This window comes from Oceaniovalibus sp. ACAM 378 (genome assembly GCF_008085915.1).
Lineage (GTDB): Bacteria > Pseudomonadota > Alphaproteobacteria > Rhodobacterales > Rhodobacteraceae > Oceaniglobus.
The window spans coordinates 114575-227084 of the sequence record NZ_VSJK01000007.1 but is presented as its reverse complement, the minus strand read 5'-3'; the positions used below and the strand labels follow the sequence as shown (position 1 = coordinate 227084).

At 61.5% G+C, this 112510-nt stretch carries 118 protein-coding genes, 1 pseudogene and 1 riboswitch (2 of these 120 cut by a window edge); of the genes and pseudogenes, 80 read left to right on the top strand and 39 right to left on the bottom strand.

Annotated elements, in window-relative coordinates:
- The 3 genes in view from FQ320_RS11470 to FQ320_RS11460 are tightly spaced (at most 9 nt apart) and all read right to left on the bottom strand, a layout consistent with a single transcriptional unit that may run on beyond the window.
- On the bottom strand, positions 1 to 698 hold the 5' portion of the coding sequence (locus FQ320_RS11470) for an ABC transporter permease (RefSeq protein WP_148472317.1). 229 nt of this gene lie to the left of the window's left edge; the window shows 698 of its 927 coding nt (coding positions 1-698); its start codon is at positions 696 to 698; its stop codon lies beyond the left edge, outside the window.
- Positions 695 to 2161: a sugar ABC transporter ATP-binding protein gene (locus tag FQ320_RS11465; protein ID WP_255509470.1), complete on the bottom strand. Its 1467-nt coding sequence runs from the start codon at positions 2159 to 2161 to the stop codon at positions 695 to 697. Before FQ320_RS11465 ends, FQ320_RS11470 begins: the two co-directional genes overlap by 4 nt.
- 9 nt (positions 2162 to 2170) lie before the next feature.
- Entirely contained in the window at positions 2171 to 3184 is a 1014-nt protein-coding gene (locus FQ320_RS11460) for an ABC transporter substrate-binding protein (protein ID WP_148472315.1), read from the bottom strand.
- A 201-nt stretch (positions 3185 to 3385) separates the two neighbouring features.
- Here FQ320_RS11460 and FQ320_RS11455 point away from each other — a divergent pair, with 201 nt between their 5' ends.
- Both FQ320_RS11455 and FQ320_RS11450 read left to right on the top strand, forming a co-directional pair.
- The gene (locus FQ320_RS11455; protein ID WP_148472313.1) at positions 3386 to 4588 is read left to right on the top strand and encodes a sensor histidine kinase; all 1203 of its coding nucleotides are present in this window, start codon (positions 3386 to 3388) and stop codon (positions 4586 to 4588) included.
- The gene (locus FQ320_RS11450; protein ID WP_148472311.1) at positions 4569 to 5306 is read left to right on the top strand and encodes a response regulator transcription factor; all 738 of its coding nucleotides are present in this window, start codon (positions 4569 to 4571) and stop codon (positions 5304 to 5306) included. The genes FQ320_RS11455 and FQ320_RS11450 overlap by 20 nt, the downstream gene beginning before the upstream one ends.
- Positions 5307 to 5347: 41 nt before the next feature.
- Here the strand turns inward: FQ320_RS11450 and FQ320_RS11445 are convergent, their stop codons facing one another.
- On the bottom strand, positions 5348 to 5692 hold the full coding sequence (locus tag FQ320_RS11445) for a RidA family protein (RefSeq protein ID WP_148472309.1): 345 nt from the start codon (positions 5690 to 5692) through the stop codon (positions 5348 to 5350).
- A gap of 257 nt (positions 5693 to 5949) precedes the next feature.
- Here FQ320_RS11445 and FQ320_RS11440 point away from each other — a divergent pair, with 257 nt between their 5' ends.
- Both FQ320_RS11440 and FQ320_RS11435 read left to right on the top strand, forming a co-directional pair.
- The gene (locus tag FQ320_RS11440) at positions 5950 to 6618 is read left to right on the top strand and encodes a hypothetical protein (RefSeq protein WP_148472307.1); all 669 of its coding nucleotides are present in this window, start codon (positions 5950 to 5952) and stop codon (positions 6616 to 6618) included.
- 98 nt (positions 6619 to 6716) lie between these two features.
- Positions 6717 to 8498, top strand: a complete 1782-nt coding sequence (locus FQ320_RS11435; RefSeq protein ID WP_148472305.1) for a gamma-glutamyltransferase family protein — start codon at positions 6717 to 6719, stop codon at positions 8496 to 8498.
- Between the two features lie 23 nt (positions 8499 to 8521).
- Here FQ320_RS11435 and FQ320_RS11430 read toward each other — a convergent pair whose 3' ends face one another.
- Together FQ320_RS11430 and FQ320_RS11425 are read right to left on the bottom strand one after the other, a co-directional pair.
- Complete coding sequence (locus tag FQ320_RS11430; protein WP_148472303.1) at positions 8522 to 9451, bottom strand: aminotransferase class IV; 930 nt, start codon at positions 9449 to 9451, stop codon at positions 8522 to 8524.
- A gap of 101 nt (positions 9452 to 9552) precedes the next feature.
- Positions 9553 to 10485, bottom strand: a complete 933-nt coding sequence (locus FQ320_RS11425; protein WP_148472302.1) for a formylglycine-generating enzyme family protein — start codon at positions 10483 to 10485, stop codon at positions 9553 to 9555.
- 214 nt (positions 10486 to 10699) lie between these two features.
- On the opposite strand from FQ320_RS11425, the gene FQ320_RS11420 reads away from it, so the two are divergent.
- From FQ320_RS11420 to lpxK, 3 genes are read left to right on the top strand one after another with little or no spacing between them, the layout of a single operon-like run.
- Positions 10700 to 10945 (top strand): DUF4170 domain-containing protein, encoded by a 246-nt coding sequence (locus tag FQ320_RS11420; protein ID WP_148472300.1) that lies wholly within the window; start codon positions 10700 to 10702, stop codon positions 10943 to 10945.
- Between the two features lie 8 nt (positions 10946 to 10953).
- On the top strand, positions 10954 to 12201 hold the full coding sequence (locus FQ320_RS11415) for a 3-deoxy-D-manno-octulosonic acid transferase (protein ID WP_187393869.1): 1248 nt from the start codon (positions 10954 to 10956) through the stop codon (positions 12199 to 12201).
- Positions 12198 to 13196, top strand: coding sequence for a tetraacyldisaccharide 4'-kinase (gene lpxK, locus FQ320_RS11410; RefSeq protein WP_148472296.1), 999 nt, complete (start codon positions 12198 to 12200; stop codon positions 13194 to 13196). Before FQ320_RS11415 ends, lpxK begins: the two co-directional genes overlap by 4 nt.
- 4 nt (positions 13197 to 13200) lie before the next feature.
- Here lpxK and FQ320_RS11405 read toward each other — a convergent pair whose 3' ends face one another.
- Positions 13201 to 13956: a class II aldolase and adducin N-terminal domain-containing protein gene (locus FQ320_RS11405; protein ID WP_148472294.1), complete on the bottom strand. Its 756-nt coding sequence runs from the start codon at positions 13954 to 13956 to the stop codon at positions 13201 to 13203.
- A gap of 405 nt (positions 13957 to 14361) precedes the next feature.
- Here FQ320_RS11405 and FQ320_RS11400 point away from each other — a divergent pair, with 405 nt between their 5' ends.
- Positions 14362 to 15843 (top strand): AMP nucleosidase, encoded by a 1482-nt coding sequence (locus tag FQ320_RS11400; protein ID WP_148472292.1) that lies wholly within the window; start codon positions 14362 to 14364, stop codon positions 15841 to 15843.
- Between the two features lie 149 nt (positions 15844 to 15992).
- Positions 15993 to 16280 carry an HU family DNA-binding protein gene (locus FQ320_RS11395; protein ID WP_148472290.1) on the top strand — a complete coding sequence of 96 codons (288 nt, stop codon included), beginning with the start codon at positions 15993 to 15995 and terminating at the stop codon, positions 16278 to 16280.
- Between the two features lie 151 nt (positions 16281 to 16431).
- Here FQ320_RS11395 and FQ320_RS11390 read toward each other — a convergent pair whose 3' ends face one another.
- The 8 genes from FQ320_RS11390 to FQ320_RS11355 form a co-directional block, all read right to left on the bottom strand.
- Positions 16432 to 17634: an amidohydrolase family protein gene (locus tag FQ320_RS11390; RefSeq protein WP_148472288.1), complete on the bottom strand. Its 1203-nt coding sequence runs from the start codon at positions 17632 to 17634 to the stop codon at positions 16432 to 16434.
- A 3-nt stretch (positions 17635 to 17637) separates the two neighbouring features.
- Positions 17638 to 18333, bottom strand: coding sequence for an ABC transporter ATP-binding protein (locus FQ320_RS11385; protein ID WP_148472286.1), 696 nt, complete (start codon positions 18331 to 18333; stop codon positions 17638 to 17640).
- Positions 18326 to 19033 (bottom strand): ABC transporter ATP-binding protein, encoded by a 708-nt coding sequence (locus tag FQ320_RS11380; protein WP_148472284.1) that lies wholly within the window; start codon positions 19031 to 19033, stop codon positions 18326 to 18328. Before FQ320_RS11380 ends, FQ320_RS11385 begins: the two co-directional genes overlap by 8 nt.
- Entirely contained in the window at positions 19021 to 19956 is a 936-nt protein-coding gene (locus FQ320_RS11375) for a branched-chain amino acid ABC transporter permease (RefSeq protein WP_148472282.1), read from the bottom strand. The genes FQ320_RS11380 and FQ320_RS11375 overlap by 13 nt, the downstream gene beginning before the upstream one ends.
- Complete coding sequence (locus FQ320_RS11370; protein WP_148472280.1) at positions 19956 to 20882, bottom strand: branched-chain amino acid ABC transporter permease; 927 nt, start codon at positions 20880 to 20882, stop codon at positions 19956 to 19958. Before FQ320_RS11370 ends, FQ320_RS11375 begins: the two co-directional genes overlap by 1 nt.
- Positions 20883 to 20885: 3 nt before the next feature.
- A complete protein-coding gene (locus FQ320_RS11365; protein WP_187393868.1) occupies positions 20886 to 21290 on the bottom strand; it encodes a VOC family protein in 405 nt (134 codons plus the stop codon).
- Between the two features lie 28 nt (positions 21291 to 21318).
- Positions 21319 to 22614 carry an ABC transporter substrate-binding protein gene (locus FQ320_RS11360; protein WP_148472277.1) on the bottom strand — a complete coding sequence of 432 codons (1296 nt, stop codon included), beginning with the start codon at positions 22612 to 22614 and terminating at the stop codon, positions 21319 to 21321.
- 95 nt (positions 22615 to 22709) lie between these two features.
- Positions 22710 to 24116 (bottom strand): hypothetical protein, encoded by a 1407-nt coding sequence (locus FQ320_RS11355; protein ID WP_148472275.1) that lies wholly within the window; start codon positions 24114 to 24116, stop codon positions 22710 to 22712.
- A gap of 34 nt (positions 24117 to 24150) precedes the next feature.
- On the opposite strand from FQ320_RS11355, the gene FQ320_RS11350 reads away from it, so the two are divergent.
- From FQ320_RS11350 to FQ320_RS11305, 10 genes are all read left to right on the top strand, one after another.
- Complete coding sequence (locus FQ320_RS11350; RefSeq protein WP_187393867.1) at positions 24151 to 24933, top strand: copper chaperone PCu(A)C; 783 nt, start codon at positions 24151 to 24153, stop codon at positions 24931 to 24933.
- A gap of 53 nt (positions 24934 to 24986) precedes the next feature.
- Positions 24987 to 25862, top strand: coding sequence for a xanthine dehydrogenase family protein subunit M (locus tag FQ320_RS11345; protein WP_255509468.1), 876 nt, complete (start codon positions 24987 to 24989; stop codon positions 25860 to 25862).
- Positions 25855 to 28581, top strand: a complete 2727-nt coding sequence (locus FQ320_RS11340; protein WP_148472272.1) for a molybdopterin cofactor-binding domain-containing protein — start codon at positions 25855 to 25857, stop codon at positions 28579 to 28581. The genes FQ320_RS11345 and FQ320_RS11340 overlap by 8 nt, the downstream gene beginning before the upstream one ends.
- Entirely contained in the window at positions 28578 to 30020 is a 1443-nt protein-coding gene (locus tag FQ320_RS11335) for a 6-hydroxynicotinate reductase (RefSeq protein WP_148472270.1), read from the top strand. The genes FQ320_RS11340 and FQ320_RS11335 overlap by 4 nt, the downstream gene beginning before the upstream one ends.
- Positions 30017 to 30850 (top strand): UPF0280 family protein, encoded by an 834-nt coding sequence (locus FQ320_RS11330; protein ID WP_148472268.1) that lies wholly within the window; start codon positions 30017 to 30019, stop codon positions 30848 to 30850. Before FQ320_RS11335 ends, FQ320_RS11330 begins: the two co-directional genes overlap by 4 nt.
- Positions 30843 to 31427: an amino acid synthesis family protein gene (locus FQ320_RS11325; RefSeq protein ID WP_148472266.1), complete on the top strand. Its 585-nt coding sequence runs from the start codon at positions 30843 to 30845 to the stop codon at positions 31425 to 31427. The genes FQ320_RS11330 and FQ320_RS11325 overlap by 8 nt, the downstream gene beginning before the upstream one ends.
- Entirely contained in the window at positions 31424 to 32008 is a 585-nt protein-coding gene (locus FQ320_RS11320; protein WP_148472265.1) for an amino acid synthesis family protein, read from the top strand. Before FQ320_RS11325 ends, FQ320_RS11320 begins: the two co-directional genes overlap by 4 nt.
- Positions 32005 to 32415 (top strand): MarR family winged helix-turn-helix transcriptional regulator, encoded by a 411-nt coding sequence (locus tag FQ320_RS11315; RefSeq protein ID WP_148472263.1) that lies wholly within the window; start codon positions 32005 to 32007, stop codon positions 32413 to 32415. Before FQ320_RS11320 ends, FQ320_RS11315 begins: the two co-directional genes overlap by 4 nt.
- A gap of 131 nt (positions 32416 to 32546) precedes the next feature.
- Positions 32547 to 33440, top strand: a complete 894-nt coding sequence (locus FQ320_RS11310; protein ID WP_148472260.1) for a DMT family transporter — start codon at positions 32547 to 32549, stop codon at positions 33438 to 33440.
- 77 nt (positions 33441 to 33517) lie between these two features.
- On the top strand, positions 33518 to 33886 hold the full coding sequence (locus FQ320_RS11305) for a PRC-barrel domain-containing protein (RefSeq protein ID WP_148472258.1): 369 nt from the start codon (positions 33518 to 33520) through the stop codon (positions 33884 to 33886).
- A 46-nt stretch (positions 33887 to 33932) separates the two neighbouring features.
- On the opposite strand, the gene aroC is transcribed toward FQ320_RS11305, so the two are convergent.
- Positions 33933 to 35036: a chorismate synthase gene (aroC, locus tag FQ320_RS11300; RefSeq protein WP_148472256.1), complete on the bottom strand. Its 1104-nt coding sequence runs from the start codon at positions 35034 to 35036 to the stop codon at positions 33933 to 33935.
- Positions 35037 to 35112: 76 nt separating this feature from the next.
- Positions 35113 to 35985 carry a DMT family transporter gene (locus FQ320_RS11295; protein WP_255509467.1) on the bottom strand — a complete coding sequence of 291 codons (873 nt, stop codon included), beginning with the start codon at positions 35983 to 35985 and terminating at the stop codon, positions 35113 to 35115.
- 137 nt (positions 35986 to 36122) lie between these two features.
- Positions 36123 to 36221: riboswitch (TPP riboswitch) on the top strand.
- Positions 36222 to 36278: 57 nt separating this feature from the next.
- Between FQ320_RS11295 and thiB the strand changes: the two genes are divergently transcribed.
- From thiB to FQ320_RS11280, 3 genes are read left to right on the top strand one after another with little or no spacing between them, the layout of a single operon-like run.
- On the top strand, positions 36279 to 37274 hold the full coding sequence (gene thiB / locus FQ320_RS11290; RefSeq protein ID WP_148472254.1) for a thiamine ABC transporter substrate binding subunit: 996 nt from the start codon (positions 36279 to 36281) through the stop codon (positions 37272 to 37274).
- The gene (locus FQ320_RS11285) at positions 37250 to 38884 is read left to right on the top strand and encodes a thiamine/thiamine pyrophosphate ABC transporter permease ThiP (RefSeq protein WP_148472252.1); all 1635 of its coding nucleotides are present in this window, start codon (positions 37250 to 37252) and stop codon (positions 38882 to 38884) included. The genes thiB and FQ320_RS11285 overlap by 25 nt, the downstream gene beginning before the upstream one ends.
- Positions 38871 to 39563, top strand: a complete 693-nt coding sequence (locus tag FQ320_RS11280) for an ATP-binding cassette domain-containing protein (protein WP_148472250.1) — start codon at positions 38871 to 38873, stop codon at positions 39561 to 39563. The genes FQ320_RS11285 and FQ320_RS11280 overlap by 14 nt, the downstream gene beginning before the upstream one ends.
- A gap of 88 nt (positions 39564 to 39651) precedes the next feature.
- Here FQ320_RS11280 and zapE read toward each other — a convergent pair whose 3' ends face one another.
- From zapE to FQ320_RS11265, 3 genes are all read right to left on the bottom strand, one after another.
- Positions 39652 to 40716: a cell division protein ZapE gene (gene zapE / locus FQ320_RS11275; RefSeq protein ID WP_148472249.1), complete on the bottom strand. Its 1065-nt coding sequence runs from the start codon at positions 40714 to 40716 to the stop codon at positions 39652 to 39654.
- 146 nt (positions 40717 to 40862) lie between these two features.
- Positions 40863 to 42044, bottom strand: a complete 1182-nt coding sequence (locus tag FQ320_RS11270) for a TIGR03862 family flavoprotein (protein WP_148472247.1) — start codon at positions 42042 to 42044, stop codon at positions 40863 to 40865.
- A gap of 724 nt (positions 42045 to 42768) precedes the next feature.
- Entirely contained in the window at positions 42769 to 43569 is an 801-nt protein-coding gene (locus FQ320_RS11265) for a Crp/Fnr family transcriptional regulator (RefSeq protein ID WP_148472245.1), read from the bottom strand.
- A 203-nt stretch (positions 43570 to 43772) separates the two neighbouring features.
- Between FQ320_RS11265 and FQ320_RS11260 the strand changes: the two genes are divergently transcribed.
- Positions 43773 to 44009: a hypothetical protein gene (locus tag FQ320_RS11260; protein ID WP_148472243.1), complete on the top strand. Its 237-nt coding sequence runs from the start codon at positions 43773 to 43775 to the stop codon at positions 44007 to 44009.
- 133 nt (positions 44010 to 44142) lie between these two features.
- On the opposite strand, the gene FQ320_RS11255 is transcribed toward FQ320_RS11260, so the two are convergent.
- The 6 genes from FQ320_RS11255 to FQ320_RS11235 form a co-directional block, all read right to left on the bottom strand.
- On the bottom strand, positions 44143 to 44973 hold the full coding sequence (locus FQ320_RS11255; RefSeq protein ID WP_222861603.1) for a methyltransferase, TIGR04325 family: 831 nt from the start codon (positions 44971 to 44973) through the stop codon (positions 44143 to 44145).
- A 5-nt stretch (positions 44974 to 44978) separates the two neighbouring features.
- Positions 44979 to 45521 carry a hypothetical protein gene (locus tag FQ320_RS25655; RefSeq protein WP_187393865.1) on the bottom strand — a complete coding sequence of 181 codons (543 nt, stop codon included), beginning with the start codon at positions 45519 to 45521 and terminating at the stop codon, positions 44979 to 44981.
- A gap of 62 nt (positions 45522 to 45583) precedes the next feature.
- The gene (locus FQ320_RS11250; RefSeq protein ID WP_148472239.1) at positions 45584 to 46219 is read right to left on the bottom strand and encodes a sugar transferase; all 636 of its coding nucleotides are present in this window, start codon (positions 46217 to 46219) and stop codon (positions 45584 to 45586) included.
- 135 nt (positions 46220 to 46354) lie between these two features.
- On the bottom strand, positions 46355 to 47416 hold the full coding sequence (locus FQ320_RS11245; protein WP_148472237.1) for a hypothetical protein: 1062 nt from the start codon (positions 47414 to 47416) through the stop codon (positions 46355 to 46357).
- An 893-nt stretch (positions 47417 to 48309) separates the two neighbouring features.
- On the bottom strand, positions 48310 to 48984 hold the full coding sequence (locus tag FQ320_RS11240) for a DUF1028 domain-containing protein (RefSeq protein ID WP_148472235.1): 675 nt from the start codon (positions 48982 to 48984) through the stop codon (positions 48310 to 48312).
- On the bottom strand, positions 48981 to 49397 hold the full coding sequence (locus tag FQ320_RS11235) for a RidA family protein (RefSeq protein WP_148472233.1): 417 nt from the start codon (positions 49395 to 49397) through the stop codon (positions 48981 to 48983). The genes FQ320_RS11240 and FQ320_RS11235 overlap by 4 nt, the downstream gene beginning before the upstream one ends.
- Positions 49398 to 49534: 137 nt before the next feature.
- Here FQ320_RS11235 and FQ320_RS11230 point away from each other — a divergent pair, with 137 nt between their 5' ends.
- The 8 genes and pseudogenes from FQ320_RS11230 to FQ320_RS11195 all read left to right on the top strand — a co-directional run bounded on the left by FQ320_RS11230 (position 49535) and on the right by FQ320_RS11195 (position 60986).
- On the top strand, positions 49535 to 50803 hold the full coding sequence (locus FQ320_RS11230) for an NAD(P)/FAD-dependent oxidoreductase (protein WP_148472231.1): 1269 nt from the start codon (positions 49535 to 49537) through the stop codon (positions 50801 to 50803).
- 141 nt (positions 50804 to 50944) lie between these two features.
- Positions 50945 to 51988, top strand: a complete 1044-nt coding sequence (locus FQ320_RS11225; protein ID WP_148472230.1) for a nitronate monooxygenase family protein — start codon at positions 50945 to 50947, stop codon at positions 51986 to 51988.
- Positions 51985 to 52572 (top strand): 5-formyltetrahydrofolate cyclo-ligase, encoded by a 588-nt coding sequence (locus FQ320_RS11220; RefSeq protein ID WP_148472228.1) that lies wholly within the window; start codon positions 51985 to 51987, stop codon positions 52570 to 52572. The genes FQ320_RS11225 and FQ320_RS11220 overlap by 4 nt, the downstream gene beginning before the upstream one ends.
- 263 nt (positions 52573 to 52835) lie before the next feature.
- Positions 52836 to 54593: an NAD(P)H-dependent oxidoreductase subunit E gene (locus FQ320_RS11215; RefSeq protein WP_148472226.1), complete on the top strand. Its 1758-nt coding sequence runs from the start codon at positions 52836 to 52838 to the stop codon at positions 54591 to 54593.
- On the top strand, positions 54590 to 57370 hold the full coding sequence (gene fdhF / locus FQ320_RS11210) for a formate dehydrogenase subunit alpha (RefSeq protein WP_148472224.1): 2781 nt from the start codon (positions 54590 to 54592) through the stop codon (positions 57368 to 57370). Before FQ320_RS11215 ends, fdhF begins: the two co-directional genes overlap by 4 nt.
- Positions 57371 to 57415: 45 nt before the next feature.
- On the top strand, positions 57416 to 59092 hold the full coding sequence (locus tag FQ320_RS11205) for a formate--tetrahydrofolate ligase (protein WP_148472223.1): 1677 nt from the start codon (positions 57416 to 57418) through the stop codon (positions 59090 to 59092).
- 106 nt (positions 59093 to 59198) lie between these two features.
- Positions 59199 to 60101, top strand: a complete 903-nt coding sequence (gene folD, locus FQ320_RS11200; protein ID WP_148472221.1) for a bifunctional methylenetetrahydrofolate dehydrogenase/methenyltetrahydrofolate cyclohydrolase FolD — start codon at positions 59199 to 59201, stop codon at positions 60099 to 60101.
- A gap of 44 nt (positions 60102 to 60145) precedes the next feature.
- A pseudogene (locus FQ320_RS11195) lies at positions 60146 to 60986 on the top strand (bifunctional 5,10-methylenetetrahydrofolate dehydrogenase/5,10-methenyltetrahydrofolate cyclohydrolase).
- A 482-nt stretch (positions 60987 to 61468) separates the two neighbouring features.
- Here FQ320_RS11195 and murJ read toward each other — a convergent pair.
- The 3 genes from murJ to FQ320_RS11180 all read right to left on the bottom strand — a co-directional run bounded on the left by murJ (position 61469) and on the right by FQ320_RS11180 (position 67086).
- Positions 61469 to 63016, bottom strand: a complete 1548-nt coding sequence (gene murJ, locus FQ320_RS11190; protein WP_148472219.1) for a murein biosynthesis integral membrane protein MurJ — start codon at positions 63014 to 63016, stop codon at positions 61469 to 61471.
- A gap of 61 nt (positions 63017 to 63077) precedes the next feature.
- Entirely contained in the window at positions 63078 to 65903 is a 2826-nt protein-coding gene (locus tag FQ320_RS11185) for a [protein-PII] uridylyltransferase (protein ID WP_148472217.1), read from the bottom strand.
- Positions 65863 to 67086, bottom strand: coding sequence for a penicillin-binding protein activator (locus FQ320_RS11180; protein WP_148472215.1), 1224 nt, complete (start codon positions 67084 to 67086; stop codon positions 65863 to 65865). Before FQ320_RS11180 ends, FQ320_RS11185 begins: the two co-directional genes overlap by 41 nt.
- A 92-nt stretch (positions 67087 to 67178) precedes the next feature.
- Here FQ320_RS11180 and rsmI point away from each other — a divergent pair, with 92 nt between their 5' ends.
- From rsmI to FQ320_RS11160, 4 genes are all read left to right on the top strand, one after another.
- On the top strand, positions 67179 to 68036 hold the full coding sequence (gene rsmI, locus FQ320_RS11175) for a 16S rRNA (cytidine(1402)-2'-O)-methyltransferase (RefSeq protein WP_148472484.1): 858 nt from the start codon (positions 67179 to 67181) through the stop codon (positions 68034 to 68036).
- A gap of 59 nt (positions 68037 to 68095) precedes the next feature.
- Positions 68096 to 68446: a YraN family protein gene (locus tag FQ320_RS11170; RefSeq protein WP_148472213.1), complete on the top strand. Its 351-nt coding sequence runs from the start codon at positions 68096 to 68098 to the stop codon at positions 68444 to 68446.
- A 76-nt stretch (positions 68447 to 68522) separates the two neighbouring features.
- Positions 68523 to 69500 carry a glutathione synthase gene (gene gshB / locus FQ320_RS11165; RefSeq protein WP_148472212.1) on the top strand — a complete coding sequence of 326 codons (978 nt, stop codon included), beginning with the start codon at positions 68523 to 68525 and terminating at the stop codon, positions 69498 to 69500.
- Positions 69500 to 70468: a ketopantoate reductase family protein gene (locus FQ320_RS11160; RefSeq protein WP_148472210.1), complete on the top strand. Its 969-nt coding sequence runs from the start codon at positions 69500 to 69502 to the stop codon at positions 70466 to 70468. The genes gshB and FQ320_RS11160 overlap by 1 nt, the downstream gene beginning before the upstream one ends.
- A gap of 4 nt (positions 70469 to 70472) precedes the next feature.
- On the opposite strand, the gene FQ320_RS11155 is transcribed toward FQ320_RS11160, so the two are convergent.
- From FQ320_RS11155 to cobU, 3 genes are all read right to left on the bottom strand, one after another.
- Positions 70473 to 71984: a YifB family Mg chelatase-like AAA ATPase gene (locus FQ320_RS11155; RefSeq protein ID WP_148472208.1), complete on the bottom strand. Its 1512-nt coding sequence runs from the start codon at positions 71982 to 71984 to the stop codon at positions 70473 to 70475.
- 85 nt (positions 71985 to 72069) lie between these two features.
- Positions 72070 to 72645: a histidine phosphatase family protein gene (locus tag FQ320_RS11150; RefSeq protein ID WP_148472206.1), complete on the bottom strand. Its 576-nt coding sequence runs from the start codon at positions 72643 to 72645 to the stop codon at positions 72070 to 72072.
- Positions 72642 to 73184, bottom strand: coding sequence for a bifunctional adenosylcobinamide kinase/adenosylcobinamide-phosphate guanylyltransferase (gene cobU / locus FQ320_RS11145; RefSeq protein WP_255509466.1), 543 nt, complete (start codon positions 73182 to 73184; stop codon positions 72642 to 72644). Before cobU ends, FQ320_RS11150 begins: the two co-directional genes overlap by 4 nt.
- A 120-nt stretch (positions 73185 to 73304) precedes the next feature.
- On the opposite strand from cobU, the gene FQ320_RS11140 reads away from it, so the two are divergent.
- Positions 73305 to 74183 (top strand): RNA polymerase factor sigma-32, encoded by an 879-nt coding sequence (locus FQ320_RS11140; protein ID WP_148472202.1) that lies wholly within the window; start codon positions 73305 to 73307, stop codon positions 74181 to 74183.
- A gap of 127 nt (positions 74184 to 74310) precedes the next feature.
- The gene (gene coaBC, locus FQ320_RS11135; RefSeq protein WP_148472200.1) at positions 74311 to 75507 is read left to right on the top strand and encodes a bifunctional phosphopantothenoylcysteine decarboxylase/phosphopantothenate--cysteine ligase CoaBC; all 1197 of its coding nucleotides are present in this window, start codon (positions 74311 to 74313) and stop codon (positions 75505 to 75507) included.
- Between the two features lie 204 nt (positions 75508 to 75711).
- Here the strand turns inward: coaBC and FQ320_RS11130 are convergent, their stop codons facing one another.
- Positions 75712 to 76212 carry an isoprenylcysteine carboxyl methyltransferase family protein gene (locus tag FQ320_RS11130; RefSeq protein ID WP_148472198.1) on the bottom strand — a complete coding sequence of 167 codons (501 nt, stop codon included), beginning with the start codon at positions 76210 to 76212 and terminating at the stop codon, positions 75712 to 75714.
- A complete protein-coding gene (locus tag FQ320_RS11125; protein WP_222861602.1) occupies positions 76209 to 77267 on the bottom strand; it encodes a type III polyketide synthase in 1059 nt (352 codons plus the stop codon). The genes FQ320_RS11130 and FQ320_RS11125 overlap by 4 nt, the downstream gene beginning before the upstream one ends.
- A 227-nt stretch (positions 77268 to 77494) precedes the next feature.
- Here FQ320_RS11125 and FQ320_RS11120 point away from each other — a divergent pair, with 227 nt between their 5' ends.
- Positions 77495 to 78397, top strand: coding sequence for a DMT family transporter (locus FQ320_RS11120; protein WP_148472196.1), 903 nt, complete (start codon positions 77495 to 77497; stop codon positions 78395 to 78397).
- On the opposite strand, the gene FQ320_RS11115 is transcribed toward FQ320_RS11120, so the two are convergent.
- Positions 78377 to 79570 carry a Hint domain-containing protein gene (locus tag FQ320_RS11115; RefSeq protein WP_148472194.1) on the bottom strand — a complete coding sequence of 398 codons (1194 nt, stop codon included), beginning with the start codon at positions 79568 to 79570 and terminating at the stop codon, positions 78377 to 78379. The genes FQ320_RS11120 and FQ320_RS11115 overlap by 21 nt on opposite strands.
- A gap of 480 nt (positions 79571 to 80050) precedes the next feature.
- On the opposite strand from FQ320_RS11115, the gene rpsL reads away from it, so the two are divergent.
- The 14 genes from rpsL (at position 80051) to FQ320_RS11045 (ending at position 90190) form a co-directional block, all read left to right on the top strand.
- A complete protein-coding gene (gene rpsL / locus FQ320_RS11110) occupies positions 80051 to 80422 on the top strand; it encodes a 30S ribosomal protein S12 (protein ID WP_099826128.1) in 372 nt (123 codons plus the stop codon).
- A 12-nt stretch (positions 80423 to 80434) separates the two neighbouring features.
- On the top strand, positions 80435 to 80905 hold the full coding sequence (rpsG, locus tag FQ320_RS11105) for a 30S ribosomal protein S7 (protein ID WP_148472192.1): 471 nt from the start codon (positions 80435 to 80437) through the stop codon (positions 80903 to 80905).
- A gap of 79 nt (positions 80906 to 80984) precedes the next feature.
- Positions 80985 to 83111: an elongation factor G gene (gene fusA / locus FQ320_RS11100; RefSeq protein ID WP_148472190.1), complete on the top strand. Its 2127-nt coding sequence runs from the start codon at positions 80985 to 80987 to the stop codon at positions 83109 to 83111.
- Between the two features lie 86 nt (positions 83112 to 83197).
- Positions 83198 to 84373, top strand: coding sequence for an elongation factor Tu (gene tuf / locus FQ320_RS11095; protein WP_148472020.1), 1176 nt, complete (start codon positions 83198 to 83200; stop codon positions 84371 to 84373).
- A 126-nt stretch (positions 84374 to 84499) separates the two neighbouring features.
- Positions 84500 to 84811, top strand: coding sequence for a 30S ribosomal protein S10 (rpsJ, locus tag FQ320_RS11090; protein WP_148472188.1), 312 nt, complete (start codon positions 84500 to 84502; stop codon positions 84809 to 84811).
- Between the two features lie 13 nt (positions 84812 to 84824).
- Positions 84825 to 85706 (top strand): 50S ribosomal protein L3, encoded by an 882-nt coding sequence (rplC, locus tag FQ320_RS11085; RefSeq protein ID WP_148472186.1) that lies wholly within the window; start codon positions 84825 to 84827, stop codon positions 85704 to 85706.
- Positions 85703 to 86323 carry a 50S ribosomal protein L4 gene (rplD, locus tag FQ320_RS11080; RefSeq protein WP_148472184.1) on the top strand — a complete coding sequence of 207 codons (621 nt, stop codon included), beginning with the start codon at positions 85703 to 85705 and terminating at the stop codon, positions 86321 to 86323. Before rplC ends, rplD begins: the two co-directional genes overlap by 4 nt.
- Positions 86320 to 86616 carry a 50S ribosomal protein L23 gene (locus FQ320_RS11075; RefSeq protein WP_148472182.1) on the top strand — a complete coding sequence of 99 codons (297 nt, stop codon included), beginning with the start codon at positions 86320 to 86322 and terminating at the stop codon, positions 86614 to 86616. Before rplD ends, FQ320_RS11075 begins: the two co-directional genes overlap by 4 nt.
- 156 nt (positions 86617 to 86772) lie before the next feature.
- Positions 86773 to 87615 (top strand): 50S ribosomal protein L2, encoded by an 843-nt coding sequence (rplB, locus tag FQ320_RS11070; RefSeq protein WP_148472480.1) that lies wholly within the window; start codon positions 86773 to 86775, stop codon positions 87613 to 87615.
- A 1-nt stretch (position 87616) separates the two neighbouring features.
- Positions 87617 to 87895 carry a 30S ribosomal protein S19 gene (gene rpsS, locus FQ320_RS11065; RefSeq protein ID WP_148472181.1) on the top strand — a complete coding sequence of 93 codons (279 nt, stop codon included), beginning with the start codon at positions 87617 to 87619 and terminating at the stop codon, positions 87893 to 87895.
- Complete coding sequence (gene rplV / locus FQ320_RS11060; RefSeq protein WP_148472179.1) at positions 87892 to 88284, top strand: 50S ribosomal protein L22; 393 nt, start codon at positions 87892 to 87894, stop codon at positions 88282 to 88284. The genes rpsS and rplV overlap by 4 nt, the downstream gene beginning before the upstream one ends.
- Positions 88284 to 89000: a 30S ribosomal protein S3 gene (gene rpsC / locus FQ320_RS11055; protein ID WP_148472177.1), complete on the top strand. Its 717-nt coding sequence runs from the start codon at positions 88284 to 88286 to the stop codon at positions 88998 to 89000. Before rplV ends, rpsC begins: the two co-directional genes overlap by 1 nt.
- Positions 89001 to 89012: 12 nt before the next feature.
- Positions 89013 to 89426, top strand: coding sequence for a 50S ribosomal protein L16 (gene rplP, locus FQ320_RS11050; protein WP_148472175.1), 414 nt, complete (start codon positions 89013 to 89015; stop codon positions 89424 to 89426).
- 143 nt (positions 89427 to 89569) lie between these two features.
- Positions 89570 to 90190 (top strand): TIGR02466 family protein, encoded by a 621-nt coding sequence (locus FQ320_RS11045; RefSeq protein ID WP_148472173.1) that lies wholly within the window; start codon positions 89570 to 89572, stop codon positions 90188 to 90190.
- A gap of 3 nt (positions 90191 to 90193) precedes the next feature.
- Here the strand turns inward: FQ320_RS11045 and FQ320_RS11040 are convergent, their stop codons facing one another.
- Positions 90194 to 90922: a glycoside hydrolase family 104 protein gene (locus FQ320_RS11040; protein ID WP_148472171.1), complete on the bottom strand. Its 729-nt coding sequence runs from the start codon at positions 90920 to 90922 to the stop codon at positions 90194 to 90196.
- 249 nt (positions 90923 to 91171) lie between these two features.
- On the opposite strand from FQ320_RS11040, the gene rpmC reads away from it, so the two are divergent.
- The 28 genes from rpmC (at position 91172) to FQ320_RS10900 (ending at position 110856) form a co-directional block, all read left to right on the top strand.
- Entirely contained in the window at positions 91172 to 91408 is a 237-nt protein-coding gene (rpmC, locus tag FQ320_RS11035) for a 50S ribosomal protein L29 (protein WP_148472169.1), read from the top strand.
- Positions 91409 to 91410: 2 nt separating this feature from the next.
- Positions 91411 to 91641: a 30S ribosomal protein S17 gene (gene rpsQ, locus FQ320_RS11030; RefSeq protein WP_148472167.1), complete on the top strand. Its 231-nt coding sequence runs from the start codon at positions 91411 to 91413 to the stop codon at positions 91639 to 91641.
- Positions 91642 to 91810: 169 nt separating this feature from the next.
- Positions 91811 to 92179: a 50S ribosomal protein L14 gene (gene rplN / locus FQ320_RS11025; RefSeq protein WP_148472165.1), complete on the top strand. Its 369-nt coding sequence runs from the start codon at positions 91811 to 91813 to the stop codon at positions 92177 to 92179.
- 2 nt (positions 92180 to 92181) lie between these two features.
- Positions 92182 to 92487, top strand: a complete 306-nt coding sequence (rplX, locus tag FQ320_RS11020) for a 50S ribosomal protein L24 (RefSeq protein ID WP_148472163.1) — start codon at positions 92182 to 92184, stop codon at positions 92485 to 92487.
- On the top strand, positions 92487 to 93050 hold the full coding sequence (rplE, locus tag FQ320_RS11015) for a 50S ribosomal protein L5 (protein WP_148472161.1): 564 nt from the start codon (positions 92487 to 92489) through the stop codon (positions 93048 to 93050). Before rplX ends, rplE begins: the two co-directional genes overlap by 1 nt.
- A gap of 18 nt (positions 93051 to 93068) precedes the next feature.
- On the top strand, positions 93069 to 93374 hold the full coding sequence (rpsN, locus tag FQ320_RS11010) for a 30S ribosomal protein S14 (RefSeq protein ID WP_148472159.1): 306 nt from the start codon (positions 93069 to 93071) through the stop codon (positions 93372 to 93374).
- A gap of 12 nt (positions 93375 to 93386) precedes the next feature.
- Positions 93387 to 93779, top strand: a complete 393-nt coding sequence (gene rpsH / locus FQ320_RS11005; RefSeq protein WP_148472157.1) for a 30S ribosomal protein S8 — start codon at positions 93387 to 93389, stop codon at positions 93777 to 93779.
- 10 nt (positions 93780 to 93789) lie between these two features.
- Positions 93790 to 94323, top strand: a complete 534-nt coding sequence (rplF, locus tag FQ320_RS11000; protein WP_148472155.1) for a 50S ribosomal protein L6 — start codon at positions 93790 to 93792, stop codon at positions 94321 to 94323.
- A gap of 10 nt (positions 94324 to 94333) precedes the next feature.
- A complete protein-coding gene (gene rplR / locus FQ320_RS10995; protein ID WP_148472153.1) occupies positions 94334 to 94693 on the top strand; it encodes a 50S ribosomal protein L18 in 360 nt (119 codons plus the stop codon).
- A 142-nt stretch (positions 94694 to 94835) separates the two neighbouring features.
- Positions 94836 to 95420, top strand: coding sequence for a 30S ribosomal protein S5 (rpsE, locus tag FQ320_RS10990; protein WP_148472151.1), 585 nt, complete (start codon positions 94836 to 94838; stop codon positions 95418 to 95420).
- A 2-nt stretch (positions 95421 to 95422) separates the two neighbouring features.
- Positions 95423 to 95611, top strand: a complete 189-nt coding sequence (rpmD, locus tag FQ320_RS10985; RefSeq protein ID WP_148472149.1) for a 50S ribosomal protein L30 — start codon at positions 95423 to 95425, stop codon at positions 95609 to 95611.
- 276 nt (positions 95612 to 95887) lie between these two features.
- The gene (gene rplO, locus FQ320_RS10980) at positions 95888 to 96367 is read left to right on the top strand and encodes a 50S ribosomal protein L15 (protein ID WP_148472147.1); all 480 of its coding nucleotides are present in this window, start codon (positions 95888 to 95890) and stop codon (positions 96365 to 96367) included.
- Between the two features lie 137 nt (positions 96368 to 96504).
- Complete coding sequence (secY, locus tag FQ320_RS10975) at positions 96505 to 97860, top strand: preprotein translocase subunit SecY (protein ID WP_148472145.1); 1356 nt, start codon at positions 96505 to 96507, stop codon at positions 97858 to 97860.
- A complete protein-coding gene (locus FQ320_RS10970; protein ID WP_148472143.1) occupies positions 97857 to 98498 on the top strand; it encodes an adenylate kinase in 642 nt (213 codons plus the stop codon). The genes secY and FQ320_RS10970 overlap by 4 nt, the downstream gene beginning before the upstream one ends.
- Positions 98499 to 98703: 205 nt before the next feature.
- Positions 98704 to 99072, top strand: a complete 369-nt coding sequence (gene rpsM / locus FQ320_RS10965) for a 30S ribosomal protein S13 (RefSeq protein ID WP_148472142.1) — start codon at positions 98704 to 98706, stop codon at positions 99070 to 99072.
- Between the two features lie 15 nt (positions 99073 to 99087).
- Complete coding sequence (gene rpsK / locus FQ320_RS10960) at positions 99088 to 99474, top strand: 30S ribosomal protein S11 (RefSeq protein ID WP_148472140.1); 387 nt, start codon at positions 99088 to 99090, stop codon at positions 99472 to 99474.
- Positions 99475 to 99590: 116 nt separating this feature from the next.
- Positions 99591 to 100607: a DNA-directed RNA polymerase subunit alpha gene (locus tag FQ320_RS10955; protein ID WP_148472138.1), complete on the top strand. Its 1017-nt coding sequence runs from the start codon at positions 99591 to 99593 to the stop codon at positions 100605 to 100607.
- Positions 100608 to 100725: 118 nt separating this feature from the next.
- Positions 100726 to 101145 (top strand): 50S ribosomal protein L17, encoded by a 420-nt coding sequence (gene rplQ, locus FQ320_RS10950; protein ID WP_148472136.1) that lies wholly within the window; start codon positions 100726 to 100728, stop codon positions 101143 to 101145.
- A 129-nt stretch (positions 101146 to 101274) separates the two neighbouring features.
- Entirely contained in the window at positions 101275 to 101886 is a 612-nt protein-coding gene (locus FQ320_RS10945; RefSeq protein WP_148472134.1) for an autoinducer binding domain-containing protein, read from the top strand.
- Between the two features lie 77 nt (positions 101887 to 101963).
- Positions 101964 to 102554, top strand: a complete 591-nt coding sequence (locus FQ320_RS10940) for an acyl-homoserine-lactone synthase (RefSeq protein ID WP_148472132.1) — start codon at positions 101964 to 101966, stop codon at positions 102552 to 102554.
- Positions 102555 to 102705: 151 nt separating this feature from the next.
- Entirely contained in the window at positions 102706 to 104019 is a 1314-nt protein-coding gene (locus tag FQ320_RS10935; RefSeq protein WP_148472130.1) for a replication-associated recombination protein A, read from the top strand.
- A 31-nt stretch (positions 104020 to 104050) separates the two neighbouring features.
- Positions 104051 to 104428, top strand: a complete 378-nt coding sequence (crcB, locus tag FQ320_RS10930) for a fluoride efflux transporter CrcB (RefSeq protein WP_148472128.1) — start codon at positions 104051 to 104053, stop codon at positions 104426 to 104428.
- The gene (locus tag FQ320_RS10925) at positions 104425 to 105465 is read left to right on the top strand and encodes an RluA family pseudouridine synthase (protein ID WP_148472126.1); all 1041 of its coding nucleotides are present in this window, start codon (positions 104425 to 104427) and stop codon (positions 105463 to 105465) included. Before crcB ends, FQ320_RS10925 begins: the two co-directional genes overlap by 4 nt.
- Entirely contained in the window at positions 105465 to 106199 is a 735-nt protein-coding gene (locus FQ320_RS10920) for an ATP12 family chaperone protein (protein WP_148472124.1), read from the top strand. Before FQ320_RS10925 ends, FQ320_RS10920 begins: the two co-directional genes overlap by 1 nt.
- 188 nt (positions 106200 to 106387) lie before the next feature.
- Positions 106388 to 107407, top strand: coding sequence for an amino acid ABC transporter substrate-binding protein (locus tag FQ320_RS10915; RefSeq protein ID WP_148472122.1), 1020 nt, complete (start codon positions 106388 to 106390; stop codon positions 107405 to 107407).
- 127 nt (positions 107408 to 107534) lie between these two features.
- Complete coding sequence (locus FQ320_RS10910) at positions 107535 to 108749, top strand: amino acid ABC transporter permease (RefSeq protein WP_148472120.1); 1215 nt, start codon at positions 107535 to 107537, stop codon at positions 108747 to 108749.
- A gap of 1 nt (position 108750) precedes the next feature.
- A complete protein-coding gene (locus tag FQ320_RS10905; protein WP_148472118.1) occupies positions 108751 to 110049 on the top strand; it encodes an amino acid ABC transporter permease in 1299 nt (432 codons plus the stop codon).
- 15 nt (positions 110050 to 110064) lie between these two features.
- Complete coding sequence (locus FQ320_RS10900) at positions 110065 to 110856, top strand: amino acid ABC transporter ATP-binding protein (protein ID WP_148472116.1); 792 nt, start codon at positions 110065 to 110067, stop codon at positions 110854 to 110856.
- 84 nt (positions 110857 to 110940) lie between these two features.
- Here FQ320_RS10900 and FQ320_RS10895 read toward each other — a convergent pair whose 3' ends face one another.
- The 3 genes in view from FQ320_RS10895 to argB are tightly spaced (each overlapping or abutting the next) and all read right to left on the bottom strand, a layout consistent with a single transcriptional unit that may run on beyond the window.
- The gene (locus FQ320_RS10895; protein WP_148472114.1) at positions 110941 to 111441 is read right to left on the bottom strand and encodes a histidine phosphatase family protein; all 501 of its coding nucleotides are present in this window, start codon (positions 111439 to 111441) and stop codon (positions 110941 to 110943) included.
- A complete protein-coding gene (locus FQ320_RS10890; RefSeq protein WP_148472112.1) occupies positions 111438 to 112088 on the bottom strand; it encodes a ferredoxin in 651 nt (216 codons plus the stop codon). Before FQ320_RS10890 ends, FQ320_RS10895 begins: the two co-directional genes overlap by 4 nt.
- Positions 112085 to 112510, bottom strand: the final stretch of a protein-coding gene (argB, locus tag FQ320_RS10885; RefSeq protein ID WP_148472110.1) for an acetylglutamate kinase. It continues 453 nt past the right edge of the window; the window shows 426 of its 879 coding nt (coding positions 454-879); the start codon falls outside the window, past its right edge — the gene reads right to left on this strand; the stop codon is at positions 112085 to 112087. Before argB ends, FQ320_RS10890 begins: the two co-directional genes overlap by 4 nt.

Genomic DNA, 112510 nt, shown 5'->3' with positions numbered 1-112510 from the left:
CGCAGCGCGATATTCGCATCCGCCGATGTGGTCAGCCCGACCAGCGCCATTCCTGCCAGCACACCGAACAGCCCGGCCAGCCCATAGGCGGCGGCCTTCAGCCAGACGATGGACCAGCCTGACCGCTCCAGCGCGCGTTCATTGCCGCCCACGCCTCGCAACAGCACACCAAAGGACGAGCGTTTGATGAACAGATGCGTAACCGCCGCAATCACGCAGGCGGCGATGATCGCGAAAGGGACAAGCGGCGGTTTCATTGTCATCAGCGTTCGCAGCCAAGGCGGGGGCGACCCGCCTGGTGATGGCAAAAGCAACACCGCCAGCCCGGCCCAGACGAAAGACATCCCCAGCGTCACGACGATGGCCGGCAGCCCGCGAATGTGGATCACGGCACCGATGGCGGCATATCCGACAATCGCCAGAGCCAGCACGGTATACCCCAGCAGCGGCGTGTCCTGCACCAGTGTGGCGGTGACACAGGCGCAAAAGCTGACGAATGTGCCGATGGACAGGTCGATGTCGTTGACCATGATGATCATCATCTGCGCGATGGTCGCCAAAGCCACCGGAATCGCCAGATTGAACAGCAGGTTCAGGCCGAAATAGCTCATCGCCCGGGGTTGCAGGTAAAACACCCCGACCAGCAGGATCGACAGCGACAGGATGGGCAGCATGAACCGCAGATGTTCGCGGGTCATTCCGCCGCCTCCTGCATCTCAAAGGAGGCGCGCAACATGTTTTCCTCGGTTATGGCATCGCCGGTCAGTTCGGCGGACACGGCACCGTTGCGGAACACGAACACCCGGTCACACTCCAGAATTTCGTCGGTTTCGGTCGAGTACCACAGAAATGTGCGGCCCTGTTCGGCCTCGGCGCGGATCATGCGATAGACTTCCTTTTTGGTGCCGACATCGACGCCGCGCATTGGGTCGTCCATCACGACGATGGGGGCCGAGGATGCCAGCGCCCGGGCAAACAGCACCTTTTGCTGGTTACCGCCCGACAGGGACAGGATCGGATTGGTCATGTCGTCGGTGCGAATCTTGATCCGCTCGCGCCATGTGTCGCCAATCGCGCGTTCCTGTGCGTGGTCGACCATGCCCCGACTGCTGTGTTCGCGCAGCGTCATCAGCCCAAGATTGCGCAGGATCGACCACAGGGGCAGTACCCCATCGCGGCTGCGGTCACCGGCGACAAAGGCCACATGCGGTTTGCGGCGCGCGTGCCATGTGGAACTGCGCGAAAAGAAGAAATCGGCCAGCACCTCGGCCTGTCCGTGTCCCGCCAGCCCGGCAAGACCCACGACCTCGCCCCGGCGCGCGGCCAGACCGTTGGGCAGGCGCAGAACCTCGGCGCCGAAATCGCGGCTGGTGGTTCTTGTGGCGGCCGAGGCGACGTGACCCATGGCATCGACCAGCGTTGCGCGGGTGAATCCCTTGGTCGGGCGATCCTCGGTGATCCGGCCATCCTTCATCACGACGATCCGGCTGGCGACTCCGAACACTTCGCCCAGCATGTGCGAGATGAAGATCACCGCGCCGCCTGAGTCACAGAACCGGCGGATGTGGGTCAAAAGCTGCAGAGCGATGGCGGCATCCAGCGACGATGTGGGTTCATCAAGGATGACCAGTCGTGCATCACTGTCGCGGCGGGAAAAGGCGATGGCGATTTCCACCATCTGCCGCTCGGCCAGAGGCAGATCGCCGACAAGGGTGCGGGCTGTGATGCCATGGTCGGGAAACACTTCGTCAAGCGCCGCGCGAACCGTCTTGCGGGCCAGCGCACGCCAGCCCCAGCGCGGCATGGTGCGATAGGGAATGCGCAGGTTTTCGGCCACGGTCAGGTTGGGGCAGAGCGACAGCTCCTGAAACACGCTGCGCACACCGGCGCGGGCGGCCCGTTGGGCGCCCTTCGGCGGTTGGCCGGGCGTTTCACCGGCAAAGGCAAGGTCGCCTGATGTGGGCTCAAGCCGACCGTTGATCACATTGACCAGCGTCGATTTTCCGGCGCCATTGTGACCGACCAGCCCAATACATTCGCCCGCATGGACGGTCAGAGTCGCCCCGGAAAGCGCATGCACCGGGCCAAAGGATTTATGTACGTCGCCCAAGGCAACGACCGGCACCCCAAGGGTGCCGGACATCGTGTCATTATTCGGCATTGCGACGGTTCAGCCGGCGGGATCGATCACGGCAAGCGCGTCGTCCAGATTGTATTCAACGTTTGAAACCGAACCCATCGGCGTTGTTTCAAGCGCGGCTTCCAGCCCGTCCTGTTCGATGGTCAGGAATGGCACGGTCAGATCATGTGGCACCTCCTTGCCATCCAGAATCTGCTGCGCGACCCAGAAGGCCAGCGTGCTGACTCCGGGTGCAATCGACAGTGACGTGGTTTCGTAACCGTTTGCCGCCTTTTGTTCGGCCCACCATGCCAATTCATCCTGACGGTTGCCCATCACGATGGTCGGCATTGGCCGGTCGGTCGCTGCAATCGCCTGCGCCGTGCCGTATCCGTCGCCGCCCTGCGTCACGACACCGGTGATTTCCGGCAAGCTGGGCAAAATGCCCGCGACGGCTTTTTGCGCCACGTCCTGTGCCCAGTCGCCATGGACCGACCCGACGATCTTGAAGTTCGAGCGTGAAACTTCGTCGTGAATGCCTGCGCTGATTTCGTCATCCACGAACACGCCGGCCAGCCCGCGAATTTCCAGCAGATTGCCGCCCTCGGGATATTTCGCGGCGAGGAATTTCACCTGCTCGCGGCCCATCAGTTTGAAATCCACGGCGATTCGCCAGGCACAGGGTTCGGTGACGATCCCGTCAAAGGAAACGACCGTGATTCCGGCATCGCAGGCTTCTTTCACCGCGCCATTGACCGCCGTGGGCGAGGCGGCGTTGATCACGATCGCATCGTACCCCTGAAGGATCATGTTCTGGATCTGCGCGGCCTGTTCTGTGGCCTGATTTTCCGAGGTGGTGAAAGCATCGGCGGCGGCAACAACGCCATCGCTTACGGCGGCCCCCGCCACCTTGTCCCAGCTTTCCAGCATCGCCTGCCGCCAGCTGTTCCCGGCATAATTGTTGGACAGGGCAATGCGCTTGCCCGAAGTGTCGGCGAACCCCGGCGCAGCGGCGCACAGGGCAAAGGTGGCAACGGCCCCCATAAGCATCGTGTGTCTTGACATATCGTCCTCCCCACGGCGGCGTGGCCGCGCGTCTTGTTTTTCCGGCGCCTCCTCGCGCCTTGGCGGAAAAGACTATCGATTGCGTCCGGATTGTAGAGTAACCCGCGCACCTTGATTGCGGGAACCCGCAAGCGTGCTGAGCGTGGCCGCAAGACAGAGCGGCGCAGCGCGGCTAGACTGTGGGAAAAATGGAGCGTCGCCTTGTCGGATCTGGCCTATTACCTGCGTATCTCGAATCATTTGGCGGGCGAGCTGGATATTCGCTCGGCCCTGCGCGCGGTAAAGGGTGAAATCGACAGGATGATCGATGTCGATCATCTTGATGTCTGTCTGATGGACGAGGAAATGGTGAACAACCATTCCTATGAGGTCGGCCTGCACACCAGTTGGAGCGCGTCACGTTCGCTGGTCTCCGAGTCGCCGGTACGCGATATTCTGACCGGGGCATGTGACACGATGATGACCGGCAATGCGCCTGACGATCTGCGTTATATGTTCCCCGGCGCCCACAGCGGGCCGATTTTGCAACATGCGCTGCGCAGCCGGATCAACGTCGCGATGAAGGTGCTGGGTCATACGATTGGCGCGCTGAACTGTTCGTCGCGCCGGACCGATTACTACAATGTTGACAATCTTGCGCAGGTGCAGGCGCTGGCCGATATCCTGTCGCCGTATTTCTTTGCGCTGCGGGCGAATGAAACCGCCAAACGTTCGGCCATTGAACGCACCCGGATCGAAGCACAGCAAGAGGGGTTGCGCATCGGCGCGCTGCACCTGACCGAAGCGTTGGAGAACGAGCGCCAGAGGGTCGGCATGGACCTGCACGACCAGACGCTGGCCGATCTGACCCGTCTTGCCCGCGATCTGCGCCCCGGTCTGGGCCGCAAGGAAACCGAGCGTTTGCAGCAGCGGATCAACATCTGCATTCAGGGGCTGCGCGGCATCATCGACACCTCTATCCCGTCGATCCTTGAATTGTTCGGCTTCGAAGAGGCCGTGCGCTCGCATTTCGAAACCGCGTCGGACCCGGCGCGCCCAGTCAGTTTCGTCTTTCGCGACGACACCGGCGGGATGATCGACAGGCTGCCCGATGCAACGCGGATCGCGCTGTTCCGCATCTGTCAGGAGGCAGTGAACAACTCACTGAAACACGCCGGGGCAGGGCGGTTCTGTGTGACGATCACAACCGAGTCCGACCGGGGATTGAACCTGACGATGCAGGACGACGGCAGCTTTCGGCGGACAGAACCCGGACGCTCGGGCGGGTTGGCGCATATGCGCACCCGCGCCCGGCTGATCGGCGGGCGGTTCACCCTGACGCGCATTGATGGCACTGCGATCACGGTGATTCTGCCACAAACCCATGAAGAAACGGAGTTGCCCGATGCGCATTCTGCTGGTTGAGGACGACCCCCTGCACCTGAGTTATCTGCGCGAACAGGTGGAAACCAACCTGCCGCAGGCGGATTCGATCCACACCGCCACCAGCGGGTTCGAGGCCGAAAAGATCGCCCGCGCCACCCGCACCCCGGCCATCGTGATGGATTTGCGGATGCGCAACCGCAACGGGATCGAGGCGGCGCGGGTGATCTGGTCGGAACGTCCCGACACCCGCATCCTGTTCTGGTCGAACCACTCGGACGAGGCATATCTGCGCGGCATTTCGCGCATTGTGCCCGAACAGGCGGCCTATGGTTATGTGCTGAAGACCGCGCCGTCCGAACGGCTGGCGCTGGCGCTGCGGGCGGTGCTGGTCGAGGGCCAGATCATGATCGACCGCGAGGTCCATTCGCGCCAGACATTCCAAAGCCGTTCGCGTGAGGCGCTGACCGAGGTGGAACATGCGATCCTTCTGGACATCGCGCTGGGCCTGCCGGACAAGCAGATTGCCGAGCGGCGGCACCTGTCGCTGAGGACGGTGCAGAACCGGTTGATTTCGCTCTATGACAAGCTCGAGATCAGCGACGCGCTGTCGCAACTTGAAGATATTCAGTTGAACAAACGGTCGCGCGCCGTGTCGAATGCGATTCAGGCGCGGATCATCAACGCCGAAAGTCTGGACACGGCGGAGGCCGATCTGCTGCGCTGGGCAAAATCGCCGGGCACCGTTGCGCGCGGATGAACCGCGCTGTTTCGGGCGCCCGGCGAATTGTTGTACGCGTATTACAGGGCCGCGACGACGGTGAATTCCACCAGATGCTTGGGCGTTGCCAGTTTGGCCTCGCCACAGGCGCGGGTCGGCGGGCAGGCCGGATCGATCCAGGCGTCGTAAACCGCGTTCATTGCCGCGAAATCAGCCATATCGGCCAGCCAGATGACCACCCGGACGGCCTTGGACTTGCTGCTGCCCACTTCGGACAGGATGCGGTCAATCTTGTCCAGACAGTCCTGTGTCTGGGTCGCCAGATCTGCGTCGGGGTTGCCGACCTGACCGGAAAGATAAACTGTATCGCCATGGATCACCGCTTCGCTCATTCTTGCGCCGGGGTTGTGGTGTTTCAGGGTCATGGGTCGCTCCGTTCTGGGTTTCATTGCGCTGCACATGACCGACGAAAGCCGTCATGGGCAACCCCGTTTCGGTGCATTCCTGATCGGGGGCGGCCTTTGGGCAAGTGCAGAACGGGCATGAGCGATGGCCGATGGAACCGGTCGGCGGCTTGGGATAAAGACCGGTCACCGGGGGCCTGCCAAACCTTGACCGGTGCCGGAAAGCGGACAATCAATCCCGCCTCAACAGGCAAGACCCGGCAAACAAGGAGCGCGACATGATGGCCCCCACGATACTGCTCGGTGCGCTTGCCGTGGTTCTTGGAGCGGTGTGCAACGCCGGGGAGGCCAATGCCGATACGTTCCGCGTATTGCTGGGCGGTCGGACACTTGGCACGCTGGAAACGACGGCTGGGCAGTTGCGCACTCTGCTCGACAATACGCCGCTGGGCGTGGCCGACGGAACCTTTGCCGCGACCTCGGATGCGGCGACGACAACCCATGGCCGGTCAATCACCCGTTATGCAAGCGACGCCCGGTCGGGCCGCAAGGGACGTTCCATCGGGTTTGACCATGATCGGGGCCGGGTTCTGACGACCCTGATCACACCCGAAAGCGAACGCACCGCCCTGTCAGATCCCGCAAACGTCCCCTCTGACGTCATCGATCCTGTGGCGGCCCTGTCTCGGCTGGCGGGCGCGCAGGGCTGTCCCGCAGCCTTTCGCATCTATGACGGCAGGCGTGTGATCGAGATTGCACCGCGCGGATCGCAGACCACCGATGTCGCCCTGATCTGTGACATGCAATACCGGGTTGTTGCCGGGCCGGGGCACCTGTCGCCGTTCCGGTTCACCGCGCTTGATTTGACACTCACCTATGGCAAAACCGGCGGGTTGGCCGGGATCGATATTTCCACCGGTCCGTTCCGTGTCAGCCTGCGGCGCTGATCGGCAGGGTCAGGCGGCATTTCCATATCTCCGGGGTTGCGGCGGTACCGGGAAACAGTGAGCATGCGTTTCCCACCCCAGCCCGAACAGGAGTCAGCATGTCCGATTTTACCACACGCCCCGAAATTCGCGGCACGTTCGGCGTCGTGACATCGACCCACTGGATCGCCTCGGCGGTCGGCATGGGTATCCTGGAGCGCGGTGGCAATGCCTTTGACGCTGCCGTGGCCACCGGGCTGACGCTGCAAGTGGTCGAACCGCATCTGAATGGCCCGGCGGGTGACATGCCGGCGATCCTCTATTCGGCGCAAACCGGCGAGATCCGGGTGCTCTGCGCACAAGGACCGGCGCCTGCTGCCGCGACCATCGAACATTACCGCGCGCAGGGTCTGACGCTGATTCCCGGGTCGGGCCTGTTGGCCACGGTGGTGCCGGGGGCCTTCGACGGCTGGATGCTGATGCTGAAGGATCACGGCACGATGGAGCTGTGCGACGTGATGCAACCCGCCATCGAATATGCCCGCGACGGCCACCCGATGCTGCCACGCGTCGCCGATGCCATTGCCGGCGTGGCGGAATATTTCGCCGCCGAATGGCCAAGTTCGGCTGCCGTCTGGTGCCCCACTGGCGCGGCCCCTGAACCCCACGCCCTGTTCCGCAACCCCGATCTGGCCGCCACATGGCAACGTCTGTCCGACAGCCCGGGCGACAGCCGCGCGGCGCGCATTGATGCAGCGCGAGAGGCTTGGCGCAGTGGTTTTGTCGCCGATGCGATTTTCGACTATCTCAAGGACGCCAAGGTGCACGATGTTTCGGGGCGCAAACATTCCGCCGTTCTGGCGCGGAGTGACATGGCGGACTGGCGCGCAACTTACGAAGAACCGCTCAGCTTTGAGTATCACGGCTGGACGGTGCACAAGACCGCGCCTTGGTCGCAGGGGCCGGTGCTGTTGCAGGCGCTGGCGATCCTGAAAGGGGTCGATCTGGCGGCGATGGACCCGAACGGCGCCGAATTTGTCCATGTGGTGATCGAGGCGATCAAGCTCGCCTATGCCGACCGCGAGGCATATTACGGCGACCCGGCGCACAGCGACATCCCGATGGCACATCTGCTGAGCGAGGAATACAACGCCGCCCGACGCGCCCTGATTGCCGACACGGCGTCAATGGATCAGCGGCCCGGCCGGGTGCCCGGGTTCGAACATCTGGCCGACGCCTATATCGAACGCGCGGCACGCGATTTCGGCGCGGGGCCAGTGGCGGCACAAGAACCCACCATGGCGCATCTGACCGAGCGGCGCGGCGACACCGTGCATATTGATATCATCGATCGCTGGGGCAACATGGTGTCGGCCACGCCCTCGGGTGGCTGGCTGCAAAGCTCGCCGATCATTCCCGGGCTTGGGTTTGCGCTGAACAGCCGGGCGCAGATGTTCTGGCTGGACGAAGGCCTGCCGACCTCGCTGGCCCCCGGGCGCAGGCCACGCACCACGCTGACCCCGTCGATGGCCGAAAAGGACGGAGCACGGATTGCCTTTGGCACACCCGGCGGAGATCAGCAGGACCAGTGGCAGCTGATCTGGTTCCTGCGGTTCGTTCATCACGGGTTCGATCTGCAACAGGGGATCGACGCACCGCTGTTCCATTCGATGCACTTTCAGGGCTCGTTCTTCCCGCGTGAGGTGCGCCCGGGCGAGATGATGGTCGAGCCGGGGGTGGGCGAAGCGGTGATCGCCGATCTGCGCGCCCGTGGTCACAGGGTCACAGTGGCCGCGCCATGGACCGTGGGGCGTCTGACGGCGGCGATGCGAGACGCCGACGGAATGCTGCGCGCGGCGGCCACGCCACGGCTGATGCAGGCCTATGCGGTGGGCCGGTAAGCGCAATCGCGCGCAGCGGCGGATCAGCCCGTGGTGCGAACCACAAGCTCCTTGTAGAGCGCCCGCAGAAGGGCGGTGACCGGTCGGTTGCCGTCGCCGATTACCTTGCCGTCGATGGAGGCGACCAGGGTCTGTGCGCCAAAGGTGCCGGTCAGGAAGGCTTCATCGGCGCTGTAAGCCTCATACAGCGAGAAATTCTTTTCAAAGCAGGGGATTGCGTTGGCATGGCACAGGTCAATCACCTTTTGCCGTGTCACCCCGTTCATGCAGTAATCGCCGGTCGACGTCCACACCGCGCCCTTTCGCACGATGAAGAAGTTGCAGGCGTTGGTGGTGTTGACGAAGCCAAGCGGGTCAAGCATCAGCGCCTCATCCGCGCCGGCCTGTTCGGCTTGAAGACAGGCGATCACACAGTTCAGTTTGGAATGGCTGTTGAACTTTGCGTCCTGACTGTGGGGCAATCCACGCACCTGCGGCACGCTGGCCAGCCGGATGCCCTGTGACAGCAGGCTTTCAACCGGGCGCGAATGTTCCATGATGATGACCAGTGTGGGACCACTGCGCGACAGGCGCGGATGCTGGAACGGTTTTGCCTTGATCCCCCGGGTCAGCATCAGGCGGCAATGCACGTCATGGGTCATGCCGTTCGCCGTGGCCGTGCGGGTCAGCGCGTCCAGAATTCCGGCCCGGTCCATCCCGACGTCCAGCGAGACCGCCTTGCAGCTGTCAAAGAAGCGATCCATGTGTTCGTCAAAGAACGCCCATTTGCCGTTGTAAAGCCGCATCCCCTCCCACATGCCGTCGCCCAGAAGGAAGCCGGAGTCGTAGACCGACACCTTGGCATCATCGCGGTGAACGAGTTCGCCGTTCACATAGATCTTGATATCGCGATTACGGATATCCTCGTCGGCGTCATGGGTGCTGTGGTCGGCTGGGGTGGTGTTATCCGGCATGTGATGTCTCGGGCTGTGGGCAAAGGGAATGGCTGAAACTAGCAGCCGATCATCTGCGGCGACAGCCCTGAAACCATCCCCCACCCGTGATGCCCGGTCGCTCAGGCGTCCCAGACCACCCGAAATCCCTGATGGGTTGTCGCACTGTCGGCCGATGTGCCCGAACGGGCGGCGATCCGATACCGGTAGCAATAGCTTCGGTGGCACAGAAACGACCCGCCCTTGCTGAGTTTGTACCCCTGCATGCCTGCCAGCCGGGTCTTGACCGACTTTTTCAGCGACCGGATGCGATAGGTATCCGCCGTCCACTCCCACACATTGCCAACCAGCGTGTGAATCCCGTAACCGTTCGGCGCAAAGGCAAGCGCCGGCGCGGTGGTCAGGAACCCGTCTGCGCCGGTGTTTTTAGACGGAAATTTCCCCTGCCAGATGTTGCAGGGAAATTGCCCGGTGTCGTCGGGTTCTGCCTCGCCCCAAGGAAATTTCACATCCCCCTGTCCGCCCCGGGCTGCGTGTTCCCATTCCGCCTCGGTCGGCAGACGGCCGCCGGCCCATGCGGCATAGGCGGTGGCATCGTTCCACGACACCTGCACGACCGGGTGATCGGCGTGCCAGACATCGCCGGTGCCCGGGCCGTTGATCTCGCGCCATGTGGCACCGTCGACCCGGCGCCACCACTCGATCCCCTTGACCCCCTGCGTCACGCGGATTTCCTCGGGCACCTGCGCCCAGAAGACAAAAGACCAGCCAAAGCGCTCGGTCTCGGTCACATAGCCGGTTTCATCGACAAAGGCGGCGAATTCGGCGTTGGTGATTGCCCCGGCCCCGATCCGAAAGGGTTTGAGCCGCACCTGCCGCACCGGTCCTTCGCCATCATCGGGAATGCCGGGACGAGCGGTGCCAACCATCGCCGTGCCGCCCGGAACCGCCACCGCACCGTGATCGCGCGGCAGGGCCGAGCGGGGCACAGTCACACTTGTCAGATCGCCCTTTTTCCCCTGCGGCGCACAGCATGTCTTTGTCACTTGATCCATGGGGCGCAAACTATCCCATTCGTCACGGGCGGGGCAACCGAGACACAAGAATTATTGTGGAACCCGGGGGCAATCCATCCCGGACGCAGGGTGTGTGATATGGGTTCTACGCCGGCACAGCCACCAAATCGCCATTGTCGAAGTGATGCGGGAGTTGATGCGCGCTCCGCCCCGGGATAGGGTGCGCCGCAACGCGGCATAAAAGGGATATCCCATGACACAGCGTCTGCATCTGGTGTTCGGAGGCGAGTTGATCGATCCGACAAAGAACGTTTTCAGTGATGTTGAACAGATTGATATCATCGGGATGTTTCCCGACTATGCCAGCGCCTATGACGCTTGGAAATCGGCGGCACAGCGCACGGTCGACAATGCCCATATGCGTTATTTCATCGCTCACCTGCACCGGCTGCGTGACGAGGAAACCCCCGCTTCGCCGACCGAGGAGCTGGGTAACTGATAAGCCTTTTGCGCCACCGGCTGTCCGAGGGTGTCCGGGCGCTTGGCCTGCGACAGCGGCGGCGGACGGCGGACCCGGTGCAGGCGGATGTCCTGTCGCAACAACTGGGCGAAAGCTGTTCGCTGCGGCCCGAGGGGCCATTGCTTTGGGTGCATCTTGGGCCGGGGGCGGATGTTGCGGCGGTGGCCTTGCTGCTGACCCGGCTGGACGAAGCGCGCGGCGATCTGGCGGTGCTGGTCACTCTTGACGCCTATCCTGCGCCTGCCGAATTTGCTGCTGCCCTGACCCAACAGCTTCCCGCCGATGTGACCGAAGCGGTCGAGGGGTTTTTGTCGCACTGGCGGCCCGATGTCTGTCTCTGGATTGGCGAAGGCTGGGCACCGGTGCTGTTGACCGAAGCCTCCGGACGTGGGGTCGAATGTATCGCAGCGGATGCGCGGATGTCCGAAGCCCATATGCGTGGTCGTCGGTGGAAAGCCGCGCTTGCCCGGGCGGAACTGGCGCCGTTTCGTCATATCCTGACCGGAACGCGCGACGACGCCGCGCGGTTGACGGCCCTTGGTGGCGACGGTGCGCGGGTCGAAACGGTGGGGTGGTTGGAATCTTCGGTTGCGGCCCTCCCCTGCAACGAGGCCGAGTGGACGGGACTGTCGGAAACCCTTGACGCGCGGCCGGTTTGGCTGGCCGCCGATGTGCCGATGGCCGAGATCCCGGCGGTCATCGCCGCGCATCGTTTCGCCAGCCGTCTGTCACACCGCCTGTTGCTTATACTGGTGCCTGCCGATGTCGCGACGGGCCCGGCGCTTCGCGCACAGCTCGAGTCGCAAGGTCTGCGCACCATGTTGCGCTCGGCCGATGAGGAACCCGAGCCCGACACGCAGGTCTATGTCGCCGATTCCGTGGGGGAAATGGGCCTGTGGTATCGCCTCGCGCCGGTGACATATCTCGGACACACGCTTGACGGCGGCAACGGGCGTTCGCCCATGGAACCGGCGGCACTGGGATCGGTCGTGGTGCACGGGCCGGACACAGGGGCGCATGGTGCGGTCGTGGAAAGGCTGCACCGGGCGGGCGGCCACATGCCTGTCGCCGACGCGACCGAGTTGGGCCGGGCGATCGAACGGTTGCTGGCCCCCGATAAGGTGGCCGATCTGGCCCACCGGGCTTGGGCGGAACTGACCTCGGGCGCCGAAGCGGCAGATCGTGCGCTGGAGCTGGTCGGCGCGGCACTTGACCGGGCGGATGCGTTGCCGTGAAGCCACCGGCGTTCTGGTTCAACCCGCCCGATGCACCGGGCTGGCAGGCGCGCCTGTTGGCCCCGCTTGGCGCGATCTATGCCGGGGCGACAGCGCGGCGGGTGCGGGCACCTGCCGCCGGGGCCGGGGTGCCGGTGATCTGCGTTGGCAATCTGAACGCCGGGGGCACGGGCAAGACGCCGGTGGTGATCTATCTGACACAGCGGCTGGCAACGGCGGGCCACATCCCGGCCATCGTGTCGCGCGGCCATGGCGGGCGGCTGACCGGGCCGGTGCAGGTCGACCCCAAGCGCCACAGTGCCGCCGACGTGGGCGATGAGCCTTTGCTGCTGGCGGCCTTCGCGCCGGTCTGGGTGTCGCGAAGCCGGGCAGAGGGCGTGACCTGTGCGGCAGAGTCCGGCGCCGATGTCATCATCCTTGACGATGGGTTCCAGACCCCGGGGGTGCAGCGCGACCTGTCGCTGATCGTGGTGGATGCGGCGGTGGGGTTCGGCAATGGCCGGGTGATTCCGGCCGGGCCGCTGCGCGAACCGGTGCCTGTCGGTCTTGGCCGGGGCGATATGGTGCTGGCCATCGGCGACGCTGCGGCACAGCGGCGGTTTACAGATATCTGGGGTGCGCAGATTGCCCTGCCGCTGCTCACCGGGCATCTGGCGCCGCTGGCCATGGGCATGGACTGGACCGGGTTGCGCGCCTTTGCCTTTGCAGGGATCGGGCGGCCCGAGAAATTCTTTACCACCCTTGCCGCCGAAGGGGCCGAGATTGCCGGGCGGCGGGCGCTGGACGATCACCAGTCGCTGACCACTGCCCTGCTCACTCGGCTGGAGCGGGAAGCAGCGGCGCTGGGCGCACAACTGGTGACAACCGAAAAAGACGCCGTGCGCCTGCCCGCCGCCTTTCGCCCTCGTGTGCTGACCCTGCCGGTCCGTCTCAACCTCGACGACGCGCGGCCACTTGACGCTGCGCTAAACCGGCTGGGACTGTTGACCGACTAGGCGGTCAGGTGGCGTAATTCGAGCCTTCATCATCAAGGATCGCCCGCAGTTCGGCCAGATGGCGGCTGTCCTGTTCAGGATAGAATTCCAGTTCGCGCGCCGTCTTTTCCGCGATCTCGTCAGACAGGATGCGCAGGGGCTGACCGGTCTGCAAGGCGCGGATATAGGTTTCGGCGGCGCGTTCGAAATAATACAGCCGGTTGAAGGTCTCGGCCACGGTCGCGCCGATCACCATGACGCCGTGATTGCCCATCACCATCACTTTTTTCTTCGGGTCGGTGAACAGCGATGCACAGCGCACGCCTTCTTCTTCGAAGGCCAGCCCGCCATACTCGTTATCGATGACGATCCGGTCAAAGAAGGTGGCGCAGTTCTGATCGATCGGCGGCAAGCGGCTGTCGGCAAGGGCCGCCAGAACCGTCGCATGAATCGAATGCACATGCATCGCACAGCGGGCATGGGCGCAGTGGCGATGCAATCCGCCGTGCAGCCCCCAGGCGGTCAGGTCAGGGGCGTCCGGTCCCTCAAGCGTCGCGGGATCGTTGGCATCGACGGTGATCAGGTCGGAGGCGCGGATCCGGGCAAAATGCATTTGGTTCGGGTTCATCAGAAACCGCGTGCCGTCGTCGTTTGTTGCCAGCGAAAAGTGATTCGCCACCGCTTCGTTCATGTTCAGACGGGCGGTCCAGCGAAAGGCGGCGGCCAGATCGCTGCGTTCGGGCCAGTGGTCCAGATTGGGGCGAAGAGAGGTGAGAGACATCGGCGGGCTCCTTGATTGCGCCCTGCCATGACATCACAGGCGGGACGGCGGGCCAACCGGTTTCACAGCGCGTCAGCGTGTTCGCTCCGGTGTTGCAGCCACAATTCGGCCTTTGCACCGCTGGTGGAGCCAGCCGAAAAACGCAAAAGTCGCGCAATCGCGGGGAGTGGTGCGGAGCGTCACATTCGATATATCGCCTGTCCATCGGCATTTTACGCCCTGCGCGTCCACTTCACAGAGATGCCGATTCAGGGTTCCGGGCGGCAGATCACGCAACGGACAAGGGCAGGGATCGGTGCCGTCCACGCTCTGCATCTTGTGCCATTGGGGAGTGATGCGTTAATCAACGTCATTGCGCCCCGGACGCGCCCGGACCAAGACGGTCCGAACAAGAAAGGATGCGCCATGTACGTCCCCACAAGAAACCTGCCGCTTGTCACGCCGGATCCCGCGCCGCACGCGATGTTCACCGATCCCGCCGCCGCCGTGTCGCGTTTGCAGGCGCTTTATGACGAGTCCTGCGCCTTTCTGACCGAACGGTTCTCTCAATCTCTGGCCGGCCCTCCGCCCGAGGCCCGGTATCGCGCCTTTTACCCCGAAATCCGGTTCACCACGACCAGTTTCGCCGGCGTCGACAGCAGACTCAGCTTTGGCTATGTGGCGATGCCCGGCATCTATTCCACCACCATCACCCGTCCCGATCTCTTCGCCAATTACCTGATCCAGCAAATCGGCCTGTTGATCGAAAACCATGGGGTCGGGGTCGAGATCGGTGCGTCACAGACACCGATCCCGGTGCATTTTGCCGTGGCAGACCGGCTGGTGACTGTGCCCCATGACGGCACGCTGGACTTTACCCTGCGCGACGTCTTCGACGTGCCGGATCTGGCGACAACGAATGACGAGATCGTCAACGGGTTCGGCTTTACCCACCCCGACGGATCGGCGCCGCTGGCTCCGTTCACTGCCCAGCGCATCGACTATTCTCTGGCCCGCCTGTCGCATTATACCGCAACGACGCCCGAGCATTTCCAGAACCATGTCCTGTTCACCAACTATCAGTTTTATATCGAAGAATTCGAAACCTTCGCCCGCGCCGCCCTGGCCGATCCCGACAGCGGCTATATCGCATTCGTCGGACCGGGAAATCAGGAAATCACTGCGGCGGACGAAGCATTGCCGGTGCCCGAAAAGCTGCCGCAGATGCCATCCTATCACCTGAAACGCAGGGACGGCAGCGGGATCACGCTGGTCAATATCGGCGTCGGTCCGTCCAACGCGAAGACGGCAACGGATCACATCGCGGTGCTGCGCCCCCATGCCTGGATCATGGTGGGGCATTGCGCCGGGTTGCGCAATTCACAGCGGTTGGGGGATTTCGTACTGGCCCACGCTTACCTGCGCGAGGACAAGGTGCTGGACGACGATCTGCCGGTCTGGGTGCCGGTGCCTGCGCTGGCCGAAATCCAGATCGCGCTGGAACAATCGGTGGCCGAGGTGACAGAGCTGAAGGGGTACGATCTGAAACGGGTCATGCGCACCGGCACCGTCGCCAGCGTCGACAACCGCAACTGGGAATTGCGCGATCAGCGCGGCCCGGTGCAGCGGCTCAGCCAGTCGCGCGCCATCGCGCTCGACATGGAAAGCGCGACGATTGCCGCCAATGGTTTCCGGTTCCGGGTGCCCTATGGCACTTTGCTGTGCGTGTCTGACAAGCCGCTGCATGGTGAGTTGAAATTGCCCGGCATGGCCTCGGATTTCTATCGTACACAGGTCGCCCGGCATCTTCGGATCGGGATTCGCGCGATGGAAACACTCTCGGGCATGCCCCTCGACCGGATCCACTCGCGTAAATTGCGCTCTTTCGAAGAGACCGCATTCCTGTAATGGGCCAGTAGCCGGCTGTTATCGGGCGAAAATCCGCCAGAAACTGCTTGTTTTCTATGGAATCTGCACCACTAATCGTTGTGTAGCGTCACAAGATAAGGCTAAAACACCGCCAATGGCCCCACATGGGCAGTTTGAGGAGAAGATACATGGCAAAACCGATGACCAAGACGCAGCTGGTGGCAGCTCTCGCCGAGGAAATGGGTGAGGACAAGAAAGCGGCAGGCGCCGCACTTGATTCCATCGTGAACATCATCACCAAGGAAGTCTCTGCCGGCGGTGCCGTCACGCTTCCGGGTGTCGGCAAGATCTATTGCCGCGAACGCCCGGCCCGCATGGTGCGCAACCCCGCCACGGGCGAGCAGATGCCGAAAGATGCCGACAAGGTGGTAAAGATGACCATTGCCAAGGCACTAAAAGACAGCGTCAACGGCTGATCCAACGTCCATCGGATTGCAACGGGCCGCCCAACATCGGGCGGCCCGTTTGCGTTTAAGGTCATGGAATGAGTATTTGTACAAAGAAGAAACAGATGGGCTTCTTCTTTGCACAAATACTCAAAATCCGACAGGTCGGTCGCCTGAGCGGTCAGACGATCACCGGCACCCGTCCCGCAGGCGGTGTGTTGCGCGAACGCTGCGAGGTGACGCGCCCGTCGATGATCGTCATGCCAACGCCAGGCAGGTTGCCCAGTTGCACCGATTCGAGCAGCGTCTTGCCGCCTGAATGCTGCGCCTGATCCATCAGCACGAAATCGGCGCAAAAACCTGTTTCGATCAGCCCGGTATCGAGCTTTCGCTGCCGCGCGGTGTTGCCGTTGCCAAAGCAGAAGGCGATTTCTGCCGGGACGTTTCCAAGGCTCGACAGCATGGCGATCATGCGCAGAATCCCAAGAGGTTGCACCCCCGACCCTGCCGGGCCGTCGGTGCCGAGGATGATCTGATCCATCTTGCCCAACTCCCGGGCGGTGTTCAGCGTCAGCAGCGCAGCGCGCTCGTTGCCGTTGTGGACGATTTCGAGCGCCTGTTTGCAGGATTCGCACAGGCAGATGATCTGGTCGTCGGGCAGGGCGGAATGACCGCCGTTGATATGGCCGATCACATCGGTTCCGGTTTCAAGCACCATGTCGGCGTCGATCAGGCCCGAGCCGGGAATCGACGGGCCGCCGGTGTGGATCGTGCTTTGAATCCCGTATTTGCGCGCCCATTGCACCATCTGATGCGCGGTCTTGCCATCCTTGACCGAGCCAAGCCCGATCTCACCCAAAAGCGTGACACCCGCCTCGGCCAGTTCCTTGAAGTCATGCTCTTCCATGCCGTGTTCGATCACTGGTGCCCCGGCATGGACCTTGACGCCGGAGGGGCGGAAATTCTCGTACCAGCGCTGCGACGCGATCGCCATGGCCTTGAGTCCGATAATGTCTTTTGGCCGGCCGGGCATATGCACCTCTCCGGCCGAAATCAGCGTGGTCACTCCGCCGTGCAGGGTTGAGTCGATCCAGCCGAGTTGCTGCTGGCGGGGGGTGTAATCGCCGACGACGGGGTGAACGTGACTGTCGATCAGACCGGGGGCGAGGGTGGTGCCCATGGCGTCGACCGTGGTCGTCGCGCCGCCGCAATCCATCTCCGTTCCGCGTCCGACTTCGGTGATCTTGCCGTCGATGCAGATGATACAGTCGGCATCAAGGATCGGCTGTTCCATCTTGCCCGACAAGATCATCCCGATGTTGCGGATCACCAGCTTTGCGCGGCCATCTTCCGGGCCGGCGGCGGGGGGTGCGGTTTCGGCCATGGGTCAGACTCCTAGATGGCGGGGGAGGATCGTTGGGTCGGCGCGCAGGGCGGCGGCGGAAACCGTCTCGATGCTGCGCCCGGTTTCGATGAATGCTGCATGATCGGCCATGGACAGGATCGCCTCCATCCGCTGCTCGACCAGCACCACCGCGACGCCTTCGGCTTTCATCCGCAGCACGACCTGGCGGATCTGTTCGATCATGCTGGGTTGCAGGCCTTCGGTTGGTTCGTCCAGCAAAAGGACGCGGGGCCGCAGACACAGGGCGCGGGCGGTCGCAAGCATCTGCTGTTCTCCGCCTGAAAGCGTTTCCGCGCGTTGGCCCAGACGTTCGCGCAGGCGGGGAAATATGTCGAGCACCCAGTCGCGGGTGTCCCGGCCCTCGCCACAGGTCATCAGGCCGATTTCGATGTTTTCCGCCACACTCAATTCGGCGAACAACCGGCGGCCCTGCGGGATATAGCCGACGCGCCGTCGCGCGATCTGTTCGGTGGGCAGGGTGTGCAGAGCCTCGCCGTCCAGCATGATCGCCCCCGCCGTGATCGGCAGCAGCCCCATGATACAGCGCATCACTGTGGTCTTGCCCGCGCCGTTGCGCCCCAGCAGGCAGGTGATTTCCCCGGCCCTTGCCCTCAGTGATACCCCGGTCAGCGTGGGAACCCGGCCATGGGCGGCGTGGATATCCGCGATCTCAAGCATCGGCGGTTCCCAGATAGGCAGCCCGCACCGCCCGGTTGGCGCGGATCGCGTCGGGGGTGCCTTCGGCCAGTGTCATGCCCTGGTCCAGCACCGTGATGTAATCGGCGGTTTCCATGACCACGGACATGTTGTGTTCGATCAGCAGGATCGTGGTGTTCTTCAGCCCGGTGATCAGGGTCTTGAAGGCCGCAACCTCGGATTCCGCCAACCCCTGCGTCGGTTCGTCGAGGATGAACAGGCGCGGCGATTGGGCCAGCCCCATGCCGATTTCAAGGATTCGCTGATGACCATAGGACAGATCGCCCGCCGTCTGATCGGCCCGGTCGGCCAGACCGACACGTTCCAGCGTTTCAGTCACTCTGGCGGCATTGCCCCCGGCACGGCGGGCGGCCAGCGCGATGTTCTCGTGCACGCTCAGCCCGGCGAAAACCGATGTGATCTGAAACGTATAGGCGATGCCAAGGGTGATGCGTTTGTGCGCCGGCAGGCCAGAGATGTCGCGCCCGTCGAAGATCACCTTGCCGCGTGTGACTGGGATGCGGCCGCACAACATGCCGACGAAAGTGGTCTTGCCCGCACCGTTCGGGCCGATCAGCGCGCGGATCTGACCCTCGGGCAGGTCGAAATCAATGTCAGTATTTGCCTGCACCCCGGCATAGGTTTTCGTCAGGCCGCGGGTTTCGAGGATCACGGTAGCCATGGCACCCACCGTTTCCTGAGCGTGCCGAGCAGACCCTGGGGCAGGAACAGCGTCAGCAGCACCAGAACCACCCCGGCGACCAGCATATAGGCGTCGGTCACGCCGCTGGACAGGTCAATCAGATAGAACATGAACACCGCCCCGACCAGCGGGCCCAGCGTCGTGCCAGCACCGCCCAGCAGCACATAAAGCAGGGGAAAGATCGAATAGGGCACAGCGGCGAAAGAGGCTCCGGCATAGCCGAACAACAGCGCGTACGCCGCCCCCGCCATGCCCGAAATCGTGCCTGATGCCACCAGCGCCAGCCATTTGCGCCGCTGCACATCATAGCCGAGCATGGTCGCCCGTGCCTCGTTCTCGCGGATCGCGATCAGGGTGCGTCCGAACGGCGCGCGGACAAGGGCGCCGATGATCAACAGCGTCACGGAGAACAGGATCAGCGCGGCGAAATAGCGCCCCATAGCGGATGACAGATCGACCCCTGCGATTTGCCGCACCGCCTGGGGCAGGACAAAGCCTTCGTCTCCCCGGGTGTATTGCACGAAATACAGCGCGGTCAGATATCCCGCCTGCGCGAACATCAGCGTGACGATCATAAAGGCCACGCCCCGGGTGCGCAGCGCCAGTGCGCCGGTGATCCCCGCCACCAGCGCCGAGGCGATCAGCGCAACCATCAGGGCCGGGATGGCGGTAAGTGACAGGTGCTGCATCGACAGCGCCAGCCCGTACATCCCCGCCGCAAAGAACAGCGCATGCCCCAGTGACAGCAACCCAGTGTATCCGAACGCCAGATTGTACCCCATGGCATAGACCGCCAGCACCATGATCCGCGCCAGATTGCCCGAGTGATAGTCCGGCAGCACAAAGAATGCCGCCGCCAGTGCCGCAATCACGACCAGATGCAGGGCGAGCGGGCGGTTCATCACTGCGGCTTTTTCCCCAGCAACCCTTGCGGGCGGAACACCAAAACCATGGCAACCGCCAGTGTCGCGAGGATTTTCGCCAGTGTCGGCGAGAAGAAGACCGAGATCACGCCATCGCTCATCCCGATCAGTAGGGCGGCGATCACCGTTCCGGGAAGTGAGCCGAGGCCGCCGATGATCACCACGATGAACGACAAAAGCAGCGGATCGCCCCCCATCAGGTAATGCGCCTGCTGGATCGGCACCACCAGAACCGCCCCCATCGCCGCCAAAGCCGCGCCAAGCCCAAAGACCAGCGCATAGACCTTGGCCACCGGAATCCCAAAGGCGCGGGCCATGGCACTGTCCTGTTGCGTGGCGCGCATGATCAGCCCGGCGCGGGTGCGGGTCATGAACAGCCACAGCGCAATCAGGATCACCGCCGCAGCAGCGGTGACGAACAGTTTGTAGGATGTGATCGACAGCCCCCATGGCCAATACAGCGCCAGCCCGTTTTCACCCCATTCGACAAAGGGCAGGGCAAGGCGGGTGTTGAACGGCGGCGCGACGGGACGGGCATCGGGGCCAAAGGTCATCAGCGTGCCCTGTTGCAGGATATACAGCAGGCCGATGGTGGCGACGATCGTACGCTCGGGGTCATAGCCGATCCGTTGCAGGACAGTGATATCAATCAGCGCGGCCAGCGCGCCGACCAGCAGCGGCGCGATCACCAGTGCCGCGACAAACCCAACCGCCGGATGGGTGCCAAGGGTGCTGGCGACGAACCATGCGATAACCGCCCCGAGCATATAGAATTCGCCGTGCGCCACATTGACCACACGCATCACGCCAAACACCACGGACAGCCCCATGGCGGTCAGCGCAAGGATTGCCGCCGTGACCGCGCCTTCCAGCATGGCAAGCATCAGATGCGGGCCGAAATCCACTTGTCAGGTCCGCGCGCCATAGGACAACTGCCAGTTGACGCCAAACGGGTCGGCGACCCAGGCGAACCGTTCGGCAAAGTCATAGGTGTCGGCGGGCATCAGGGTTTCACCGCCCTCCGACAGGGCGGCGGCGATGGTATCCACATCCTGCGCGCTGTCACAGTCAACGAACAGCGACATGGCCGAGGAAAAATGAAACCCGGTGCGGTGCGGTGTGTCGATAAGCCGGACACGCCCCTTGCCGATCTTCAGCACAGCCTGTCGCAGGGTGCCCTCGACACCGTCTTCTCCGGGGCCGAATTCGGTTCGCTGTTCCACCTCGGCGTTTGGAAACACTGCTGCGTAAAGCTCCAGCGCATCGCGCCCCTGACCGGTAAAGGTCAGGAACGGAGTGACATTGTTCGCCATCAGCACGGCTCCTTCAGAATAGCCCGCATCAGAACGACCTCGTGGTGTAATCCACCTCGTCCTCATACAGCGTGTCTTCGATGCTGGTGGTATGGACCACGTTCAACCGGCCATCTTCGACCTTGCTGATATACTGGTGGCCAAACACCTGATGCGTCTTGCCGTTGAACACTTTGGCGCCCTGTGGGTGGTCCGCTCCGGCGGGCATATCGCTCATTGCTTCGACCGCCTCGATCAACGCGGCGCGGTCTTGGGGGCCTTGGTAATCCGCAGCTTCCATCCCGGCCTTGATGACGTTCAGCGTTTCCCAGCAGCCGAACATATGCGCATAGGTGCTGACATCCCGTGCATCGGAAACCGAGGCGCCGTTGTCGTCCACGCCGACCGCTTCGCGGTAGGCCTTGTCATACTCGGTCTGGTCGGCCTGAGCATAACGCGGATTGCCTTCCCACATATAGGAACCCTCAAGAAATTCGAGACCGGGTGAGGCCATATCCACGGCCTCCAGACTGTCGATATAGCCGAACAGCTCGGGGCGCGAGGGACCAAAGAATTCACCCAGTTCTTTCACGAAGGTCAGAACCGCGGGGCCGGTCATCACGTGATAGATCACCTCGGTATCGCGGGGGATCTGCGGGAAGTATTTGGTAAAGCTGGTTTCGGTCGGTGGAATGGCGATCAGCGCATTAACCGTGCCGCCCTGCGCCTCGAACGCCTTGGCGAAATAATCGCGGTGGTCATGGCCGAAGGCGAAGTCGGGGAAGATCATGCAGACCTTTTTCCCCAGATTTTCCGCCACGAAGGGGGCCATCGCCTGAACCTGACTTTTCACATCGGTGATGCCGGGCTGGAGGGTATAGCGATTCAGCATCCCCGAGGCCACATGATGCCCCTCGGAGACCACAAAGTATGGCAGTTTCAATTCGCCCGCCCGCGGGGCCGATCCGATCACCACATGGGAAAACAACGTGCCGAACGCGATGTCACAGTTGGATTGTGTGGCGAATTTCTCGATCACCTCGGCGCCGCGTTTCGGGTCGGTCCCGTCATCTTCGGCGACCAATTCGACCATCCGTCCGTTGATCCCGCCCGCGTCATTGATCCGTTTCACCGCCGCCTGCGATGTACGATCATACCAGCGGCCATAGGAGGCGCCGATACCCGTGCGGTGCACCTGAAATCCGATGCGGATCGGCGCGCTGCTTTGCGCCTGAACAAAGCCGGGCATCGCCGTGGTCGCGGCCAGCGCTCCGGCACCAAGGCCCAGCGTTTTCAGCGCACCGCGCCGGGAATAGTCGGGAGTAAGTAGGGTCTTCCGATTCATCATGAACCTCCTGTGCTCCGCCCTCTGATCGGGGCGATGGGGCATGGTTGTATGTGTGCCAATGATCTGTCCAGTTTTTTTTGTGCCATTCGGTGTCAGCCAATGCGCGGTGCCGCCAGCAGCCACAATCCCAACAAGGTATAGGCCACCATGAACAGGGCAAGCGGCAAATGCCCCAGAACCGCCCTTCGCCCGCCGCCAAATAGACCTCCGGCAATCCGATGGGCCAGCAGAACGCCTGTGATATGGGCCATCACGATCGCCCCCGCCTGTGCCAGCCAGATCGCCTGCACCGTGGCGCGGGTGTTGAAAAACCCCGTGGTCACATAGAACTGCCCGAGATTCAGCAGGTCGGCCCCATTGGCCAGAGGATCGGTCAGCGCGGCGACAGAATATTGCACGTTGACCAGAAACGACGTCAGAAAATGCGCGACGTGATAGCCGAATGCGATGGGCAGCACCGACAGGGACAACCGGCAGAATGCCTGTTTCAGCGGCGGCAGCGGCCCAGCGGGGGCAAAGGCGCGCAACAGCAGCCATCCCGCCAGCACCGCCAGCGCGAAGGTGGCGATCAACAGCGCGACAGCGCCGATCAAGCCCAATGTGGTGGGAGTGACGACCGCTGAGCGCCCGGGAAAGTCCAGCGGATTGATCCCGATCCGCGCCATCCACCAGAACGTGTCGTTCAGGCCGTCAAAACTGCCTGCGGCCAGCAGGGACAGGATGAAAACCGCCAGCGACAGGTCGATGGGCAACGACAACGCGCCGCGCCCGGGCATGCCGATCCGTCCAGCTTGAAACGGCGCGAGCCGGGCGAACAGGGTCAGCAGCAGCGTAAAACACTCGCCCCGCATCAGCCACTCCCGACCAAACAGCGCCATCGCGGCCAGCGTGAACAGCGCATACCCCATGACAAACCCCGCCAACCGCGCCGGATCATCAGGCGCAATATCGGCCAGAGAGAAGCCGATGATCAGCAGGAAACCGATCACGGCGGGCCAGTGCCCGACCCAACCGGGCAGGCGCAAGGGCGGCGGCACATCGCCCCACAGGGTCCGGTGAAACCCGGTGAACGGATTGATCCAGCGCCATAGATCGCCCAAAGCGCCCTGAAGCGTGACAAACCCGATCCACCACAGGGTCCAGATCGCCAACGGCAGCAGATTGGACAGCGGATCGCGCGGTCCGTAAAATCCCACCCAGATCAGACCGGCCAGCGCGATCAACGCGACTATTCCGCCGAATGTCGCTGCGCGCCCGGGAGCCTTAGGCGCGGGGGGCACGGGGAACAGCCGGTCCAGGGCGCGCAGCGGAACCAGCGCGACGATAAGAACGCTGAGCGCGACGGCACCGACTCCTGCGGCGGTATAAACGCCCGTCGGCAGCAACAGCACAAAGCCGCCTTGCGCCGGATGGGCCAATGCCGGGCCAGCCGAAAGCCCCGCGATACACGCAAGATTAAGCGCTCGGACAAGGTTGACGGATCGGTCTGCGGTTTTCATGCTGCCACTCAGCCACAACAGTTCCGGTAAGCCAATGAACCTGCGCCGCATATTCGCGATTTTTCTGACACTGGGCGTCGTTCTGGCTGGCGCCGGGTTTCTCGCCCTGCGTCCCGCGCCAATGCAGGTGCGCGCCGATCAGGCGGTTGCCGTGCCGATTGAGGGCGAACCGGGCGCGCTGCGGCTGTTCGTGACACTGACTAACAGCGGCGGGCCGGACCGGGTTATTGGCGCGCAATCGCCGCTGGCCGGACAAATATCGGTTATCGGTCCGCCCGACATCACGCTTCCCGGGCCGGGCACCGCGATTCTGGCCGTGGATGGCGCGCATCTGCGAATGACCGGGCTGGACCCCGGATTGCGCCACGGCGCGGTGGTGCCGGTCACGCTGTCCCTTGCCAGCGGCGGGCGCATCGCGACACGGGCGATTCTGTCCGACCCGGTTCAGGTGGGCGAAGCGGCGGCGCTGGGCCTGTTGTCGCTCGGGGGGATCTGCCGTGTGGGCGAGGGGGAACCGGCCCCGGCGATGACGCTGAACGTGGTGCCGTCGGGCAACGGGTGGCGGGTGACGGTGGCGACGAAGGATTTCCACTTCACCGAGCCGGTGGATGGGATCGGCCATGTTCCGGGCTATGGTCATGGCCATCTGTATCTGAACGGGGTCAAGTTACAGCGGATGTATACGCCGGGCGCGGTGATCGGTGCGCTGCCCCCGGGCGAACATCAGGTCGAGGTGACGCTGAACACCAACGACCATCGGGCCTATGTGGTGGGCGACACGCCGGTCACAGCGACGGTGCAGATTGTGGTGCCGTGATCGTCGGAAGCCGTCAGAACCATTGACACGGGAACCGTCCGCGCATTTGATTAGTGTACGAACGACGTCTCCGGCCGACACCGCAAAGGGGGCATACCCTGGGCTACCATGCAGCAGAGACTCTGGCCGATGCGCTGACCGCGCTGGGGCAGGCAACCGGCGCGCGGATCGTGGCGGGTGGTACCGATTTGTTTCCTGCGCTGGGCGAATTGCCAGCCCCCGCCGATCTGGTGGATGTCAGCCGTGTGGCCGAAATGCGCGGTATTGCGCGCCACGGCGCGGGCTGGCGGATCGGTGGTGCTGCGACCTGGAGCGATGTTATGAGCGCGGCGTTGCCCGCCGGTTTCGACGGGCTGAAGGCGGCCGCGCGCAAGGTTGGATCGGTGCAGATCCAGAACGCGGGCACTGTGGCGGGCAACCTGTGCAACGCCTCGCCCGCCGCCGATGGGGTGCCGCCACTGCTGGCGCTGAATGCGACGGTCGAACTGAGCAGCGTGGCGGGCGTGCGGCAGATGGCTTTGGCCGATTTCCTGCTTGGCGTGCGCAAGACGGCGCTGGCCCCCGCTGAGCTGCTCACGGCGATTCATGTTCCCGATCTGCCCGAGGGGGCCGGCGCCTCATTTGTCAAACTGGGCAGTCGCCGGTATCTGGTGATCTCCATTGTCATGGCTTCCGCGGTGGTGGTGATGGACGGCCCCTGGATTGCTCAGGCGCGTATCGCTGTCGGTGCCGCATCGCCCGTGGCACAGCGTCTGCCGCTGCTCGAGTCCGCTCTGGTCGGATGCAGGCCCGACGCGTTGCCGGTGATCACTCCGGAACATCTGGCGTCTCTGTCACCCATCGATGATGTGCGCGGCACGGCAGGCTATCGCAGGGCGGCGGTGGCCGAGTTGATTCACCGCGCCGTAAGGAGGGCCGCCGATGGATAAGCGCAGCGCGGATACCACCATCGGCCTGATGCTGAACGGCACACCCGTCACCCTGTCGCCCCGGGTCGGCGAACGCCTGTCTGCTGCGCTGCGTGAGCGTTGCGGTGCGCGCGACGTCAAAGTGGGCTGCAATGCCGGGGATTGCGGCGCCTGCACCGTATTGGTCGATGGTGCGCCGGTCTGTGCCTGTCTTATGCCGGTTCAACAGGCAGCGGGGCGGTCGGTCGAAACCCTGCGCGGGCTGAACGACGACCCGGCCATGGTCGCGCTGCAACAGCGGTTTCAGGATCATCAGGCGGCGCAATGCGGCATCTGTACGCCGGGCATGTTGGTGTCGGCCATCGCGCTGCTGCGTGATGTTCCGGGCCCGAGTGAGGTTCAGGTGATGGATGCGCTGTCAGGCGTGCTGTGCCGTTGTACCGGGTATCGCAAGATCGTCGATGCGGTGATCGGGCGTCCTGCGGCGCTGCACGGGGCGGGGGCTGTGGGCGATGCGGTGGTGCGGATTGATGGCGCGGCCAAGGTCGACGGGTCTGAGCGGTTTGGCGATGATGTGGCACCCGAGGGCGCGCTGGTGATCCGGGTGATCCGTTCGCCCCATCCGCGCGCCGCCTTTACTCTTGGCGATCTGGACGCCTACGCCGCGCGGCCCGGAATAGCGGCAGTGCTCAGCGCGGCTGACGTGACCGGGCGCAACGTCTTTGGTGTCATTCCCGCCTTTGCCGACCAACCGGTCTTTGCCGAACGCGAAGCGCGGTTCCGGGGTGAGGCCGTGGCGGCGGTGGTGGGCGACGCCGAAGTGTTGGCCGTGTTCGACCCGGCGGATTTTCCCGTGACATGGGAGCCTTTGCCAGCGGTTCAGACAGTTCCACAGGCGCTGGCTCAAGATGCGCCGCTCCTGCACCCGGACCGCGCGGGCAATGTGATGACCAAGGGGTTCGTGCAATGCGGCGACGCCGAAGCGGCGCTGGCGCGGGCGGATGTGACGGTCGAGGGGCGGTTTTCCAGCGGGTTTGTCGAACACGCTTATATCGAACCCGAAGCAGGATTTGCCCGGATGGTCGGGGATCGGATTGAAATTCACGCCTGCACGCAGGCACCAGTGATGGACCGCGACGGCATTGCCGAAATTCTCGGCTGGTCTGCCGACCGTGTGCGGATCGTGCCGACCGCAGTGGGCGGCGGGTTCGGCGCAAAACTGGATCTCTCGGTGCAGCCGATCCTTGCTTTGGCGGCGATCAAGACCGGCAGGCCAGTGCGCCTGACTTATTCCCGTAGCGAATCCATGCAATCGACGACCAAGCGGCATCCATCGGACCTGCGGGTCAGGATCGGCGCGATGGCCGACGGCACCCTGTCGGGCATGACGTTTGCGGGCGATTTCAACACTGGCGCCTATGCAAGCTGGGGGCCAACTGTGGCGAACCGGGTGCCGGTACATGCCTCGGGGCCGTACCGTATCGCCGATTACCGCGCCGTTGCCCGCGGTATCCACACCCATTGCCCGCCGTCGGGTGCGTTTCGTGGCTTTGGCGTACCGCAATCGGCCATCGCGCAGGAATGCCTGTTCGACGATCTCGCGCTGAAACTGGGCATGGACCCATTGGCCTTTCGGATGAAAAATGCGCTGGCCAACGGTGTGCCCACGGTCTGTGGTCAGGTATTCGCGCAGGGAGTCGGGATCGGCGCCTGTTTCGCCGCGCTGCAACCGGCGTGGGAGATTGCCAAGGCGGAATGCGCAGCGTTCAATGCCGGATCAGAGCATGTCAAACGCGGCGTCGGGATTGCCGGCGGATGGTACGGCTGTGGCAACACGTCATTGCCCAACCCGTCGACGATCAAGGCGGGAATCCGGACCGATGGCGCGGTGATGCTGCATCAGGGCGCGATGGACATCGGCCAAGGCGCGAATACGGTGATCGCGCAGATCTTCGCGCAAGCGCTGGGCGTGCCGCTGTCGGCGCTGACCCTGATTGGCGGCGATACCGATGTGACGCCGGACGCGGGCAAAACCAGCGCATCGCGCCAGACCTTCGTTACCGGCGCGGCGGCAAAACTGTCCGGCGAGGCCTTGCGCGCGTCGATCCTGCAACGCTGCAACGCGCCCGAGACCGCCACGATTGCGCTTGAAGGGGCCACGCTCACCGTCACCCACGGGGCGGAACGGCACGACCTGGCGCTGGACCAACTGCCTGCGGACGGGGACGGATATGTCTTCGCCGCCTGCGAAACCTATGACCCGCCGACGCGCCCTCTGGATGCGAACGGGCAGGGCGTCCCCTATGCACAGTTCGGCTATGCCGCGCATCTGGCCGTGGTCGAGGTTGATCTGGCGCTGGGCTGTGTGAAACCGCTGCGATTCACCGCCGCCCATGATGTGGGGCAGGCGATCAACCCCCTGCTGGTCGAGGGTCAGGTGCAGGGCGGCATCGCGCAGGGGCTTGGGATGGCCTTGATGGAGGAGTATTTGCCCGGTCGCACCGAAAACCTGCACGACTATCTGATCCCCACTATCGGAGACATTCCGCCGATCGAAACCCTGATCGTCGAAGACCCCGACGCCCATGGTCCATACGGTGCCAAGGGGCTGGGCGAACACGTGCTGATCCCCACGGCGCCTGCACTGCTTAACGCGATCCGGCACGCGACGGGCGTGTCTGTTCGGGCCGTGCCCGTCACTCCGTCGCGTTTGCATACCTTGCTGAAGGACAGGACATGAGCGCGAAAACCGGTGACGAAAAGATCCGCTGCGATGCTTGCCCGGTGATGTGTTTCATCTCTGACGGTCGGGCCGGGGCCTGTGACCGCTATGCCAACCATGGAGGTGTCTTGGTGCGTCTGGACCCTTTGACGGTGATTGAGGGTGGCGGGCCGATGGTGCCGTTTCTGGGCCGCGAATGGGACGGCGACATTGTGCAGGGCGACCGGCCTATTGTGGATGCCCCCATTCGGATCGGGCCTTTCGTAACCGCCATCGGGGCGGGCACCACCTATCCCGACTATAAACCGGCGCCGTTCATCGTGTCCCAGATGGTTGGCGATGCCGATATGATCACCGTCGTGACCGAGGGGATATTTTCCTACTGCGGCGTCAAAGTGAAGATCGACACCGACCGCCACATCGGCGAGGAGCGCGCGATTGTCCGGGTGGATGGCGAGGCGATCGGCCATGTGATGACCGGGGAATACGGCTCGAAAATGCTGAGCCTTGGCGGCGTCGAGCATTTGACCGGGGGCACGAAAAAAGAAGGCCGCGTGACCTGTGACGCGCTGCTGGCGCTGTGCAACTGCGAAGCTGTCGAAATGACCGTCGACGATGGCGTGACTCTGATTGTACAGGCCGGGCGGGCCCCGGTGATCGACGGTGTGCCAGAGAAATTGATGCGTGTTGGCTGCGGATCGGCTGCCATCGGCATGTTCGCACAGCAATGGGTCGCTCATGTGGACGAGGTGGTCGTGGTCGACGATCACATCACCGGCGTGCTGACGGAACATGAGGCGGGCAAACAGCTCGCTATGCGCCCGGCAGGTATCCGGGTGACCGGGCGGCGCTCGACCCCGGGGCGGTATTTTCAGGTGGCCAATCCCGGCACCGGCTGGGGCGGAACCGATGTGACGGATCCGCTGACGATCATCAAATCGGTTGATCCCAAAATCGCATGGCCGGGGCTGCGGTTGCTGATGATTTCCACCACCGGTGAGCAATCGGCGTATTTCGTGCTGGACGGCGATCTGTCACCACAACCCGCCGAAATCCCCGCCCCGCTGCGAGCCATTGCCGAACGGATCGCCGACAACTGCGAACCGTCGCTGTGTTCCGTGCTGTTCATGGGCGGCGCGGGAGGGTCATTGCGCGCCGGGGTCACCGAAAACCCCGTCGGCCTGACCCGCAGCGTCAAGGACGCGCTGACCCGCGTGACCGTCGGCGGGGCCGAGGCCTATGTCTGGCCCGGCGGTGGCATTACGGTGATGGCCGATGTGACACGAATGCCAAGCAATGCCTTCGGATACGTGCCCACGCCCGCGCTGGTCGCCCCCATCGAGTTCACCATGCGGCGCGAAGATTACGCAGCACTTGGCGGCCATATGGACCGTATCCGCCCGGTAGAGGACGTGCTGACCCCCGCCATCCGCCGCTTGCCCCGGGGTGCAAAGTGATCGCCGCGCGCCTGCCCGGTGACCGGCTGCATCTGCAACACGGACCGATCGATCTGGTGATCGGCGCGGATGGCGCGCGCGAACGGGCGTTTATCGCAGCCACGGCGCGGTTTTCCACCGTGCTGGATGAACTGGTCGCTGAACTGCCCCTGCTGCGCCGCGACCACGGGCCGCAGCCCCGGGGCGGGATTGCCCGCGCCATGTGGCAGGCGGTTCAGCCGTTTGAGTGTTTCGTCACGCCCATGGCGGCGGTGGCGGGGGCGGTGGCCGATGCGGTGTTGGCGGCGATGGTTCCGATCTGCGGATTGCAACGGGCCTATGTGAACAACGGCGGCGACATTGCACTGCATCTGACGCAGGGAGAGTCGTTTCGTCTGGCGCGGGCCGGTCTGGATCGTCGCGATCTGGGGCGGATCGCGATCAGTGCCGACGATCCCGTGCGCGGCATCGCCACCAGCGGGCGGGGCGGGCGCAGCCTGACCATGGGCATTGCCGATCAGGTGACGGTGCTGGCACCCACGGCCGCCATGGCCGACGCCGCTGCGACGCTGATTGCCAATGCCGTCGATCTGCCGGGCCATCCTGCCATTCGCCGCGCTCCGGCCAACACGCTCCGCGACGACAGTGATCTGGGCACCCGCCCGGTTGTCACCCATGTCGGCCCGCTGACCCCCGCCGAGACCCGTACCGCCCTGACCCGTGGCGCCGCATTTGCCGAATCTCTGCGGGCAAGCGGGCTGATCACAGCGGCGGCTCTGGTTCTGGCGAACACCCAACAGATTGTCGGTCACATCGATACCATTCCAAGAAAGGAACCCGCCCATGCCTGAGGTCAGGATCAGAAAGATCGCCACCCAGATCGAGGAGGTGTTCCACGAATTTGGCCCCGCCCCCGACCGCCCGCTGAAACGTGGCGCAGTGATGGCAGTGATCGCCAACCCCTTTGCGGGTCGTTATGTCGCCGATATCCAGCCGTTCATGGAGGATTTGAAACCGCTCGGCCTGTCCATGGCACGCCGCCTTCTGGCCGATCTTGGCGGCGATCCAAAGGCGATCGAGGGCTATGGCAAAGGCGCGATCATCGGCAGCGAGGGCGAGTTGGAGCATGGCGCGCTTTGGCACGCCCCGGGCGGATACTCGATGCGCGAGGTTCTGGGCGCACCCATGGCCATTGTGCCTTCAACGAAAAAAGTCGGTGGAGTTGGCACGCGGCTCGACGTGCCGGTGACCCATATCGACGCCTCCTATGTGCGCAGCCATTTCGACAGCATGGAGGTGGGGTTGAACGATTCGCCCCGCGCCGCCGAGTTGATGTATGTTCTGGTGATGACCACAGGTGCGCGTATCCACAGCCGATCCGGAGGTCTGTCGGCCGTCGATATCACCGGAAAGGACGGGCTGCGATGAGCGCGCAAATCCGCAAGATCGCCGTCTGGGTCGAAGAGACACACACCGAAATGGGCCGCCCGATCCAACCGCCAACACGCAAGGCGGTGGCAGTGGCCGTTATCGCCAATCCCTTTGCCGGGCGCTATGTCGAAGACCTTACGCCGCTGATGGATATCGGCGCCGAACTGGGCGCGCTGCTGGGCGCACGTTGTGTCGCCGCTCTGCGCATAGAGCCGGGACAGGCCGAAAGCTATGGCAAGGCGGCGATGGTTGGGGAAAACGGCGAATTGGAACATGCCGCCGCAATCCTGCATCCGAAACTCGGCGCGCCCCTGCGCGAAGCGGTGGAAAGCGGCGCCGCGCTGGTCCCGTCATCAAAGAAAATGGGCGGCCCGGGTCAGGATCTGGACGTGCCTCTGGGCCACAAGGACGCCGCCTATGTCCGCAGCCATTTCGACGGGGTCGAGGTGCGGCTGAACGATGCCCCCCGCGCCAACGAGATCATGGTCGCCGTCGCCATCACCGACAGCGGGCGTCCCCTGCCGCGCGTTGGCGGACTGACCCACGCCGAGGCGGTGGGAAAGGACGGGTTGCGATGACCTATGTCCTTGACGAACAGGTGGGTTACATCCTGCGTCAGGTCAGCCAGCGCCATGGGCTGATCTTTCAGGCGCATGCCCCCGCCGGCCTGACGCCGACACAGTTTTCGGCGTTGGTCCGGCTTGATCAACTGGGTCCGCTGTCCCAAAACGAACTGGGCCGGGCAACGGCCATGGACGTGGCCACAATCAAGGGTGTGGTCGACCGGTTGCGCGCCAAGGGGCTGGTCGCGCTTTCCGCCTATCCCGGCGACAAACGCCGCAACCGGATCAACCTGACTGCGCAGAGTCAGGCGATGATCTCTAATCTACATGAAGCGGGCGAAACGATCACCGGCGAAACTCTTTCCGCCCTGTCGCCAGAAGACAGCGCCACATTGGTGGCACTTCTCACCCGTTTGATCTGATCCCGGGTTTCTTCTTTGCACAAATACTCATCTTCCTTTCTGCCTATGTTCCTTCCCCGTCACCGAAATTTTGCGGCTGACCTGGCCCCGGCAATGGGATAGCAGGCGATCAGGTCAACCCCGGGGCAGACATGGATTTTCGCGCAATCGTTCTAGGAGTGGCCTTTGCGGCGATGTGGTCTTCGGCCTTTACCAGCGCGCGGATGATCGTGCTCGATGCGCCACCGTTGACGGCGCTGACCCTGAGGTTCCTGATATCGGGGCTGATCGGCATCGCCATCGCCCGGATGCTTGGCCAGACCTGGCACCTGACGCGCGGCCAGTGGCGGGCGACGATAATATTCGGCATCTGCCAGAACGCGCTGTACCTTGGGCTGAACTTTGTTGCCATGCAGCAGATCGAGGCGGGACTGGCGTCGATCATTGCATCGTCGTTGCCGCTGATGGTGGCATTGGCGGGTTGGATGTTCCTTGGCGACCGGACCAGACCGCTTGCACTGGCGGGGCTCGGGGCCGGTATGTTCGGCGTGTTGCTGATCATGGGGTCGCGCCTTTCCGGCGGGGTCGATCTGACCGGTCTGGTGCTGTGTATTCTGGCAGCCATGGCGCTGACCGTCGCCACCCTGTCGGTGCGGGGCTTGGCGGCCAAGGGCAATCTGCTGATGGTGGTGGGATTGCAGATGCTTGTGGGCGCGGCTTTTCTTGCCCCTGTCGCCTTGGTCACCGAAACCTTTACGGTCAACTGGTCAACCCGGCTGGTGGCTGCATTCGCCTATACCACACTGGTTCCGGGGCTGGTGGCGACGCTGGTCTGGTTCGTGCTGGTCGAAAGGATTGGCGCGGTGCGTGCGGCCACGTTCCACTTCCTGAACCCGTTTCTGGGGGTCAGCGTCGCTGCCATTTTGCTTGGCGAGCATCTCGGATGGATCGATGTTCTTGGCGTGGCGATCATCACCGCCGGTATCTTCGCGGTGCAAATCTCCAAGACGAACCGAATCCCGCCTGCGCCCTACGTCCGGACTTAAGGGCGGACTTAAGGGGGCCGGAACTTTTTTCCCGCTTGGCGATTGAATCTGCAGACATCGCTGGAAAGGAGTTTCCAATGACAACTGCAACAGAACAATCGACCTCGCACAGCGGGCTGATCTCATCCTCTGACGTGAATGGCACCGCCGTTTACAGCCCGTCGGGCGACCATATTGGTGAAATTGATCACCTGATGATCGACAAGGTCAGCGGCAAGATCGGATATGCCGTGATGGGCTTCGGCGGCTTTCTCGGGATTGGCGAAGACCACATGGCGATCCCTTGGGCTAAGCTACACTATGATCGCGACCGTGGTGGATATGTCAGCGACATCACCAAGGAGCAGGTCGAGGGCCTGCCGCTGCGCGAAGATGACTGGGCGCGGGACCGCGATTGGGAAAAACAGACCTACAGCCACTTTGGACTGCCGTATTATTGGCTCTGATTCCCGGCTCTGACTTACTTTACGGGCTCAAGGTGCGTGGCCACAGTCACCCTATCCGGCCACGCACACCACCGGTCTGACCGCGATCCAACAGCAGATGGTCAAGCAGGACACAGGCCATCATCGCCTCGCCCACCGGAACGGCGCGTATCCCGACGCAGGGGTCGTGCCGTCCTTTGGTTATGATCTCGGCGGTATCGCCCGACTTGCTGATCGTCTGGCGCGGCTTGAGGATTGATGATGTCGGCTTGACCGCGAACCGCACCACCACATCCTGACCGGTTGAAATTCCGCCCAGAATACCGCCGGCGTGATTGCTGGAAAACACCGGCACCCCGTCATCCCCCATGAAGATCTCGTCCGCATTCTCTTCGCCGGTCAGGGCGGCGGCGCCCATGCCTTCGCCGATTTCCACACCCTTGACGGCGTTGATACTCATCATCGCGGCGGCTAGTTCAGTGTCGAGCTTCGCATAGACCGGTGCGCCAAGGCCGGGCGGAACGCCTTTGGCGACAACCTCGACCACGGCGCCGACCGAATTGCCCGATTTGCGCAGGTCGTCCAGATATCCGGCCCAGTCGGCTGCCGCCTGTGCATCCGGAGTCCAGAACGGGTTTCTTTCAATCTCGGCCATGTCGAACCGGGCGCGGTCGGCGGTGCGCGGCCCCATCTGCACCATGTAACCGGTGATCGTCAGCCCCGGCACGAGTGCCGCCAGCGCCGCCCGCGCCACACCGCCCGCTGCGACCCGGGCTGCGGTTTCACGCGCCGACGACCGCCCGCCACCGCGCGGATCGCGGATGCCGTATTTCTGCCAATAGGTGATATCGGCATGACCGGGGCGGAATTTCTCGGCGATGTCGCCGTAATCCTTGCTGCGCTGGTCGGTGTTCTGGATCGCCAATTGAATCGGTGTCCCGGTAGACAGGCCTTCGAACACACCGGACAGAATTTCAACCTCATCCGCTTCGCGCCGCTGGGTGGTGTATTTGTTCTGCCCCGGTTTGCGGCGGTCCAGCCAGTGTTGCAGATCCGCCGCCGCGATGGGCACGCCGGGCGGGCAACCGTCAACGGTGGCGCCGAGGGCGGGGCCGTGGCTTTCGCCCCAGGTGGTGACGCGAAACAGGTGACCGAAGGTGTTCAGGCTCATGTGGGCAGATCTCCTTGCCGATGTCTTTACGGCAAATGGCGACGGGGGAAAAGGCGCGCAGCGACAGGGTTGGGGTTCAAAGCCGGGCCAGTCGCAACAGCAATGCACCAAACAGCGTGGTCATGGTCGATACAACCTTCAGCAGGTTCATCGGTTCTTTCAGGAAAACCACGCCGATCAGCAGCGCAAAGACGATGGAGGTTTCGCGCAGTGCGGTCACCATGGCAATCGGTGCCTGTGTAAACGCCCAGACGACCATCGCATAGGCAGCATAAGAGGCCGAGCCGCCCACCACGAAGGCCACACGCGCTGATCCCCAGAGACCTGGAATCGTCTGCGGGGCGACGCGCAGCATATACCCCAGAAAGATCGCAGCATTGCCCAGCGCAAGCCAACTGTAGAAGCCGAAAGAGGTGCCGGCCACCCGCGCGCCCAATCCATCGACCAGCGAATAGGACGCGATGAAACAGCCGGTCACCAGCGCCAGCCTTGCGGCCGCCGGATTGCGCAGCCCGTCCTTTTGCCGGACCAGCGCGATGGACAGGATTCCGGCCGCGATCGCCGCAATCCCAAGCATTTCGAGCGGCGCCAGCGTGACACCCAGCACCGTGACCGACACCAGTCCGACGATCAGCGGTGCCGATCCCCGCGCAATCGGATAAACCTGTGTCAGATCGCCCGAGTTATAGGCCCGGACCAGAAATATCTGATATCCGGCATGCAGCACGATCCCGCCCAGAAGATACGGCCAACTGGCCGGATCGGGGGCCGGAACGATGCACAGCGCGATAACTGCAAGCGGCACATGCCCGACCACCACGGCACACATCGCCAGCCGTTTGTCGCCACCGCCCTTGACCAGTGCGTTCCACACGGCATGCAGCAGCGCCGCCGCGATCACAGCCATGAAAACCGTACCCGACATCGGGTCCGTCAGAGATGTCGGCATGAAGGGTCTTTCTGCAATACTCCGCCGCAACCTAGGCCGCAGCCGCCGCCCGGGCAACGGCAAACGCGCCAACCGCAGGGGGGCCGGGGGCAATGGGCGGCCTGCCCTTGCAAGAGATCCCGCCGGGGGATAGCCTTTGTCCCACCTCGGGGGGCCAGTCGTGGCTGAGATGCGCAAGCAGACCCGTTGAACCTGAACCGGTTAGCACCGGCGGAGGGAAGGTCAGAGTTGTCCTCTACCCCACTCCGATCATCGCACTGCCCGGATTGCCCGGGCCATTGGAGGATCGATCCATGTTCCATCGTCTTGCCATCTTCGCAGCCCTTGCCGCGTTGCCGCTTGCCTTGCCTGCCGCCGCACAGGGAAAACCTGTGTTGACCGTCTATACCTATGACAGTTTCGTGTCCGAATGGGGCCCCGGACCGGCCATCGAAACGGCCTTTGAGGCGATCTGTGCCTGCGATCTGCAATTCGTCGCCGCGGGCGACGGCGCCGCCCTGCTGGCCCGGTTGCGGCTGGAAGGGACACGCACCAAGGCCGACGTGGTGCTGGGGCTGGACACCAACCTGACCCACGCCGCCGCCGAAACCGGGCTGTTCGGGCTGCACGGTCTGGGCGACGTGGATTTCGACATGCCGGTCGAGTGGGAAGACGACATGTTCGTCCCCTATGACTGGAGCTATTTCGCCTTTGTCGGCACACGGGGCGCGGATCTGCCCACTGATTTCCGTGCGCTTGGCGCCAGTGACGCCAAAATCCTGATTCAGGACCCCCGCTCGTCCACCCCCGGTCTGGGCCTGCTGCTCTGGATCAAGGCGGCTTATGGCGACGAGGCACAGGCAATCTGGGAGGGGCTGGCCGACAATATCGTGACCGTGACCAAGGGCTGGAGCGAAGCCTATGGCATGTTCCTTGAGGGCGAGGCCGACATAGTGCTGAGCTATACCACATCGCCCGCCTATCATGTGATCGCGGAAGACGACGACACCAAGGTCGCCGTGCCGTTCAGCGAAGGCCACTATCTTCAGGTCGAAGTCGCGGCCAGCATCGCCTCGTCGGACAAGATCGAACTGGCCAATGATTTTCTGCGCTTCATGGTGACGGATGCGTTCCAGTCGGTCATTCCGACGACGAACTGGATGTATCCTGCGGTGACCCCGACGGGCGGTTTGCCCGAAGGCTTCTACAGTTTGATCGTTCCCGACACCGCGCTGCTGTTCGGCGCGGATGAGGCGGATCATGCACGTGATGTGGCGCTGGAAGAATGGCTGACCGCGCTGGGCCGGTAACCGGCCGCGCTCGGGTCCGGGCTGGGGTGCTGCCAGTGGTTGGTGCAGTGGGACGGGTGGCGGTGACCCGCACAGGCATCGCCGGAGTCGCGGCGACGCTTGCGGTTCTGGCATTGACCCTTGGCACCGTGGCCGCCGTTCTGATCCGGGCCGAGGGCGGTTTCCGCATTGGGCCACAGGACTGGGCCGCGATTCGCTTCACCCTATGGCAGGCGGCGCTGTCGGCGCTGCTTTCCGTCGCGTTGGCCGTGCCGGTGGCGCGGGGCTTGGCGCGGCGGCGGTTTCCGGGGCGAGCGGTGTTGGTCACGCTGATGGGCGCGCCCTTCATCCTGCCGGTGATCGTCGCGGTTCTGGGTCTGCTGGCGGTGTTCGGGCGCAGTGGCTGGGTGTCGCAGGCACTGGGTCTGATCGGGTTCGATCCCATCGGCATCTATGGCTTGCATGGGGTGATTCTGGCGCATGTGTTTTTCAACCTGCCGCTGGCGACGCGGCTGATTTTGCAAGGCTGGCTGGCGATCCCGGCAGAACGGTTCCGCCTCGCCGCCACGCTGGACGCCACACCGCGCGACATCGCCCGTCTGCTCGAACGCCCGATGCTGCGGGCAGTGCTGCCGGGAACCTTCATGGTGATCTTCCTGATCTGTACCACCTCCTTTGCCGTTGCGCTGACACTGGGGGGCGGGCCACGGGCGACAACCGTGGAACTGGCGATCTACCACGCGTTCCGGCTCGATTTCGATCTGTCGCGGGCGGCTGTCCTTGCGCTGATCCAGCTTGCAATGTCCGGGGCTGCGGCGCTGATCGCGTTGCGTATCGCGGTGCCAGTGGTGACCGGGGCAGGACTGGACCGCAGCGTCCGCCGGTGGGACGCTGACCGCCTTGCCCTGCGCGTGATCGATGCCTTGTGGATCACGCTGGCGGCCACGTTCCTGCTGACACCGCTGGCGGCGATCGCGGCGCGCGGATTGCCCGCGCTTGCCGATCTGCCGGTGCAGGTCTGGGCGGCGGCCTGGCGTTCGCTTTGGGTGGCGGGGCTTTCGGTGGCGGTGACGCTGGTGCTGGCGTTGGCGATGACGCTGGCGATCGTGCGTCACCCACGGATGGGCCGCTGGATGGAGCCTGTGGGATATCTGGCCATTGCCGCATCGCCGCTGGTGATCGGGACCGGACTGTTCCTGATCCTGTTCCCGCTGACCGATCCAGTGGCGTTGGCCCTGCCGGTGACCGCGCTGGTCAATGCAGTGATGGCGCTGCCGTTTGCCCTGCGCGCCCTTGTGCCCGCCGCGGCCGAGGTCGAGTCGCGGTTCGGACGCCTGGCCGACAGTCTCGGGATGACCGGCACCGCGCGCCTTACCCGGTTGACCCTGCCACGACTGCGCCGTCCCTTGGGGTTCTCCGCCGCGCTGGCGGGGGCGCTGTCCATGGGCGATCTGGGCGTCGTGACGCTGTTTGCCGATCCGGGGCAGGCAACATTGCCACTGTTGCTTTACCGGCTGATGGCGGCTTACCGGATGGATCAGGCGGCGGGGGTTGCGCTGTTGCTGCTGGGGCTCAGCCTTGCGGTGTTCTGGATCTTTGATCGCGGGGGGCGGGTGGATGCTGACGTTTGAACAAGTCGTGCTGGAGCAGGGTGATTTCCGCCTGACTGCCGATTTCAGCGTCACACGGGGCAGCCGAACGGCGGTGATGGGGCCTTCGGGGGCCGGGAAATCCACGCTGCTGGCCGCGATTGGTGGGTTCTTCGCGCCGGCACAGGGCCGAATCCTGTGGCAAGGCACCGATCTGGAAGCCCTTTCGCCCGGCAAACGCCCGGTCGCGATGATCTTTCAGGACAACAACCTGTTTCCGCACCTCACCGCGTTTGAAAACGCGGCACTCGGCCTGCGCCCCTCGGGCCGCCTGAACACGAAAGAAACCGCCCGCGTCCAGGATGCGCTGGCGCAGGTCGGACTGGCAGGTTTTGCCACGCGCAAGCCCGCCACCCTGTCGGGCGGTCAGCAAAGTCGTGCTGCGCTGGCGCGGATGCTGGTGCAGGACCGCCCGCTGGTCCTGCTCGATGAACCCTTCGCGGCGCTCGGCCCGGCCCTGCGCGCGGAAATGATTGCGCTGGTCAAATCCCTGCTCGTGTCCACCCGCGCCACCCTGCTGATGGTCACCCATGATCCCGCTGACGCAAGGGCGCTGGGCGGCGATCTGGTCGTCGTGGCCGATGGTGTCGCGCATCCGCCTTCTCTCGCCGGGGCGCTGCTTGATGCGCCCCCCGCCGCGCTGCGCGAATATCTCGGGTGACGCCCGGCTTCTCCTTGTGAAAATACTCCCGCCGGAGGCCAAATTTTCTTTGAAAATTTGTACAGTCCCCTTATCGGGGTGCGCTGCCTCATGGGCCCCAATCCGCGGCCTGCATCTCGCGCAGACGTGAGGCAGTGCGTTCGAACTCGAACAGTCCGGCGCCTTCCAGATACAGGTTTTCGGGCACATCGGCCGCCGAAGCGATCAGCCGGACCTGCCCCTCGTAAAGCGCGTCGATCAGGGTGACGAAACGCCGGGCCTCGTTATAGTTCTCCGAACTCAGCCGGGGGATGCCATCCAGCAGCAGAATCCGGACCGCATCGGCCACCGCGAGATAATCGGCGGCCCCCAAGGCACGGCCGCAGAGATCCCAGAACCCCGCCCGCGCCACCCCGCCCGAGAACTGTGGCAGCTCCACCTCCCGCCCCTGTACATGCAGCACCAGCGGCGCAACATCGTCAGAGGCCAATGTCTCCCACAGCGCATCCATCTGGCTGCGCGCGGCCTTGTCAACCGGATGAAAATACACCGGCGACCCACCCAGCCGCTCTTGTCGGTAATCCCGTGCGGCGGCCAGTTCATGCACCACCAGCCGCGATTTCAGCAGATCGATGAACGGCAAGAATAATTGCCGGTTCAGTCCATTCTTGTACAGGTCGTCAGGCACCCGGTTCGATGTTGTGACAATCACCACACCGGCCTTCAGCAGCATGCCGAACAGCCGCCCGACGATCATCGCGTCGGTGATGTCGCTGATCTGCATCTCGTCCAGACACAGCAGGCGCAGATCGCGCGACAGAGCCTCGCCCACCGGTTCCAGCGCGTCATCCACACCGCGTTTGCGGGCAGCAATCATGCCTGCGTGGACCTCTTGCATGAAGGCATGAAAGTGGACGCGGCGTTTTTCGGGCATGTCGACGGACTGAAAGAACAGATCCATCAGCATCGATTTGCCCCGCCCGACACCGCCCCAGATGTACAGGCCGGGGATCGGCTCGGGGGCTTTGCGGGAAAAGAATCCGTTGCGTTTCGGGGGTTGGTTCAGGGCGGTGCGCAGACGTTCGAATTCGGGCAGGATCGCGCGCTGGACCGGATCGTCGTTCAACGTCCCGTCGGCGATGCGGGCGTCATAAATCTGGCTGAACGGTGGCATTGATGATCCTTTTCGAAGTCGCGCGACGCTACTCGTCGCAACGGTCGAGTCAAGCGCTGCGGCTTTGGCGGGTCGGGGGCGATTTGGGCAATCCTGCACCTGTCGATCCGCCAAGGGCACTTGGCAACAGCCCTCCCCGCCTGAAATCAGCCGAGCGCAAACGCCGCAGCCTGTCGCCCCGCCATCCGTCCGGTGGCGAAACAGGTGGTCAGAAGATACCCGCCGGTGGGTGCATCCCAGTCGATCATTTCCCCGGCCACAAAGGTGCCGGGCGCGGTCTCGAGCATCAATCGCTGGTCCAGTGCGGCGGCAGCAACACCGCCCACCGTTGATATCGCCTCGTCCATCGGGCGCAGTCCGGCGTGACGCAAAGGCAGAGCCTTGGCGATTTTCGCCAGTTCCGGGCCACTGGGCAGCGGGCGAGCAAATTCCAGCAGCAGCGCAAGGCGGGCGGGATCGAGTTTCAGCGACTTGCGCAGCCAGTTGCCGATGCTTGCTTTGCCCCGGGGGCGTGACAGGCGCTCGGCAACCCGGGCGATCGGCCAGTCGGGCAGCAGATCAAGCGTCAGCGGCGTGCCCGCCCGCACCGCAGGCGAGAGGTGATAGATGCCGCCGCCCTCAAGACCTCGTGCCGTGATCACGAATTCGCCGCGATGCAGGGCGTTGCCCGCACGGATCGCGACGCCTTTCACCGGCTGGCCGAACACTTTGGCCATGGGGGCGGACCAATCCACCGACAACCCCGCATTGGACGCGGCGAACGGCGTCAGCGCCACCCCCCGATCCGCGAGCAGAGCGGCCCATGCGCCGTCCGATCCGAGCCGCGCCCAGCTTGCGCCGCCAAGGGCCAGAACACAGACATCGGGGGTCAGCGTTTCCGCACCCTCTGGCGTGGCAAATTCAAAGCCCTCGTTCCAGCCGGTCCAGCGCCAGCGTGTCCGGATATCGACCCCCAGCCTGCGCAGGTCGGCCAACCAGGCGCGCAACAGGGGCGAGGCCTTCATCGCTACGGGAAACACCCGGCCCGTGCTGCCGGTGAACACCGGCTGACCCAGATCGCGCGCCCAATCCTGCACCGCCAACGGACCGAAGTCGCGCAGGGCGTCATGCACCGGTGCTGGCGCTTTGCAGGCGGTCAGAACGGCGTCAAACGGTGCGTCCTGTGGGACATCCAGCGTCAGGTTGAGCCCCGATTTCCCGGCCATGAGAAACTTGCGCCCGACGGTCGGCATCGCCTCGACCAAAGTCACCGACAGACCGGCCCGCGCCAGTTCGCCCGCCGCCATCAGCCCGGCAGGCCCGCCGCCGATGACCAGTGCATGTTTCATGTGAGGGTCAGCCGGACAGCGGAGCAGCGATGTGCAGACCGGGTGTCAGAGACCACCGCCTGCCGGTTTGCGCGGCGGTCCGATCCGTCACCCCAGAAATGTTCGGCCATGCCCGCCCCTTTGCAAATTGCGACTGTTGCATAGCGGGCGGATGGACGGGCTGCAACACGACCCTTCCGACACTCGAAAGACCTGCTGACCGAGTGAGGCTTAATACATGCGACAACAACAAAGGGTGTCCGGGGATTATCGCATGTCACGCTGAAGCTCTCGCCAGCCCTGTGCCACTGCGCCGTATCGCTGATCCGTTATTGGTAGGTGGGCACGCGCGGCGGCGAACGGGTGTAGGCGCAGATGCTGCACCTCTATCCTCAGGACGACTATTCACCTAAGTGCTTGATCCGGCGCGACTGTCCCGGAAACTGGCCGCGCGTCCGTTGATCCAGACCCTTGTCGGGCGGCTGACCTTTGCCCGAAAGCGTCACCAAAGATACCTCGGGCTGATGCCCCGGGTGTTGGGAGACCTGAATTGGAGCGGCTATGATCTTGTGCTCTTTTGTCCGAGTGAGAATGGCCCGCACAAGGCCATTTCAAAAAACTCTGTTTTCAAACAATGTTATGGGCGAAGCGGCGTGCGACAAATTGCTGGATCGAGGTCTGATACCGGAAACGCCGCCGTCATCTGGGAAGTACTGATGATCCTATTTTCTTTGCTTAACTCCAATCAGATTCGTTCTGTCCCCCCCTGCGGCGTCGCTTCAGTCTTTGTGCCCTTTCGCGCCTCCCAACTGCTTGTTTTCAATACCGGCCCTTCATAGTCGAGATAGGCCATGTCGAAGTCGCAGAGTGTCACCAACCGGTCGAAATCGTCGAACACGACCCGACCGTTGCGAAAGGTCAAAAGCCCGTCTTCCCGCAACTGACGCAGCACGCGGTTGACGTGCACAGGGCTCAGGCCCAAGGCATCGGCAAGATGATACTGCGACAGCGGGCAGGCATAGCTTTGGCGCGTGGCAAGCCCGACCTGCTTCAGCCGCGCCCCCAGTTCCAGCAGGAAATGCGCCATCCGTTCCAAGGCATCCCGGCGCCCGAGGCTGACCAGACGCTCAACGGCAGCCGCCTCATCCGACGAAGCGGCCCAGAGAACGGCGGAGGCAATGCGCGGGCAGGTTTCAATCGCGCCGAACAGATCGGCAGCGTCGAACTGGGATGCCTTTATATCCGTAATCGACTCAATACAGTGGTCGGACTTGCGCAGTAGTACGTTGCTCAAACCCAGAAAATCCCCCGGAATCTGAAAGTCGACGATCTGCCGTCCGCCGTCGCGCAGCACTTTGAACGAACTTGCCCAACCTTCGAACAGAACAAATGCCGATGGTGCCGGCTGTCCTTCGTGAATCAGCTCTTTCCCGCCGGGAAAGCTGCGCCGCTCACCATGAAAGCTTTCAAGGACAGTAAGTTCCGCCTTGGACAGGCTTAGGTATGCACCGAGCTTGCGGGCCAGTGGGCTGTCCTGCGCAGTCATACGATGGCCACCCTTTCCGTCGTGAAAATACGGAAGACAGATGCGAGATAGTATCCAGATATTATCACAAGTTGATGCGGCCGAGGTATAAATCGCTGCGGGTCAGGACGGCAGGAGTCTTTCTCTGCGATGCTGTTTGATGACAGGACCGAGCGCCCAATGATGCAATGGCACGGGGTCAGCCCCCGAAAGGAACTTGCCAAATGCCGGTTCCAGACGATATTTCTTGTGCCGCAGCGCTGACGATTTGCGAACCCCTGTTTCTGGCGCTGAACGATCACGCGATCCTTCCCGAAACGGCAATCATGGGGAGTCTGCGCGATCTCGCAGTCACCCACGGCTCGGTGACCGGGGATCTGGTGCTTACCGACAACAACGCGGTGGTGGCGGCGTTGATCATCCGCATCGTTGATCGTGGAAATTCCGTGCGGCGTCCGTAGCGCCGCAGCCCATGCGAATGGCGTCGGGGTGGCCCCGGATTTACCCATGGTCCGGCTCTGACTTGCACGCCTGACAGGGGGTGTCATGGTTCTGGTCCGCGGTCGTTTTCTTCGTTTCATTCTCCATCCTCTTCTACTCAATCTCATCCCGCCGCAGCAGGGCATAACCCCGGCTTTTGCTTCGACCCAACCAGGGATGCGTGGGGATAACGTGGCCGATTTCGCTGATGTTCCAACTGTCCAGCATCTCGTATCCCATTGCGCTGATCCGGCTCTCCCACTGGGAACGGTTGCGGATCCGATAGGGCACACGCGCGCTGCCGATCCGCTCGATGGTGAAAATTTCCGCACCGTCCCGCACCGCCACCTTGTTGAGGAGGATCACCTTTGGACGCCGCCGCAGAGCGGCGACGAATTCGGAAAACGGAATGTCGAGATATGGCAGAAACCCCGAAACCAGCAGGATGTCTGTCGCGGGAGTCTGGTCCAGCCGATCTTCGAACGTGATGGCTGCGGGCAGTTCGCCCCGGTTCTGGCGCGCGCGGGCGGCGCGGACGATGCCCGGCAGATCATGCACCGTCCAATGTGCTCCGCTCAGATTGATCAGGTCCGAGAATGCAATGTATTTGGTTCCAAGATGGCCGCCCGCATCCAGCACGAACGGCAGATCGGGCAAATACCGCCCCAGCCAGAACAGGATCGGATAATCCCAGGTTTCCCGGCGGCACATCTCATCAAAGGAAACGTCAACAACGCTTTCGTCGTCATAGCCGCGTGTTTTGAACCGGGCGAGGGCGGGGGTTAGCGCGGCGCTGCTGTTATACGCCCCTGAGAACCGTGCCGAATGCTCCGTCGCGGCCAACAGGCGCGCGGCCCCTGCACGGGGCAGGGCCACAGCAAGGCGCAGGGCGCGATTTGCCGCCTTGCGCCAACCGGGGCGCAACTGTGGCGCGGGAGATGCCATGACGATCATTGCGGGCAGACTTCTGGCGTGGGCTTGCGCACCACTGACCTGAACCCAACGCGGACGGTCGCGCCGATCGCAGGCCACATCCGTCGGTATATTCCCGGGTCGAGTACCGCGATGGCGGCGCCATAGGCCACAGCTGCCGCAAGGCCAATTCCTGCGGCCCATATGATTTCCGGCTGGCCGCGCCCAAGACTGCCCACGGCCAGTGCCCCAAATCCACCCGACAGACCGCAGGCCGTTCCACTGAGGATTGCGATCAACAGAACCTGAAGCGGCCCGGTTTCAACGCCCGGTTGCGGTATGATGAGAGGTGCCCAACCAGCATCGGTCGCCCGCAGCAGGACAATCGCACAGGCAGACGCAAGCGCGAAGATGCCGAATTCAACAGGCCCCAACAGGCGCGCAGCCACGATAAATACCGCGAGCTGCGCAAGCTGTGGCACCAGGCGTCCGACAACGCGAAAGGCGTCTGTGGCCTTGCGCCCGGGGTTGTGCCTCTTGCCGGCGGGCCGTGTCGTGCCGCCGGTCTCTGGGGTCCGCATGTCCGTTGCCCTTCTCTTTGCGTGCTCGGGTGCACGCCGTCACGTTCAGACGCGGAGTCGGGTCAATGGACGCCGCGCCCGTTCACGACAACGACGATGGTGCGCAACAAGATGCCGACATCGCCAATCAGCGATCGCTCGCGGACATAGCGCACATCGAACGCCACCCGCTCGGCATAGGTCGTGTCGTTGCGGCCGCTGATCTGCCACAACCCGGTGATGCCGGGGCGCAGCACAAGGTAATAGGCGAAGTCGACGCCGTAATTCGGGGCCTCATCGTCTACTATGGGGCGCGGGCCGACCAGGCTCATCTCGCCGCGCAGCACGTTGATCAGTTGCGGCAGCTCGTCGAGACTTGACCGGCGCAATAGACGTCCGATCGCCAGAACCCGCGGATCATTTCGCAGTTTCCGGGTTTGCGCCCATTCCCGTCGCGCGGCGGGACACTCCGCAAGATGCCGGGCCAGCACATAGTCGGCATCGGTTCGCATCGTGCGGAACTTGAGACAGCGAAACGCCACGCCATTCCGGCCAACGCGCTGATGGGCGAAAAATATCGGCCCGTCACCGGCCAGCGCGATCACTGCGACGATCAGCAAGAACACGGGCATGACGAACAGCAGAATGCAGGATGCACCGATGATGTCGACAACACGTTTGGTGACGTCCGAATCGACCCAACGCAACGCTTGGTGCATCGGTGCTTCATCCGCCGTCCGAAAACGGACACCACCACCCCGATCAGCAATTTTAAATGACGTATTTCCAACAACTTTGTGATCCATAACAGATCCCCCGCTAAAATATCTTTTATGTGACGGCTGAATTCCGCCTCACAATGGTGTTTTTCTCCAATTGGTTTGACTAAAGGTGCGCTTTGCCGTGATTGTGGTGCACGCGTTGACGTTAAGTAATTCACGCTGCCTTGGGTGCGGGCTCCCCATCGGAGATTTGCGCGGTTTGTGCATGTTCCGACGGGTATCGGTGGTTAACCTGATCGCACCAGCCGGGTTACCGGCTGTGGTATCCATGCATCGTCCGCCGCTATTCCGTAATCGCCGGAATTGACCGATCGGCCCGGGCGTCAGTATGCCGGAACAGAAATGGGAAAGACGCGACCGCGATGCAGGAAATTGGCAATACTTTAAAAACGGAAAATTTGCGACAGGACGCTGGTATGAACGCAGGCAACACAACGCATCGGGGTTTTCGCAACACTGTTGCGCGGCGCGGTCTGACAGGCCGCCGTATCCGCATTGCCGCAATTGCGTTCTGCGTCGTGGTCTGGGGTGTGGTGATCTATTTCGCATTGACCTGACTGCGGCCGCGGTATCGGCACGATCCGGTTTGCGCCCTTCATCCCGGTCCTGATCCCGGGAAATCAGCAGCGCCTCATTCCCTTGCGCGGCTTCGGCGAACCCGATGTTGCGGCCCTGTGGGGCGCGGATCTCATTCAGGCGGCGTGTCACCTGCCGCTGGGACAGCGCCCGCCCCGCCCGTGCGTGCGGCTCGGACAGACTCGTTTCGTCGCGGTCAGTCAGATGCCGGACCAGCGCGCGCAATTTGGCCGCATGATAAGTGGTGACAAGACTGATCCTGCGGTTCAACTCCCGCTCGATCCCGGCGATTGTCAGCAGGAAACGTCCCCAAAGATCAGAGGATCCGGCCGTGGGCGGCACGGTGTCGAGCCGCAGAAGCCCGTCGCACAGTGCGCTACGACGCGCCACACCCTGCACCCCAGGTTGGGGGTAAGTGGCGCGGCGTTTGTCCCCGATCAGTGCAATCTCACCGGGCCGAAACCAGACCTGGGCAAAGAATAGCGATACGTTTGTCGATTTTGGGTCGTGATCTCGGTGGGAAACAGCATTGATAAAATTGGTATCTACGAAATTCAATGACTCGCACTCCAAAAGGGCGCACGAAATGTGCGCTGAATTGAGTTGTAGAATCAGCAAGCGGACTTGGTTGATGCGGATTAATCAAATATTAATAGTATGGTGTGTATTCGACTGTTGTTACAGTCAGATAAGGGATTTTTAGATAATAGTTTATAACTCTTGGTTCGGTTTCTTCTGTCCTCAGGCCCCCTCTGTTCGCGTTCCGGATTCCCTGTGGTTAAAATTGCTTTCGGGTCGATGAAATGGGTGCACATAGAACCCAAGGTTCTGATGTGCGATAAATCAGCCTCTGCGTCCCTATAAAGGCAACGAAAAGCCAGTGGCATGTCCGCGACTTGAAGCGTCGGACACTTCTGTAGATGCATCGGGTTATAGATTAGACGCATTTGTGCCGTTCGGTAATTAACATAGGTTAACGCACTGCGGTCTCGCATCCAAGCAATATCATTTTATTAATCGTTATCAGTATGTTAACGGCATCTCAGTATTACCTGCTCCAGGACGATCTTGGATGTCGAACGAGGATCTGGCCCCGACTAAACGAGGTTTTTTATCCAAAAATATTCAAGAACACATCCTGTGATAGAAGGGCTAGAAAGTTAATCAACCTTAACGTGTGTTTCGTATTTCTTAACCGTCGAAACGCTTCGGGTGGAAACATTTGGAAATCAACTTGGCTGTTTGCGGCTTCTGCCAGTGCAATTCTCTTTAATTGATTCGCGTCGGGATTCATTCATTCCGGGCGCATGGCGGATGCGGATCCTAGCCATCGGCACCAGTGCCTTTGTCCGTCCCCGTGCAATGGCGACGCGCAGACGGCAGGAGTCGCCCCATTCCCGACAAACAGGTGATGGGACATTCCAAATTCCGTTGGCCGAGGTGTTATGTCGTCAATCGTCGCCGGGCACGCCGTATGAAGGCGCTTCGCGTGGGTCGAGCGCGCGCTGGATATAGGCGTCGAGCTGCGGTTTATAAACGAGCCAAGCGGTTGCAATGTTTTCGATCGGGCAGTCTTCGGTCCAGTCGCAACGCAGATCGGCCACTGGCCAACTGACCTTGTCGACGATTTTCATACCCGCAGAATGGATCGGCCCGGCCTCGCCTCCGGCGGCCAATCCGGCGCGCATCGCGGCAATCAACCGGTCGCCGATATGGCCCTTCGCGGTCAGAAATCCATCGGCGATTGCCTGAGGCACGCTGTCATTTGCCAACAGGTTACCGCCTGAGGCGACATTTTCCGCCTGTGCCTGTGTCCAGATACCCAACGAGTTTGGCCCCGAATGAATCGCAGTGTGCCCCTTTGCGTCGACGGCCAGTACTTGCCGGTATTCGATGAACTTGCCGCGCTTTTGAACTTCGGCGATGGCCATGGGTGCGCTGGCGCCACCGCCCATCAGATCGAGCGTCAGCGGGCCAAGCGTCGGGTCCGTTACGTTCTGCGATGCCACAGCCCCGACACCTGCACGGACAAAGGAACAGCGCGCGGCGACCGCAGGCGAGGAAGACGCGATCGCCACCCCGAACATCCCGGTTTCGGCGCAGCGGGCCACGAGCGAAAAGGTCATTCCGGAATTACCGCGGTGCCGTCGATTTCAACCAGCCATTCAGGGCGGGCAAGTGCCTGAACCACAAGGCCGGTCGAAACCGGATACACACCTTTGATATACTCACCCATGGTTCGGTACACGGCCTCGCGGTGACGCACATCAGTGATATAGACGACGACTTTGACCAGATGCTCCATGCTGCCGCCGGCCTCTTCGAGAAGCTGGCGAATGTTCTGCATGACCTTATGGGTCTGCTCCACCGGATCGTGACTCGCAATATTGGTGAAGTCATCGAGGTTTTGCGGACACTGACCCCGCAGCCAGACCGTTTTGCCACCCCGGGTGACCACGGCCTGACACAGATCGTTGTCGAGGTTCTGTTCGGGATAGGTTTCGGAGGTGTTGAATTTTCGAATGCGGGTATGCGCCATGTTTATGCTCCGGTCATGGTGGAATTTCCGAGTATAGGTGAAAGGACGAACAGCGCCATGCTGCTGTCCATTGCCAGTTTCGGGCGTCGGGGGAGCGGATAATCTTTGACGGAAATGCGAACAACAGGAGTGCTGCGATGCCGATTGAAAAAGTAAACACACTGGTCGTCGGCGGCGGTCAGGCCGGGGTGGCGATGAGCGAACACCTTGGCCAGAACGGCATTTCCCATCTGGTGCTTGAGCGCGCCCGGATCGCCGAACGCTGGCGCACCGCCCGGTGGGATACGCTGGTGGCCAACGGTCCTGCTTGGCACGACCGTTTTCCGGGACTCACGTTTGCGGACTGCGGGCCTGATGGTTTTCCCGCCAAGGACGCGGTTGCGGATTATTTTGTCGCCTATGCGGAAAAGATCAAAGCACCGATCCGCTGCGGCGTCGACGTGCGACATGCGCGCCGCATCGAGGGCGGGTCGGGGTTTCGGGTGGAAACCTCTGACGGCATGATCGAAGCGCAAAATATCGTCGCGGCAACCGGCCCGTTCCAGCAACCGGTCTTTCCCGGTCTGATCCCTGCCGATGCGGAGCTCGTCCAGATTCACTCGAACGCCTATCGCAATCCCGATCAGATGCCCGAAGGTGCGGTCATGGTGGTGGGGGCGGGATCGTCGGGTGCGCAGATTGCCGAAGAATTGATGAACGCCGGGCGGCAGGTGTTTCTGTCCGTCGGGCCACATGATCGTCCGCCCCGCAGTTATCGCAATCGCGATTTTGTCTGGTGGCTGGGGGTTCTTGGCAAATGGGACATGCAGACACCCGGTCCGGGAACCGAGCATGTGACCATCGCGGTCAGCGGTGCCAATGGCGGCAGAACGGTCGATTTCCGACGGTTCGCCGCCAGTGGAATGCAACTGGTCGGACGTACCCAGCGTTTTGTGGACGGCAAGTTGCACTTTGCCTCCGATCTGATCGACAACATCGCCCGGGGGGATGCGAATTATCTGTCGGTGCTTGACGAGGCGGATGCCTATGTCTTGCAAAACGGGCTTGATCTGCCAGAGGAGCCCGAGGCCCGCACGGGATGGCCCGATCCCGATTGCCTGAGCACGCCGATACGGGAGCTTGACCTCAAGGCCTGTGGCGTGACCTCGGTGATCTGGGCCACGGGGTATGCCCGGGACTATGGCTGGTTGCAGGCTGATGTCTTTGATCCGTCTGGCAAACCGATCCACAATCGAGGTATTTCCAATCAGCAAGGCATCTATTTTGTCGGGCTTCCATGGCAATCGCGGCGCGGGTCGTCGTTTATCTGGGGGGTCTGGCACGATGCCAAATTTGTAGCCGATCATATCGCCACCCATCAGACATATCTCGACTATGCGCCCTCGGACGCCGCAGCAACAATCTGATTTCAGGGCTGTGAGCCTCTGACCGTTTCGCGGTATCCGACATCGCCGATGCCCGGTTTTCCCGATCTTTTGGGGGCCTCTTTACGTTCTTCTGCAAAGGGCAGACACTTTCCAGACTGACAGAAGACTCAGGAGACCGGAATGCCCCACAGATCGTCAGGCAGGTTGGAAACGCCGCTGTGTTCGGTGCTGGGGTGCAAGGTGCCGATCCTGCTTGCGGGCATGGGCGGCGTCGCGCGGTGGGAACTGGCCGCTGCGGTCGCTGATGCGGGCGGATATCCGACACTGGGGATGGTCCGCGAAAGCCCTGAATTGATCGCGTCCGAGGTTACGGCGTTGCGCGCGGCGACCGACAGAGACTTTGCGGTCAACCTGATCCCCGCCGCCACGGATCCGGCGCTTCTTGATGCGCAGATAGAACAGTGTTTCGCGCTTGGGATCACAGCCTTTTCGTTCTTTTGGGATGTAATGCCCGAAGTGATTGCGCGGGTCAGAGACCGGGGTGCGCTGGTCTTGCATCAGGTCGGATCGGCTGCGCAAGCGCGCAAGGCCGAAGCCGCAGGTGCCAATGTCATCATTGCCCAGGGGATCGAGGCGGGGGGGCACGTGCACGGGCGGACGGGGTCGTTCGCCCTGGCCGAAGAGATCATGCAAGACATCCGGCTGCCAGTTGTCATCTCTGGTGGGGTTTCGACCGGCAAGGGGCTGGCCGCCGCGCTTGCGCTTGGTGCGCAGGGCGTTCAATGCGGCACGGCTTTTCTGGCGGCTGAAGAATCCTTTGCCCATCCGTTTCACAAGCAACGGGTTGTCGATGCCTCGGGTGCCGATACGGTTCTGACGGATGTGTTTGTGTTGAACTGGCCCAAGGGGGCTGCCGTGCGGGTGATCGCCAACAGCATCACAAAGTCACTCAACGGCGATCTTCTGGGGCATGATCCCGACAACCTGCCGCGTGATCCGATTGCCTGGGATGATGGCGCAGAGCGATACCGTTTCAGCACGGATTCCCCCCTGCGAACCACCACCGGCGACCTCGAGGCGATGCCCAGCTATGCCGGGCAGGGGGCCGGGTTGATCCGTGATGTCGTTCCGGCGGCTGTGCGGATTGAAAGGATGGTGCGCGATGCGGTCGCCTGTCTTGACGCGGGCTCTGCAAGGGCCGCTGACCAAGGGATGAGCCGATGAAATCAACAGAGGTTCCGGGCTGGCGCAAGGCCCGGCGGGAAGAATTGCGGGTGGCGCGAAAAACGCTCAGTGTGACGGAACATGCCTCTGCCTCGGACCGTCTGGCGGTTAATCTGGAGGCCATCCTTCAAACCCGGTTCGATGGCGCGCGGGGGCGGATCCTGTCGATGTACTGGCCGATCAAGGGCGAGCCGGATCTGCGTGGCCTGATGGCCCGATTGCACGACGCCGGTGTCATGATTGCGCTGCCGCTGGTCGAAACCAAAGCAGCGCCGCTGGTGTTTCGCCGTTGGACACCCGAGACGAAAATGGTCCGCGGCGACTGGAATATTCCCGTACCTCCGGCCAACGCCGAGGTCGTGACACCGGATATTGCGCTGGCACCTCTGGTGGGGTGGGATGAACAGGGTTACCGGCTTGGGTATGGCGGTGGTTATTTCGACAGGACACTGGCGTCACTTGATCCCTGTCCGTTCAAGATCGGAGTCGGATATGCGTCGGCGAAGCTGTCGACAATCTTTCCCCAACCGCACGATATTCCGATGGATATGATCGTAACGGAACAGAAATCGTTCGCCGTTTGACTGTCGGGGCAATCTTCGCTGTGGGCGCTTATGCCTCGCATTATTGTGGGCAAACCTGGCAACGCGCCGGATGGTTTCCGCAGTGGATTACGGGCCATGGCTGCATCAAGGTCAAATGCTTGCGGGACTCCGGCAAAGGTCTTTTTGAGCTCTGTCCATTCACTGCGCTGCACGGGTCAGACCAGCAGAATGTCATCCCAAAGACGTGTTGACCCTAAGGAAATTAAGTTAAACAATGGGAATAACATGGGAGATGTGCACGGATGGCTTTGGATCAACAAAAAGGCGTTTGGAAATCCGGCAAAGGCAAGGGGCGTCATACCCCCAAGGGCCGCCAGTTGCAAGACGAGCCATGGGATGAGGTCCGCAACCTGCTGAAAGACGCACCGCGCCGCCGCGATCTGCTGATTGAATATCTCCACCTTATTCAGGATCGTTACGGCCATCTTTCTGCGGCACATCTGCGTGCTCTGGCCGAAGAGATGCGGCTTAGCATGGCCGAGGTTTACGAGGTCGCCACTTTCTATGCGCATTTCGATGTGGTCAAAGAGGGCGAAACACCTCCGCCCGCGCTGACGATCCGGGTCTGCGATTCCCTGCCTTGCGAGATGGCCGGTGCGCAGGCGCTGAAGTCGGCGCTTGAGGATGGGCTGGACCCTGCCGAGGTGCGTGTGTTGCGTGCGCCCTGCATGGGGCGCTGCGATACGGCGCCGGTGCTGGAACTGGGCCACAATCACATCGACCATGCGACACCCGAAAAGGTGCAGGCCGCCATCGCCGCGCAGGACACCCATGCGCATCTGCCCAATTATGAAGGTTTCGACGCCTATGTCTCCGGTGGCGGATACGAGGCGCTGAAAAACCTGCGCCAAGACGGCAACTGGGAAGAGGTGCAGGCCCGCATCAAGGAATCCGGTTTGCGTGGCCTTGGTGGGGCGGGTTTCCCCTCGGGTACGAAATGGGGCTTTGTGCGGGGCAATGCGGGGCCGCGATATCTTGCGGTCAATGGCGACGAGGGAGAGCCGGGAACGTTCAAGGATCGTTTCCATCTTGAACGCTCGCCACATCTGTTTCTTGAGGGCATGCTGATCGCAGCCTGGGCGGTCGAGGCGGACACATGCTTTATCTATATGCGCGACGAATACCCGGCGGTATTGGAAATCCTCGCGATTGAAATTGGTGTGCTGGAACAGGCCGGGATTGTCGCGAAAGGTTATATTGATCTGCGGCGTGGCGCGGGTGCCTATATCTGCGGCGAAGAATCCGCGATGATCGAAAGCATCGAGGGCAAGCGCGGGTTGCCGCGTCATCGCCCGCCCTATGTGGCACAGGTCGGCGTCTTTGGCCGCCCGACGCTGGTGCACAACGTCGAAACCCTGTGGTGGATCGCGCGGGTCTGCCGCGAAGGGCCGGAATGCCTGAACAGCATCGAAAAGAACGGCCGCAAGGGGTTGCGCAGTTACTCGGTGTCCGGCCGGGTCGCCAATCCGGGTGTTCGACTCCTGCCTGCCGGATCGACCATTCTTGACATCATCGAAGCCTGCGGTGGCATGGCAGACGGTCATGTGTTCAAGGCCTATCAACCGGGTGGTCCGTCGTCGGGCCTGCTGCCAGCTTCGATTGACGATGTACCTCTCGATTTCGACACGCTGCAACCTTTGGACAGTTTCATCGGCTCAGCCGCCGTTGTCGTTCTGTCCGAAAACGACAGCGCAAAGGGTGCGGCGCTGAACATGCTGCGGTTTTTCGAGGATGAAAGCTGCGGCCAGTGTACGCCCTGCCGGGTGGGGTGCGAAAAGGCGGTCAAGCTGATGCAGGCCGATCACTGGGATCAGGAATTGCTGGAAGAGTTGAGCACCGCAATGGTCGATGCATCGATCTGCGGGCTGGGCCAGGCCGCGCCCAATCCGATCCGTCTGGTGATGAAGCATTTCGCGGATGAGGTGACTGTAAACTCGACCGGGAACCCAAAAAGCTATGGCACCGAGCAAAGTCTTGAGGGCGGGGAGCACGCGAAATGAGCGATATGATCCGGTTTACCCTGAACGGTGAAGACGTCGAAGCCGAAGCGGGCATGACGATCTGGGAAGTGGCCAACGGGCGCGGTCTGAAGATTCCGCATCTGTGTCACAAGCCCGCGCCGGGGTATCGCCCCGACGGCAACTGCCGCGCCTGTATGGTCGAGATCGAGGGCGAGCGGGTTCTCGCGGCCTCCTGCATCCGCGAGCCTTCCGACGGGATGGTTGTGACCACCAACAACGCGCGGGCCGAAAATGCGCGCAAGATGGTGATCGAAATGCTGATGGCCGACTTTCCCGAGCAGGCCATAAGCCACGATAAATCCAGCCATATGTGGGATATGATCGCGCTAAGCGGTGTCGAGAAAAGCCGTTTTCCGAAGTTGGAAGAGGGGCGAATTCCGCTGCTCGACGACAGCCATATTGCGATGAGCGTCAACCTTGATGCCTGTATCCAGTGCGGGCTGTGCGTGCGCGCCTGTCGCGAGGTTCAAGTGAACGATGTGATCGGTATGGCCGGGCGGGGGCATTCGACTTATCCGACCTTCGATTTTGCCGACCCGATGGGGGAATCCACCTGTGTGGCCTGTGGCGAATGCGTGCAGGCCTGCCCGACCGGGGCTTTGATGCCCAGCACGGTCGTGGACGAACATCAGGTGGGAGACAGCGCCGATTTCGACAGTGAAACGGCCTCGATCTGCCCGTTCTGCGGTGTGGGCTGTCAGGTCAGTCTCAAGGTCAAGGATGGCCGCGTCAAATACGTCGAAGGGTTGAACGGCCCGGCGAACGAGGGGCGGCTTTGCGTCAAGGGGCGGTTCGGATTCGACTATATCCACCACCCGCATCGGTTGACCAAGCCGATGATCCGCCGCGACGACGCACCGCCCAAAGGGCTGAACGTTGATCCGGGCAATCTGTCCACCCATTTCCGCGAGGCAACCTGGGACGAGGCGCTGGATTTCGCCGCTGGCGGAATGTCGAAGATTGCGCAGGCCCATGGTGGCAAGGCAGTTGCCGGTTTCGGCAGCGCCAAATGCACAAACGAAGAGGCCTATCTGTTTCAAAAGCTGATCCGACAGGGGTTTGGCCACAACAACGTCGATCACTGTACGCGGCTCTGCCATGCGTCATCGGTTGCCGCGCTGATTGAAAACGTCGGATCGGGGGCCGTCACCGCGACGTTCAACGAGATTGAAAACGCCGATGTGGCGATCATTATCGGCGCAAACCCGATCGAGAACCACCCGGTTGCCGCGACCTTTTTCAAGCAGTTCACCAAACGCGGCGGCAAGTTGATTGTGATGGACCCGCGCGGCGTTGGGTTGCGGCGGTTCGCCAGCCACATGTTGCAGTTCCGCCCGGGTTCCGATGTGTCGATGCTGAATGCGATCATGCACACGATCGTCGAGGAAAAACTGTACGATCAGCAATATATCGACGCCTACACAGAAAACTGGGAGGCCGAAAAGCAGCATCTCAAGGATTTCAGCCCCGAAAAGATGTCGGGGATTTGTGGCATTGCGCCCGAAGTTCTGCGCGATGTGGCGCGCACCTTTGCCGGGGCGAAAGCGGCGATGATCTTTTGGGGCATGGGCGTTTCCCAGCACATTCACGGCACCGACAATTCCCGCTGTCTGATCAGCCTTGCGCTGATGACCGGGCAGGTGGGGCGTCCGGGGTCCGGGCTGCATCCGCTGCGCGGGCAGAACAACGTGCAGGGCGCGTCGGATGCCGGGCTGGTGCCGATGTTCCTGCCCGATTATCAGGACGTGAGTGATGACAGCGTGCGCAAGGCGTTTACCGATGTCTGGGGCAGTGGTGATTTCAGCAATGAAAAAGGGCTGACCGTCACTGAAATCGTCGATGACATCCATGCCGGAAATACCCGTTCGATGTATATTCTGGGCGAAAACCCGGCGATGTCCGACCCCGATGTCGAACACGCGCGTGAGGCTTTTGCCAAGCTGGAACGTCTGATCGTGCAGGATATTTTCCTGACCGAAACCGCGAACTATGCCGATGTTCTGCTGCCTGCCTCGACGCTTTATGAAAAGTCGGGCACCGTCAGCAACACCAACCGGCAGGTTCAGATGGTGCGTCAGGCCGTGCCGCCGCCGGGGGAGGCGCGCGAAGACTGGTGGATCGAGGTAGAACTGGCCAAACGGCTGGGCCTTGGCTGGACCTATACCGATCCGGGTCAGGTGTTCAACGAGATGGCGCTGAACATGCGGTCGCTCGACAATATCACATGGGACCGGCTCAAGACCGAGGCGGTGACCTATCCGTCGCTGTCCCCCGAAGATCCGGGTCAGGCCGTGGTGTTCGGCGATGGGTTTCCGCGCCCCGATGGCCGCGCCAGATTCACACCGGCCAGTGTGATTGCGCCGGACGAAGTGCCAGATGCCGAATATCCGATGATCCTGACCACCGGTCGGCAGTTGGAACATTGGCACACCGGATCAATGACGCGCCGGGCAAGGGTGCTTGATGCGGTCGAGCCCGAAGCCAACGCATCCTTGCACCCGAAGACCCTGCGCAAGATGGGCGTGGAACCGGGCGGCCTGATCCGTCTGACCACAAGGCGTGGCACGATCACGATCATGGCCCGGGCGGACCGTGCGGTGTCCGAAGACATGGTGTTCGTGCCCTTCGCCTATGTCGAAGCTGCGGCCAACATTCTGACCAACCCGGCGATCGACCCCTACGGCAAGATCCCCGAGTTCAAATTCGCCGCGGTCCGGGTGGAAAAGGTGGCAGACAGCACATTGGCCGCCGAATAATCGGCTGCTGGAACGAAAAACGATCCCGACATGGAGCAAGTTCACATGGCCTTCAAGACCGACATCCAAATCGCCCGCGAAGCAAAGAAGAAACCGATTCAGGAGATTGGCAAAAAGCTGGGGATCTCGTCCGACGACCTGCTGCCCTATGGCCATGACAAGGCAAAGATCAGCCAAAGGTTCATCAATTCGGTTCAAAAGAACAAGAACGGCAAGCTGATCCTTGTCACCGCGATCAACCCGACCCCGGCAGGCGAAGGCAAGACCACCACCACCGTCGGTCTGGGCGATGGTCTGAACCGCATCGGCAAGAAAGCCGCCGTTTGTATCCGCGAGGCATCGCTGGGGCCGAACTTTGGCATGAAGGGTGGGGCCGCTGGCGGCGGCTATGCCCAGATCGTGCCGATGGAAGAGATGAACCTGCATTTCACCGGTGACTTCCACGCGATCACCTCGGCCCATTCGCTGCTGTCGGCGATGGTCGACAACCACATCTATTGGGGCAATGAACTGGAAATCGACACCCGCCGCGTCGTCTGGCGCCGGGTGGTCGACATGAACGACCGTGCGCTGCGCCAGATCACCGCCAGCCTCGGCGGTGTGGCCAATGGTTTCCCGCGTGAAACCGGATTTGACATTACCGTTGCGTCCGAAGTCATGGCGATCCTGTGTCTGGCCATCAACCTTGAAGATCTGCAAAAGCGGCTGGGTGACATGATCGTGGCCTATCGCCGCGACAAGACGCCGGTTTTTGCCCGCGATATCAAGGCCGACGGCGCAATGACCGTGCTGTTGAAAGACGCGATGCAGCCCAACCTTGTGCAAACGCTGGAGAACAATCCGGCCTTCGTGCACGGCGGTCCCTTTGCCAACATCGCCCACGGCTGCAACTCGGTGATCGCGACGAGCACCGCGCTGAAACTGGTGGATTATGTGGTGACCGAGGCAGGGTTCGGCGCCGATCTGGGTGCCGAAAAGTTCATGAACATCAAATGCCGCAAGGCCGGGCTGGCGCCTTCGGTCGTCGTTCTGGTGGCGACTGTCCGGGCAATGAAGATGAACGGCGGTGTGAAAAAGGCCGATCTTGGCCCCGAGAACGTTGCGGCGGTCAAGAAGGGCTGTGCCAACCTTGGTCGGCATATCGAGAACATCAAATCCTTCGGCGTGCCGGTGGTCGTGGCGATCAACCATTTCGTCACCGACACGGAGGCCGAGGTGGATGCAGTAAAAGCATACGTCAAGGAACAGGGGTCCGAGGCAATCTTGTCGCGCCATTGGGAGCTGGGCTCGGAAGGGTCCGAAGCTCTGGCCAAACGGGTGGCCGAAATTGCCGATGGCGATTCCGCCAACTTCTCGCCGATCTATCCCGACGACATGCCATTGTTCCAGAAGATCGAAACCATCGCCAAGCGCATCTATCGCGCCGACGAGGTGCTGGCCGATCAGAAGATCCGCAACCAGCTGAAGGAGTGGGAGGAGCAGGGCTATGGCAATCTGCCGGTCTGCATGGCGAAGACGCAATACAGCTTTACCACCGACCCCGAGCGTCGTGGCGCTCCGACCGGGTTCTCGGTGCCGGTCCGCGAAGTGCGTCTGAGCGCCGGTGCAGGTTTCGTCGTGGTCATCTGCGGTGAAATCATGACCATGCCCGGCCTGCCTCGGGTGCCTTCGGCCGAAAACATCAGATTGAACGCTGACGGCGACGTCGAGGGGTTGTTCTGATCTGTCGGGCGGGGCGACGCGCGGCTGCGCCGACGCCCCGCCCACCCTCCCGTCGGCCTATGGCGGGGCTATTTTTATGTCAGTAAAGCAAAAAACGGGTGATCGAATGACAGCCACTGTGATTGACGGCAAGGAATTTGCGGCGCGGGTCCGGGGCCGAGTGGCGCAACATGTGACGCGCCTGAAGGACGATCACGGCATCACGCCGGGCCTTGCCGTGGTGTTGGTGGGCGAAGACCCTGCGTCACAGGTCTATGTTCGCTCGAAAGGCAAGATGACCGCCGAGGTCGGCATGAAATCCGTCGAGCACAGGTTGGACGCCGATACGTCCGAGGCCGATCTTCTGGCGTTGATCGATCAATTGAACAACGATCCTGAAATCCACGGTATCCTTGTACAATTGCCGCTGCCCAAACACCTGAACGAAAATCTGGTGATCAATTCGGTGAATCCGGCCAAGGATGTCGACGGGTTCCACATTTCGAACGTCGGGCTGCTTGGCACCGGTCAGAAAAGCATGGTGCCTTGCACGCCGCTGGGGTGTCTGATGATGCTGCGCGACCATCACGGCAGCCTCTCGGGGATGAACGCAGTGGTTATCGGGCGGTCCAACATCGTCGGCAAACCGATGGCGCAACTGTTGCTGGGGGAGTCCTGTACCGTCACCATCGCGCATAGCCGCACCAGGGATCTGCCCGATGTCGTGCGCCGCGCCGATATCGTGGTTGCCGCCGTGGGCCGCCCCGAGATGGTGCAGGGCGACTGGATCAAGCAAGGCGCGACCGTGATCGACGTGGGTATCAACCGTCTGGATGCACCGGAAAAGGGTGAAGGAAAGACCAGACTGGTCGGTGATGTCGATTATGCCAGTTGTGCCAAGCGGGCGGGTGCGATCACTCCGGTGCCGGGCGGTGTGGGTCCGATGACCATCGCCTGTCTGTTGGCCAATACCGTCACCGCATGTTGTCGTGCCAATGGTCTGGCAGAGCCCGAGGGCCTGACCGCGTGAAAGATGAGGTCCGGGACCATCGCCTGATCGACGGACAGGCGATCATGACCCGGATATTGACAGAAGTTTCTGCACATGTCGCGGCGACTGGTGGCGTGCAAAAGATCGGGCGACTTGTGTCCGTCAGCATCGGTGGCAATCCCGACATCGCGATCTATGTGCGCAATCAGGCGCGCGCCGCACAAAGGGCCGGCATTCGATTTGATCAGCAGCTTTGGAGCGATGAGGTTACCCAGGAGGAATGCCAACAGCTGATCGCCGAAATGAACGACGATCCTGCAGCGGCCCGTTCCAGATCATCTTAATGTGCATTCCCTGCAGGCGGCGATCCATCCGCTTAAAGATGTCGGAGGAATGAACCCCGCGTCGATCGGCAATATTGTCTATTCCGATGTGGCGCTGGTGCCCTGTACGGCGGCCGCGACGGTCGAATTGATCCGCGAAACCGGGCTGGACATCAGAGGGCTTGAGGTCGTCGTGATCGGCCATTCCGAGATTGTTGGCAAGCCAACCGCCTTTCTTTTGATGGCCGAGTGTGCAACGGTGACAGTCTGTCACGCCATGACCCGATCATTGGCAAAGCATTCGCGCCGCGCCGATGTTCTCGTGGTTGCAATGGGCAAGCCGCATAGGGTCGGAGCCGGAATGATTAAACCGGGTGCTGTGGTGATCGATATCGGGACCAATCCGATAACCGATGCCGATGGCATGACGCGGATCGTCGGCGACGTTGATACCGATGCTGTCAGGGAGGTGGCGGGCTGGATCACGCCTGTGCCGGGCGGTGTCGGCCTCGTTACCGTTGCGATCCTGATGCGAAATGCCACGATGGCCCATCGGTTGCAGATGGCGGTGACTGGATCGCCTGCGGCAGGGCGGCGATAATCGCTCGGTAACTGGGGCGACACGGCCTTGGACACGCCATCGTCCTTTCGCCGTGGCAAGGTCGGGATTGCATCCGTCAGACAATCCGGAATTGATCGAAAAAGAGACCGACGGAGAATCCTCTATTAAGTGTCACGCTTGGCAGTAGAATCCATTTTTCGCAGCCAATCCCTTGGCGCAGGGTCTGTCGGCTCATCTATGCGACAGTCTGTCAAATGGCTGACGGGGCACGGGATGCGGGCGTGGTGAACTTGTTCAACCCTACCGACCGCAACGTCTCGGCCATGCAGGTCGCAGCAGCGATGATACCGAGCGGCGGCCTTTTCGAGCGTAATATCTGTAGATCTGGCAGGTTCAGCTCGCCCGGGTGAACAGAGAGATAAAGTCGCGCGCTTTTCGGTTTGCTGCAGAAGGGTATCAAGATCACAAAGAAACTCAGGCGATGAAACCCGGTTTCTTCTTTGTACAAATACTCAAAAAATCTAACGCCGCACCGCTCCCCGTATGTCTGACAAGGCGAAAGCGCCGATTGCGGACCCGATTACAAAATAACTGCCCATGCCCACCGCAACCAAAGCGGCAAGTGCGAGGTATTTCAATCCAGCTATTCCAAACACCGGACCCAAGGCAAGCGTGGCCAGCCACAGGCAAAGCCCCATGCCCAGTGATGCAACGACAATGCGCCAGACCCGGCGGCGGAACCGGTCGTCAAAGCTGGCGGCTTCGCCCATCTTGCGGCCACCGCGGACCAGCAGCCATACCATGGCCCAGCCTGCCACCGTCGTTCCAATCGCGGCGGCCATGAACCCGATCAACGGCATCAGACCCACCGCCAAAGCGGCGTTGACCACCAGCGAGACCATGGCGAACCGAAATGGCGAGCGGGTGTCTTCACGGGCGAAATACAGCGGCTGCAACACTTTTTGCAAAACGAAGGCAGGCAGACCCAGACCATAAACCGCCAGCGCCAGCGCCGTGGCTGCCGCATCATCCGCGCCAAACGCACCCCGTTGAAACAACACGTTGACCAGTGGCAGCGGCATTACCAGAAACGCCACCGCAGAAGGTACGGTCAGTGTCAGCGCCATTTCCGCCGCGCGGTTGAACGCATATCGACCGCCCACTGTATCTGCCGCGCCCAGACGGCGCGACAGTTCGGGCAACAGCACGACTCCGATGGCGATACCGACGACACCCAGCGGCAATTGATACAACCTGTCGGCATAGTTCAGCCAGGCGATGGCGCCGTCGTAAAAGCTTGCCACTTGCCGTCCGACCAGCAGGTTGATCTGCACCACGCCACCAGCGAGCGCGGCAGGGGCGGCGATGATCGCCAGACGTTTCAATTCCGGCGTCATTCGAGGCCGACGGATCGTCAACCGAAATCCGGCACGGGCAGCGGCAAACCAGACCAGAGCCAGCTGCGCGATGCCCCCCACGGGCACGGCCCAGGCCATCGCCATCCCGACCTGCGCGCGCAGTGCTTCGGGGGTGTCGGCACCGCTCAGCGCACTGCCGATGATCGTTGCGATGAACACGACGTTCAGCAGGACGGGTGCCGCCGCCGCTGCCAGAAACCGCCGATTGGCATTCAATACACCCGAAACCAGTGCGGCGAGCGAGATGAACAGAATATACGAGAATGCAATTCGGCCATAGGTGACGGCCAGATCGAACCGTTTGTCGCCAATGAAACCGCTGGCCATTGCAGTCACCAGCGCGGGCATGAAGACAATGCCGATCACCGTAAACAGCGAGAGGACCAGGATCATTCCGGCAAAGGCATCCTGCGCGAACCCCTTGGGGTCGTCGCCGCTTTCCAGCTTCTTGGAAAACAGCGGGATGAACGCCATGTTGAACGCGCCCTCGGCAAAGAACCGGCGGAACATATTCGGCAGGGAAAAAGCGACCAGAAACGCCTCGGCCACCGGACCGGCCCCAAGATAAGCGGCGATCAGAATATCGCGCACAAAGCCCAAGAGCCGGCTTGCCAGGGTCGAAGCCCCCACAGTGAAGAATGCGCGCAGCATCAGGCGGCGACTTGGGAAATGTCAGTTGTCATGGGGTATTTTCCTGTGAAGGGCCGAAAACCTAAGCCCGGGCCCGGGCGCTGCCCTGCTCCATCGCAGCGCGCAGAAGTCGTTCCAGCGTCCGTTGCTTTGCCTCGGCATAGATTTTCAATCCGAACATGTCCTTGACGTAAAAAGTATCGACCACCTGTTCGCCGTAAGTGGCAATCACCGCGCTGGCAATCGAGATATGCGAAGCGGCAAGCGTGCGTGTCAGATCGTACAGCAGACCGGGGCGGTCGCGGGTGTCGACCTCGATGATCGTATAGATCTCGGACCCGTCGTTGTCGAAGGTGATTGATGTCGGCACGCGAAAGTCCCGTTCGCGCTTTTTCAGCTTGTCCTTCGGCTCAAGCGCGGTGCCGGTCATGACCTCGCCTTTCAGGGTGCGGCCGATCATCTTGCGCAGCCGGTCCAGCCGATCTTCGGCATAGGGCGCGCCTTCGCCGTCCTGAACCCAGAATACCGCCGTCGCAAAGCCGTCTTTCGACGTATAGGTTCGCGCGTCCACCACGTTGGCGCCGACCAGCGCCAGCGCCCCCGCCAGACGTGAAAAGATGCCGGGATGGTCGGCCATGGTAAAACAGGCGCGGGTGGCATCGCGTTCCGCGTCTGGTTTCAGGTCGATCCGGATGCCCCCGTCAGCGGAGTTTTTCAGCAGCTTGGCGAAAACCGCATGGGTCGCGGTGTCAAGCCCCTGCCAATAGGGCGGATAATGCCGCTGGGTTTCATGGCGTATCTGTGCCTTGTTCCAGCCGCCAAGTGCCACGCGCAGCCTGCGCCGGGCCTCGGCGCCGCGGGTTTCGCGGTTCAGATCCTCCAGCCCGTTTTCCAGCGCGAATGCGGTTTCGCGATACAGGGTGCGGAACAATTGTGCTTTCCAGTTGTTCCAGACCCCGGGTCCAACCCCGCGGATGTCGCAGACGGTCAGCAATGTCAGCAGATCCAGCCGTTTTTTGGTGCGCACCGCCTTGGCGAAATCGCGAATCGTGCGCGGATCGGAAAGGTCGCGCTTTTGGGCCATATCCGACATCAGCAGGTGATACCGGACCAGCCATTCCACCGTATCCGTGTCAGCCTGTTTCAGGCCCAGACGGGGACATGTCTTGCGCGCAATCCGGGCGCCCAGAACCGAATGGTCTTCGTCCCGACCCTTGCCGATGTCGTGAAACAACAGGGCCAGAAACAGCACCTTGCGGTTCACCCCGCCTTCTTTGATGATCTGGCTGGCAATCGGCAGATCGTCGTCCAGCTCGTGGTTTTCGATCTGGGCGAGGGCGCTGATACACTGGATCGTATGTTCGTCGACGGTATAGGAATGGTACATGTTGAACTGCATCATCGCGACGATGGGTTCGAATTCGGGCAGGAACGCTGCCAGCAACCCCAACTCGTTCATCCGTCGTAGAGCGCGTTCGGGATTGGGGTACTTCAGCAACAGATCGAAGAACAGGCGCACGGCCTCGGGGTCGCGACGTACGGTGTCGTCGATCAGGTGCAGGTTTGACGCGATGGCGCGCATGGCGTCGGGGTGCATCATGTTCCCGGTGCGCAGGGCCTCGTCGAAAATGCGCAGCAGGTTCAGCGGATTGGACAGAAAGACCGCGCGGTCCTCAAAAGTGATCCGGTTTTGTTTGATCAGGTATCCTGCGCGGGCCTTTTTCTGACGACGAAAGAATCCGACAAGGTTGGGCGCCTCTTTCTTATAGTCGGCTTCAAGGGCGGTCAGCAGGATCCGCGTCAATTCGCCCACCCGGGTGGCGTGGCGAAAATAGTCCTGCATGAAATGTTCGACCCCGCGCCGTCCGTCCCCGTCGGAATAGCCCATGCGCCCGGCCACCTCGACCTGCATATCAAAGGTCAGCTGGTCCATTGCCCGCCCGGCGATCAGGTGGAGATGGCAGCGGACCGCCAGAAGAAACGTCTCGGCCCGGATGAAACTGTCAAATTCGCCCTGAGTGAACACGCCGGCGGGCACCAGTTCGGATACATCCTTGACCCGGTTGACGTATTTCGCGATCCAGAACAGGGTTTGCAGATCGCGCAGGCCACCCTTTCCCTCTTTCACATTCGGTTCGACGACATAGCGCTGATCGCCCTGTTTTCGGTGACGTGCCGTGCGCTCTGCCAGCTTGGCAGAGATGTATTCCGGGCCGGTGGATTCGAACAGGTCCGACCACAGCATATTGCCCAGCTTTTCTTCCAGCGCCGTGTCACCGGTCAGGAACCGGCTCTCCAGAAGTGCGGTGCGCACGGTGTAATCTTCGGTCGCGATGTGCAGGCATTCCTTGATCGTGCGGCTGGAATGGCCGACCTTCAGATGCAAATCCCAAAACATGTACAACATGCTTTCGATCACATTTTCCGCCCATGGCGACAGATTTTTTGCGGTGAGAAACATCAGGTCGACGTCGGAATGCGGGCACATTTCGGCGCGGCCATAGCCGCCGACCGCCAGCACCGCCACGGTTTCGTTTTCCGTGGGATTGGGGTGCAGATAGCGGCAGGCCGCGTCAAAGATCGCGGTAACGATACCGTCGGTCAGATAACTATAGGCCTGGACCGTGGGGCGGGCGGCATCCGGACGGGCAGCAAAGGCTGTGGCGATTTCGGCCCGCCCCCGGTCCATGGCTGTTTTGATGTGGTCGACGATGATGCCACGTTGCGCCGCCGGAGTGATCTCGCCTGCGATCTCGCCTGCGATGTCGGCTTCGATGGCCGCGCCGATTGCGGCGCGGTCAAAGATCGCTGCTTCTGGGCAGATCAGTTCGCCGTGCGAGCGGTGGGTGTCGTCGGGGGCTGCCGGCTCAGAAGCCGGCACCGCCGAAGCTTTTTGGCGCAGGGTCAATCACCACCACCTGGTTGTTGCGGATCTGTGCCACGGCCATGCCGCGCTGGTTGGTGCCATCGGGGCGCAGGCGGAAGACGCCGTTCACGCCGATAAAGCCAGACCCTTGGGTCAACGCCGCACCGGTCAGCGCATTCGATTTGCCAGACGCGACAAGCGCGCCGATGGCGGCGATACCGTCATAGGCCAGCCCGGCAATCGCATGGGGCTGACCGCCATAGGTCGCGGCATAACGGCTGTTGAAACGCGCGTTCAGGTTCGGATCGGGCAGGGCGAACCAACTGCCCTGCAATCCGGGCAGGGACAGGGCGTTGGCCGGAACGTCCAGCCGCTGCAGCCCGACGAACTGTGTGGTGGCGGGCGACAGACCCGCGCCGGGCAAGCCTTCGACCAGCAATGGCAAGGCACCGGCAGTGCCCGAAGTCATGAAGACGGCGGTTGCGCCTGCGGCTTTTGCCTCGGCGGCCAGACGCGGCACGGCGGCATTCACCCCCTGCTGTGACAGATCGAAACCGCCGACCCCTGCAAGGGTGGCGCCATTGGCCTGGATCGCGCCAGTGATCGCATCGCGGCCCTGAATCTCGGCGGCGTTGTTGCCGTGGATGACATAGATCCGCGACTTGCCCTGCTGTTTGGCATAGCCGACCAACCGCTGGGCGGAATTTTCAAATGTATGTCCGAGGATGTACAGGTTTCCCCCGGCGATCGCGGTGCTGTTGGAAAAGCTGAGGACATTGATGCCCTGTCCGGCCACGGCCAGCCCGGCGGCATTTGCCGACTGCTGGAACACTGGACCCAGAATGATCTTGGCACCATCGGCCACGGCCTGAGACGCCACTTCTGCGGCGCGGGCGGGTTGGCCGCCGGTGTCATAGACCCGCAGGTCGATCTTGACGCCCTTCAGATCGGCGATTGCAAGACGCGCCGCGTTTTCCAGGCTGCGCGCAATGATCGCTCCGCCGTCGGCCGAAGACGATGGGACCAAAAGTGCGACGGGCACCGGTGCCGATGCATCGATCGAAGGTCCGCCCCCGACTTTGCCCAGTGCAACCGGTTCGCAGGCGGCAAGTGCGAAACCGCAGGCGGCCAAAAGAACGCTGCGCCGCAGATTGCGCATTGAGGTCAGCGCATCGCGTGGCGCCGGGATCGGGGCCTTGCGGCGGGCGGACAAAAAGGCAAACATCGGCGGACTCTCTTGCAGGGCGTGCGGAAACTGTTCCGTCGACCCTAATCCGAGATTGATACGGTGTAAATCGGAGACGCAGCCCCATGGCGATGATTGCCGAAACTCGCCCATTGGCGCCCGGTCTGTACCTGCTGGCCACACCGATCGGCACGGCCCGGGATATCACGCTGCGGGCGCTGGATATTCTTGCCTCGGCCGATGTGATCGCCGCCGAAGACACCCGCACGGCGCGCAAGTTGATGGATATACACGGGATTCCCCTGAACGGGCGGCGTCTGGTTCCCTATCACGATCACAACGGCGCGGCGGTGCGTCCGTCGTTGCTGGCGATGATTGCTGCAGGAAAATCCGTCGCCTATGCCTCGGAAGCAGGCACGCCGCTGGTCGCCGATCCGGGCTTTGCACTGGCGCGGGATGCGATTGCGGCGGGGTTGGCCGTTATCGGTGCGCCGGGCCCTTCGGCGGTGGTGGCGGCCTTGATGGTTGCGGGCATGCCCAGTGACCGGTTCCTGTTCGCGGGATTTCTGCCGCCGGCATCGACGGCGCGCAAGCGGGTGCTGAAAGAGCTGGCGGATTGCCCGGCAACAACGATTTACTTCGAATCCGCAAAGAGAGTTTCAGGAACTCTTAGGGATATGGGCCTAGTGTTGGGTCAGGAAAGGCGCGCGGCGCTGTGTCGCGAGCTGACCAAGAAATTCGAAGAGGTGCGGCGCGGGACACTGGGTGAACTTTTACAGTCGTGCGAGGAGGATCCTCCAAGGGGGGAAATTGTTCTGCTGGTGGACCGGGATCGGTCCGTTGCCGATGCTTCGACAATCGAACAGGCGCTGCGCGTCGCTCTGGAAACGATGACGGTCAAGGATGCCGCGCGTCAGGTCGCCGATTCGCTGGGATTGGCGCGGCGGGATGTCTATCAGGCCGCGCTCGCACTGGACGACAGACCCTGAGAGGCGCGCGGGAATTATGGTCGCAGCGTGCGGTTTGAGGCAGAAAGGTGAAAGACGCGATGGGCGGACTTGTTTCATATCATGCGGGATTGTGCGCGGAAGACCGGGTTGCAGCCGATTATGAACGGCGGGGCTTCAGGATCGTCGGGCGTCGCTGGCGCGGTAGCGGCGGCGAGATCGATCTGGTGGCCCGCGGCGCCGACGGGCTCGTCTTTATCGAGGTGAAGGCGGCACGCAGTCTGGATCAGGCGGCGCACCGGGTCGGGCGGAGACAGGTTGAACGAATCCACGCAACAGCCACGGAATATGTCGCAGCCGAACCCGACGGGCAGAATACCGGAATGCGGTTCGATGTCGCGCTGATGGATCGAAGCGGTACGATCCGGATCGTGGAAAACGCGTTCATGTAGGACTCCTCTGCGCGGCTTGCATTGTCTCGGGGGGCGGTTCACGCCATGAAGGGACGAAACAACCTGTGAGCCCGCCATGTCCTTGACCCCCGCTACCCCCTCGAAGCCCGCTGTTGCCTTGAAGATCGCGATGCAGATGGATCCGATCGGCTCTGTCGATATCAACGCCGACAGCAGCTTTCGCATTGCCGAAGAGGCGCAGGCGCGGGGGCATTCGCTGTTTTACTACACGCCCGACCGGCTGTCTTGGCAGAATGGGCGGGTGATGGCGCGGGGTTGGCCGCTGACCGTCCGGCGCGAGGCGGGAAACCACTTTGATCTGGGCGCAGAGGCCGAGGTCGATCTGGCGGATTGGGATGTCGTTTGGCTGCGTCAGGATCCGCCCTTTGACATGGGCTATATCACCACGACCCACCTTCTGGATTTTCTTTCGCCGGGAACCTTGGTTGTCAACGATCCGTTCTGGGTGCGCAATTATCCCGAAAAGCTGTTGTGCCTGCGGTTTCCGGATCTGATTCCGCCCACCACCATCGCCCGCGATCTGGCCACGCTGCGGGCGTTCAAGGCGGAACATGGCGATATCATCCTCAAGCCGCTCTATGGGAACGGCGGGGCCGGGGTGTTCCGGCTCGGCCCTGATGACAGCAATATCGCCAGCCTGCACGAGATGTTCTCGGCGATAAACCGCGAGCCGTTGATCGTTCAGAAATACCTGCCCGCCGTGACCAAGGGCGACAAGCGGGTGATCCTGATCGACGGTGAACCAGTGGGCGCAATCAATCGTGTGCCGGCGGCCGGTGAGACGCGGTCGAACATGCATGTGGGCGGACGGCCGGAAAAGGTCGCAATGACCGAACGTGACCTTGAGATTTGTGCCGCGATTGGCCCGTTGCTGCGTGAAAAAGGGCAGATATTTGTCGGAATCGACGTGATCGGCGACTATCTGACCGAGATCAATCTGACATCGCCCACGGGCATTCAGGAGCTTGAGCGGTTTGACGGCACCAATGTCACCCGGCTGATCTGGGACGCCATCGAAAAACGGCTGTCCTGATGCGGTTCGTGGTGATCGGTGTCGGGGCCATCGGCGGCACCGTGGCGGGTGCGCTGGCTTTGGCCGGGCATGACGTTGCCGGTATCGCCCGGGGGCCGCATCTGGCCGCATTGCAGGCCGGGGGGCTGATCCTGCATACGGTCGCGGGCCGAAGGGTGGCGCGGTTTCCCTGTTTTGGCGATCCGGCTGCGGCGGATCTGCGCAAGGACGACGTGATCATGCTGGCCATCAAGACTCAGCACACCGGTGCCGCGCTGGAGCAGTTGCGCGCAGCCGGCTGGCGCGATCAGCCGGTGTTCTGTCTGCAAAACGGCGTTGAAAACGAACGGTTGGCGCTGCGCTATGGGGCGGATGTTCATGGGGTCACGGTCATGTTGCCTGCGGACCATGTGACGCCCGGCGAAGTCGCTGCATTCGGCACCCCGAACATTGGTGCGTTTCATCTGGGGCGCTGGTCCGGGGGCAGCGATGCGATTGACACGGCCGTGGCAAACACTCTGACCGGGGCGGGTATCGCGAGCTTTGTTCAGGTGGATGTAGCCGCTTCAAAATACGGCAAGCTGTTGATGAATCTTGGTAATGTCGTGGAGGCGGCCTTGGGCAGCGCGGCACGCAAGGGACCGTTGGGCACCCGGATCCGCGCCGAAGGACAAGCGGTTCTGGCCGCCGCCGGAATCGCATGGCGTGACCTCGACAACACCGAGATTGGTGGCGGAGAGCTGATGAAAACTGGCGAGATCAAGGGTGTGGCACGTGTCGGCAGTTCCTCGTCGCAAAGTCTGGCGCGCGGGGCCGGTTCAATCGAAACCGATTACCTGAACGGGGAAATCGTGTTGTTGGGAGGGTTGAATGGCATCCCGACTCCGGTGAATGCCTATTTCTGCCGCTTGGCTGCGCGGATGGTACGCGAGGGCATGGCGCCCGGCAGCGTTCCGATAGCCGAGGTGGAATTGGCGCTGGGTGTCTGACCCGTCAGGTTGACGCTGGCGGCAAGCGAAAGCTGAGCGCCTCGGCAATATGCGGCTGCGCGACGGAATCGGCATCTTCCAGATCGGCGATGGTCCGCGCCACCCGCAGCACCCGGTGATATCCGCGTGCCGATAGACCGAACCGGTCAGCGGCGCGCAGCAACAATTCGCGTCCGGCGGTGTCGGGTGCCGCCACACGCTCCAGCAACGCGCCTTCGGCATCGGCGTTCACGCGCACGCCGTCTTCCCTCTCATAGCGATGGGTCTGCAACTCGCGCGCACGGGCGACCCGGACAGCGACCACGGCCGACGATTCGCCATCCGCCGGCAAATCCAGATCACGAAACGCCACGGGGGGCACATCGACGCGAAGATCAAAACGATCCATCAGCGGCCCTGAAATCCGGCCCAGATAATCCTCGCCGCAATGGGGAACGCGGGCGCAGGCGCGCGCCGGATCGGCCATATGGCCGCACTTGCAGGGGTTCGCGGCTGCAATCAGCAGGAATTTGCACGGATAGCGCACATGGGCATTCGCGCGGGCCACCACCACATCGCCGCTTTCGATCGGTTGGCGCAGGGTTTCCAGTACGGCGCGGCCATATTCGGGAAATTCATCCATGAACAATACGCCGTTGTGGGCCAGCGAAATCTGCCCCGGTTTTGCACCTTTGCCGCCCCCCACGATGGCAGCCATGGTCGCGGTGTGGTGGGGCTCCATGAACGGACGGTCACGGGAGATGCCGCCTTCGTTCAGCAGCCCCGCCAAGGAATGGATCATCGAGGTTTCCAGCGCCTCAATCGGCGAAAGCGGCGGCAACAGCCCGGCCATCCGTTTGGCCAGCATGGACTTTCCCGAACCCGGTGCGCCGATCAAAAGCAGATGATGACGCCCGGCGGCAGCGATTTCCAACGCCCGTTTGGCGCGCTCCTGACCCTTTACCTCGGCCAGATCGCGGATTGAACCGGTGGTTGTCACCTGTCCGGCGACGGCAGGGTCGAGGACAGCGGTGCCGGTATAGTGGCGGATCACCTCGGCCAGAGAGGCCGGGGCAATGACAGTGGCGGCATCCACCCACGCGGCCTCGGCGCCGCACGCCTTGGGGCAAAGCAGGGTCAATTCCTCTTCCGCTGCCGTCATCGCGGCAGGCAGGGTGCCGACGACGGGCATCAAAGTGCCGTCCAGCGACAGTTCGCCAAGCGCAAGCGTTGATTCCACCTTGTCCTTCGGCAAGATTTCAAGCGCGGCCAGCAGCGCCAGCGCGATGGGCAGATCGAAATGCGAGCCCTCTTTCGGCAGGTCCGCCGGTGACAGGTTGATGGTGATCCGTTTGCTGGGCAGGGCGATGGACAGGGCGTTCAAGGCGGCGCGCACCCGTTCGCGCGCCTCGCTCACCGCTTTGTCCGGCAGGCCGACAACGCTGAAGGCGGGCAATCCATTGGCGACGGCGCATTGCACCTCGACCAGGCGCGCTTCGATCCCCTCGAAGGCGACGGTATATGCCCTTGCAACCACGATTCCTCCGGTTTCCCCAATGGTTAACGGCTAGGGTGGGATGGTTAAGGGTTGATTAACGGATCGCAGGGCTGATGCCCCGCCGTCAGGGTATATAATTGACCGGATCCGCTGCGTCGGGGCCAAAGGTCAGCCGGGTGACCGACAGATTGTCGATGTGCTGGGCCAGGGTTTCGGCAGGCGTCTTGCCGGTGGCGCGGCAAAGTTGCGTCAGGATCACGCCGACATGGGCCACCGCGATGATCGGTCTGCCGGGATGGGCGGTGTTCATTTCATCGACGAAAGGGCGGATACGGGCAGCGGCGGCGTTCCAGCTTTCACCGCCGGGTGGCGCAATGTCACCCGGTTGTTCCCAATAGGCCCGCGACAAATCAGGATCGCGGGCGGCGATCGTGTCAAAGGTCAGACCGTCCCATGTTCCAAAGTCGAACTCCCGCAGGGCGGGGGTGTTGGGCAGGCGGTGGCGCGCAGCGGCAATGGCGTCGGCGGTGGTCACGGCGCGGATCAGGTCGGATGATACGATCAATGCACCCTCGGGCAGATAGGCCGAAAGGCGGCCCAACGCCGCCGTGTCCGACAGATCGGCAGGCACGTCGCGGTGGCCGGTGAACCCTTTCTGATGGGTCGGCCCGTGGCGGACCCAATACCATATGGCGCTCAATTCATCGCCTCGATCCCTTCATCCGGCATCTGCCCTTTCAGCACGATCGGCAACCCGGCCATCACCGCGACCACGAGCCCGGCGCGTTCGGCCAGCCGCCGGTTCAACCCACCCTGCGCCACGCGAAACCGCCGCGCCAGCGCGTTATCGGGCACCACGCCTTGACCCACTTCGTTGGTGACCACAACGACAGGGCATGGGGCATTGGCCAGCGCCGCCATCAGTGCGGCTTCTTCCTGCGCCAGATCGCTGTCAGCCAATAGGTGATTGCTCAGCCACATGGTCGCACAGTCGAGCAGGGCGATTTGGCCCGGGACAAGCGCGCGTATCGCGCCTGCCGCATCCAATGGGCAATCCACCGTCTGCCAAAGGCCGCTGCGGGTCGCTCGGTGGGCGGCGATCTTCGCGGACATCTCGTCGTCGAACGGCTGTGCGGTGGCCAGATAGACCGGTGACAAGCCCCGCGCCAGAACCAGCCTTTCGGCCAGATCCGATTTTCCCGACGATGCGCCGCCTAGGACAATTGATAGATTTGGCAAGTTTCTGTGCAACTTTTATTGATCCGGAGACGTTTTTGCTTCGTAGGCTTTAAGAACGATGCGCTTGAGACTTCGTTTCCTAAGGCCCGGGTGGCGAGGCCGCAACAGGAGGATACTGATATGGCGCTTGATGGATTTACCGATCAGACCATGACGCGTCGCGCGATGAAAGCCGAGCTTCTGGATGCGGAAACCGAGCTGCGTCTTGCCTATGCCTGGCGCGACCAGCGCGACGAAGCCGCGCTGCATCGCCTGATCACTGCCTATATGCGGCTGGCGATTTCAATGGCCGGCAAGTTCCGCCGTTACGGTGCGCCGATGAACGACTTGATCCAAGAGGCGTCACTCGGCCTGATGAAGGCCGCCGAGAAGTTCGATCCGGACCGTGGCGTGCGCTTTTCGACATATGCCGTCTGGTGGATCAAGGCCAGTATTCAGGACTATGTCATGCGCAACTGGTCGATGGTGCGCACCGGCTCGACCTCATCCCAGAAATCGCTGTTTTTCAACATGCGCCGTGTTCAGGCCCGGTTAGAGCGTGAAGCGGTGTCGCGCGGCGAAACTCTGGATATGCATCAGGTGCGTCAGATGATCTCGACCGAGGTCGGGGTGCCCCTGCATGATGTCGAAATGATGCAGGGCCGTCTGTCAGGCAGCGATTTTTCCCTGAACGCAACTCAGAGCAGCGAGGATGAGGGCCGCCAGTGGATCGATGCGCTGGAGGATGACAGCGAGCAGGCAGCGGACATCGTCACCCGGAATAAGGATCTGGATACCCTGCGCAAATGGCTTTTGTCGGCAATGGCACAACTGAACGAACGCGAGCGGTTCATCGTGCGCGAACGCAAGCTGCGCGACGAGGTGCGGACGCTTGAATCTTTGGGCGATGAATTGGGCCTGAGCAAAGAGCGTGTGCGCCAGCTTGAGGCGGCGGCATTCGGGAAAATGCGCAAGAGCCTTGAGGGCCAGTCGCGCGAGGTTCACCACTTTCTTGTGTGATCGCGTGGGCGGCGCCGGAGCGCTGCGCTGGTTTTCTCCGCCGACCGGGTTTTGACCGGCTTGCGGCGGCAATGGACTGTTCCCCGACATGACCCTAAGGTTGCCTTGATATTCTCAGGGGCGATTTATGGTTCAGGGTCGGCATATTCTTCTGATCATCGGCGGCGGGATTGCGGCGTTCAAAGCGCTGGATCTGATTCGACGTCTGCGCGAACGCGGTGCCCGGGTAACTCCGGTGATGACCCGCGCCGCGCATGAATTCGTCACCCCGCTGTCGGTTTCAGCACTGGCCGGGACAAAGGTCTTCAGCGAACTGTTCGATCTGACCGCCGAGTCCGAGATGGGGCATATCGAGTTGTCCCGCGCTGCCGATCTAGTGGTTGTCGCACCTGCGACCGCCGATCTGATGGCCAAGATGGCAGGCGGGCAGGCCGATGATCTGGCTTCGACCGTGCTGATGGCGACGGATAAACGGGTTTTGATCGCGCCTGCAATGAACGTGCGGATGTGGCTGCATCCTGCCTGTCAGCGTAATCTTGCAGTGCTGCAAAGTGACGGCATTCTGACCGTCGGACCCAACGACGGCGACATGGCGTGCGGCGAACATGGGCCGGGGCGCATGTCCGAACCACTGGAGATCGTTGCCGCGATCAGTTCGGCCCTCGCCGGGGGGCCGCTGGACGGGCGGCATGTTCTGGTGACGTCAGGGCCAACCCACGAACCCATTGATCCGGTTCGCTATATTGCGAACCGGTCGTCCGGGGCACAGGGCGCGGCCTTGGCGGCAGCGCTTCTGGCGCTGGGTGCCCGGGTGACATTCGTGACCGGCCCGGCACGAGTGGCGCCGCCCTTGGGTGCCGAGGTCGTGCGCGTGGAAACGGCGCAACAGATGCTTGAGGCGGTGCAGTCGGCATTGCCTGCCGATGTGGCGGTGTTCGCCGCTGCCGTGGGCGATTGGCGCGTGGCGCAGCCTTCGGCGCAGAAGCTGAAAAAGACCGGAAGCGGCCTGCCACAGCTGGAATTTCATGAAAACCCCGATATCCTTGCCACAGTTGCGCAGATGACCGAAGGCCGCCCCGGACTGGTCGTCGGCTTTGCGGCAGAGACTGAAACCGTTACCGAACATGCCAAGTCGAAACGCGCCCGCAAGGGCTGTGACTGGATCGTGGCCAACGACGTGTCGCCGGAAACCGGAATCATGGGCGGCACGGAGAACGCGGTCACCCTGATCACCGCCGAAGGGGTCGAAGACTGGCCACGTATGGGCAAAGATGCCGTGGCGCAGCGTCTGGCGCAGCGGATTGCCGGGGCGTTGGCGCACTGATCTCAGGTTAAGCGGTTGGTTGGGGCGCAATCACGCTCAGCGATCTTTCGCACAGCGGGCGGGGTGGCATTTTTTCCCACCGTCCCTGAGGAAGATGCGGCCATTCTTTGCGCGGGTCGATATGGCCAAGGACGCCTGAGGCGGTTGAAAAATCCAAGGCAGGATGGCGGGCATGTCTAACGATCACCCGCAAAGCCCAACCTATCAGGTGCCGCTTTTGTCCGGGCGAATCGCGCCATCTTCGGCGCGAATGCGGATCGCCAGAGCGCCGGCATTCAACAGGCTGAACGTCACCGCGACCCAAAACAGCCCCAGCACCATCGGCGCGACGGCGATTTCGAGCACCACCAAAAGATAGTTCGGGTGGCTGACCCATCGGTAAGGACCCCGTGCCACCAGCGGCGTGTCGGTCACGATGATGCGCGTGGTCCAACGCCCGCCAAGCGAGACAAGAATCCAGATGCGCAAAACCTGAAGCAGCGCGAACAGACCCAGCCATACGGGATGGATTGCCTGATCATAGCCAAACCAGATCAGACACAGGATCCAGCCGGTGTGCAGTGCGACGATCAGCGGGTAATGCCCGGGCGCGACCTCGCGTGCTCCGCCCGCAAGCAGCCGCGCGGTGTTGCGCCGTGCGATCACCAGTTCGGACAGGCGCTGTACCACCAGAAACGCCAGAAACACTGCGGCACCGCTGCTCATTTCGTCGCGCCGACGTGCAACGGCAGGAAGGCCGCCGTAAATCCCGGACCGAGTGCCGCTGCCATCATCTGACCTGTGGCACCGCCCTTCAGCACACGCTCGAGCACGAACAAAACGGTCGGGGCTGACATGTTCCCCGCCCCGCGCAGCACCTCGCGTTCGTCGTCCAGCGTTCCGGCGGGCAGGCCCATCGCGCCCTCGATCGCGGTGATCACCTTGGCCCCGCCGGGATGGCAGACGAACCGGTCGATATCTGCGCGGCTGTACCCCGTTGCTGACAGCGCGGTATCCACGGCATCCGCGAAACGCTCGGTCACGAAGGCGGGGATCGAGCGGTCGAACACGACGCCAAGTCCAACGTCGTCCACATCCCAGCCCATGATATCCAGCGTATCGGGCCATGTGACCTGAGTTCCCGCGCCCAATGTCACCTTGCGCCCCACAGGTTCGATGCCTGACAGGCAAACCGCCGCTGCGCCGTCGCCAAACAGCACGGTCGCGATGATATCGGCCTTTTGCAGACGGTCGGCGCGAAACCACAGCGTGCAGGTTTCCACCACGACCAGAAGCACCCGCTCACCGGGCGCCGCCGTGGCAAGCGCCTGAGCCAGCGACAGGCCGGAAACCCCGCCCGCGCAACCCAGACCGAAAACCGGCACCCGGCGCACATCAGGGCGGAACCCCATTTCAACCATCACCCGCGCCTCGAGCGTTGGTGTGGCGATGCCGGTAGAGGACAGGGTGACGATGCAATCCACCTGATCCGCACGCCAGCCAGACTGATCCAGCGCGCCCTGTGCTGCGGTGCGGAACAGGGCTGTGGCACCGTCGATATAGGCGGCATTGCGGTCGTGCCATCCGTGCGGAGCGTCAAACCAGTCAATCGGCATGACCGACCATCGCCGTTCGATTCCCGCGCTGGCAAAAGTGGTCAGCAACCGCTGAAACTGTGGATACTTCGGTCCAAGGATCTCATGCGCTTTGGAGCGGACAAGATCCTGCGGCATTTCATGGGGCGGGAGGGCCGTGGCGACCCCGTGAAGGTAAACGGACAAGCTGGTTTTCCCCGAAGCAGAAGGAAACACAGCGCTCCCTCTTCAGTGCAGTGTTGAACAGATAGCGTCGGCAAGGGCATCGACCAGTGACAAGTCGGTGAGCAGCACGGGCTTACCTCACGGAAATGACCGCGTGAGCAAGCCTTCAAAATCTGCCGGATCAGGCGGTTTCCAACGGCCAGGCAATAGTCATGGCACAAATGATCGCCCGGTGCTAATCGGGCTTCATGGCCGGTCTCTCCGAAAATTCACGCGCTGCACTTTATATGGTGATCTGTATGGTCGCCTTTACGATCAATGACGCGTTCATCAAGCTGGTTCTGGCTGAAATTCCATTGATGCAGACGCTGTTTCTGCGGGGGATATTCACCTCGGCCTGTCTGATTGTTCTGGCCAAGGCGATGGGCGGCTTGCGCCTGCCGGAGTCGCACCGCGACAGTTGGCTGATTGTCCTGCGCACCCTGGCCGAAATCATTGGCGCGATCATGTTCATGTCGGCGCTTACCAACATGCCGCTTGCCAATGTTTCTGCGATTTTACAGGTTCTTCCCCTGTCGGTTACGCTGGCGGGTGCGATGTTCTTTCATGAACCGCTTGGCTGGCGGCGGCTGACCGCCATCGGCGTCGGATTCTTTGGCGTGCTGCTGATTGTTCGGCCGGGAACCGAAGGGTTCAACATATTCTCGGTCTATGCCCTGCTGGCGGTGCTGGCTGTGACGGTGCGGGAACTGACCGCCCGGCGGTTATCGCGCGGCGTGCCTTCGATCACCGTCGCGGCGGTGACGGCGCTTGGTGTGGCTCTGGCCGCGGGGGTTGGCACGCTGTTCGTCGACTGGGTGCCTGTCTCTGCGGTTCAGGTGAGCTGGCTGGGGGTCGCATCTCTTTGCCTGATCGTCGGGTACCTGTTCAGTGTGATGGCCATGCGCGGCGGTGACATCAGTGTTGTCGCGCCCTTCCGATATACCGGTCTGATTGCCGCCTTGCTGCTTGGCTGGCTGATATTTGGCGAATGGCCGCGCGCCCTGACGCTGCTCGGTGCGGCGATCATCGTCGCAACCGGCGTATTCACACTCCTGCGCGAACAAAAGGTTGCGCGGGAGCTGCGCGCGTCACGCGCCGGAATGCTGTAGACGCGCGGCACGTGTCGGCGACGGACGAATTGGTTGATTGGCGGTGGGGCCGGCCAGCAACAGCGCCTCGAACAGTTTGAGACAGGGGCGGACGGTCCGGTCGTGGGTGATCAGGTCGGTTGCCGCGCAGGATTGTTCGTGGAGGTGTCCGAGACTGCGCATATTCTGCACCCAGTCCCGCCCGACATCGCCCAGATACAGCGATTCGATCCAAGCGCCCTCGGCCCGGATCAGCGCGTGACTGTCCAGCAGCAGATGAAAATACGTCACAGGCCCTTGCGGGGCCTCCCGGAGCGCACCGGCAATCGATTTGGCCGGGGTCAGAACCTCGGGTTCACCGAACAGGAGCTGCGGCAGGGCACCCGTCGTCATCACCCGGTGATTGGGCGACAGCGTCAAGGGGCGAGTGTTGCCTATCAGGCCCGCCGACAGGGTCACCGGAGCAAGCTCGGGTAGGGATGCCAGCAGCGTTTGCGATAGGCATGTCCAGCCGACTGCCCTGAGGGTCTGTGGCCGTCCGTCCTTGACCCGCAATGCATGCCCCGGGCGCAGATTCTCAACGGCCACCGGTCCTTGCGACGTGGCGATCATGGTTCCCCGGGCGATGCACAGAGTTCCGGGTGTGCCGGGGCTTGGGGTGCCTTCGGTCAGGTTGCCGTTGGCATCCCGGGTGATCGCGACGCCGTTCGGTGACCCACTGTCGATCGATTCGCCGCTGCCCGACCGAACCGCACCCGATGGAAAACCGGCAGGCGGTGTGGCATCACGGGGCGGCAATCCGTAACTGAGCGAGGTGAACGAGTTCGAGCCGGGATCGTAAAGATACAGGGTATCGAATTTATTGCCTTCCCCATCGGGGAGAAAGTCGCCGTTATTTGAAATCCCGGCACTGTAAAACCCGGCGGGCGGGGTGCCGGTATATTCACCCACCAAAGTGGCGGTCTGACCCGGGGCCACTGCGGCGTTCGAATCAAAAGTATAAAGGAGCCCCTTGGCCTGCGACCACACCTGAAGCCCGTCCAGCGAAACTGCCGAACCGCTGCCATTCTGGATTTCTATGTATTCGTCGGCCTTGTTCGCCTTACCATCGGAATCGGTATCATGCGCCGAGCCGCCCGCATTGTCGGCCAGGATTTCTGATATGAAAAGCCCGGTGGGCAGCGTATCCGCCATCTGTGTCCGCCTGCCTGTGCTGCCAAAACTGCCGTTCCGGGCTTTCGCGCCCGTTGTCCTTAATCGCTCGCAAAACCCTGTGACCTCAAAATGGCGCAATTGGGGCGGAATTGCGGCAGGGCTCAGGGCCGAGGTCAGGGCAGGGGTCAGGGACCACACGACAGAGACTGACCGCTCTGAGCCTGTTGACACCCCCCGCGACTCCCCATATACGGCGGCCACTCGGGATGGGTGTGGCCATTTGGTTGCTTATCCCTTACAGGACTATTGTGGTCACGATCCGGCGTTTTCGTCCGATCCTCTGGAAACCCAACGCGTGTTCCCCTTACGGGCGAGCAGAGCGGTTTTTGTGTTTTGCGGACGCGCAAGATACTGCGATATCACCGGGGCGCGCGCCCCAGACCGGCCCCCAGCGGGCAGAACACTGCGCCCATGCGGGGCCGAAACATATATGTGTTGCAACACGGGGAATAGACCGGAATGCCAACGATCCAGCAGCTGATCCGCAAACCGCGGCAGCCTAAAGTCAGAAGTTCAAAGTCGATGCACCTGCAGGGGTGCCCGCAAAAGCGCGGCGTCTGCACTCGCGTCTACACTACGACGCCGAAAAAGCCGAACTCGGCCATGCGTAAGGTTGCCAAAGTGCGCCTGACAAACGGTTTCGAGGTCATCAGCTATATCGGTGGTGAATCCCACAACCTTCAGGAGCACTCGGTGGTCCTGATCCGTGGTGGCCGGGTAAAAGATCTTCCCGGCGTTCGTTATCACATTCTGCGCGGTGTTCTGGATACCCAGGGCGTTAAGAACCGCAAGCAGCGCCGGTCGAAGTACGGCGCGAAGCGTCCGAAATAAGAGGATTAGAAGATGTCCCGCCGCCACGCCGCCGAAAAACGCGAAGTCCTGCCCGATGCCAAGTATGGCGACCGGGTTCTGACCAAGTTCATGAACAACCTGATGGTCGACGGTAAGAAATCCGTCGCTGAACGGATCGTCTATAACGCCTTCACCCGTGTCGAAGGCAAGCTCAAGAAATCACCCGTCGAGGTGTTTCACGAGTGCCTGGACAACATCAAGCCGTCCGTCGAGGTTCGCTCGCGCCGGGTTGGTGGTGCTACGTACCAGGTGCCAGTCGAGGTGCGTCCCGAGCGCCGCGAGGCATTGGCGATCCGTTGGTTGATCGATGCGTCGAAGAAGCGCAACGAGCACACCATGGAAGAGCGTTTGGCCGGTGAGCTGGTCGATGCTGTCAATGGCCGCGGTTCTGCCGTGAAAAAGCGTGAAGACACCCACAAGATGGCCGATGCCAACAAGGCATTCAGCCACTACCGCTGGTAAGTCTGTCATTAACTGACAATGGGGGTGCCGGCCTGCGGCGCCCCGATCCGTCCGACAACATTCCCCCAGGAGCAGCCCAATGGCACGCGACTATCCGCTTCAGAGCTACCGCAATATCGGCATCATGGCGCATATCGACGCCGGCAAAACCACCTGCACCGAGCGTATCTTGTTTTATACAGGCAAGAACCACGTCCTGGGCGAAACCCACGACGGCGCTTCGACCATGGATTGGATGGAGCAGGAGCAGGAGCGGGGAATTACCATCACGTCCGCTGCGACGACGACCTTCTGGGAGCGCCACATCGATGCCGATGCGCCGCCGATCGAAGGCACGCGCCATCGCTTCAACATCATCGACACACCCGGCCACGTTGACTTCACGATCGAAGTCGAGCGTTCGCTGGCCGTGCTGGACGGCGCGATCTGCGTGCTGGACGCCAACGCCGGAGTCGAGCCGCAGACTGAAACCGTCTGGCGTCAGGCCGACCGGTACAAAGTTCCGCGGATGGTGTTCGTCAACAAGATGGACAAGATCGGCGCTGACTTCTTCAACTGTGTCGCGATGATCGAAAGCCGGACTGGCGCACGCGCTGCTCCGATCCAGATCCCGATCGGTTCGGAAACCGAACTGGAAGGGATCGTCGATCTCGTCACCATGGAAGAATGGGTTTGGAGCGGCGAAGATCTGGGTGCATCCTGGGAGCGTCGTCCGATCCGTGACAGCCTGAAGGCCTCGGCTGAAGAATGGCGCGGCAAGCTGATTGAAACCGCCGTCGAAATGGACGACGCGGTGATGGAAACCTATCTGATGGAGGGTGTCGAGCCCGACGCCGATACCCTGCGCCGGTTGATCCGCAAGGGCACTCTGGCGCTGGCCTTTGTGCCGGTTCTTGCCGGTTCCGCCTTCAAGAACAAAGGCATGCAGCCTCTGTTGAACGCCGTCATCGATTATATGCCGTCGCCGAAAGACGTTGTCGACTATATGGGCTTCCGCCCCGGCGACGAAACCGAGACGCGTAACATTGCCCGCCGTGCGGACGACGACATGCCGTTCTCGGGTCTGGCGTTCAAGATCATGAACGACCCCTATATGGGCACCCTGACCTTTACCCGCGTCTATTCGGGCAAGCTGGTCAAGGGCGACAACCTGATCAACACGACCAAGAACTCGAAAGAGCGTATCGGCCGGATGGTCATGATGCACTCCAACAAGCAGGAAGAGATTGCCGAAGCCTTCGCTGGCGATATCATCGCTTTGGCGGGCCTGAAGGGCACGACCACGGGTGACACGCTCAGCGCGGTCCATGATCCGGTGGTTCTGGAAACCATGACCTTCCCCGATCCCGTCATCGAGATCGCGGTTGAGCCAAAGACCAAGGCCGACCAGGAGAAGATGTCCCTTGGCCTGCAGCGTCTTGCCGCCGAAGATCCGTCGTTCCGCGTCGAAACCGACATCGAGTCGGGCCAGACGATCATGAAGGGCATGGGCGAACTTCACCTCGACATTCTGGTCGATCGCCTGAAGCGGGAATTCAAGGTCGAAGCGAACATCGGTGCGCCGCAGGTTGCCTATCGCGAAACCATTGGTCGTGAGCTTGAGCATACCTATACCCACAAGAAACAGTCGGGTGGTTCGGGCCAGTTTGCTGAGGTCAAGATGATCCTCATGCCGACCGAGCCGGGCGAAGGCTATTCCTTCGAGAGCAAGATCGTTGGTGGTTCGATCCCGAAAGAATACATCCCGGGCGTCGAAAAGGGCATCAAGTCGGTTCTCGATTCCGGACCTCTTGCCGGTTTCCCGGTCATCGACTTCAAGGTCCAGTTGATCGACGGCAAGTTCCACGACGTCGACTCCTCGGTTCTGGCCTTCGAAATCGCGGCACGCATGTGCATGCGTGAAGGTCTGAGAAAGGCCGGCGCGAAACTGCTTGAGCCGATCATGAAGGTCGAGGTGGTGACGCCTGAGGAATATACCGGTGGCATCATCGGCGACCTGACCTCGCGTCGCGGTCAGGTGCAGGGGCAGGATACGCGCGGCAACGCCATCGCGATTGAATGCTATGTGCCGCTGGCCAATATGTTTGGCTATATCAATACGTTGCGTTCTATGTCGTCGGGCCGTGCGAACTTTACCATGCAGTTCGATCATTACGAGCCGGTGCCGCAGAATATCAGCGAAGAGATTCAAGCCAAGTTTGCATAAGTCGGTGCGCGGAGACCGCGCACCCTACATCCACTGCGTAGGGTGCGCCCCATGGCGCACCACACCGACATAGAAGGAGCCATATCATGGCAAAGGCAAAGTTCGAACGCAACAAACCGCATGTGAACATCGGCACGATCGGTCACGTTGACCACGGCAAGACGACACTGACGGCTGCGATCACGAAGTATTTCGGCGATTTTCAGGCCTATGACTCGATTGACCGTGCGCCCGAAGAAAAGGCGCGTGGCATCACGATCTCGACCTCCCATGTGGAATACGAGACCGAGAGCCGTCACTATGCCCACGTCGACTGCCCCGGCCACGCTGACTATGTGAAGAACATGATCACCGGTGCGGCACAGATGGACGGCGCGATTCTGGTTGTGAACGCTGCTGACGGCCCGATGCCGCAGACCCGCGAGCACATCCTGCTGGGACGCCAGGTCGGCATCCCCGAGATGGTCGTCTACATGAACAAGGTCGATCAGGTCGACGACGCCGAACTGCTTGAGCTGGTCGAGATGGAAATCCGCGAGCTGCTCTCGAAGTACGAGTATGACGGCGACAACATCCCGGTCGTCCCCGGTTCGGCCCTTGCGGCAATGAACGGCACCGATCCTGAAATCGGTGAAGCATCCATCCGCAAGCTGATGGCCGCCGTGGACGAGTGGATCCCGACGCCCGAGCGCGCAATTGACCAGCCGTTCCTGATGCCGGTCGAGGACGTGTTCTCGATCTCGGGTCGTGGTACGGTTGTGACCGGTCGGATCGAACGTGGCGTGATCAACGTTGGCGACGAGATCGAAATCGTCGGCATCAAGGACACCAAGAAAACGACCTGCACGGGCGTGGAAATGTTCCGCAAGCTGCTGGATCGTGGTGAAGCTGGCGACAACGTTGGCGTCCTGCTGCGCGGCATCGACCGTGACGGCGTTGAGCGTGGCCAGGTGCTGTGCAAGCCGAAGTCGGTCAATCCGCACACCAAGTTCGAAGCCGAAGCCTATATCCTGACCAAGGAAGAGGGCGGCCGTCACACGCCGTTCTTCGCCAACTATCGCCCGCAGTTCTACTTCCGCACGACGGATGTGACCGGCACGGTGATGCTGGCCGAGGGTACGGAAATGGTCATGCCGGGTGACAACGTGTCCTTCGGTGTCGAGCTGATCGCGCCGATCGCCATGGAGCAGGGCCTGCGCTTTGCCATCCGCGAAGGCGGCCGCACCGTCGGCGCGGGGGTTGTTTCGAAGATTACCGAGTAATCAACGAAACGAAGCTGTACCGCTGATTTAAGGGCGCAAGCCCAACCAGGAACGACAGATTCGAAGTGGGGGCGTCAATTCCGGCGCCTCCACCTCTCAATCTCAAAGCCGCGAAAGGCAATTGCTATGGCCGCCAGCCAAAACATTCGCATTCGGCTCAAGGCGTTCGATTACCGCGTGCTGGATGCCAGCACGCAGGAAATCGTGAACACCGCCAAACGGACGGGCGCCCACGTGCGCGGACCCATTCCGCTGCCGAACAAGATCGAAAAATTCACCGTTCTGCGTGGCCCCCACGTCGACAAGAAATCCCGTGATCAGTTCGAGATCCGCACCCATAAGCGGCTGCTCGACATCGTCGACCCGACACCCCAGACCGTGGACGCGCTGATGAAGCTCGACCTGGCCGCCGGTGTCGACGTCGAGATCAAAGTCTGAGGAGGGCACCGTCATGTTGCGCTCAGGCGTTATCGCAAAAAAGGTCGGGATGACCCGACTGTTCATGGAAGACGGCAAGCAGATTCCTGTTACCGTTCTTCAACTCGATTCACTTCAGGTGGTCGCTCAGCGCACTCTTGAGCGGGACGGATATTCCGCCGTTCAGCTGGGTGCGGGCACGGCCAAGGTCAGCCGCACGACCAAACCGATGCGTGGCCATTTTGCCATCGCTTCGGTTGCGCCCAAGCGGAAGATTGCGGAATTCCGCGTCGCCCCCGAAAATCTGATCGGGGTCGGTGAGGAAATCACGGCCAACCATTACTTTGCAGGTCAGTTCGTCGATGTGGCGGGCACTTCGATTGGTAAAGGGTTTGCCGGCGCTATGAAGCGGCACAACTTCTCCGGTCTGCGTGCATCGCACGGCGTTTCGGTCTCGCACCGTTCGCACGGGTCCACGGGCCAGTGTCAGGATCCCGGCAAGGTGTTCAAGGGCAAGAAGATGGCCGGTCACATGGGCGCTGCCCGTGTCACCACGCAGAATCTTCAGGTCGTTCGCACCGACGCCGATCGTGGCCTGATCATGGTCAAAGGCGCGGTTCCCGGATCCAAGGGCGGCTGGGTTACAATCAAGGATGCGGTGAAGAAGCCGACTCCCGATGGTGTGATCTATCCCGCGGCCCTGAAATCCGCCGCCGAGGAAGCCGAACGTATGGCACGTGAAGCCGCCGAAGCAGCCGCAGTCGAAGCCGCAGCCGCCGAAGAGGCAGCAGCAGCCGAAGCCGCAGCAGCCGAAGAGGCCGCAATCAAGGCGGCCGAAGTCGGTATCGAAGCGGACAAGGATGCAGCCGGTGACCAGAGCGAGCCTCTGGACGAGAAGAAGGAAGGCGACGCATGAAACTCGACGTGATCAATCTGGACGGCGGCAACGCCGGGTCGGTCGATCTTGGCGAAGAGATCTTCGGCCTGGAGCCGCGCGCGGACATCCTGCACCGTATGGTTCGTTGGCAGCGCAACAATGCGCAGGCCGGCACCCATAAGGTGAAAACCAGGTCCGAGGTCAAGTATTCGACCAAGAAGATCTATCGCCAGAAAGGCACCGGTGGCGCACGCCACGGCGCCCGCTCGGCACCGATCTTTCGTGGGGGCGGCATCTATAAGGGTCCGACTCCGCGCAGCCACGGCCATGAACTGACCAAGAAGTTCCGCAAACTGGGCCTGCGCCATGCGCTGTCGGCCAAGATGGCGGAAGGCAGCATTGTCATCATCGATGCGGCGGATATGGCCGAGATCAAGACGGCGATGCTGGCGAAGCAGGTCAAGGCACTTGGCTGGAAGCGGGCGCTGATCATCGACGGCACCGCGGTGAACGAGAATTTCGCCCGTGCTGCCGCCAACATCGACGGTCTGGATGTTTTGCCCACCATGGGCGCCAACGTCTATGACATCCTCAAGCGCGATACGCTGGTCATCACCAAGGCCGGTCTCGAAGCGCTGGAAGCGAGGCTGAAATGAACGCGAAACCTGAACATTACGATGTGATTCGCAAGCCGATCATCACCGAAAAGGCCACCATGGCGTCCGACGCGGGCGCAGTGGTGTTCGAAGTGGCGATCGATGCGAACAAGCCGCAGATCAAGGATGCTGTGGAAACCCTGTTCGGTGTCAAGGTGAAGGCCGTGAACACGACCATCACCAAGGGCAAGGTAAAGCGGTTTCGCGGTGGCCTTGGCAAGCGGCGCGATGTCAAAAAGGCATATGTGACGCTTGAGCCGGGTAACACGATTGACGTTACCACGGGTCTTTAATAACAGACCTCATCGGTATGGCCCCGGATTCGTCCGGGGCTGACCTGTTCGTGCTACCAAGAAGGGTTGCGCGCCGAGACAGCCGGGGACCTTCGGGGCCCTATACACCAAGAGCCGGGCCGGAATGGCCCGCAAAGCAAACGGAAGACGGAAAGCATGGCACTCAAGTCGTACAAGCCGACGACGCCGGGCCAGCGCGGGCTGGTGCTGATCGACCGTTCGGAGCTTTGGAAAGGTCGCCCCGTCAAATCCCTCACCGAGGGTTTGTCGAAACATGGCGGCCGGAACAATACCGGACGAATCACGATGCGTCGTATTGGTGGGGGCGCAAAACGTCTTTACCGTATCGTCGATTTCAAGCGTAACAAGATGGACGTGATTGCGACCGTCATTCGCATTGAATATGACCCTAACCGGACGGCGTTCATCGCCCTGGTCTCCTATGACGATGGCGAGCAGGCCTATATCCTGGCCCCCCAGCGTCTGGGCATTGGTGACAAGATCATCTCAAGCGCGAAGGCCGACATCAAGCCGGGCAACGCGATGCCGTTCTCCGGCATGCCGATCGGTACCATCGTTCACAACATTGAAATGAAGCAGGGCAAAGGCGGCCAGATCGCCCGTGCCGCCGGCACCTATGCCCAGTTTGTGGGCCGTGATGGCGGTTATGCTCAGATCCGCCTGTCCTCGGGCGAATTGCGGCTGGTGCGGCAGGAATGCATGGCCACCGTCGGTGCAGTGTCGAACCCCGACAACAGCAACCAGAACATCGGTAAGGCCGGTCGGAACCGCCACTTCGGCATCCGCCCATCGGTCCGCGGTGTCGTGATGAACCCCATCGACCACCCGCACGGCGGTGGCGAAGGCCGGACTTCCGGGGGTCGCCATCCGGTGACGCCATGGGGCAAGGGCACCAAGGGGAACAAGACCCGGAACAAGAACAAAGCGTCGCAAAAGCTGATCGTCCGCTCGCGTCACGCCAAGAAGAAAGGACGCTGATATGACGCGTTCCGTCTGGAAAGGCCCCTTCGTAGACGCATTCGTCCTGAAAAAGGCCGAAGCGACGCGCGAAAGCGGCCGCAAAGAAGTCATCAAGATCTGGTCGCGTCGTTCGACCATCTTGCCCCAGTTCGTGGGGCTCACCTTTGCCGTATACAATGGCAAAAAACATATCCCGGTCAATGTGACCGAGGACATGATCGGTCAGAAGTTCGGTGAGTATTCGCCGACCCGTACCTATCACGGACACGCCGCCGACAAGAAGGCCAAACGCAAATGAGCAAGGAAAAGAACCCCCGCCGCGTTGCCGACAATGAAGCTCTGGCCAAAGTCCGCATGCTGCGTACTTCGCCTCAGAAGCTGAATCTTGTCGCCGCGCTGATCCGTGGCAAGAAGGTTGAAAAGGCCCTGTCCGATCTGACTTTCTCGAAAAAGCGGATCTCGGACGACGTGAAGAAGTGCCTTCAATCCGCCATCGCCAACGCCGAGAACAACCACAACCTGGATGTCGACGAGTTGATCGTTGCCGAAGCCTGGGTTGGCAAGAACCTGACCATGAAACGGGGTCGTCCCCGTGCGCGCGGTCGGTATGGCAAGATCGTCAAACCGTTCGCCGAACTCACGATCAAGGTTCGCCAAGTGGAACAAGCTGTCGAGGAGCAAGCCTGATGGGTAATAAAGTAAATCCGATCGGCATGCGCCTTCAGGTCAACCGGACCTGGGACAGCCGTTGGTACGCCGACACCAAGGACTATGGAAATCTTCTGCTTGAAGACATCCGGATGCGCGAATTCATCAAGAAAGAAGCCGCGCAGGCCGGAATTTCCAAGGTGATCATCGAACGGCCGCACAAAAAGTGCCGTGTGACGATCCACGCAGCACGCCCGGGCGTGATCATCGGCAAAAAAGGCGCCGATATCGAGACCCTGCGCAAGAAACTGGCCGCAATGACGGCCAGCGAGATGCACCTGAACATCGTCGAAGTTCGTAAGCCCGAACTGGACGCGCGTCTGGTGGCCGAATCCATCGCCCAGCAGCTTGAGCGTCGTGTAAGCTTTCGTCGTGCGATGAAACGGGCCGTCCAAAACGCGATGCGCATGGGGTCGCTCGGGATCCGGGTCAACCTTGCGGGCCGTCTTGGCGGTGCCGAGATCGCACGGACCGAATGGTACCGCGAAGGCCGCGTGCCGCTGCACACTCTGCGTGCGGACATCGACTATTCCGGCTACGAAGCCAAGACCGCTTATGGCATCATTGGCATCAAGGTCTGGATTTTCAAAGGTGAGATCATGGAGCACGATCCGTCGGCCCATGATCGTCGCCAAAGCGAGCTGCAGGATGGCCCGGCCCCCCGGGGTGACCGTGGCGATCGCGGCCGCCGGTAAGGAGTAGAACAGATGCTGCAACCAAAGCGCACAAAATTCCGCAAGATGCACAAGGGCCGGATTCACGGCGAAGCCAAGGGCGGGTCTGACCTGGCCTTCGGCACATTCGGTCTGAAAGCGGTGGAGCCCGAGCGGATCACTGCCCGCCAGATCGAAGCGGCCCGCCGTGCAATGACACGTCACATGAAACGTCAGGGCCGGGTCTGGATCCGGATTTTCCCGGACCTTCCCGTGACGTCCAAGCCGGTAGAAGTCCGGATGGGTAAAGGTAAGGGTTCGGTCGATTTCTGGGCCGCCAAGGTCAAGCCCGGACGGATCATGTTTGAGATCGACGGCGTGACCGAAGTCGTTGCGCGCGAGGCCCTGCGCCTGGCCGCGATGAAACTGCCGATCAAGACCCGCACGGTTCTGCGCGAAGACTGGTAAGCGATGCGTCGCTTCTGGCGACAGAGTCCGTCGGGATGGTGAAGGCGGACTATCCGCATTCCCGCCCCAGAAACATCAAGAGGCCCCCGTCCGTTCAGCGGCGGGGGCTTTTTCCTTTCTTTGATCCGAGGTATCATTCTGCCATGTCCGACATCTCATCCCTGTTCGTCACCCGCCTTTATCGCGCACGGCTTTCCGATCTTGGAAAGCCTGTGGATGGAGCAGAGTTGGAAGCATCTTGCCTGTCGATTGCCGAAGACGATGAGGCTGGGCAGGCTTGGTGCGACGAAAACGACTTTCCCGGCTATACCAGTTATGCCTCACTGACCGATCTTCCCTGGCGGTTTTCGATCTTCAAGGATCTGGTCAAGGTGCTGGACAAGCATGTGGCAGAGTTTGCCAAGGATGTTGAATTCGACTCAGGCGACAAGAAAATCAAGCTCGATTCGATCTGGATCAATGTTCTGCCCGAGGGTGGAATTCATACGGCACATATCCATCCCCATTCGGTGATCAGCGGGACGACCTATGTTTCGATGCCCAAGGGGACAAGCGCAATCCGGTTCGAGGATCCGCGTCTGGCGATGATGATGGCCGCGCCGGGGCGCAAGGCCAAGGCGCGGGAGGAGTTGCGTCAGTTCGTCTATGTTGCGCCCGATGTCGGCGACGTTCTTTTGTGGGAAAGCTGGTTGCGCCATGAAGTTCCGATGAACATGGCCGAAGAAGACCGGATCAGCATCAGTTTTAACTACGCCTGGAACTGAGGATCAGCCGGGGAAGATACGCTTCATTTCGGTGTCGTACTGGGCCCAGGTCATTGATGCCTTATTGCCAGCGTATCCATCATAATAGGATTTGCCGTCGGCTGTCGGCAGACCTGCCCAGATCATCGCCAATTTTCTCATAAAATGATGCCGGCCCATGTTGCCCGAGGACGCCTCGCGCAATCCGGCCTCAAGCAGCAGCTCGTCGGCCAGCCTGTCCTGCACCTGTGGCGAAAACTTCGTGGTTGGAGGCATCCCCGTGCGCGCAACAAGCCGCAACAGGGTCGGCGGGATGAACTGGAACTTGCCGATGGCATGGGGCTGTCCGGGGGTTGCGTCGATCCATGCGATGATTTCCCCGATCGTCATCTGCGTCGGTCTGCCCGGTGGTTTCACCCGAGCACCGTGTTGCACAGCGTCATACCCATCACGTCGCGATTCGGCATGGCCAATCAATTGCCGCAGGCGTTCGATTTGGGTGCCGGTCAGGGCGCTCCCAAGGGTCGGTGCACTCAGCGGTCGGATGGCAAGGGGCGCGAACAGCCCGCCGGCCGAGCGACCGGCAAAAAGGCTTGAACCCGTTTGCTGGCCGATTGCCCCCTGAGGAGAATGAAATAGAGAACGTTGCGGAGCAAAGACCGAATCCTCGGTCAAAAGGCTGACCGCCTCGGCCCGCACAGCGCCGACCTTGGTGAAAACGGCTATGAACAGAGCAAGAGCAAGTGTGGCCATTGACGGGGGCATCGAAAACCTTGGTCTGAGATTCTTGTTGCGACAGGGATGAAGCAGTATCGTTACCAATCCGTTAGCCTCGCTTCGGAACGTGGGAACCAGTGATCTTGGAAACGACAATGTGACTGTCGCAATCAGTCGGGGCTTGCGTTGTTGAGTGATGGGCGGTATGCGACCCCTTCATCATGACCCCACCGGAATCAGGGTGACCCTTCAGGGGGCCCTCCAGTGATGTGAAAGGACGAAGCGATGAATGCCGCCGAAATGCGCGACAAGACACCGGACCAGCTGAAAGATCAGCTGTCCTCACTGAAGAAGGAGGCCTTCAACCTCCGCTTCCAGCAGGCCACAAGCCAGCTTGAGAACACATCGCGGATGCGCATCGTGCGCCGTGATACGGCCCGTGTGCTGACGATTCTGAACCAAAAGGCGGCCGACGCCGCGAATGAAACGAACAACGGCGCCACCGGCGCAGCGGAGGCCTGAGTATGCCCAAACGTATCCTCAGCGGCACCGTGACCAGCGATGCCAACCTGCAGACCGTAACAGTTTCGGTCGAGCGTCGTTTTACGCATCCGGTTCTGAAAAAGACGATTCGTAAGTCGAAGAAATATCGGGCACACGATCCCGAGAACACCTTCAAGACCGGCGACAAGATCCGCATTCAGGAATGCGCGCCGATCTCGAAAACCAAGCGCTGGGAAGTGATAGTCGGCTGATCCCACCGTCGCTATTCGGTTCCCTACGGTCCCTCATCGCGAGGAATGGCCGACAGGGAGCAGGGAGCGATGACAGGGATACCGGTTCTTACAACCAGTTTGATCGAAACCATGGGGAAAGAGCGCCCGGCCAGAAAGCCGGAGCTCCCCAAAGGTCAGGAGAAACCCAATGATCCAGATGCAGACCAATCTGGATGTAGCTGACAACTCCGGCGCGCGCCGGGTTCAGTGCATCAAGGTTCTGGGCGGCTCACACCGCCGTTATGCATCCGTCGGCGACATCATCGTGGTGTCGGTGAAGGAGGCGATCCCGCGTGGTCGCGTCAAGAAGGGCGATGTTCGCAAGGCCGTCGTCGTGCGCACCGCCAAGGAAGTATTCCGCGAAGATGGCAGCGTGATCCGGTTCGACCGGAATGCCGCCGTCATCCTCAACAACAACAACGAACCCGTCGGCACCCGTATCTTCGGTCCGGTTGTGCGCGAACTTCGCGCCAAATCGTTCATGAAGATCATCTCGCTGGCTCCGGAGGTGTTGTAACCATGGCTGCTAAACTCAAAAAAGGCGACAACGTCGTCGTGCTGACCGGCAAAGACAAAGGCAAGCAGGGCGAGATTTCCGCCGTGATGCCCGCCCGTGGCAAAGCCGTGGTCGAAGGCGTGAATATCGCCATTCGCCACACCAAACAGACCCAGAACAGCCAGGGCGGCCGTGTCCCCCAGGCGATGGCTGTCGATCTGTCCAACCTGGCCATCGTTGATGCCAATGGTAAAGCAACCCGCGTCGGCTTCCGCCTGGAAGAAGGCAAGAAGGTGCGCTTTGCCAAGACCACAGGGGATGTTATCTGATGCTTGACACTGCAACCTATATCCCCCGCCTCAAAGCGATCTACAACGAGACGATCCGCCCCGCGATGAAGGAAGAGTTTTCCTACAAGAACGACATGCAGATCCCGCGTCTGGACAAGATCGTCCTGAACATCGGCTGCGGTGCCGAAGCGGTTCGTGACACCAAGAAGGCGAAATCGGCTCAGGACGATCTGAGCGCGATTGCCGGCCAAAAGGCATTGGTGACCAAGGCGAAGAAATCCATCGCCGGGTTCCGTGTTCGCGAAGAAATGCCCTTGGGCACCAAAGTGACCCTGCGCGGCGCACGGATGTACGAATTCCTGGATCGTCTGGTCACCGTGGCAATGCCCCGCGTCCGCGACTTTCGCGGCGTTCCCGGCAAATCGTTTGACGGGCGCGGCAACTATGCCATGGGTCTCAAGGAACACATCGTGTTCCCCGAGATCAACTTCGACAAGGTCGATGAGGTTTGGGGTATGGATATCATCATCTGCACCACCGCCGACACCGACGCGGAAGCCAAGGCGCTGTTGAAGCATTTCAACATGCCGTTCAACAGCTGAGCCTGGGAGAAACATCACATGGCGAAGAAATCGATGATCGAACGCGAGAAGAAGCGTCAAAAGCTGGTGGATCAGTATGCCACCAAGCGTGCTGCGCTGAAAGCTATCGCGAGTGACCAAGAAAGGCCGATGGAAGAGCGGTTCAAAGCCCGCTTGAAACTGGCAGAGCTGCCGCGCAACAGTTCGGCAACCCGTTTGCACAACCGTTGTCAGCTTACCGGCCGTCCGCATGCGTATTATCGCAAGCTTAAGGTCAGCCGTATTATGCTGCGGGAACTTGGCTCCATGGGCCAGATCCCCGGTCTTGTGAAATCCAGCTGGTAAGGAGGGCAGGATATGAACGATCCAATTGGCGATATGCTGACCCGCATCCGCAACAGCCAGATGCGCGGCAAGTCCACCGTTTCCACACCAGCGTCAAAGCTGCGTGCCTGGGTTCTGGATGTACTGGTCGATGAGGGCTATATCCGCGGATATGAGAAAACCACCGGCAAAGACGGCCACCCGGCGCTTGAGATTGGTCTCAAGTACTATGAGGGTGCCGCGGTGATCCGTGAAATCAAACGTGTCTCGACCCCGGGTCGTCGCGTTTACATGGGGTCCAAGGATCTGCCGAGCGTTCGGCAGGGCCTGGGTGTCTCGATTGTCTCCACGCCGCACGGCGTGATGTCGGATGCAAATGCACGCAACGCCAATGTCGGCGGCGAAGTGCTCTGCACCGTATTCTAAGGAGCGCAAGATGTCCCGTATCGGAAAACGTCCCGTCCCGCTTCCCAACGGCGTCACCGCGTCGCTGTCTGGCCAGACGATCGAGCTCAAGGGGCCGAAAGGCACCCGGAGCTTTCACGCCACCGACGATGTGTCCTTCGCAATTGACGACGGCGCGATCACGGTTACGCCGCGCGGCTCGTCCAAGCGGGCGCGTCAGCAGTGGGGAATGACCCGCAGCATGGTCGATAACCTGGTTGTCGGTGTCTCCACGGGTTTCAAGCGCGAGCTTGAAATTCACGGCGTCGGTTATCGTGCAGCATTGCAGGGCAAGGTTCTTAAGCTGAACCTTGGCTACTCCCACGATGTTGATTTCGCGATCCCCGAAGGGGTGACGGTCACGGTGGCCAAACCCACCGAAATCGTGCTGGAAGGCATTGACGAACAGTTGCTTGGCCAGGTGGCCGCGAACATTCGCGCATGGCGCAAGCCCGAACCCTATAAGGGCAAGGGCATCCGCCATAAGGGCGAGTTCATCTTCCGCAAGGAAGGCAAGAAGAAGTAAGGACACGGATATGGCAAACAGCAAAAGAACCCTGTTTCTGAAGCGCCGTATGCGCGTTCGGAACAAACTGCGGAAGATGAACGCCGGTCGGCTTCGTCTGTCCGTCCATCGGTCGTCGAAGAACATCAGCGCTCAGTTGATCGACGATGTAAAAGGCGTAACGCTCGCTTCGGCCTCTTCCTTGGAAAAGGAACTGGGGATCGTGGGCAAGAACAACGTCGAAGCGGCGGCCAAGGTCGGCGCGAAGATTGCCGAACGGGCCAAGGCAGCAGGGATCGAAAATGTATATTTCGATCGCGGCGGATTCCTGTTCCACGGCAAGGTCAAAGCATTGGCCGAGGCAGCACGCGAAGGCGGGCTGAAGTTCTGATCGGCGAGGTGCGTGTTCGCACGCACCTTCCGCTTCAGTGCGGATTAATACAGTGCAGGCGCATTGCGCCTCGATGATCCGGGAACTCGCGTTCACCTGGATTGAAGAGCAGCCCCGACGGGGCACATGAAGGAGCCAGAGTATGGCAAGAGATGACAACCGCGGAGGTGGCGGACGCCGCAACCAGCGCGACGAAACCCCTGAATTCGCTGACCGTCTGGTCGCGATCAACCGTGTGTCCAAAACCGTCAAGGGCGGCAAGCGCTTCGGCTTTGCAGCACTCGTCGTCGTTGGCGATCAGCGCGGTCGGGTCGGATTTGGCAAGGGCAAGGCGAAAGAAGTGCCTGAGGCGATTCGCAAGGCCACCGAACAGGCCAAGCGTCAGATGATCCGCGTGCCGCTGCGTGATGGCCGCACGTTGCACCATGACGTGAACGGGCGCCACGGTGCCGGTAAAGTCTTTATGCGGACCGCACCACAGGGTACCGGAATCATCGCCGGTGGTCCAATGCGTGCCGTGTTCGAAATGCTCGGCGTGCAAGATGTGGTTGCCAAATCGCTGGGATCACAGAACCCCTATAACATGATCCGCGCCACGATCGACGGGCTGAAGGCCGAGTCATCGCCCCGTTCGGTCGCGCAGCGTCGCGGCAAAAAGGTCGCCGACATCCTGCCCAAGCGCGAGGATGCATCCCACGCGTCCGACCAAGTGGCTGAGGAGGCTTGAACATGGCCAAGACCATCATCGTCAAACAGATCGGCTCACCGATTCGCCGCCCCGATATCCAGCGTCGCACGCTGATCGGGTTGGGCTTGAACAAGATGCACCGCACCCGCGAACTGGAAGACACACCTTCCGTACGCGGCATGGTCGCCAAGATCTCCCACTTGGTGGAGATCGTGGAAGAGCGCGGCTAAAACGCGCGATCCATTTGAATTCAGGCACCTGCGGGCAACCGCGGGTGCCTTTTTGTTTGGGGACCAGCGAAAAGGACAACCTGACTGGCTCCCAGACGGTCAGATCGAATGTTATTCCCGTGTGTTTGCTGTCGGTTGCTTCGGTGAAGCCCTTGATCGGCCCGCAACGCTCGTCTATACGCCTCCGGTGGCCTGATCGGCCGCCGATTCACGCAAAGCCGTGGCCGTGCCGCTCCCGTCGCTGGGGGCACGTGTCCGGCAAAAGGAGCAAGCGACATGAAACTGCATGAACTTCACGACAATCCCGGTGCAACGAAAAAGCGCAAGCGCGTTGGCCGTGGTGCCGGCTCGGGCATGGGCAAGACCGCCGGACGCGGCATCAAGGGGCAGAAGTCCCGTTCGGGCGTCGCGATCAAGGGTTATGAGGGCGGCCAGATGCCGTTGTACCAGCGCCTTCCCAAGCGCGGTTTCAACATGCGCAATCCGAAGCACTACGCGGTCATCAACCTGGGCATGATCCAGAAATTCCTCGATTCAGGCAAGTTGGGCACTGAAATCACCGAGACCGAACTGGTCGACAGCGGCGTTGTTCGGCGGAAGCTGGACGGTATCCGCGTTCTGGCCAAGGGTGAAATCACGTCCGTTGTCACGATCACTGTGACTGGTGCCAGCAAGGCCGCGATCGATGCGGTCGCAAAAGCAGGCGGCACACTGACGGTCACGAAAGCGGCAGCTTCCGCAGACACTGCCGAGTAAAAGCCCAAGGTTGCGGATGCGGCCGAATAAAGGGTTGTGAGCGGCGATTGTGCCGCTTACATCTTGAGCAGAGTTTTCCCAGCGCCGCGTGATCCGGAAAACGGACCTACGCGGCGTTTGCATGAAAGAGATCCCCAATGGCATCAGCAGCCGAACAAATGGCAGCAAACATGAGCTGGGGCGCCTTTGGTAAGGCGACCGAGCTGCGCAGCCGCATCCTCTTTACCCTTGCCCTTCTCATCGTCTATCGACTGGGCACCTATATTCCGGTGCCCGGCATCGACGGGGCCGAGCTGCGACAGTTCATGGAAGCGGCATCAACGGGTCTGGGCGGCATGCTCAACATGTTTACCGGCGGCGCGATTTCCCGCATGGGGGTCTTCGCCCTTGGGATCATGCCCTATATCAGCGCATCGATTATCGTTCAGCTGATGACGGCCATGGTGCCGCAATTGGAAAACCTGAAGAAAGAAGGCGAGCAGGGCCGCAAGAAAATCAACCAGTACACGCGCTATGGCACTGTTGTTCTGGCGACGTTCCAGGCCTTTGGTCTTGCGAAAAGCCTTGAGGCCGGCGGGCTGGTTACCGAGCCTGGACTGTACTTTCAGGCAGCCTGCGTGATCACTCTGGTCGGTGGTACAATGTTCCTGATGTGGGTGGGCGAACAGATCACCCAGCGCGGGATCGGCAACGGTATCTCGCTGATCATCTTTGTCGGCATCATCGCCGAGGTTCCGGCGGCGCTTGCCCAGTTCTTTGCTTCGGGGCGCAGTGGCGCGGTCAGCCCGTTGGTGATTATCGGTGTGATCCTGATGGTGATCGCGGTCATCGCCTTTGTCGTGTTCATGGAGCGCGCATTGCGCAAGATCCACATTCAATATCCGCGCCGTCAGGTTGGGATGAAGGTTTACGACGGTGGCTCTTCGCACTTGCCGGTCAAGGTGAACCCGGCCGGCGTGATTCCCGCGATCTTCGCCTCGTCGTTGCTGCTTTTGCCGACCACTCTGGCGACGTTCAGTGGCCAGCAAACTGGCCCGGTGATGAGCACGCTCCTTGCCTATTTCGGACCCGGTCAGCCGCTGTATTTTCTGTTCTTCACCGCGATGATCGTCTTTTTCACCTATTTCTATACCGCCAACGTCGCATTCAAAACCGAGGATGTTGCCGAGAACCTGAAGAATCAGAACGGTTTCATCCCGGGTATCCGTCCCGGCAAAAAGACCGAAGAATACCTGGACTATGTTGTCGCGCGTGTGCTGGTACTGGGGTCCGGATATCTGGCTGCTGTCTGTCTGCTGCCTGAAATCCTGCGCAGCCAATTTGCCATCCCGTTCTACTTTGGCGGTACGTCGGTTCTGATTGTCGTCAGTGTGACGATGGATACGATTCAACAGGTCCAGTCGCATCTTCTGGCGCATCAGTATGAAGGCTTGATTGAGAAATCGCAGTTGCGTGGCAAGCGCCGCGGCAAGAAAGGCACGGCCAGACGATGAACATCATTCTCCTCGGGCCGCCCGGTGCCGGAAAGGGAACCCAGGCGCGGCGGTTGGTCGAAGCACGGGGAATGATCCAACTTTCGACCGGCGACATGCTGCGCGAGGCGCGGACCAGCGGCACCGAAATGGGTGATCTGGTGGCCGACGTGATGGACCGCGGCGATCTTGTGACGGACGATATCGTGATCGGCCTGATCGAGGAAAAGCTGAGCGGCGATACGGGCGGAGGGTTCATCTTTGATGGTTTCCCCCGCACTCTGGCGCAGGCCGACGCGCTTGGTGCGCTGCTGGAAAAGCATAATACCCGGCTGGACGCGGTGATCGAGATGCAGGTGGACGACAAGGCGCTCGTCTCGCGGATTACCGCGCGTTCGACCTGCGGTTCCTGTGGCGAGGTGTTCAACGACATCACCAATCCTCAGCCTGCCAATGGAAAATGCCCCAATTGCGGTGCGAGTGATTTCAGGCGCCGGGCGGACGACACCGAGGACGCGCTGAAAACGCGGCTGATGGAGTACTATAAAAAGACCTCCCCGCTGATCGGTTATTACTATGCGCGAGGCGAGTTAAGCACGGTGAACGGGCTTGGCGAAATGGACGCGGTAACCGCAGATATCGCAGCCATACTTGACTAACCCGACGGCAAAGGGGGCGGGGGGTTGACCCCGCTCCGAATCCCCCCTATTTCACGCCATCCCGTAAGGGAATCGTCAACGCGCGGGGTCGCGCCCCGTTCTGACCACCGAAATCGAAGATGCAGCCCGTGGCATGACCGCCTCGGGCTTGCGTTGTGAAAAAAGGGTCTGGAACGACGGATCCGCAACGAAGAGGAAATATCACGTGGCTCGTATTGCCGGCGTCAACATCCCGACCGCCAAAAGGGTGCCCATCGCACTCACATATATCACCGGAATAGGCCCTTCGTCGGCCAAATCCATCTGCGAAGCAGTGAACATTGATCAGGCCCGCCGGATCAATGATCTTTCGGATGCCGAAATTCTGGCGATCCGTGAACATATCGACGCGAACTTCTCGGTTGAAGGCGATCTGCGTCGCGAGACGCAGATGAACATCAAGCGCCTGATGGATCTGGGTTGCTATCGTGGGCTGCGCCATCGTCGCAACCTGCCGGTGCGCGGTCAACGGACCCACACCAACGCACGTACCCGCAAGGGCCCCGCAAAAGCCATCGCCGGCAAGAAAAAGTAAGAGGGGACCGTACCAATGGCACGTGAACGTCGCGTTAAAAAGAAGGTTTCCAAGAACATCGCCGCTGGCGTTGCTCATGTGAATTCTTCGTTCAACAACACCAAAATCCTGATTTCCGATGTACAGGGCAACGCCATCGCATGGTCGTCCGCCGGTACATGCGGGTTTAAAGGGTCGCGGAAATCCACCCCCTATGCCGCCCAGATGGCGGCCGAGGATGCAGGCCGCAAGGCGCAGGAACATGGTGTCCGCACCTTGGAAGTCGAAGTTCAGGGGCCCGGTTCGGGCCGCGAATCGGCACTGCGGGCACTGGCGACCGTCGGCTTCAACATCACGTCCATCCGTGACGTGACGCCGATGGCGCACAACGGATGCCGCCCGCCGAAACGCCGCCGGGTCTGATCTGCAATACATTGATGTGCAGGTTATGGATTCCTCCATGGCCTGCACATGGCTTTTACCCTCGGGTTGTCGGTCGTCGGGGACATGGACGGCAGACGTGAATTGAGGAGATACGCATGATCCATAAGAACTGGGCTGAACTGATCAAGCCAACACAGCTGGTCGTCAAGCCGGGCAACGACCGGATGCGGCAGGCAACGGTTATTGCCGAACCGCTGGAGCGCGGATTCGGCCTGACCATGGGCAACGCCCTGCGCCGCATCCTGATGTCTTCGCTTCAGGGCAGCGCAATCACCGGCGTGCAGATCGACAACGTCCTGCACGAATTCTCGTCGGTGGCCGGTGTGCGTGAAGACGTGACCGACATCGTTCTGAACCTGAAGGGCGTCGCCATCAAGATGGAAGTCGAAGGCCCGAAACGGGTGTCGATTTCTGCCAAGGGCCCGCAGATCGTAACAGCTGGCGACATTTCCACGTCGAACGGCATTGAGGTTCTGAACAAGGACCATGTGATCTGCCATCTGGATGACGGTGCCGATCTGTTCATGGAACTGACGGTAAACACCGGCAAGGGCTATGTCAGTGCCGACAAGAACCGCCCTGAGGATGCACCGATTGGCTTGATTCCGATCGATGCAATCTATTCGCCGATCAAAAGGGTATCCTATGACGTGCAACCGACCCGTGAGGGACAGGTTCTCGACTATGATAAGCTGACGCTGAAGCTTGAAACCGATGGTTCGATCACGCCTGACGATGCTGTGGCTTTCGCTGCGCGCATCCTTCAGGATCAGTTGAGCATCTTCGTCAACTTCGACGAGCCGGAATCGGCGCGTTCGGATACGGACGACGATGGGCTGGAATTCAATCCGCTTCTGCTCAAGAAAGTTGATGAGCTTGAGCTTTCGGTGCGTTCCGCCAACTGTCTCAAGAACGACAACATCGTCTATATCGGTGATCTGATTCAGAAGACCGAAGCCGAGATGCTCCGCACGCCGAACTTTGGCCGCAAGTCCTTGAACGAGATCAAGGAAGTGCTGTCGGGCATGGGGCTTCACCTTGGCATGGATGTCGAAGAATGGCCGCCTGAAAACATCGAAGATCTGGCCAAGAAGTTCGAAGACCAGTTCTGAGGAAAGATACGCGGGGCAGGGTCTGCCTGTCCCGACGACGACCCTGGGCACTTCCGCCCCAACAGAGCGCCGGACACGCATCCGGCTGCCGTACAAAGTACAAATAGGAGACATTACAATGCGTCACGCACGGGGCTATCGCCGCCTGAACCGCACCCACGAACACCGCAAGGCACTGTTCGCCAACATGTCCGGATCGCTGATCGAACACGAACAGATCAAAACGACCCTGCCAAAGGCGAAAGAACTGAAGCGGATCATCGACAAGCTGATCACGCTGGGAAAACGTGGCGATCTGCACGCCCGTCGTCAGGCCGAATCGCAGCTGAAGCAGGTCATGCACACCGCCAAGCTGTTCAACGTGTTGGGCCCGCGCTATGCCGAGCGTCAGGGTGGATACTGCCGTGTGCTGAAGGCCGGTTTCCGCTATGGGGATATGGCACCGATGGCGATCATTGAATTGGTTGATCGTGATCCCGATGCCAAGGGGTCTGCCGACCGCGCCCGGCTTGAAGCTGAAGAAGCCGCCGATAATTAAATTACAAAACCCCGCCTAAGGCGGGGTTTTTCGTATCGTACAGAGCGACATAAATGCGCCGTTGTGCCAACATTCGCGGCAGGGTTGCATTATCATTGATTTTCTCCACTCTTTCGGTGAAGAAAAACCATGTTCGTACAACGGTTATTTAATCAGGAATTGCGAAAGCTGGATGACTTTGCGGAAGCGGGTTATTTTCTGGCGCTGCATATCCGATTTACATCACCTGTCATGATGTTCCAGACCTATGATCAGGCATGGATCGACTATTACCACGAAAATGGCTTTGTTCTGCGCGATCCGATGACCGCCTGGTCGTTCAGCACCACCGGGACAACCCGTTGGAGCAATCGCCGGATCCCGGATCCGTTCGGCATATTCAAAAAATCCCGTGAATTCGGTCTTAAATTTGGTGCGACAATTTCGCATGGGCCGATAAAGTCCCGTACTGTTTGCAGCATTGCAAGGTCGGACCGCGAATTCGAAGATGATGAGATCATCAAGATTGCCGAGCTGGTTGCGGTTCTGCATGCCATGAGCGATCCGCATCAACGACTGACCAAGGCCCAATCGCAGGCACTTAAGTGTATTGCGGACGGTATGCGTCATGCAGCCGCCGCAGATTTTCTTGGGATTTCCGAGAGCGCTTTGAAATTACGCCTGTCCTCGGCCCGCGACAGGCTCTTTGCGCGGACCACTGCCGAGGCAATTCAACGCGCGAAAGACAATAATATTCTCTAAAGTAGTTAAACTTGGTTGCAAATCGCCCTTAGATGGACCTTGGGGATGTTCCCAAGATTCTGTTTTGGAGGCTTCAAATGCAGACCACCACTCTTTCCTTCGCCAATATCCATAACCACGGTGAGCTTTTCGCCAATATGTTCCGCGCCCGTCGCGAACTGTTCATCGAGCACAACAAGTGGGATCTGCCACAGGCGATGGGCATGGAATATGACCAATACGATACGCCTGCCAGCCGTTGGGTCGTTGTCCATGACGAGCTGGGTCAGGTGATGGCGGGCAACCGTCTGACCCCGACCACCGCGAAATGCGGTATCTATACCTACATGATACGTGATGCACAGCGCGGCCTGCTTGAGACGATCCCGGCGCATCTGCTGTACGAAGAAGCGCCGGTAGCGCCGCATATCTGGGAAAGCTCGCGCCTGTTTGTCTCGCATCGGGTACCGGCGAACCGGCGGCGCGGGGTTCATGCGCGGCTGGTTTTCGAATTGGCCAAGGCGGCGCGTGGCTTGGGCGCGACAAGCTGCCTGACGTTGCTGAATGCGAATTGGCCGCGTTGGGCCGGACGTGTTGGGGTCGACATGACCGCGATGGGTCCGGTGATGGAAATCGAAGGGGTCAACAATCAGGTCGTTTCGATGAACTTTGCAGAACAACTGCACTGATCCATCGCAATGGCTGTTCGGACATCCGGGCAACTGCCGATTGAACCGGGTGTTATGAGTAAGATCGGCGCAGCCCTACGTGGGGTTGCGCCGTTCTTTTTATGGCGTTCCCGGCCTTTCCGGGGCTGTGCCTTGCCGTTAGGATACCATCATGGCCGATCTTTTTGAATCTGACACGCCGCCCTCCCGGGCTGATACCGCGCCGCGCCCGCTGGCCGACCGGTTGCGCCCGCGCGCCCTGTCCGATGTGATCGGACAGCAACAGGTGCTGGGCCCCGAGGCGCCACTGGGCGTGATGCTGTCGTCCGGCTCCCTGTCGTCACTGGTGTTCTGGGGGCCGCCCGGCGTGGGCAAGACCACCATCGCGCGCCTTCTGGCTGACGAAACCGATCTGCATTTCGTGCAGATCAGCGCGATTTTTACCGGCATTCCGGAGTTGCGCAAGGTGTTCGAAGCGGCGAAGTTGCGACGCACGAACGGCAAGGGGACGCTGCTGTTCGTCGACGAAATCCACCGTTTCAACAAGGCACAGCAGGACGGCTTTTTGCCGCATATGGAGGATGGCACGATTCTGCTGGTCGGGGCCACAACAGAGAATCCATCATTTGAATTGAATTCCGCGCTGTTGTCCCGCGCCCAAGTTCTGGTACTGACCCGGCTGAACGACGTTGATCTGGAGTTGTTGGTGCAGCGGGCCGAGTCCGAACTGGGCCGGGCGTTGCCGCTGACCTCGGGTGCGCGTGCGGCTCTGATCAATATGGCCGATGGCGACGGGCGCGCACTTTTGAACCTGATCGAGCAGATCGCCGCGTGGAAGGCGACCGGGCCACTGGACACCGACGCGCTGACCACCCGATTGATGAAACGGGCGGCGAAATACGACAAGTCAGGCGATGAACATTACAACCTGATCTCGGCGCTGCACAAATCGGTGCGCGGTTCCGACCCCGACGCGGCGCTGTATTGGCTTGCACGGATGCTGACCGGGGGCGAGGATCCGCGATATCTGGCCCGGCGAATTCTGCGCATGGCGATCGAGGATATCGGTCTGGCCGATCCGCAGGCGCAGACCATCTGCATGCATGCCTGGGAGGCCTATGAGCGGCTGGGCAGTCCCGAGGGCGAGTTGGCGCTGGGGCAGGCGGTGACCTATCTTGCGCTGGCTCCGAAATCCAACGCCGGCTATGCCGCATTCAAGGCGGCGATGGCGGCGGCGCGCAAGACCGGCAGCGAACCGCCCCCGAAACACATTCTGAACGCGCCGACATCGCTGATGAAAGATCAGGGATACGGCACCGGATATGCCTATGACCACGATTCCGAAGACGGGTTTTCCGGCCAGAATTATTTTCCTGACGGGATGGCGCGGGGGGATTATTATCGTCCGGTCGAACGTGGGTTCGAGCGTGATCTGAAGAAGCGGCTCGACTGGTTTGCCGGGTTGCGGACAAAGCGTAACGGTTGACATCCCGGCCCGCGCAGAGGAAGGAGCAGGCATGTTTTCAACGCTTGTTCAGGTTGCCCTTGGCGGGGCCATCGGCGCGTCCGCCCGGTTTCTGACTGGCGTGGCTGTGCTGCGCATTACCGGCCCGGGGTTTCCCCTTGGGGTGATGGTGGCCAATATTCTGGGATCTTTCGTGATGGGGGCTTTCGTGGTCTGGGCGGCGAACCGGTCGATGACCCATCTGGCGCCCTTTGTGGTCACCGGGGTCCTGGGCGGTTATACGACATTTTCGGCGTTTTCATTGGAAACCATCACGATGATTGAACGTGGCCAGGCAGGAAGTGCGGCGCTGTACATGATCCTGTCGGTGGGCGGAGCCTTGGGGGCGATAATGCTGGGCATGATGACGGCACGGGAGATTTTGGCATGAGCGGCGTACAGACATTGACCATCGGTCCGGATGAGGGCGATCAACGGCTGGATCGTTGGTTCCGCCATCGGTTCCCACAGATCAGTCAGGTGCAGATCGAAAAGATGTGCCGCAAGGGCGAGATCCGCGTTGACGGTGGCAGGGTCAAAGGCAATTCGCGCGTGGCGGTGGGGCAGGCTGTGCGCGTTCCGCCCCTGCCGAACGAACGCGGACCCGCGGTGAACCGCACCGCGATCAGCAAGGCTGACGCCGAGATGATGCGCGCCGCGGTGATCTATCAGGACGATCACATCATCGTTCTGAACAAACCCGCAGGTCTCGCCACGCAGGGCGGCAGTGGCCAGACCCGGCATGTTGACGGACTTGTCGAAGCGTTGCAGGGCGATCACGAAGACAAGCCACGGCTGGTTCACCGGCTGGACAAGGACACCTCGGGCGTTCTGCTGTTGGCGCGCACCCGGATGGCGGCCAAGGGGCTGACCGATGCGATGCGCCATCGTGCAACACGCAAGATCTACTGGGCGGCGGTGGCCGGTGTGCCAAGCCCGCGCATGGGCACCATAAAATACGGACTGATGAAGCAATCCGGCCATGGCGCCAAGGGCGAGGGCGAGCGGATGGTCTGCATCCACCCCGCCGAAGTGGACAAGACCGAGGGCGCCAAACGCGCCACCACAGATTATGCCGTGCTGTCGGCTTTGGGCGGGCGCACCGCTTGGGTCGCGCTTGTGCCGCTGACCGGGCGCACCCACCAGTTGCGTGCGCATATGGCCGAGATGGGAAACCCGATCATCGGTGACGGTAAATATGGCGGGTCGGGTCAAGAGAACATGGGCGATGGCTGGGGCTCGCAACTGGGCGGTGACATTTCCCGCAAGCTGCACCTGCACGCCCGCTCGATCACCATCGAACATCCGGTGAGCAAGGCGATGCTGACGCTGACCGCACCTCTGCCCGAGCACATGGCGCGGACCTGGGAACAGTTGGAGTGGCGGGCGTCCGACGTGCCTGACGATCCCTTCAACGAGGTACAGTAATGGCCGAATGGACGGCGAAGCGGTTCTGGAGCGACGTGAGCCTTGAGGCGACTGCGGATGGGTTCGGTATCCGGTTGGATGGCCGTCCGGTCCGTACTCCCGGCAAGCGCGAACTGCTGGTCCCGACCCAGGCCCTGGCCGAGGTTATCGCCGATGAATGGCGCGCTCAGGCTCAGGTGATCGACCCGTCAACGATGCCCGCGACCCGCAGCGCCAATTCTGCTCTCGAAAAGGTAGCACCGCACCGCGCCGTGGTTCAGGGTGAAATCGCTGGATACGCGGAAACCGACTTGCTGTGCTATCGTGCAACTGGCCCTGCGGAACTGATTGCGCGGCAGGCTGCGGCGTGGGATCCGTTGCTGGAATGGGCCACCACATCGCTTGATGCGCGGCTTTTGGTGACGGTGGGGGTCATGCCGGTGGATCAGCCTCCCGGGGCGATCCGGGCATTGACCACGGCCATGAACCCGATGTCGGATTTCGAGTTGACCGGGTTTCACGATCTGGTCGCGCTGTCCGGATCTTTCGTTCTGGCATTGGCAGTTGCGCGGAGGCATGCCGGGGCTGAACCAGCATGGGATCTGTCCCGTATCGACGAATCCTGGCAGGCCGAGCTTTGGGGGGCCGACGAACAGGCCGCCGAAATGGCCGCTGCGAAACGTGCCGCATTCCTGCACGCCGGACGATTTTTCCACCTCTCTCAGGTGCAGAACAGCGTTCCAGACGCGCGGTAAAACCGGTTTTACCTTGGGTCAGGCGCCCGAAACTTCATCGCTTTTTGTTAGGCTAGACTTGACGATTCGCGATTGAACACGCCACATTGAATTGGCAGGGGGCTTCGCCTCTATGTAATCGTTCGGTCCGGGGAGGGCCGGGGAGGGCGTTTCTGCATAAGAAGCGATTCTAATAAACAGAGGTAAAAATGAAGAAAACAGTATTTCTCGGCGCGCTGACCATCTCCGGCCTGCTGGCCGGTGCTGCTGCCGCCGCCACGTTGGATGACGTAAAGGCACGCGGCAAGCTGAACTGTGGCGTGACCACCGGTTTGACCGGGTTCTCCGAACCCGATGCCAGCGGCCGCTGGGAAGGGCTCGATGCGGCGGTTTGCCGTGCTGTGGCTGCGGCCGTCCTGAGCGATGCCGACGCTGTGGAATTCGTGCCACTTACCGCCAAGACCCGTTTCACCTCACTGGCCTCGGGCGAGATCGACATGATGGCCCGTGTCACCACCTGGACGCTGAGCCGTGATACCGATCTGAAATTCGATTTCGTCGGTATCAACTATTATGACGGTCAAGGCTTCATCGTTCCCAAGGCGCTTGGCGTGACGTCCGCCAAGGATCTGGATGGCGCGACCGTCTGCATCCAGACCGGCACGACGACCGAGCTGAACCTGGCCGACTTCTTCCGTGCCAACAACATCAGCTATGAGCCGGTTCCCGTCGAAACCGACGACGAAGCGGCCCAGCAGTATCTGGCGGGTGCCTGCGACACCTACACCACCGACGCTTCGGGTCTGGCCGCAACCCGTGCGGGTTTCCCGACACCTGCCGATCACGTGGTTCTGCCCGAGATCATCTCAAAGGAGCCGCTTGGCCCGCTGGTGCGTCATGGTGATAACGACTGGGCTGATATCGTCCGCTGGTCGCTGAACGCGCTGATCGCCGCCGAAGAATACGGCGTGACCCAGGCCAACGTTGAAGACAAGGCAGCGTCATCGGGCACCAACCCCGAGGTCAACCGTCTGTTGGGCACCGAGGGCGAATTGGGCGCGATGATGGGTCTGGACAAGGATTGGGCCAAGCGTGCGATCGCGGCTTCGGGCAACTATGGCGAGATCTTTGAGCGGAACCTTGGTGTGAACACGCCAATCGGTCTGGCGCGCGGTCTGAACGCCCAGTGGACCAATGGCGGCCTGCTCTATTCGCCGCCGTTCCGTTAAGTAATGCAGAAAAGGGCGCGGACTGGTTCCGCGCCCTTTTCACATGAAATGCAAACGAACAGCTTCGGACCGCCAGAGCGCGCAAAGCGCCGAAAAACGGAAACCGGACAGCCACAGGGATGGCACAATGTCAGCACTTACCGATCCGCCATCGGAATCCTTTCGGATTTCGATGCTGCTGAGCGATACGCGCTATCGCTCCTATACCTTTCAGTTCATCGCGCTGCTGTGCCTGATCGCTGCAGTGGCGTTTCTGGCACGCAACCTGATGAACAACCTCGAAGCGGCGGGATTGAATATCTCGTACAGTTTTCTCAACAGCGCCTCGGGCTATGACATCAACCAGCGCCCGATCGCATATGACAGCCAAAGCACCCACCTGCGTGCCGCGATCGTCGGAATCCTCAATACGCTGATCGTGGCGGTTCTGGCCTGTGTCACGGCAACCTTCCTTGGGGTGGCCGCCGGTGTGCTGCGGCTGTCCAACAACTGGATCGTCGCACGGCTGATGGCGATCTATGTCGAGGCATTCCGCAACATCCCCGTGCTGATCTGGATCCTGATCATCTTTTCGATCCTCACGATGAGCCTGCCTGCGCCGAATGCGTTCCGGGGAGACGATGCCACGTCCTCCATGCTGTTTCGTGCCTTCGCATTCACCAATCGCGGCATTTATACTCCGTTGCCGATCATGGGGCCGGGGGGCTGGTTGGTCGCTGGCGTATTTGTCGCCTCGCTGATTGGAATCTGGCTGTTTCGCAAATGGGCGACGAAAAAGCTGTTCGACGAAGGCCGGATGATCGCCACATTCTGGCCCTCTGTGGCGCTGTTCTTTATCCCGGCGCTGATTGCATTCTTCGTCTTGGGCATGCCGATCACGCTGGATTACCCGGCGCTCAAAGGGTTCAACTTTCAGGGCGGATTGCAGATTCGCGGATCGTTGATTGCACTTTGGCTGGCGCTTTCCGTCTATACCGGCGCCTTTATCGCCGAAAACGTGCGCGCCGGCATTCAGGCCGTATCGGTCGGACAGTCCGAGGCGGCGGCGTCTCTGGGGCTGCGACCCCGGCGGATCATGAACCTTGTCGTTCTTCCCCAGGCGCTGCGCGTCATCATCCCGCCGCTAGTGTCGCAATACCTGAACATCACCAAGAACTCGTCCCTCGCCATTGCTGTCGGATATATGGACATCACCGGAACGCTGGGCGGCATCACCTTGAACCAGACGGGGCGCGCGATCGAGTGTGTGTTGCTTCTGATGGCCTTCTATCTGGTGATCAGCCTGTCGATATCCACTGTGATGAACCTGTACAACAACGCAATCAAGCTGAGGGAGCGGTGATATGAGCGATACGCACGCCCAATCCGTCGCCTTCATGCGCGACACGATGCTGCCCGAAGCACCACCCCCCGAAAGCGAAGCCGGGGTGGTGAGATGGATACGGTCAAATCTGTTCTCGGGCTGGTTCAACACGATCCTGACCATCACATCGCTGTATTGTCTGTATCTGTTTCTGGCTGCGGTCGGACCCTGGCTGGTCAACGGTGTCTGGGATGCCGCCGATATCCGTGAATGCCGCGAAAAATTGCAGGGTGCGACGGGGGGCTGTTTTGCCGTCATCGCCGAGCGTTGGCCACAGATGATCTTTGGTTTCAAATATCCGTCCGAGATCTATTGGCGGCCCGCAGTCGCCTTTATCCTGCTGCTGGTTGCCATTGCTCCGGTGTTGTTTTCCAAGGTGTTCCCGGCGCGGATGTTGTATTTTTCGGCGCTCTATCCCTTTCTCGCCTATTATCTGATCTGGGGCGGCACCATCCTGATCCCGGTGATCGCTCTGCTCGGCTTTGCCGTGGGATATTTCGTTTATGCCCGGCAGGTGTATCGCTCTTTTGCTGTGGGCCTGTTTGGCGGCATTGCAGCGGCCGTTGCCACATGGTTCATCGGCGGTTTCATCACGGCCGCGCTCCCTGAATTTCTGGCCCTGCGCGAGGTGGCCAGCCGCGATATCGGCGGGTTCATGTTGAACCTGATACTGGGCACAGTCTGTGTGTCACTGTCGCTGCCGCTTGGCATCCTTCTGGCGCTGGGACGTCAAAGCGAGATGCCGGTGGTCAAGGGCATCTGCGTCGTGTTCATCGAATTCATTCGCGGTGTGCCGCTGATCACATTGCTGTTCGTGGCCAACGTGGTTCTGGCCTATTTCCTGCCGCCGGGCACCAATTTCGACCTGATCGTGCGGGTGATCATCATGATTACCATGTTCGCCAGCGCCTATATCGCCGAGGTGATCCGCGGCGGTCTGGCCGCACTGCCCAAAGGGCAATACGAGGCGGCGAATGCGCTGGGGCTGGATTATCCTCAGGCGATGCGGCTGATCATCCTGCCTCAGGCGCTGAAGATATCGATCCCCGGTATCGTCAACGTGGCCGTGGGGCTGTTCAAGGATACGACGCTGGTGTCGATCATCTCCATGTTCGATCTGGTCGGCATGGTGCGCGGCCCGATCCTGTCCAGTTCCGACTGGAACGGTGTCTATTGGGAGCTGTTCGGTTTTGCCGGCCTGCTGTTCTTCGTCGTCTGCTATGGCATTTCGCAATATTCACAGTGGCTGGAACGTCAGCTGCGCACAGATCACCGATAGGAAAGGGTCACAGACATGGCCGACACGACCCTCGCAAAAGATGCCACCGCTGCGCAGATGAAGATCAGCGAAGAAGTCGCGATTTCCATTGAAGGCATGAACAAGTGGTTTGGCACCTTTCACGTCCTGCGCGACATTGATCTGACGGTGTACAACGGCGAACGAATCGTCGTCTGCGGGCCTTCGGGTTCGGGAAAGTCGACGTTGATCCGTTGTATAAATGCGCTTGAAGAACATCAGACGGGCAAGATTACGGTGGATGGCACGGTGCTGTCCTCTGACCTGACAAACATCGACCGGATCCGCTCCGAGGTCGGGATGGTGTTCCAGCATTTCAACCTGTTCCCGCATTTGACCATCCTTGAAAACTGCACCCTCGCGCCGATCTGGGTCCGCAAGACCCCCAAGCGAGAGGCCGAGGAAATGGCGATGCACTTCCTCGAAAAGGTCAAGATCCCGGAACAGGCCGACAAATATCCCGGCCAGTTGTCGGGTGGGCAACAGCAGAGGGTGGCGATCGCGCGCAGCCTGTGCATGCGGCCCCGGATCATGCTGTTTGACGAGCCGACATCGGCGCTCGATCCCGAGATGATCAAAGAGGTTCTGGACACCATGATCGAGCTTGCCGAAGAAGGCATGACGATGCTCTGCGTGACACATGAGATGGGTTTCGCGCAGGCAGTGGCAAACCGGGTGATCTTTATGGATCAGGGGCAGATTGTGGAACAGAACGAACCGAAAGAGTTCTTTACGAACCCGAAATCAGAGCGCACCAAACTGTTCCTCAGTCAGATCCTCGGACACTGAGGGCGAGATCGGCAAATGCATCTTTGACCCCCGGCAGCGTGATTTAAAAGCAAAAATGCGGTGCTGGCTGCTGTGGCGCCGTCATCATCTCAGATCGCGGGGCACGGTGAAACCAACTGCGCGTCCGGTGCCGGGGCGCAGGGTGCGCCAACTGTCAGTATCGAATTCGGCGATCAGGGTCGCCCCCGTGGGAAAGACTGCGAAGCGATGGTGATCCGGCGCTTGGCTCAACATTGCTTCGGCCAGAACCGCGATCCCGGGGTTATGCGCAACGATCAGCACAGTTTCCGTTTCAGCCTTGGCCAGTTGCTCCAGTATCGTGCTGGGTTCGGCGTGATAAAGTGCCGCGTGAAAGCTGGCCGAGCAGCCGGGCAGGGCAGGGGACATACCGGCCCAGGTCTCAGTGGCCCTGCGCGCGGTGGACACCAGCGCCTGTCCCGGAATCAAGCCCTGTTCCGCCAGCCAGACACCCAATCGTGGCGCATCGGCCAATCCGCGCAGATTGAGCGGGCGGTCGTGATCGTCAAGCAACGGATCGTCCCAGTCGGATTTCGCATGGCGAGTGAGGATCAGTCGCAGGGTCATCTGGTAAAGGCTCTCATGTGGAAGGCGGATTGTTCGGGCAACCGTTCGTATTGCGCGTTGACCGGGCAGGAACGGCGCACGCGGCAGCCCTTCGTCATGCAGTCATGCCCTTCGGGTGAGGTGACAAAGGCCCGGCAGGCCGCCACGTCATAGCCTTTGGGCGTCAGGGCGGCGACCGGACAGGCAGTGCGGCAGGGCTGAGCGGTGCAACTGTCGCATTGGCACGGCGGGGCGGGTGGCAGCGTGACCCGCTGCGGCAGGGCAAGCGCGCCGCGATAGGATACGAACAACCCGGCCTCGTCATGCACCAACAGACCAACGGGCGAAGACCAGGCCCGCCCGCTGCGCTTGGCCCAAGTGATGAACGGATGCCAGGGCGGGCCGCCAAACGGGAACAGCGCGGTTCCGCCAAGGTTTTCGGCGACAGTTGCCAGAACGCGGGCCGACCAACGGTCGGGCGGATCGGCATTCCCGTCATTGAACTCTGCCGTGGCACGCACATGGGGCCAGAACCCCGGTTCTTGTGGGCCGACCAGCAGCAGCGAGCGGGTGCCGGGCGGCAGGGCTTCGTCCGCCCCGGCAGGAAAGCCGCCCATCACAGTCAGGAAATGCGGCTGTAACGCGTCCCTGACCGCCGCAAGGTTCATCGCGGATTGCGAATGATGCTGCCAGCGCCGTGATCGGTGTAAAGCTCCAACAGGCAGGCATTCGCCGCCCGCCCGTCCAGAATTACGGCGGCCCGCACGCCGCTTTCGATGGCGCTCAGCGCGGTTTCGACCTTGGGGATCATCCCGCCAGCGATTGTGCCATCGTCGATCATCGCAAGGATCTGGTCGGGAGAAAGTTCGGTGACGACATCGCCGCCAGCATCTCTCACCCCCGCCACATCGGTCAGCAGCAAAAGCCGGTCGGCCCGCAGCGACGCGGCAATCGCCCCCGCCGCCGTGTCGCCATTGACGTTGAAGGTTTCACCATTGCGACCGGCACCAATCGGGGCGATCACGGGAATGATCTCAGCCGCATGGAGCGAACGCAGGAACTCGGGGTTGAACGCCACGGGTGTACCGAC

Bases quoted from the DNA above. Each gene is read 5' to 3' on its own strand.
- FQ320_RS10895 (WP_148472114.1), bottom strand. From the start codon at position 111,441: ATGACCCTGCGACTGATCCTCACTCGCCATGCGAAATCCGACTGGGAC.
- FQ320_RS11215 (WP_148472226.1), top strand. From the start codon at position 52,836: ATGGCTTTGGATCAACAAAAAGGCGTTTGGAAATCCGGCAAAGGCAAG.
- tuf (WP_148472020.1), top strand. From the start codon at position 83,198: ATGGCAAAGGCAAAGTTCGAACGCAACAAACCGCATGTGAACATCGGC.
- rplN (WP_148472165.1), top strand. From the start codon at position 91,811: ATGATCCAGATGCAGACCAATCTGGATGTAGCTGACAACTCCGGCGCG.
- FQ320_RS11130 (WP_148472198.1), bottom strand. From the start codon at position 76,212: ATGAGCAGCGGTGCCGCAGTGTTTCTGGCGTTTCTGGTGGTACAGCGC.
- FQ320_RS11445 (WP_148472309.1), bottom strand. From the start codon at position 5,692: ATGACCCTGAAACACCACAACCCCGGCGCAAGAATGAGCGAAGCGGTG.
- rpsJ (WP_148472188.1), top strand. From the start codon at position 84,500: ATGGCCGCCAGCCAAAACATTCGCATTCGGCTCAAGGCGTTCGATTAC.
- FQ320_RS11310 (WP_148472260.1), top strand. From the start codon at position 32,547: ATGGATTTTCGCGCAATCGTTCTAGGAGTGGCCTTTGCGGCGATGTGG.
- rplP (WP_148472175.1), top strand. From the start codon at position 89,013: ATGCTGCAACCAAAGCGCACAAAATTCCGCAAGATGCACAAGGGCCGG.
- FQ320_RS10925 (WP_148472126.1), top strand. From the start codon at position 104,425: ATGAGCGGCGTACAGACATTGACCATCGGTCCGGATGAGGGCGATCAA.
- FQ320_RS25655 (WP_187393865.1), bottom strand. From the start codon at position 45,521: ATGCGGACCCCAGAGACCGGCGGCACGACACGGCCCGCCGGCAAGAGG.
- FQ320_RS11220 (WP_148472228.1), top strand. From the start codon at position 51,985: ATGAAATCAACAGAGGTTCCGGGCTGGCGCAAGGCCCGGCGGGAAGAA.
- FQ320_RS11180 (WP_148472215.1), bottom strand. From the start codon at position 67,086: ATGTTTGCCTTTTTGTCCGCCCGCCGCAAGGCCCCGATCCCGGCGCCA.
- FQ320_RS11315 (WP_148472263.1), top strand. From the start codon at position 32,005: ATGACCTATGTCCTTGACGAACAGGTGGGTTACATCCTGCGTCAGGTC.
- rplX (WP_148472163.1), top strand. From the start codon at position 92,182: ATGGCTGCTAAACTCAAAAAAGGCGACAACGTCGTCGTGCTGACCGGC.
- FQ320_RS11255 (WP_222861603.1), bottom strand. From the start codon at position 44,973: ATGGCATCTCCCGCGCCACAGTTGCGCCCCGGTTGGCGCAAGGCGGCA.
- FQ320_RS11120 (WP_148472196.1), top strand. From the start codon at position 77,495: ATGGCCGGTCTCTCCGAAAATTCACGCGCTGCACTTTATATGGTGATC.
- FQ320_RS11170 (WP_148472213.1), top strand. From the start codon at position 68,096: ATGGGCGGACTTGTTTCATATCATGCGGGATTGTGCGCGGAAGACCGG.
- FQ320_RS11270 (WP_148472247.1), bottom strand. From the start codon at position 42,044: ATGAAACATGCACTGGTCATCGGCGGCGGGCCTGCCGGGCTGATGGCG.
- FQ320_RS11205 (WP_148472223.1), top strand. From the start codon at position 57,416: ATGGCCTTCAAGACCGACATCCAAATCGCCCGCGAAGCAAAGAAGAAA.
- FQ320_RS11235 (WP_148472233.1), bottom strand. From the start codon at position 49,397: ATGGCGCATACCCGCATTCGAAAATTCAACACCTCCGAAACCTATCCC.
- FQ320_RS11440 (WP_148472307.1), top strand. From the start codon at position 5,950: ATGATGGCCCCCACGATACTGCTCGGTGCGCTTGCCGTGGTTCTTGGA.
- fusA (WP_148472190.1), top strand. From the start codon at position 80,985: ATGGCACGCGACTATCCGCTTCAGAGCTACCGCAATATCGGCATCATG.
- FQ320_RS11295 (WP_255509467.1), bottom strand. From the start codon at position 35,985: ATGCCGACATCTCTGACGGACCCGATGTCGGGTACGGTTTTCATGGCT.
- FQ320_RS11425 (WP_148472302.1), bottom strand. From the start codon at position 10,485: ATGGATCAAGTGACAAAGACATGCTGTGCGCCGCAGGGGAAAAAGGGC.
- FQ320_RS11420 (WP_148472300.1), top strand. From the start codon at position 10,700: ATGACACAGCGTCTGCATCTGGTGTTCGGAGGCGAGTTGATCGATCCG.
- FQ320_RS10910 (WP_148472120.1), top strand. From the start codon at position 107,535: ATGTCAGCACTTACCGATCCGCCATCGGAATCCTTTCGGATTTCGATG.
- FQ320_RS11040 (WP_148472171.1), bottom strand. From the start codon at position 90,922: ATGGCCACACTTGCTCTTGCTCTGTTCATAGCCGTTTTCACCAAGGTC.
- rpsC (WP_148472177.1), top strand. From the start codon at position 88,284: ATGGGTAATAAAGTAAATCCGATCGGCATGCGCCTTCAGGTCAACCGG.
- rpsL (WP_099826128.1), top strand. From the start codon at position 80,051: ATGCCAACGATCCAGCAGCTGATCCGCAAACCGCGGCAGCCTAAAGTC.
- secY (WP_148472145.1), top strand. From the start codon at position 96,505: ATGGCATCAGCAGCCGAACAAATGGCAGCAAACATGAGCTGGGGCGCC.
- murJ (WP_148472219.1), bottom strand. From the start codon at position 63,016: ATGCTGCGCGCATTCTTCACTGTGGGGGCTTCGACCCTGGCAAGCCGG.
- rpsE (WP_148472151.1), top strand. From the start codon at position 94,836: ATGGCAAGAGATGACAACCGCGGAGGTGGCGGACGCCGCAACCAGCGC.
- thiB (WP_148472254.1), top strand. From the start codon at position 36,279: ATGTTCCATCGTCTTGCCATCTTCGCAGCCCTTGCCGCGTTGCCGCTT.
- FQ320_RS11435 (WP_148472305.1), top strand. From the start codon at position 6,717: ATGTCCGATTTTACCACACGCCCCGAAATTCGCGGCACGTTCGGCGTC.
- rpmD (WP_148472149.1), top strand. From the start codon at position 95,423: ATGGCCAAGACCATCATCGTCAAACAGATCGGCTCACCGATTCGCCGC.
- FQ320_RS11045 (WP_148472173.1), top strand. From the start codon at position 89,570: ATGTCCGACATCTCATCCCTGTTCGTCACCCGCCTTTATCGCGCACGG.
- FQ320_RS11250 (WP_148472239.1), bottom strand. From the start codon at position 46,219: ATGCACCAAGCGTTGCGTTGGGTCGATTCGGACGTCACCAAACGTGTT.
- rplF (WP_148472155.1), top strand. From the start codon at position 93,790: ATGTCCCGTATCGGAAAACGTCCCGTCCCGCTTCCCAACGGCGTCACC.
- FQ320_RS10955 (WP_148472138.1), top strand. From the start codon at position 99,591: ATGATCCATAAGAACTGGGCTGAACTGATCAAGCCAACACAGCTGGTC.
- FQ320_RS11160 (WP_148472210.1), top strand. From the start codon at position 69,500: ATGCGGTTCGTGGTGATCGGTGTCGGGGCCATCGGCGGCACCGTGGCG.
- crcB (WP_148472128.1), top strand. From the start codon at position 104,051: ATGTTTTCAACGCTTGTTCAGGTTGCCCTTGGCGGGGCCATCGGCGCG.
- FQ320_RS11365 (WP_187393868.1), bottom strand. From the start codon at position 21,290: ATGGCGAACAATGTCACTCCGTTCCTGACCTTTACCGGTCAGGGGCGC.
- FQ320_RS10920 (WP_148472124.1), top strand. From the start codon at position 105,465: ATGGCCGAATGGACGGCGAAGCGGTTCTGGAGCGACGTGAGCCTTGAG.
- rplO (WP_148472147.1), top strand. From the start codon at position 95,888: ATGAAACTGCATGAACTTCACGACAATCCCGGTGCAACGAAAAAGCGC.
- FQ320_RS11075 (WP_148472182.1), top strand. From the start codon at position 86,320: ATGAACGCGAAACCTGAACATTACGATGTGATTCGCAAGCCGATCATC.
- FQ320_RS11285 (WP_148472252.1), top strand. From the start codon at position 37,250: ATGGCTGACCGCGCTGGGCCGGTAACCGGCCGCGCTCGGGTCCGGGCT.
- FQ320_RS11265 (WP_148472245.1), bottom strand. From the start codon at position 43,569: ATGACTGCGCAGGACAGCCCACTGGCCCGCAAGCTCGGTGCATACCTA.
- rplB (WP_148472480.1), top strand. From the start codon at position 86,773: ATGGCACTCAAGTCGTACAAGCCGACGACGCCGGGCCAGCGCGGGCTG.
- FQ320_RS11305 (WP_148472258.1), top strand. From the start codon at position 33,518: ATGACAACTGCAACAGAACAATCGACCTCGCACAGCGGGCTGATCTCA.
- folD (WP_148472221.1), top strand. From the start codon at position 59,199: ATGACAGCCACTGTGATTGACGGCAAGGAATTTGCGGCGCGGGTCCGG.
- FQ320_RS10905 (WP_148472118.1), top strand. From the start codon at position 108,751: ATGAGCGATACGCACGCCCAATCCGTCGCCTTCATGCGCGACACGATG.
- FQ320_RS11260 (WP_148472243.1), top strand. From the start codon at position 43,773: ATGCCGGTTCCAGACGATATTTCTTGTGCCGCAGCGCTGACGATTTGC.
- FQ320_RS11385 (WP_148472286.1), bottom strand. From the start codon at position 18,333: ATGCTTGAGATCGCGGATATCCACGCCGCCCATGGCCGGGTTCCCACG.
- rpsG (WP_148472192.1), top strand. From the start codon at position 80,435: ATGTCCCGCCGCCACGCCGCCGAAAAACGCGAAGTCCTGCCCGATGCC.
- FQ320_RS11430 (WP_148472303.1), bottom strand. From the start codon at position 9,451: ATGCCGGATAACACCACCCCAGCCGACCACAGCACCCATGACGCCGAC.
- FQ320_RS11360 (WP_148472277.1), bottom strand. From the start codon at position 22,614: ATGAATCGGAAGACCCTACTTACTCCCGACTATTCCCGGCGCGGTGCG.
- FQ320_RS11465 (WP_255509470.1), bottom strand. From the start codon at position 2,161: ATGCCGAATAATGACACGATGTCCGGCACCCTTGGGGTGCCGGTCGTT.
- FQ320_RS11395 (WP_148472290.1), top strand. From the start codon at position 15,993: ATGGCAAAACCGATGACCAAGACGCAGCTGGTGGCAGCTCTCGCCGAG.
- FQ320_RS11325 (WP_148472266.1), top strand. From the start codon at position 30,843: ATGCCTGAGGTCAGGATCAGAAAGATCGCCACCCAGATCGAGGAGGTG.
- gshB (WP_148472212.1), top strand. From the start codon at position 68,523: ATGTCCTTGACCCCCGCTACCCCCTCGAAGCCCGCTGTTGCCTTGAAG.
- FQ320_RS11140 (WP_148472202.1), top strand. From the start codon at position 73,305: ATGGCGCTTGATGGATTTACCGATCAGACCATGACGCGTCGCGCGATG.
- aroC (WP_148472256.1), bottom strand. From the start codon at position 35,036: ATGAGCCTGAACACCTTCGGTCACCTGTTTCGCGTCACCACCTGGGGC.
- coaBC (WP_148472200.1), top strand. From the start codon at position 74,311: ATGGTTCAGGGTCGGCATATTCTTCTGATCATCGGCGGCGGGATTGCG.
- FQ320_RS11340 (WP_148472272.1), top strand. From the start codon at position 25,855: ATGGATAAGCGCAGCGCGGATACCACCATCGGCCTGATGCTGAACGGC.
- rpsK (WP_148472140.1), top strand. From the start codon at position 99,088: ATGGCACGTGAACGTCGCGTTAAAAAGAAGGTTTCCAAGAACATCGCC.
- FQ320_RS11115 (WP_148472194.1), bottom strand. From the start codon at position 79,570: ATGGCGGATACGCTGCCCACCGGGCTTTTCATATCAGAAATCCTGGCC.
- FQ320_RS11280 (WP_148472250.1), top strand. From the start codon at position 38,871: ATGCTGACGTTTGAACAAGTCGTGCTGGAGCAGGGTGATTTCCGCCTG.
- FQ320_RS11230 (WP_148472231.1), top strand. From the start codon at position 49,535: ATGCCGATTGAAAAAGTAAACACACTGGTCGTCGGCGGCGGTCAGGCC.
- rplC (WP_148472186.1), top strand. From the start codon at position 84,825: ATGTTGCGCTCAGGCGTTATCGCAAAAAAGGTCGGGATGACCCGACTG.
- FQ320_RS11335 (WP_148472270.1), top strand. From the start codon at position 28,578: ATGAGCGCGAAAACCGGTGACGAAAAGATCCGCTGCGATGCTTGCCCG.
- rplV (WP_148472179.1), top strand. From the start codon at position 87,892: ATGAGCAAGGAAAAGAACCCCCGCCGCGTTGCCGACAATGAAGCTCTG.
- rplE (WP_148472161.1), top strand. From the start codon at position 92,487: ATGCTTGACACTGCAACCTATATCCCCCGCCTCAAAGCGATCTACAAC.
- FQ320_RS11375 (WP_148472282.1), bottom strand. From the start codon at position 19,956: ATGAACCGCCCGCTCGCCCTGCATCTGGTCGTGATTGCGGCACTGGCG.
- FQ320_RS11355 (WP_148472275.1), bottom strand. From the start codon at position 24,116: ATGAAAACCGCAGACCGATCCGTCAACCTTGTCCGAGCGCTTAATCTT.
- FQ320_RS11225 (WP_148472230.1), top strand. From the start codon at position 50,945: ATGCCCCACAGATCGTCAGGCAGGTTGGAAACGCCGCTGTGTTCGGTG.
- FQ320_RS10915 (WP_148472122.1), top strand. From the start codon at position 106,388: ATGAAGAAAACAGTATTTCTCGGCGCGCTGACCATCTCCGGCCTGCTG.
- FQ320_RS10970 (WP_148472143.1), top strand. From the start codon at position 97,857: ATGAACATCATTCTCCTCGGGCCGCCCGGTGCCGGAAAGGGAACCCAG.
- FQ320_RS11350 (WP_187393867.1), top strand. From the start codon at position 24,151: ATGAACCTGCGCCGCATATTCGCGATTTTTCTGACACTGGGCGTCGTT.
- FQ320_RS10940 (WP_148472132.1), top strand. From the start codon at position 101,964: ATGCAGACCACCACTCTTTCCTTCGCCAATATCCATAACCACGGTGAG.
- rsmI (WP_148472484.1), top strand. From the start codon at position 67,179: ATGATTGCCGAAACTCGCCCATTGGCGCCCGGTCTGTACCTGCTGGCC.
- rpsQ (WP_148472167.1), top strand. From the start codon at position 91,411: ATGCCCAAACGTATCCTCAGCGGCACCGTGACCAGCGATGCCAACCTG.
- FQ320_RS10890 (WP_148472112.1), bottom strand. From the start codon at position 112,088: ATGAACCTTGCGGCGGTCAGGGACGCGTTACAGCCGCATTTCCTGACT.
- rplR (WP_148472153.1), top strand. From the start codon at position 94,334: ATGGCAAACAGCAAAAGAACCCTGTTTCTGAAGCGCCGTATGCGCGTT.
- FQ320_RS10900 (WP_148472116.1), top strand. From the start codon at position 110,065: ATGGCCGACACGACCCTCGCAAAAGATGCCACCGCTGCGCAGATGAAG.
- FQ320_RS11380 (WP_148472284.1), bottom strand. From the start codon at position 19,033: ATGGCTACCGTGATCCTCGAAACCCGCGGCCTGACGAAAACCTATGCC.
- rpmC (WP_148472169.1), top strand. From the start codon at position 91,172: ATGAATGCCGCCGAAATGCGCGACAAGACACCGGACCAGCTGAAAGAT.
- zapE (WP_148472249.1), bottom strand. From the start codon at position 40,716: ATGCCACCGTTCAGCCAGATTTATGACGCCCGCATCGCCGACGGGACG.
- FQ320_RS10945 (WP_148472134.1), top strand. From the start codon at position 101,275: ATGTTCGTACAACGGTTATTTAATCAGGAATTGCGAAAGCTGGATGAC.
- FQ320_RS11390 (WP_148472288.1), bottom strand. From the start codon at position 17,634: ATGGCCGAAACCGCACCCCCCGCCGCCGGCCCGGAAGATGGCCGCGCA.
- FQ320_RS11240 (WP_148472235.1), bottom strand. From the start codon at position 48,984: ATGACCTTTTCGCTCGTGGCCCGCTGCGCCGAAACCGGGATGTTCGGG.
- FQ320_RS10935 (WP_148472130.1), top strand. From the start codon at position 102,706: ATGGCCGATCTTTTTGAATCTGACACGCCGCCCTCCCGGGCTGATACC.
- FQ320_RS11320 (WP_148472265.1), top strand. From the start codon at position 31,424: ATGAGCGCGCAAATCCGCAAGATCGCCGTCTGGGTCGAAGAGACACAC.
- FQ320_RS11460 (WP_148472315.1), bottom strand. From the start codon at position 3,184: ATGTCAAGACACACGATGCTTATGGGGGCCGTTGCCACCTTTGCCCTG.
- FQ320_RS11450 (WP_148472311.1), top strand. From the start codon at position 4,569: ATGCGCATTCTGCTGGTTGAGGACGACCCCCTGCACCTGAGTTATCTG.
- rpsS (WP_148472181.1), top strand. From the start codon at position 87,617: ATGACGCGTTCCGTCTGGAAAGGCCCCTTCGTAGACGCATTCGTCCTG.
- rplD (WP_148472184.1), top strand. From the start codon at position 85,703: ATGAAACTCGACGTGATCAATCTGGACGGCGGCAACGCCGGGTCGGTC.
- fdhF (WP_148472224.1), top strand. From the start codon at position 54,590: ATGAGCGATATGATCCGGTTTACCCTGAACGGTGAAGACGTCGAAGCC.
- FQ320_RS11405 (WP_148472294.1), bottom strand. From the start codon at position 13,956: ATGTCTCTCACCTCTCTTCGCCCCAATCTGGACCACTGGCCCGAACGC.
- rpsH (WP_148472157.1), top strand. From the start codon at position 93,387: ATGAACGATCCAATTGGCGATATGCTGACCCGCATCCGCAACAGCCAG.
- rplQ (WP_148472136.1), top strand. From the start codon at position 100,726: ATGCGTCACGCACGGGGCTATCGCCGCCTGAACCGCACCCACGAACAC.
- rpsN (WP_148472159.1), top strand. From the start codon at position 93,069: ATGGCGAAGAAATCGATGATCGAACGCGAGAAGAAGCGTCAAAAGCTG.
- FQ320_RS11400 (WP_148472292.1), top strand. From the start codon at position 14,362: ATGTACGTCCCCACAAGAAACCTGCCGCTTGTCACGCCGGATCCCGCG.